We start from the raw sequence: 107,623 nt of genomic DNA, 5'->3' as shown, positions 1-107,623 counted from the left end.
TTATAAAACCACGGCCATCGAATGCCCCTGCCTGCTGCCGCTCGATGGACCCGCCAATGCCCGTTCCACCCGCTGGGCGCTGGTCTATGGGCTGATGCATTCGGAGGACCCGGAGACCGGCCGCAAGAACCTCACCATGGCCGATGTCGGCTGGTTCGACGGCAAGGTCTTCATCAAGGAATTCGGACATGAGCTGGATTTCGGCACCGACAATTACGCCTTCCAGGCCTTTCTGGATGGCGACAGCATTATCGGCATCGGCTGGCTGGCCAATTGGGCGGATGCCAATCCGGAAATCGATTTCCCCACCTCCATGACGCTGCCGCGCCGGATTCACTATGCAAACGGCGAGCTTCTGACCCCGCCCATCGGTGCGGCGGAAAGCCTGCGCAGCCATATTCTCGACCGCACGCGGCTTGCCGCCGGCGAACGCGTTACCTTCATCAACGGGGCGGTGGAAATATTGTTCGAGCTTGCCTCGCCCGGCGCGCCCTTCGAACTGGTGCTCGATCATCCGGCGGTCAGGCTGGGCGTCGTTTCCGATGAAACGGGCCTGTGGATCCGCCACGAGGATGGGCGTGACGGCCCCTCGCCGCATTATATCGCCAGGGGAGCCAAGGCATCCCGCATCCGCATCTTTCTCGATTACGGCTCCATCGAAGTCTTCGCCAATCGCGGCCGATATGTGGGCACCAAGCGCATTGAGGGTTTCGAACCGGTACGCTCGGCGTTGCTGAAGGCCGCCCGCGGCGCGGTGGTGCATGCCACCAGCTGGGCGCTGAAACCGTGAGGAACTTTTTGGCGGATTGGGCGGTTGATAGACCGAAACCGCCCATTCCACGGATAAGGAGAAACGGCATGACCAAAATCCGCGACACCAGCGATCCGATCCTGTTTCCGACCGAAGCCAATGAAAACAAAGCCGAGAAAAAACGCGCCGGCAAGGGCATAATTATCATCATCGGTGCGATCGCGATCATGGCCTTCGTCGTCTATCTGGCGGCGATCACCATCGCCACCACTCAGTCCTGACGGTGGCGGAAGAGCCGCCTTTCGCCCCGCAACCCGCTGGCGGTCATGATCGCCAGCAGCGATACGGCCACACCCAGCCCATAGAGATAAACCATCGGCATCGTCACATCCGCCCGCTCGATGTGCCCTACCAGATCGGTGGCAGCGGCGACGGTGCCGCTGGCGCCCGCACCGGCGGCAGCACCCAGCGTCGCGACCGTCGGTAGCAGCGCGCCCGTCATCTTGCGTTCCTCTTCCGGCGCGGCCTCCATGGCGGCCTGGCTGATGCCGGCCCATGACATGCCGAAGGCAGAGCCGATCAGAATTTGCCCGACGAGCATTTCTCCCCAGTTACCGGTCGCAAGCCCGAGCCCCAGCAGCGCGCAGCCCGGCACCATCTGGTAAGGGCCGTAATGCAGGCAAATCTCCCGAAGGCGGGCAGAACGCAGGCTGCCGATCAGCATCGCCACGAAGCTCCAGGCAAGCGGCATCGTCACCACGATGAAACCGGCAAAGGTCGGTTCATGCCGCCAGAGATTGATGGCGACATAAGCGAGATAGACGCTGCCCAGCGCATGGGCATAGGACATCAGGAACAGCACCCAGAAACCGCTGCCGAGCACCGTCTTCAGCCGGAAGGAATCCTTCGGGAAAAGACCGATTGAGGGCCGGATGCCCGCACGCAGCGAGGCCCACAGCAGCGCCGCCCCCGCCAGCAGGGAAAGGGCGCGCAGGCTCGCATCCTCGAAGGCGGAAGGTGCGGAAAACGCCAGGGCGCCGACAAGGCAAAGCAGCAGCGGCACCAGCGGTTTGCGCGTCGCCGCCACCGGACGCTCGGCGGAGACGGCAATGGCGGTATAGGCCAGAAGCAGCAGGATCAGCGGCGCCGACAGCAGGAAAGTGGCGCGCCAGGAGATGTGTTCGGTGGCGAAACCGCCGGTCAGCGGGCCGATGAAGGAGGCGACCGCCCAGATCGCCGCCTCGATGGCGAAGACCTTCGGCAGCAGGCCGGAGCGGAAGCCGGCGGGAATGAGGCTGTAGCACACGGCGACGATCAGCCCATCCGCCAGACCCTGCAAGGCGCGGCCGACGACGACCCACAAAAAGTCGCCGGCGATTGCCGAGAGGACCGAACCGAGCGAAAAGATCAGGCAGCACAGAAGCAGGACGGCGCGCGCACCGAAACGCTCGCGAAACAGGACGGCGGTGACGCCGCCCGCCACGGAGCCGACGAAATAGAGACTATAGGCCCAGCTATAGAAAGCAGCGCCGCCGATTTCGTTGACGGCCACGGGCAAGGCCGTCACCACCGCGAACTGGTTGAAAGCGTGCAGGCCGATACCGGCGGAGATGACGGTCAGAAGCGAGAGATTCGCCCCGCTCAGCAATTCGCTCCAGCCGTTTTTCTCCGTCATTTCCATACTCGACAAAGCCGTATCCTTTCCATTTTTTCGGGTACGGCGGGCAAACTAGAACCTCAAGCGCCATTGAGGTCAAGATGGCTTTTTCACGCAATCCGGCCTGACGGAATTCAACGACGGCAGGAACCCCAATCCCTCGCGGGAAGGCAGAGCTTTCGATGGGATTTAGGGAAGACCCGGAGCACGACGGGACACGAGGCGCGTGAGCATATGGCGCCGATGATCCTGCCCGCCGAAAAGGACCGCGAGAATACGCACGGTCTTTTCACCCTCATCGACATCGAAATAAAAGACAGCCTGATTTTTCGTTACCCGGCGAAGGTTGGGCAATATTTCGGACAATAATGTCCCCTGAAAAGGCGCTTTGTGAAGCGCTTCCATATCCGCTTCAATTGACCCCACGCGTCGCGCGGCGCGTGTGAACGCCGCTGGCAAGGCGTCGCCGAGGTCGAGATAGGACTGGATGAGATGGTCGAGAATGAGGCCGAGGTCCTGATCCGTCTGCGTTGAACGCAGGACCTTAAAGGCCATAGCCGGCCTTCTTGGCTGCGATCATCGCCGCCGTTCTGTCTTTGCCGTCTTCCACGGAGACGAAGTCGCCCTGCCCGCGCTCAACCAGCAAATCACGAAGCGCGGCAAGTTCGGCATCCTTCAGTTCCGTTTCCTGCCGGAGCAGTTCCAGCCCACGCTGCACGACGGCACTGAGGCTCGCATAACGCCCTTCCTCCACCAGCCTGCGGGCGAAGCTGTCCTGTTGATCGGAGATGGAAACTGAGGCCTTGACGGACATTGTGGTGATCCCTCGACCGGAAAGACTATGCTACTCAGTAGCACATCTTTCCTGCTCATTCCAGCAACGAGATACTTCAGACCGCCCGTTCCGGCGAATAACCGGCGTCGCGGATCGCCGCTTCCGCGGTTGCGGCGTCGCCCGTCACGGTCAGCCTGTGGGCATCGAGGTCGATGCTGACGGATGCACCGGGAAGAGCCTCCGTGAGAGCGCCGCGCAGCGTCTTTTCGCAATGGCCGCAGGTCATGTCCGGAATGAGGAAGGTGGTTGCACTCATGGTTTTCTCCTTATCGCCGGTCGCGATGTTCTCGCACCGGCTTTCATTAAAGGTCAGTGGGTTCGCGCGTGCCTGGCGTCGGTCTTATCCGCGCCCGCGAGATCGTCGAGGATGGGGCAGTCGGGCCGGTGGTCGCCGCCGCAGCAATGGGCGAGATGGGAGAGCGTCTTCACCATGCTCTTCATCTCGGCGATTTTCTGTTCGAGATCGGCGATGTGGACGAGCGCAATCTCCTTCACCGCCGAACTCTCGCGGCTCTTGTCCTGCCAGAGTTTCAGCAGCGTCTCGGTTTCTTCCAGCGAGAAACCGAGCGTGCGCGCCCGCTTGATGAAGCGCAGATTATGCACGTCCTGTTCGCCATAGACCCGGTAATTATTGCCGGTGCGGGCGGCCGGCGTGATGAGGCCGATCTGCTCGTAATAACGGATCATCTTGGCGGAAACGCCCGATGCTTCCGATGCCTGGCCGATATTCATGACGTCACCTCCCGATGGGCCACCTTCGCCCGTTTCAACCGCAGCGCATTGGCGAGAACGAAGACGCTGGACAGCGCCATGGCGCCCGCGCCGATCATCGGCGACAGCGTGATGCCGAAGGCCGGATAGAGCACGCCCGCCGCGACCGGTATCAGCGCCACATTATAACCGAAAGCCCAGAACAGGTTTTCCTTGATGTTGCGAATGGTCGCCCGGCTCATCTCGATGGCGTTGACTGCGCCCAGAAGATCGCCGCCGACCAGCACCACATCGGCGCTTTCGATGGCGACATCCGTTCCCGTGCCGACGGCGATGCCGATATCGGCTTCGGCCAGCGCCGGCGCATCGTTGATGCCGTCGCCGACGAAGGCGAGCACCTTGCCGCCTGCGCGTATCTCGTGGATCGCCTTCACCTTGCCCTCGGGCAGCACTTCGGCCACCACGCGGGAAATGCCGACCTGCCGGGCGATTGCATTCGCCGTGCGTTCATTGTCGCCCGTCACCATCGCCACTTCGATGCCCATCGCCTGTAGCGCCCGAATGGCGGTAACACTCGAGGGTTTCAGCGGATCGGCGACGGCAATCGCGGCCGCCAGCCTGCCGTCGATGGCGGCATAAAGCGGCGTCTTGCCCTCGTCACCCAGCTTTGCGGCGGCCTCAGCGAAGATATCCACGGAATGGCCGAGTTTGGCCATGTAACGATCCGCGCCGACTTCGACCCTGCGACCATTGACGGTGGCGGCGATGCCGTAGCCCGTCACACTTTCGAAGTTTTCGACAGTCGCAGGTTTGAGTCCCTCCGGGGTCGCCACATTCTTTTCTTCTGCGGCCCGGACGATGGCTTCGGCAATCGGATGTTCCGAGCGGCCCTCGACGGCGGCGACGAGCGCCAGCACCTCGTTGTCGGCAAACCCTTCCGCAACCACCAGATCGGTCAGTTCCGGGCGACCCTTGGTCACGGTGCCGGTCTTGTCGACCACGACGATCTGCGCCGAGCGCAGTTCCTGCAGCGCCTGTCCCTTGCGGAACAGCACGCCCAGCTCCGCCGCCCGGCCTGTGCCGACCATGATGGATGTCGGCGTGGCGAGACCCATGGCGCAGGGGCACGCAATGATGAGCACCGCCACGGCATTGACCAGTGCGAAAGTATAGGCAGGATCGGGACCGAAGATCGCCCAGACGATGAAGGTCAGTACCGCAATGGCGATGACAACGGGCACGAACAGCGCGGTGACGCGGTCCACCAGCAACTGAATGGGCAGCTTGGATCCTTGCGCCTCCTCCACCATGCGGATGATCTGCGACAGCATGGTGTCGGCGCCCACCTTGGTCGCCTTGAACTTGAAGGCGCCGGTCTTGTTGATGGTGCCGCCGACAACCGTTGCGCCGACCGTCTTTTCCACCGGCACGGGCTCGCCGGAGATCATGGATTCATCGACATAGGAGGAGCCTTCGACGACTTCGCCATCCACCGCCAGCCTTTCGCCGGGACGGATGACGACGATATCGCCAGCCACGAGGTCTTCGGGGGAAATATCGATGGTAGCACCGTCGCGCTCCACCCGGGCGGTCTTCGCCTGCAGGCTCATCAGCTTGCGGATGGCGTCTCCCGTGCGGCCGCTGGCGCGGGCTTCGAGAAGCCGTCCGGTCAGGATCAGCGTGACGATGACGGTTGCCGCTTCATAATAGACGAATTGCGCCTCGTCCGGCAGCAGGTCGGGCGCGAAGGTCGCCACCACCGAATAGAGATAGGCGGCCGTGACGCCCAGCGCCACCAGCGAGTTCATTTCCGGCGCGCCGCGCAGCAGGGCCGGGAAACCGGTCTTGAGGAAACGCAGGCCCGGTCCGAAAATCACCGCCGTCGCCAGCGCGAAATAGATGTAATAGAGGTTCTGCGTCTCGATGATGCCCATCAGCCAGTGATGCATCGGCTCATAGAGATGCCCGCCCATTTCCAGCACGAAAAGCGGCGCGGTCAGGATCGCGGCAATCGTCAGGTCGCGTTTCAGCGCGCCCTCTTCGCCGGCGTGCTGCATATGGTCGTGGCCGCCGGTCTCGCCCGCCGCCATCTGGCCGTGGCCCTGATGATGTCCGTGGTGCTGGCCGTGACCGTTGTGAGCGGAATGGTCGTGCGGCGCCGGCGTCTTCAGCGCAAAACCGGCGAGCTTTGCCGTTTCCACAAGCGCATCCCGTTCACGCCGGCCGCCAATCGTTTCCACGGAGGCCTTGCCGGAGGCAGCATCGACCTTGACGGCGATTGTGGTGGCGACCGCTTCCAGAACGGCCTTCAGCCGCTCGGCCTCAGCCTCTCCCCGCAGGCCTTCCACCGCAAATTCGTGACGCTCCGGCGCGATATCGTAACCGACCTTCTTGATGGCGGCGCCAAGCGTTCTGGCCGAAAAACCCTCGGCCGGCTCGACCGTGAGCTTCTTCGTGGCGAAGTTCACGGAACTCGACATGACACCCGGCACCTTGGCCGCGGCCGTTTCCACCCGCCGCACGCAGGAAGCGCAGGTCATGCCTTCCACGGGAATGGAAACCGGTTCATGTCGATGGGCGTGTTTGACTGTCTCGTTCATGGGAAATCCCCTTTCGAGACCCTATGTAGAGATTCCCATGATGGGAAGGTCAAGGGAAGCGGAAACTTTTTGTTGAACACACAATCGTGAGTGCAGCCCCCCGCTGCAAAAATATGACGTCCGCCGCGATCATACGATCTGTGGAACGCTACCGGGCGAGGCCTGCCAGGCGCGTTCAGAGGGCTACGCGTCTCGCCAGATAAACCGTGGCGCCGCCGCATTCGGGATCGTTGACGACATGATCGAGAAGCCGGAAACCGTGCGCGGCGAGCAGGCTTTCATATTCATCGCGTGCGAGGCTCGCATGATAAAGCGGCCGGCCCTGAAAGGTGCCGATCGCTTCCCCGTGATCCGGCCCGGCCGTGAACATCAACGCCGCGCCGTCATTGGCATGCTGGTGGAAAATGCCGAACATGCGGCGCTGGTCCTCCACCGTCAGATGGAAAAAACTGTGCCACGCGATCAACCCGTCGAAGCGGCGGCCGAGGGCCAGCTTTCGCATATCCGCAACCGCCCAGAGGTTACCGGGAAATCTCTTCCGGCAAAGCTCGATGAGCGGCAGGGACGCATCGATGCCCGTGACGTCATAACCGCTGGCGATGAAGTAGCTGGCGATCGGCTCACCGGAACCGCAGCCAATATCGAGAATGGACGCACCCTTCGGCAAAAGCGAGATGAACCTGTCGAGCCAGGGTTTTTCGGCAAGGGAGCGTCCACGCTGCCTGTCGAAATCGGCCCCGTGTTCATTGTAGATCGTGATGACGTCACGAGAGGCGTCCGGCATATGCTTTTCCTTTTCGGGCAAAGGTCATGCCGGCTGCGCACTTACCGGTGCACGGCCAGTCGGGGAATATCGCGCAGGAAGGCGTCGCGCACGGCGGGGCCGAGCGGCTCGTCGGACGGTTTGTCGGAAACGCGCAGTCTCGCGAAGACGATGTGCTGGCCTTCGCGCTCTGCCCAGCCGACGAACCAGCCGAAGGGGCGGTTGCGGTCGGGATTGCCCTTTTCGTCACGCATGTAGCCGGTACCGGTCTTGCCATGCACGCTCCAGCTTTCCGGCGCATCGAAGACCGGCACGATTGCCCTGGTCTTGGCCTGCGCATCGCGCGAGACCGGCAGATTGCCGGCCAGAAGGCGGCGGAGAAAGCCGACCTGTTCCACCGGCGAAACCGTCAGCGACGATCCGAGCCAGGAATGGGTCAGGCCGTTGTTCTTGCCCGGCTCGCCGGAAACATCGGCATTGCCGTAACCGAGGCGCTTCACATAAGCGGCGAATTTTTCCGGGCCGAGGCGGCGGGTGATTTCACGCGAATACCACAGCACCGAATCCTGCTCCCATATCGAGGGATCGACCGTCTTGCGGTCGGAAGCGCGCGCCTCCGTGCCGGGTTTCCAGTCCCAGGCGGGCGTCTTTTCATCCTGAAGAATACCGGCGTCGTAACCGATCAGCGCCAGCGGCACCTTGAAGGTGGAGGCCGGCGCCACGCGCTGGTCGCAGGCGCCCTGCTGGTTGATGATGGCGCCGGTCTCGATGGAGGTGACCAGCGTGCATTCGAAGGCCTGGGGCTGTTGCTGGGCGTCAGCGGAAAACGGCAGGAGCCCCGGAAGGGCGAGGCATGAAAGAACGATGGCGGGCAGCCGGTAGCGCATGCGTTTTGATGTCCCTCGTCCGCTTTTGCGGATCATTTGCCGGAATGGCCGGAAGCTGTCTTTGATTTCAGACAAGTCGTACCCCGAAACCGTGACACGCTTTCGGGCGACACTGCCTTAAGGGAACGATGGGGCAGGAATAGGACCAAAACGAAAATCGACGGTTTCCTTCACGTCCGTTCCTTTTCGCTCGCCCTCTCGCCAACCGTCTCACCCACTGTCAGGGGCCAGTCGACCACATAATCCTCGAAGTCGTCAACATCCACATCGGCCTCGCTGACGGTGCGGCCGCGGGCGGAAATGCCGGCCTGATGCACCGTTTCCGTATCGCCGGAAACGAGATAGTGCCACCAGTAGAGATCCTTGCCGTCGCGCACCAGCGCATAGGCGCAGGTGGGCGGCAGCCAGCCGATCTCATGCACCTTCTTCAGGTCGAGCTGGATACAGTCCGGCACGGTGGCGCGGCGGTTTTCGTAATCGGAGCATCGACAGCTCTCGCCGTCGAGCAGCACGCAGCGAACCGAGGTGAACACCACTTCGCCGGTGTCCCAGTCCTCCAGCTTGTTCAGACAGCACAGGCCGCAGCCGTCGCACAGGCTTTCCCATTCCTCACCGGTCATCTCGGTCAGCGATTTGGTTTTCCAGAACGGCGCGTCATTCATCGTTAACATTTCCGTTTCATTTTGATCTCTTGGACGGGAGTGTTTAACCGGTCCCTAATCCTTTATATCGTATCGCCAAGGGCTGGTTTGTACGATATTTTAGCATATTGGCAGGCGGCAGAGGGGTCATTGGCCCGCGAAAGGCCGCCGCGTCAAGCACTTCCGACATAACCATGCCACGGTTTTGCGTCGGGAATGGGTTGAAGCGTAGAATATCAGGCAGACATATCGATGGCAGCGTTGCGTTGAACAGGAAAACATCGCCAGGTGCAGGAAGAAAAAGACGATAAAAAAGGCCGTAAAAAACGGCACATCCTGCTCCGGATCGATAGCTTCATCGACTCCGGCCTGTGGACGGCTGCGGCAAGGCTGGTGGATTTCTGGGAAGACGTCACCATCGCCTCGCGCAAGCTGCATGTGCGCGGCTGGAAGAAGCTCCTCGTCAACCTGACCTGCGACGCGCTGACCTTCGGAACGGCGGGGTCCGTCGTGCTTCTGGCGCTCGCCATGCCCGCCTTCGAGGAAACCAAGAAGGACTGGCGCTATCGCGGCGATTTCGCCGTCACCTTCCTCGATCGTTACGGCAATACCATCGGCCATCGCGGCATCATTCATGAGGATTCCGTTCCGATCGACCAGATGCCGGATCATTTCATCAAGGCGGTGCTGGCGACCGAAGACCGGCGCTTCTTCGACCATTTCGGCATCGATTTCATCGGCCTTGCCCGCGCCATGAGCGAAAACGCCCGCGCCGGCGGCGTAGTGCAGGGCGGCTCGACGCTGACGCAGCAGCTCGCCAAGAACCTGTTCCTTACCAATGAGCGCTCGCTGGAGCGCAAGATCAAGGAAGCCTTCCTCGCGCTGTGGCTCGAGACCAACATGTCGAAGAAGGAAATCCTCAGCCTTTATCTCGACCGCGCCTATATGGGCGGCGGCACCTTCGGGGCGGCGGCGGCGGCGCAGTTTTATTTCGGCAAGAACCTGACCGATGTGACGCTGGCCGAATCCGCCATTCTGGCCGGCCTGTTCAAGGCGCCGGCCAAATATGCGCCGCATGTCAACCTGCCGGCAGCCCGCGCCCGCGCCAACACCGTGCTTTCCAACCTGGTGCAGAGCGGGTTGATGACCGAGGGTCAGGTGATCGGCGCGCGGCGCAACCCGGCCACCGTCATCGACCGCGCCGATGTGAAGGCGCCGGATTATTTCCTCGACTGGGCTTTCGACGAAGTGCAGCGGCTGGCCGCCGAGGGCAAGTTCAAGGACCACACCGTCGTCGTGCGCACCACCATCGATACCGGCCTGCAGCAGGCGGCCGAACAGGCGATGGAAATGGGCCTGCGCGAATTCGGCGAAGGTTACCGCGTCAAACAGGGCGCGATGGTGATGATCGAGAACGGCGGCGGCGTGCGCGCCATGGTCGGCGGACGCGACTATGGCGAAAGCCAGTTCAACCGCGCCACGGCGGCGCTGCGCCAGCCGGGTTCCTCCTTCAAGGTCTATACCTACTCGGCCGCCATGGAAAAGGGCATGAAGCCGGAGACGCTGATCTCCGACGCGCCGGTGACCTGGCGCGGCTGGTCGCCGCAGAATTACGGCCGCTCCTATGCCGGCAAGGTGACGCTGCAGATGGCGCTCGCCAAATCCTACAACACCGTGCCCGTGCGTCTTGCCAAGGACGTGCTCGGCACGCAGGTCATCGTCGATACCGCCAAGGCCATGGGTGTCGCCACACCGCTGCGCAGCGACAAGACCATTCCGCTCGGTACATCGGAAGTGACGGTTCTCGATCAGGCCACCGCCTATGCCGTTTTCCCGGCCGACGGCATGCAGTCGCGCCGCCACGGCATCGAGCAGGTGCTGGATTACGAGGGCAATGTTCTCTACGATTTCAGCCACAACGAAGCGCCCGCCAAACGGGTGCTTTCCGAAGACGCCAATTCGAAGATGAACCAGATGCTGGTGACTATCCCGGTCATGGGCACGGCCCGGCGCGGCGCGCTGGATAACGGCATCGTTTCCGGCGGCAAGACCGGCACCTCGCAGGCCTATCGCGATGCCTGGTATGTGGGCTTCACCGGCAATTACACCACGGCCGTCTGGTTCGGGAACGACGATTTCACGCCGATGAACAACATGACCGGCGGCGCGCTTCCGGCCATGGCCTTCAAGCGGCTGATGGACTACGCCCATCAGGGCATGGAACTGCGCCCCATTCCCGGCATACAGAACCCGCTGCCGACAGGCGCGCGCCCGCAACCTTCGGCGGAAGTGGCGGCCGCAGCCACCAGCACCCCCGCTTTGCCGGCGCTCACCCGCCCGCGCTCGCTCTCGGCCGAGGCAACGCGTGTGATCCGCTCCATCGCCAAGAAGATGAAGGACGCTTCGGCGCTCAGCGTGACGACGCAGAAGGTGGCGGATGCATCGTTGCGCGAGGGCGCGGAGGATGCGGCGCGGCGGTGAGGTGTGGCGGGTAAAGGGTGCTTTCGGAGTTCGGAGCGCACCCCCCTCTGCCCTGCCGGGCATCTCCCCCTCAAGGGGGGAGATCGATCTGCGGCGAAGTTTCGCCCATCTCAAGGTTAGAGAATGAAGTGGCGGGAGGGCCACCAACCGATCTCCCCCCTTGAGGGGGAGATGCCCGGCAGGGCAGAGGGGGGTAAGCCACGCACTCCGTCGCCACCGTTCCTTCAAATCCGCAACTTATCGCAACAACACCCCCCTCGCCGTCTCCACCACATGCGACGTCAACACCCCAAGCCGCTCCGCCGCGAGCCGGTTGACCTGCCAGTAAAGCGGAATATCGAGCGGCGTGCCGGGAACGACCTCCACCAGCCTGCCCGTCTTGAGGTGATCCCCCACAAGCTGCACCGGGTTGAGCCCCCAGCCCATGCCGGAAAGGCTCGCCTTCACGAAACCGTCGGTCGAGGGCAGCCAGTGGGTGGGATAGGCGATATCCTCGCCCAGCACCTTCCTGACCCAGCTCGCCTGCAGCCTGTCCTTCTGGTTGAAGGTGAGCCCCGGCGCGCGGGCAAGGGCGGCGGGCGTGACGCCCCCGGCGAAATGGCGGGCCATGAAATCCGGGCTGGCGGTGGCGTGATAGCGCAGCACGCCGAGGGCCAGGACCCGGCAGCCCTGCACAGGCTTGGCATGGGCGGTGACGGCGGCGAGCACCCTGCCGCCGCGCAGCCATTCCACCGTGTGGTCCTGATCGTCCACCGCGATATTGACGAGATAATCGCTGCCGCCGGTGAATTTCGAAACCGCATCCAGAAACCATGTGCCGAGACTGTCGGCGTTTGTGGCGATGTTGAGCGTCACGCGCTCCTGCGCTGCGCCCGCTTCCGCCAGCGCCGGAAGCTGTCGGAACAATTCGCTTTCCAGCATGCCGACATGATCCATGTGACGGCAGAGCCATTCGCCCTTTTCCGTCGCCACGCAGGGGTTGCCGCGCACGATCAGCACCACGCCCAGCCGCTCCTCCAGTTGCTTGATGCGCTGGGAGACGGCCGACGGCGTGACGCACAGCACCTGCGCCGCCTTTTCGAAACTGCCGGTTTGAGCAACAAGCGCCACGGCCCGCATGGAGGGATAGTCGAGCATTATGATACCCGCTTTGAAGGCTGGTTTTGACACAGCACATGCAAGGGCTCGGACCATTGGCGGCGATCCTCCCTGCCCTCATTCCTGTGCTTGTCACAGGAATCCAGCAAGCCCAAGTCCTTGGGCTGAAAAGACTCTCCCGTCGCGCAGACGCGCGTCGGCTGGATTCCTGTGACAAGCACAGGAATGAGGGTGGAGGTGAGGAAAGCGCTCTTGATATCCATCCGTGGAATAGCGTTAGGGTGCATTAGCTCAGCTTATCTGGATTGAGTTTATTTAACTGGATTAAACCATCTGGCGGAAATATCCAAGCACTCGGTCCGGAAGCAACGCCTTCGGCCATTCCACAATGGACAGAGGCAGGGGCCGCAACGCATGGACATCCAGATCTTCTTCACGGGCCTGACGATGGGCCTCAGCCTCATCGTCGCTATCGGCGCGCAGAATGCCTTCGTTCTGAAGCAGGGGCTGGCGCGTTCGCATGTGTTTGCCGTCTGCGCCACCTGCGCCATTGCCGATGCGCTGTTGATTACCGTTGGGGTTTTCGGTTTTCAGCGGATCAGCGCCATCATGCCGGCGCTCGATCCCATCATGCGTTATGCGGGAGCCGCCTTCCTCATCTGGTATGGCGCCAAAAGCCTGCATTCGGCGCTGCGCTCCTCCGAGGCGCTTTCGGTGGCGGAGCGGCAGGAGGCGAGCCTGTGGCAGACGCTGGCCATCTGCCTTGCGCTGACCTTTCTCAATCCGCATGTCTATCTGGATACCGTCGTGCTGCTCGGCACCATTTCCACGCAGTTTCCCGGCTTCGAAAAAACCTTCGCGGCGGGCGCGGCCACCGGCTCGCTGGTGTTCTTCTTTTCACTGGGTTACGGCGCGCGCTGGCTGCGGCCGATCTTCGAAAAACCCTCCGCCTGGCGCATTCTTGAAGGTGTCATCGCCGTCACCATGTGGGCCATCGCCTTCAAGCTCGTCATCGGCGCCTAAAGCGGCGGCGTATCCCCCTCTCCGATATCCCAATAGAGCCCGGCCATAAGGGTAAGCGCCTCGCGGGCGATCTCCTTCGGCAGATGTTCGTTCGGCGCATGCTGCGAGCAGCCGGGATAGGAATGCGGCACCCAGATGGTGCGCAATTTGAGGATATCGGCAAAGATATCGTTGGGCAGCGAACCGCCGAGATTGGGCAGAAGCGCCGGTTTTCTGCCCGTCGTTCGGGCAATGGAGCGCAGCGTGAAATCCACCCATGGATCCTGCGGATCGAGCCGGGTGGCGCGGAAAATCTCGTCGCCGGCAGGCGCGATTTCCACCATGGCGAAACCCTGCCGGTCGAGGTGACGCCGCACGGCGGGCAGAACCGCTTGCGGATCGATACCGACGACGAAGCGCAATTGCAGCCGCGCCCATGCCCGTGGCGGAATGGCGTTGACCGGCGCACGCGGATTGCCGGTCTCGAAAGCCAGCACTTCCAGCGCGCACCAGCCGAAAACCCGCTCGGCGGTGGAAAGGCCGGGCTCGCCCCAGTCCGGATCGATCTTCGGGCCGTCCGGCCCGCCATCGATTTCACAATCGGCAAGGGCCTCGCGCACCGCTTTCGGCAATTCCTCCGGCACCAGTTCCGGCACGCGGATCTGGCCGGTCGGGCCGACAAGGCTTGCGACGGCATGGGCCAGTTGCACGCCGGGATTGGAGAGCGCTCCGCCCCAATTGCCGGAATGATGGCCGCCCTCACGCGCCTCGATCACCAGATCGAAGGTGATGCCGCCGCGCGCGCCGAGAAAAACCGTCGGCCGTTCCGCATTCAGGCGCGGGCCGTCGGAGGCGATCAGAAGATCGGCTTTCAACCGCTCGCCATGGTTCCGGCAAATCTCCCTCAGGCCGGGGGAGCCCCTCTCCTCGCCCATCTCGATCAGATATTTAGCGTTGAAACCAAGCCTGCCGCGTGTCTCGAGCACGGCTTTCAGCGCCGCCATATTGACCGAATGCTGCCCCTTATTGTCGGCGGTGCCGCGCCCATACCACCTGCCATTGCGCTCAGCCATCACAAAGGGCGAAAGCCCCTCGGCCCAGCCCTCGTCCTGACCGCGCACCACATCCCCGTGGCCATATCCCAGCACGGTCGGCAGCGTGTCGCCTTCGAAACGTTCGGCGATCAGAAACGGCAAATCCGCCGTCGGGTCACGCAGGATGGCGCAGGAAAAACCCATGGCGGCGAAAGCGGGCAGCATTTCCTGTTCCAGATAAAGCGTCAGCTCCTCGCCCTGCTCCTCATTCTGGCTTTCGGTCCGTCGCAAAACGCGTCGCGACAAATCCCGCTCGAAGCTGCCATCGTCGAAACAGGCGGCGGCACGGTCGATTGCGGATTGTCGCGACATGATGGAATATCCCCGGTTGTGATCATTTTCACGGAGAGTAAACAAGCCGCGCCATTTTCCAAACAGGGAATCAGTGATAGTCCTCGACCTGTTCATAAACGGGAAAACAGCGTGTTCCGAGTTCCATTCCTTGTCGGCATCGCCCTTCTGATCGCCTTTGGCGGCGGTATTGCCGCGACGCTGGCAGCCCTTGAGGCGACATCCGGCTTTGGATCGATCCGCATCGGCTCCTGGGATGCGTTTCCCGAAGCGCAGACGATCGAGGCCGATCCTTACGCCAAATCGCACCGCGCCGACGCCGGCAAGCTGCTTTACGGAACCGCGGAAGGGTTGGCTTTTACCGCCTCCGTCGACAGCGATGGACAACGCCTGAGCGGCGAATGCCGCTACCGGCTGGCCGGCGCCGTGCCGCCTGCGCGTTTCTGGACGATTTACACCGCCGACCAGCAGGGCAATGTGCTGGCGGAGGATGCGGGGCGGCCCTTCGCGCTGAACTCCCGCACGCTTTTGCGCAGCGCCGATGGCGGCATCGACATCACCATCGCCGCTGACGCCCAGACCTATAACTGGCTGTCGGTGCCGCAGGGCCAGACCTTCAGGCTGGTCATGACACTGCTCGACACGCCCGTCGCGGGCAGTTCCGGCCTGATCGATATTTCCATGCCGCAAATACGCAAGCTGGGGTGTGGCAATGCTTAGGGTCCTGCTCGCCATCCTCACCGGTCTCGTCGGCGCAGCCGTGCTGCATGTCATCATTCTTCTGGCGATACCGCATTTCAGCAATCGCGACGCCTATACGCGCGCGGTGGCGGAAGGAAAGCCGCATCAGTTTCATCTGCTCGAAGAGACGACGGAGAAAAAGACGCTTGGCAGCGGCGATCCCTTCATGCGGGTCGCGGTCTGCACCTTCGATATCGAGGACAAGCCGGTCAGGCTCACCGCCATCGGGGCCGTGCCCTTCTGGTCGGTCGCGGTTTACGACAAGGCCTCGAATGAGGTGTTCAGCATGAATGACCGCACATCCGCTGGCGGGGTGATGGATATTCTGGTGGCGGATGCGGTGCAGATCGCCGCCATCCGCAAGGCGCAGCCGCCCGCGCTTTCGCAGGCCATTCTGGCGGAATCGGATCAGACGGAAGGGTATGTGGTGTTGCGGACCATGGTGCCGCAGCCGAGTTTCGGCGAAGAGGCGGAACGGTTCCTGAACGAGGCGAAATGCCAGCCGACGGCGTGGAAATAGCGTCGGTTATTCTCTGTAGTCAGGATTTGAGGGCGGTTTCCGCTGCGGATTTGCCCTTGCGCGCGACTTTTCCGGTCGGCTCGGTATCGCGTTTTTCATAGCGCACGCCGGTAAACAGCACGACTTTCGCCGGGCCGATCACCGTTGACACCGCGCCGGCAGGGCGCAGGCTTCGTCGGGCGTCGCCGATTGGAATAATCTCTGCCATGCTCATCTCCTCTTCGGGACATGATTGTCAATGTTGCCCATGGGAACCGCGCAAGCCTCGTCTTGCGTCGGGAATTTCATCACCATCACATTGCGCATAGGCCAGTCCACAGACTGGTTTTCGCACGATCCAAAAATCCAAAGCGATTCTTATAAGGGGATCGTGCGCAGATTCAGGCTTCGCATGCCATTTTTGCATTTATTCCGTCGATAAGAATAACATGGAATCCTAATACTGCCCATGAAATTACAAACAGACAGAGGTTAATGATCCGTTAACCTTAATTGCCGGACCGCAACTTATTCCGGCCGGAGCCGCACCCCTTGAAAACAAAGGCGATGCGGTAAAGTTCCACGGCATTTTATCCGTCATCAAGGTTTTAAAATTTCCTTGTTGATAGAGGCAGATTCTCTCTTGCCACCCCCCATAGTTAACAGGACGTCAACGCATTTGCTCTAATTTGAGCCGATATTGTGTTTGCGTTTGTTGGGTAGTGCGTTGACCGACCGGTTTCGAGAACTTGAGAGGCCAAGAGCCGTGAGGAAGAAAGATGTGGTGCTGATGGCCACCGTGACGAATTTCGAGAATGTCTCCCATCCGTCAAAAACGGACCTTCGGCAGTTCGCCGAACTTTTCATGCCGCTTTTCAACGCCTCCACCGACGAAGCCAAGCGGGAGGCCATTGCCGCGCTCTCCCAGCATCCGAGCGTGCCTTCGGCTGTCGCCTTCTTCATCGCCTGCCAGCCGATTTCGCTTGCGGCGCCCTTCCTCATCTCCTCCAAATGCCTCGATGACGACACGCTGATCACCATTGCCCGCACGCAAGGGGCGGCGCATGCGCGCGCCATCGTGCGCCGCGAGGACCTCTCCCCCACCGTCATCGACGCGCTTGTCGGGCTGCGTCACGCCGAAGATCTGAAGCGGCCGGATGGAGAGACGGCGGCTGCCGAACCGCAGGCGGCGGAAAGCCCCGAAGAGCCGAAAGCGGAAGAAAAGACGGACACCATCGCCGCCGCTTCCGCGCTCGAAGAGGAAATGCGCCAGCGGATCAAACAGATGGCGCATCACCTCAACCGCCCGGAAAGCGACGTTCTCGGCCTTCGCCGGTTGAGCGAGGTGCAGGAAGCGCTGCTGGTGCGTTTCGCCCGCGAGCGCAATGCCCGGCAATTCGCGGTGGCGCTGGCGGATTCGCTGTCGTCGAGCTACTGGCTGTCGGAGCGTATCATGCTCGATATATCAGGCGCGCAGCTTGCAACGACGCTGACGGGCCTTGGCATGGAATTTTCCGAGGCGGCTTTCGTGTTGCAATGCTTCTATCCGCATCTTTCCGCCGCCGAAGGCGATATGAGCCGTGCCGAAGCCCTGCTCGACCGTCTCGACATCGTGGAATGCGAAGAGCGGCTGGAGAGCTGGCGGCGGGCCGACAGCTATACGCATGGCCGCGAACGGCCGGACCGCAGCGCACCGCCTGCACAGAGAACCGGGACGCAAGGGTAAGCGCGGCTGGCCTTGCATTTTCATGGGTTGAAGAAGCGGGCCATTGCCGGACAATTCTAGGCCTTGGGCTGATCCACCAGCGTCAGCAGAGTCCCGATCTCATCGGTTTCGATCTCCACCACCCACAGGTCGCTGTCGAAGCGTCGTTCCCTCTCAAGAAGAGCGGCGCTTTCCTCGCCATCCGCACCGGCAAGGCGCGTTTCGAAACGGCGCTCGGCGCGGACTTCCTCGTCATCGGCAAAGCTCTGCGGCGCGGGTCCATAGAGATTTTCTCGGCCATCGCGCAGGCGCTGACGGATGAAAATCGCCCCCGCCTCCTCCGCCCCCTTCTTTTCGACAGCGGCAAATCCGCCGGCGGCGAAGACGCGGCGGATGAGGGCTGATACGAACATTTCGGACTTGAGGCGCATGGGGGTGCTTTCGAATGGAAATGGTGGGGCGGGCTTCGCAATGCTGATTTTAGGCGGACGAAGGTGCACGGGGCTTTACCCCCCTCTGCCCTGCCGGGCATCTCCCCCTCAAGGGGGGAGATCGATCTGTGGCAAGGTCTCGCCCATCTCAACGTTTGAGAATGGAGCCACGAAAGAGCCTCTTGCCGATCTCCCCCCTTGAGGGGGAGATGCCCGGCAGGGCAGAGGGGGGTAAGCCCCACGCACCTTCGTCCGCTGTCAAAATCTAAAGCGCCCCGATCGACTTCAGCTTCTTCAACACGGCCTCGCTCGGCTCACCGGTTTCCGGCAGGCGATAGTGTTTCTCAAAGGCGCGGATGGCGTTGCGGGTCTGCTGGCCGGCCACGCCGTCCACCTTCACATCGGCATAGGCGATATTGATCAGCCCCTGCTGGATCTTGGCGATCAGATCGCGGCTTGCCGGTTTGGCCGCGCTGTTGAGAGAGGCCGGTTCGGCCTTCGGGCGCGGCGCTTCCGCCTTGCGGATGGCGGCTGCGACCGGGTCGATCTCGACGCCGCCGCTGGTATCGGCAGGCCGGTCCCTGGGGATCGCCGCAACCGTCGCACCATCGATCCTGAGCGCGGCCAGCACACGGGTCGTCGGCTCGCCGGTCTGTTCCATGCCGAGCGTTTCTTCGAAAAACATGATGGCGGCGGCGGTGCGTGGGCCCATGCGGCCATCCGCCTCGCCTTCATAAAGCCCGCGTTTCTTCAGTTCGGCCTGAATATCGGCAACGATCTGCTGCGGCTTCTGGTTTTCGGCAACGGGCTGCGCCGGCGTTTCGGCCGCCGGCTGCTGCGCGTTTTGCGTCTCCGCCGGTCGTTCTATGCGGAAGGTGGTGACATTGCCCTGCGTGCCGAGCGGCTCGGCCGGGCGATAACCGGCAATGCCGTTCGGGTTTTCCGCATCGCGCGTGCGCAGGAAAGGCGACGGGTGCACGCCCGGCTGATACCAGAGCGCATTGGCGGCGACAAAACCGAAGACGACCGCGAAGGCGCCGCAGCTGCCGACCAGTTTCGGATGGCGCAGGATTTCGCGCCCGATGGCCGAAACCACCAAGGAAACAATCCCGGCGCCAATCTGGGCCGTTGTTTTCTTAGGCGATTTTCGCTTTCGCGGGGCCATCGTCACCATCCTTTTTCATCATTGCGGCCATATCGCCGAGCTGCCGGATGCGCGGCGGAAATTCCACCATGCTTTCGGCTTCGGCGCTTTCGCCGCCACCCGCCATGCCCGAACCGTCGGCAGGCAGGGTGATCGTTACGACCGTTCCCTCGCCGGGCTTGCTGGCAATGGCGAAAGTGCCGCCATGCAGTGCCACAAGCCCCTTGACCAGGGACAATCCCAGACCCGTGCCCTCATAGCGACGGGTATATTCATTCTGGACCTGCATGAAAGGTTGGCCCAGGAGCTCGATCTTGTCGGAAGCGATGCCAATGCCGGTATCGCTCACCGTCAGCTTCAACATCGCGCCCTCACGCGCGGCGTCGATCGACACCACACCACCGGCATCGGTGAATTTTATGGCGTTGCCGGCAAGATTGATCAGAACCTGCCGGATAGCGCGCTGATCGGCCGAGATTTCGCCGATACCGCGCTGGATGCGGCTGGTCAAAGTCAGGCCTTTTTCCTTCGCCTGCAGGCCGAGCATGGCCTCGCAGGACGAGATGGTCTCGGCAATCGGGAAGCTTTCCATCATCAGCTCGTAACGGCCGGCTTCCAGCTTGCTCATATCGAGCATGGTGTTGACGACAGAGAGAAGATGGGCGCCGGACTGGCGGATCAGGCCGACATATTCCCGCTGGCGGTCGTTCTCCAGCCGGCCGAAATATTCGCCGGCCAGAATATCGGAAAATCCGAGGACGGCATTGAGCGGCGTGCGCAGCTCGTGACTGACGGCGGCGAGAAAGCGGGATTTCGCATCATTGGCCGATTCCGCCTCGGCCGCCTTGCGGGCGACATCGCGGCGCAGGCGTTCCATCTCGGTGACATCGGAAAGCTGGGCGACGATGCGGCGCAGCCGGCCGCCGGCGCTGCGGATCGCCGTCATCTCGATACGGGCGTGCATGAATTGCGCCTGGCGCGACTTTGCACCGGTCTCGAAGCGGAGTTCGGCGGTTGCCCTGTCCTCGCCCTGCCGCAGCAGGTCGAAAGCCTGCATCAATTCGATACGGTCCGAGACATAGACATATTCAACGAGGGCATGGTCCTTGCTGGCCTGCAGATCGGCCGGGAAGGTCGTAAGATCGCGGCCGGAGACGTGTTCGACGAAGCCGGTATCACCGATCATGAGCACGAGGCCCGGCACCTGCGTAGCGGCGATCAGGTCGTTGTCGCCAGACGAGGCGGAAAAGGAGGACGCACTGCGCGCGGGACGCGAAAAGGCAATCAGCAATGCTGCGGCGGCCAGAAACAGCGCCAGCACCAGGGCAGCGCCGATGGGCAGCGCGATGGCGGGGCTGAAAACGAGGCTGAAAAGGGCTGGTACCACCAGAAGTCCGACGGCGCTGAAGGCGATCAGCCGGCGCAGGCGCGCAATGGTTCCGGCGCGCCTTTCGGCGTCCTCTTCCATGCGCGCAAGCCATCTGCCTGCGGCATGGTCGACCAATGCGACCGCTTTTTCTCTCATATTACGCAATACCAACACCGAATCCCTGAGGCGGTTCTAACGGCTCCGACAATAGAAGGCGGCGGCTTAAGGAATGGATAAAAAGAATGGCCTCAAAGGCCCGTCAAATGCCCCGCAGTCCCATTACGGGGCATTTCTTCGAAGCTTTGCCAATCATGGTTAATGACGGGTAAGCGACGGATTTCGCTTCATTTTTGCCATCGCGTTAACTTTTGTGGCAAAGCTTTCCGCCGCTTTCGCCCGGAACGCGCGGCCTCTGTCGCAATTATGCTTAACATGGACTGTTAAAATGCGAATGAATTGATGGCAGGCGTCCCGATACGAGGAGAATAGATACAATTTGAATTAAATTGCGTCGCTTTTTGCAATCGGCTGTTCGCCGGTCGCGTGTAGCTTCTTCACAAGCCCGAAAAACGGGACAAAGGCCGATGACCCGAAACCGGGCGGGGCTTTAGAAAACAAAGATCGTCTGGCAGGGTAGTCTGACAATGTGGTTTCTGATCAAGGGAACATTCTGGTTTTCGCTGGTGCTGGTGGCGCTGTCCTATTTCGGCAGCAGCAACGATCCGGCCAAGGAACCTTCGGCCTTCGATATTCCCAGCGCCGTTTCGGCCGCCGGTGAAGCCTATCGTTATGTCAGCGCCATCTGCATCGAAAAGCCCGATGTCTGCGTCAAGGGCGCCGAAACCTTCCATGCGCTCGGCGAGCGGGCAAAGGAAGGCGCAAAGGTGGCCTATGAGCTGCTGGACAAGCAGCTTGCTTCCGGTGACAAGCCCGCCCCCGCCGCTGAACTCGCGGCCGAGACCGAAAAACTGGCCGAAGCCCCGGTCGTCAGCGTCGAATTTCCGAAGGATGCCGACATGCTGAAGACCGGCACCGTCATTCCTCTGCCGCAGAAGCGCCCGGCCCCCTGATACTATTGCCCTGATCCTTGCCGGCCTCCGCGCCGCACTCTCTTTGCAGCCGAAAATATCCGGCTGCCGATTGCCTGCCTGACTTGCCCACGGAAACCTGTTTTCCGTGGGCTTTTTCATGGCCCATGGTTCAAAACCGACCGCACTTCGCCTATATCCTAACAAAGACCTGCAATAATGGATGATACGGCGCGCAAATGGCCTCTCTCGAAACGATCCTTGACGACTTCGCCTTCCTCGACGACTGGGAGGATCGTTATCGTTATGTCATCGAACTCGGCAAGGCGCTTCCCGATCTGCCGGAAGACAAGCGCACGGCCGAGAACAAGGTGCATGGCTGCGCAAGCCAGGTCTGGCTCGTCAGCCACAGCAATGGTGCGGAAGACCCTCTCCTGACCTTCGAAGGCGATTCGGATGCACATATCGTGCGCGGCCTCGTCGCCATCGTGCTCGCCGTCTATTCCGGCAAGAAAGCCTCCGAAATCGCCGGTCTCGACGCCATTGAGGTGTTCGACAGGATCGGGCTGGTGGAACATCTGTCGTCGCAGCGCGCCAACGGCCTGCGCTCCATGATCAAGCGCATCCGCGAGGAAGCCCGGCTGCTGGCCGCCTGACCTTCACCTCTCCATCGACGGGCGATAATCTGCATCGCCCCAATGGTGATCCTTCCTGCCGGCGCGGGCCGCAGGCGGCGCATAATGGCGGGCAAGCGCCAGCAGCGCTGCGCGCAGCAGCAGTTTTGCCGACCGCGCCGGCCATTGCCTTTCGCGCTCCACCGTCTCCAGCCCCTTTTCGAAACAGCAGATATCGATGGCGACGCCCGACAGTTCAGGCCCCATCGCATCGGCCGCGCGGGAAAACCGCGTTCTTGCGGCCATTGCCGCCTCGGTGAGATCGAGCGCGCCTGCCGCCTCGCCTTTTGTGCGGTTCGCTATTCTCGGCTCCCATGTCGCCGTAACCTTCGGGTTGAGGTGACCGCGATGAAAATCGGCGGCGAGGCGCTCGCCCGCCTCCAGAGCATCCGCCGGGAAAAACGCCGCACCGTCCCGTTCCTTCAGCCTTGCAAGGCTGGTCAGGGGAGAGGTGTTGAGATTGCGCCGCGCCTGCTGCTTCGCATCGCCGACATCCACAATAACCGTCTGCATATGCCGGTGCTGTTCCTGAAAAACCTCGTCCCGGTCTTTTGCCATTGCACGTTTCAGGCAGGAGGCGAGCGGCGGTGCGGCGGAAAGGGTGGTTTCCCGCTGCTCGACCAGCCCGGAGGAAATGGCAAACCGCACCGTCGCGGCCGGAAACCGCAGCGCCGTGTGGCCTGCCCGCGCCCGGCGCAGGACGATATCGCCGCCCTCCTGCGACATCTCGGCCGCGCCCGCGGCGATGCAGCGCAGCAGCCGCAGGAGATGAGGGTTCGGGGAGGCAACCGGGGTGCTTTTTTCCTCACTCATCCCGGGCGCCTTTCATCGCGTTGAAGATACTGCCGGTGAGCCGCTCCAGCGTGGCGACGAACTCATCGAATGCCGGTTCGTCACGCCGGTCCTCCACCACCTGGCAGGCATGGCCCACCGTCGTCCTGTCCCGGCCGAAACACGGCCCGATATCCGACATGGGAATACCGAGTTGCACATGGCACACATACATGGCGATCTGGCGGATGTGGCATTCCGTGCGCCGGCTGTCGCGGCGCACCAGCGTTCGGTCGCCCGTCAATTGCACCATCTCGCCGGTGAGCTGCCGTACCAGACGGCAAAGACGGGAAATCTCATCCCGCCCGGCCGCAGACGGCCAATGACGAAAGGGACGATCACCGACCCGCGCACAAGGCCGCGCGGCGGCAGGCAGAAACACAGTATCCGACGGCATATGCAACTCCTCTACGAATAGGAATTAATTCATACACCTGAGAGCAAGCATGGGGAAGTGCGAATTTGACAAGGAAGACTATACGGTTGATACGGCTTTATTTTTGCAGAATTGATGTGTGCGATAAAGGATTTTTTTCCTCAATCGAAATTTTGCGCGACATAAAAGTCGGTCGAGGGAACGGCTCCCGGGTCTGGTGCGATCCAGTTCTCGATCGCGAAAGACCCCTCTCACGGCGCAGACGCGCCGTAGCTGGATGCCGGATATGGGCCGGCAGGACGGAGGTGAGGTCTTCGAACCCCAGAAACGAAATCGGCCGGTCAAAGGACCGGCCGTATTGCCTTGCGACTTCCGGCTATCTGCCAGGACAGCAGCCGGACCGTCTTTAAAATCAGCGGCTGGCCTTGCGGCGCTGACCCAGACCCATTTCCTTGGCGAGCCGCGAGCGGGCTTCGGCATAGGCGGGCGCAACCATCGGATAGTCGACCGGCAGGTCCCATTTTTCGCGATATTCTTCCGGCGTCATGCTGTGATGCGTCGTGAGATGCCGCTTGAGCGACTTGAACGAGCCGCCACATTCCAAACAGACGATGTGGTCATCCTGAACCGACTTGCGGACGGAGACGGCAGGCTTCTGCTTTTCGACATTGACCGCCACCGATGCCGGTGCCGATGTTCCGCTGAGTGCCGTGTGAACATCCGAAATAAGGCCGGGAAGCTCAGTTACCGGAACGACGTGGTTGCTAACATAGGCAGCCACAATATCCGCAGTCAGTTCGACCAGCAGATCCTGGGCGTTACCGTATGCAGTTTCCGTCATTTAAGTATCTCCTGTTTATTGATCCCCTGACGCGGGCGAACGCCGCATCGAGCGATGTGAAGTTACCCGGTGCCCCACCTTCGCCTTGTTGAAACCAACATGAAACCTACCCCTAGATTTCGAGCGAAAACCGGAAACGAATTGGTCCGAGATTCAACTTATGGCCCGCGACATGGGCAGCAATGGTCCGATGGGCCATAGATTAGACATTAATAAAATGCCTATGCCGACTATGAAGAGGCTAGATGCAAATCGCGATTAGCAACTTTACACTTAATTTGGATAACAGCAAAACAGCAAAAGTCAAATTCCTATTGTGAATTTTTCAGTTCAAAACAGTCTAATCGGAATACAAAAAATTACGGGTAATAAAATACTATGCCAAGTAGTAATTGAAAATGAATACCCCCAATTATTAGGGGGATTTTCAACTTCAAATTTTCTTGATGTCATCAACTACCGATTTAACGGCAAGCGGATAACCTGCCTTGTGAGCGGCCATGGCAAGAAGATGTGCCGAGACCGGCGCGGTAAGGACAAAGAAGAAGAAACCGGCGAGCGCCCGCGCCAGCGTCGATATTTCCATGGAATGGATGCCGACAGCCAGAAGCAGCAGGCCGGACCCCACCGTTCCCGCCTTGGAAGCCGCATGCATACGGGTATAGACATCCGGCAGCCGATTGAGGCCGATTGCCGCGATCAGCGAGAAAATGGCGCCTGAGACCAACAGCGCCGCAACCAGAATAGCCACGATCCAAGCCATCATCGCCTGCCCTTTCCTTTTCTGTTGGCGACACCTTTTTCCATATTTTTTTCAATGGCTTCAGATGCCCTTTCGCCATCGAGAACCGCCGTCGGCCTGCGCCGGCCGTCCGGGCCGCGCGACAGCACGAAGCGGGCGAAGGCCACCGTTGCCAGAAAACCGACCAGGCCGAGCGCAATGGCAATATCGACGTAAAGATTGAAGCCGGTGCGGATGGCGATGACTGCGATAAAGCCGATGGCGATGCCCACCAGCATGTCGAGCGCAACGATACGGTCCGGCAAGGTGGGGCCGACGACGACGCGATATACTGTCAGCAAAAAGGCGGCCGACAGAACAACCGATGCAAGTATAGTTGCAAATGAAACTATTTGTTCCGGCGTCATATCTGAAACGCCTCCATGATCTTTCTTTCAAAGCCGTTACGGATGTCGTTTTTCGTGGCCTCGATATCGCTGCAATCGATCGCGTGCACGTAGAGCGTTTTCCTGTCCGCGGAAACATCGACCGACAGCGTGCCTGGCGTGAGCGTGATGAGATTGGCCAGCAGCGTGATCTCGAAATCCGTCGTCACCGTCAGCGGATAGGCGAAAATGCCGGGCTGCACGTCGAGCTTCGGCCGCGTCACCAGCACGGCGACCTTCCATGCCGAGAGCGCCAGCTCCTTGAAGAACAGCAGCACCAGCGACAGCACGCGGACAAGCCTGAGCCAGTGGTTACGCCCGCCCGGAAGCTGGTGGCGGATGATGCCGAGCGCCAGCGTCGAAACGACAAGGGCGAAAATGATGTTCGCGAGCGTGACGCTGCCTGTCACGGCGAGCCATACGGCAACGAAAAGCAATTGTACGAGATAGAGGCTCATGGTTTGCCCCCTTCGGTAAAGACCGACTGGATATAGGCCTGCGGATTGCCGAGGTCTGCGGCCGCCTGCTGGCTGAGATTGAGCAGGCTTTCCGGAAACAGGCCGAAGAATACCACCAGCAACGTCAGCCCCACCAGCGGCGCGAAAGACGGCGCTGCCGAGGGCGACGCCTGCGGCACAGAAGGCTGACCGGGGGATGCCGCAACGGGACGCCAGAAACACAAAAGGAAGATCCGCCCGAAAGCGATGGTGGCGATGAAGCCGGAGGCGAGAATGGCGCCGGCCAGCCACCAGGCGCCGATATCGATCGCCGACTTGACCAGAACCGCCTTCGGCCAGAAGCCAGAAAAGGGCGGCAGGCCGGAACCGGCGAAAAACAGCGCCAGCGCCAGAGCTGAAAACCACGGAGCCTGCTGGTAAAGGCCTCTGAGCGAGGTGAGGCTGAAACCGCCGCCGAGGCGGGCCGCATGGCCGGCGGCGAGATAAAGCGCCGTCATCAGCACCATGGAATGCAGCGCATAGAAAATGGCGCCAGTGACACCGGAAGGCGTGCCGATGGCGATGCCGGCCATCATGTAGCCGATGCCCGATATGACGATATAGCCGAGCATGCGGCGGATATCGTTCTGGGCGAGCGCGCCCATGGCCCCGAGCACCATGGTCAACGCCGCCGAGATGGCGATGACGATGCTGAGTTCTTCCCGCTCGACCGGAAACAGCATGACCATGACGCGCAGCAGCGAATAGATGCCGACCTTGGTGAGCAAGCCGCCGAACAGGGCGGAAACGACAATGCGCGGCGTGTGATAGGAAGCGGGCAGCCAGAAGTTCACCGGGAAGGCGGCGGCCTTCATGGCGAAGGCGAGCGCGAACAGGCTCGCAAGCGTCATCAGCGGCGCCGAACCGCGCAGCCCGGTCGCCTTCTGCGCGATATCGGCCATGTTGAGCGTGCCGAAGATGGCGTAGAGATAACCCACAGTTATCAGGAACAGCGTCGTGCCGATGAGGTTCAGAATGGCGTATTTCAGCGCGCCGTCGATCTGCTCGCGCGTCGAGCCGAGCACGATCAGGCCGAAGGACGAGATCAGCAGCACCTCGAACCAGACATAGAGGTTGAAGATGTCGCCGGTCAGGAAAGCGCCGGTGACACCGGCCATCAAGAGCATCAGGAAGGGATAGAAACCGTAGCGCCTGCCGCTGGCGTCGATATCCGCGCCGGCATGGATGGCGCCCGCAAGTGCGACGATGGCGGCGGCAAGCGACAGCAGCGCGCCCGTCAGGTCGGCGGTAAAGGCAATGCCGAAGGGCGGCAGCCAGCGGCCCATGACCATGGTGAAGGGGCCTTCAGTGGCGACCTTCCACAAAAGCGCGGCATCGAGCAGCACCAGCAGGAACAGCGCCGCGATGGCGACGGTCGCGTGGTGACGGATGGCGTGGCGCATCATCATCAGCACCGCGCCTGCGCCAATGCAGAGCGCGATGGGAAGAATGATCAGCCAGTCGGTGAGCGGCACGGGCGTCGTGACGAGCGCTGCGGAAAGGTCGGTGACTGCGGATGTGGTGGAGGATGCCATGTGTCTCAGCCTCGCCGCTCAGTAACCGAGCGGCGGCAAGGGCTCGCCTGCGGGTTCTGCGGTGCGCATTTCGTCCGTGTCGTCGGTCTGCAGTTCCTGAAACGCACGCCAGGTCAGCACCAGAAGGAAACAGAAGAAGGAAAAGGAAATGACGATTGCCGTGAGGATGAGCGCCTGCGGCAGCGGATTGGCCGCACCCGCGGGCAGCGTATCCATGCCGGGCGGAATGATCGGCGGCACTTCGCGCGTCAGCCTGCCTGCCGTGAACAGCAAGAGGTTCACCGCATTGCCGAGAATGGCGATGCCGAGCAGCATGCGGATGCTGTGGCGCGACAGCATGAGATAGATCGCCACCGAAAAGAAGATGCCGACGAGAATGGAGAAGACCGCTTCCATCAGTCGCTTTCCCTTTCTTCCAGCGCCAGCGCAATGGAGGTGATGGCGCCGACCACGACGAGATAGACACCGATATCGAAGGACATGACGGTGGAGAGCGGTATCTCGACGCCGAACAGGCTCGGATAGACCCACAGCCCGGTCATGAAGGGCACGCCGGCGGCGATGGAAACGAGGCCGGAAAGCATGGAAAGCAGCAGCCCCGCCCCGGCAATCGACAGCGGATGAAACATGATGGCGCGCCTGACTGCGGTGACGCCATAAGCGATGCCATAGATCGCCAGCGCCGAGACCGCGATCAGGCCGCCGATGAAGCCGCCGCCGGGCTCATTATGGCCGCGCAGCAGCACGAAGATGGAAAACAGCACCATGAGGCTGGTGACGACAGGGGCGACGGTGCGCAGAATGAGCGTGTTCATGCCCGCGCTCCTTTCTTCTTCGCGGTTTTGGCCGATCCCTTGACGGCGAGCCCCTTGATGGCAGCAGCCGGGCGGATGCGGATCAGCGCGAGAATGGCGAGACCCGTTATCATCACGACAGCGATTTCACCGAGCGTATCCGTGCCGCGGAAGTCGACGATGATGACATTGACCACATTGGCGCCGTGGGCGATGACCTTGGAATAGGTGTTGTAGAAATCCGTCAGGCGGTTGTCGAAACTCGCCTCGGTCGCGCGCATCAGGAACAAAGCGAAGCCGGTTCCGCAGGCGATGGCGATGGTGCTGTCCAGCAGCTTCTGGCCAAGGCCGCGATGGTCTGACGGCGACAGGCGAAGCCGCGTCATCACCAGCGTCAGAATGACCACCGACAGCGTCTCGACCATGAATTGCGTGAAGGACAGATCGGGCGCGCCGAAGAGCAGGAAGATGACCGCCACGGCAAAGCCCTGAATGCCGAGCGCGATGATGGCGGTGAGCCGGCTCGACGCCGTCAGCACTGCGATGAGCCCCGCCACGGCAATGGCAATGAAGGTCAACTCATGGATCGGCATATCGCGCGGCCATGACGGCATGGACGGCAATTCGCCATAAAGGAACAGCGGCACAAGCAGCACGGCGGCGATGACGGCGAAGGTGGCGGTGACGTAAAATTCCAGCCTGCCCGGCTGAATGAGCCGGGTGATGTGGAACGAGACTTTCACCAGCATGTCGATGAAGACGTCAAAGCCCCTGTCCGGCCCCGCCCCCAGCGCCTTGAAGGTGCGGTCGATCAGTCCACGGACGGCGGAAAGCTGCGTATAAAGGACGATGCCGAGCGCGATGGTGAGCAGCGACAGGCCGAGCGGCACGCCGATATGGGGAATGAGCGAGATTTCCACCGGGCGCGCCTCGCCGGCAATGGCGCTCGCCATCGGGGTGGAGATGTAGAAATGCGCGATGCCGGAAAAGAGCGCAATCGTCAGCCCCTTCAGCGCCAGAAGCGCCGGGCCGAGCCAGAGCAGCAGCGGGCCTTCATGCGCGTGTTTCGGGGTCTTCACCGGCTTGCCGAGGAAGGGTTTCAGCGCCACCGCAAAGGCAACGGCGAACATCAGCCCGTTGCCGAGAATGGCGATGCCGGTGAACAGCACGGCGCGCGGATTGCCATGCGCCAGCGCATAATAAATCTCTTCCTTGGCGAGAAAACCGAAGAAGGGCGGCAGGCCGGCCATGGAAATCGCGGCCGCCAGCGCCGCCGCAAAAGTGATCGGCATGGCTTTTCTCAGGCCGCCGAGCTTCGTCACGTCGCGGGTGCCGGTCTCATGGTCGATAATGCCGGCGACCATGAACAGCGCGCCCTTGAACAGCGAATGCGCCACCAGATAAAGCACCGCCGCCTCGATGGCATGGTCGGAGCCGAAACCCGTCAGCATGACCAGCAGGCCGAGCGACGACACCGTGGTGTAGGCGAGCATCAGCTTGAGATCGGTCTGGCGCACGGCCAGCAGCGCGCCGGTGAGCATGGTCAGCCCACCGAAGAATGGCAGCAGGATCTGCCAGGCGGCGGTATCGCCGAGAACCGGGTTGAGCCGCATCAGCAGATAGACGCCGGCCTTCACCATGGTTGCCGAATGCAGATAGGCGGATACCGGCGTTGGCGCTTCCATGGCGTTGGGCAGCCAGAAATGGAAGGGAAACTGCGCCGATTTGGTGAAGGCGCCGCCGAGAACCAGAAGCAGCGCGGCCAGATAAAACGGGCTGTCGCGCAAGACATCGCCGCCGCGCACCAGCATCGACAGTTGCGTCACGCCGCTGATGTCCCAGATGAAAATCAGCCCGGCGAGCAGCAGCAGACCGCCGCCGCCCGTCACCACCAGCGCCTGCAACGCGGCGCGGCGCGAGGCAGCGCGCTCATGGTCGAAGCCGATCAGCAGGAAGGAGGTGATGGAGGTGAGTTCCCAGAAGACGAACAGCATCAGCAGGCTGTCGGAAACCACGACGCCCAGCATCGCGCCCATGAAGAGTAGCAGGAAGGACAGGAACCGGCCCTGCTGCGGGTGGCCTTTCATATAACCGCCCGCATAAAGCACGATCAGCAGGCCGATGCCGGTGATCAGCAGCGCAAAGGTCAGCGACAGGCCGTCGATGAACCAGGAGAAGCTGAGATTGAAGCTCGGCACCCAGGCATAACCGCCGGTCACCACCCCGCCTGCCGCGATCTCGGGCAGCATCAACGCAAAATGCGCAAAGGCGAGAGCAGGCGCAATCGCCAGGACCCACGCCGCATTGTGACCGAACCTTTTAACCAGGGCGGGTGCGGCAAGCGCTGCCAGAAACGGCAGAAACAGCGACAGGAATGTCAACGGCGTGACATCTGATGTCATTCACATCTCCCGGGATGTCCCCCATCCCTGCGCGCCAATAATGGCGTTCTTCTTCAAATCGTTTTTTCAGTTAGAGCGCATTTCCGGACGGAAAACCGGGCTCCACTTTTCCTGGAAATGCTCTAAGGCATAGACAAAGCCATCTCAACCCAAATCGGTACTCCCGGCCCATAACGAACGCGTTATGACGCCCATCCCCTTTCAATCCGCCTCCGCGATGACTATTTGAGGCGGGAACAGAAAGGATCATTCCATGAGCGATCTGACATCCCCAAAAATCAAAAAGAGCGATGCCGAATGGCGTGAGCAGCTGACGCCGGAGCAATATCGCATCCTGCGCGAACACGGCACCGAGCGCGCCTTCACCGGCCCCTATTGGGATACATTCCAGAAAGGCCTCTATCGCTGTGCGGCCTGCGACGAGCCGCTGTTCCTCTCCGATACGAAATTCGATGCCGGCTGCGGATGGCCAAGCTATTTCGAGCCGGTAAAGCCGGGCGCCGTGACGGAACATCGCGACGCCAGCTACGGCATGGTGCGCACGGAAATCCGCTGCGCCAATTGCGGCGGCCATCTCGGCCATGTCTTCCCCGACGGCCCGAAGCCCACCGGCCTGCGTTATTGCATCAACGGCCATTCGATGGTGTTTGAGCCGGTTTGATAAAAGATGAGGTGAAAGGCCGGCTGCCCCTGTCGGCCTTCATCGCATAAAGGGCTGTCTCGACAGCCGGACCGGAGAGTGAGATCATCGCCGTCTCACTCCTTCCGGATCATCGCCATGACGCTCGAAACCATCCTCATTTTCATTCCCGCCTGCTTTGCCCTGAACATGGCCTTCGGGCCGAACAATCTTCTGTCGATGACGGTGGGCGCTCGCTACGGCATGGCGACGGCGGTTATGGCGGCAAGCGGCAGGCTGGTCGCTTTCGCGGGTATGATCGCGATTGCAGCCCTCGGGCTCGGCGCACTTTTGATGGCGTCCGAGATGATGTTCTCACTGATCAAATGGATCGGTGTTGTTTATCTGCTGTGGATCGGCTTCAAGCTCATCCGCTCGAAGGCTGAGGTTGCCGCCCCCGACGTATCCTCGGCCAATGGCAATATCCTCAAAACCTATCTGCGGCAGGAGTTTTTCGTCGCCTCCGGCAATCCCAAGGCTATTTTGATCTTCACGGCCTTTTTCCCGCAATTCATCCAGCAGGACGCCTATTGGCAGAGTTTCGCCACGCTCGGCGCGATTTTCCTGCTGCTCGAGGTGGTGGCGATTGCGGTTTATGCCTTTGTCGGCTCACGACTGTCCGGTCTCATGCGCAATGCGCGCGCCTTGAAGCGCGTCAACCGGATCAGCGGCTCGATGATGATGGCTTTCGGCGTCATGCTTGCCTTCGCCCGGCGTCCGGCCTGAAGGAAATCCGGCCAGCCTGCTAACCTAATTTCAGCTCCATACACGTCAAATCCAGCCAGCGGCCGAACTTGGTGCCGACTTCCGAAAACCGGCCGACGACCCTGAAACCGAGGCTTTCATGCAGGCGGATGGAGGCGGTGTTTTCCGCCTCGATGGCGGCGATCAGCACATGCACGTCGTTGCCCGAGGCGTGATCGATCAACGCCTGCATCAGCTTTTTGCCGATGCCGTGGCCGCGCGCATCCTTATGCACATAGACCGAATGTTCGCGGGTGTGGCGATAACCGTCGAAGGCGCGCCAGTCGCCATAGGAAGCATAGCCTGCGACCTTGCCGTCGAGGATTGCGACGATGACCGGAAAACCGCGTGACTTGCGGGCGGCGAACCATTCCTTGCGGTTTTCCAGATCGACCAGCACGTCGTTCCAGATCGCCGTCGTGTTCAGCACGGCATCATTGTAAATCTCCATGATGCCGGAGAGATCGTCCACGGTCGCGTCGCGCAGTTGCACGCTCATTGTCGGTCACCCTTTTTCCTGCTTGCAGCGGCGGTATTTTCGTCCGCCATCTGCACGAGGATTAGGCGATGATGCGAATGGCTGTCCAGTACCCATGCGCCATCGGGGCGCATTCTTCAGGATGCCAGCGGCACGAGACTGAAGGAGGTGACCACGGCGAAATAATGAACGGCAGCGGCAGCGACCACGAAAGCGTGCCAGATGGCATTCTGGAAGCGCAGCTTTTCCCAGACATGGAAGATGACGCCGAGCGAATAGATGACGCCGCCGGCGACGATCAGCCAGAGCGTGACCGGGGCGAGATGCGACGACAGCGGCCCGACCACCATGACGCCGCTCCAGCCCATGGCGAGATAAAGGCCGATGGCGACCCGGTCGTAACGGCCGGGAAACAGGCATTTGAGAAGGATGCCGCACAGCGCCGCAAGCCAGATCAGCCCCAGCATGACGGCGATCAGCGGATCGTGGATGCCGCGCATCAGAAAGGGCGTATAGGTGGCGGCGATGAGGATGAAGATCGCCGAATGATCCAGCCGGCGCAGGAACCATTTCACCCTGGAGTGCGGCCAGATATTATAGGTGAAGGACACGGAGAGACAGGCGACGAGGCCGAGACCATAAATCCACGCGGCGGCGATCGCGCTGAGCGTTCCCCAGGCGGTCGCGTAGAAAATCAACGCCGTAGCGCCGATAAGCGCAAACACGATGCCGACACCATGGACGATGCCATCGGCGACAATCTCGTGAAAATCATACTGGCGCCCGAACCGCCATAAATCGCTCATAGTCCAATCCCGTCTGCGTGCTGTCCTCAAAGCATGGAGACAATATTAGACAGGAACAAGACAGCGCCCGGTTAACGGCAATCAAATTGCGTTCGAGGCTGTTGCGAAAGGAGAGGTGCAGGTTGCCCTGCGGCCAGAACAATTGCCTGTGGAGCGAGCGGTAGACGCTTGTTTCTTCTCCCCGCCGGGGAGAAGTCCGCGGCAGCGGGATGAGGGGGCAAGGGTGGATGTGTTCGGAGAGCTTGCCCCCTCATCCGGCCCTTCGGGCCACCTTCTCCCCGGCGGGGAGAAGAAACCCAGTCACGCTTTCCCCTGCCCTCACAACGCCGCAGCGCATTCCTGGCAAAACGGCGTATAGGGCACCGCCTTCAGCCGATCCTCCGAAATCCGCTTGCCGCATTTGACACAGATGCCGAAGGTGCCGCTGGCGATACGGTCGAGGGCTGCGTCGATGGCGCGCAGCTCGTCCTGACCCACCTGCCCCAGCTCGTCCAGCACCTCGTCATTGCTGCGTTCGGTGGCGCGATCCTCATCATCGGGATTGCGAGGCTCTTCGAAATCGGCCTCGATTTTGTGCAGGCGGCGATAAAGCTCGCGCTGGCGGTCACGCAGGATTTTCTCGTAACTTTCGAAATTCATGTTTTTTCCTCCAGCCCATCTTCTTGTATCGCCGCATTCCCAGACGGAAAACCGGATTCCACTTTTCCTGGGAATGCTTGGGGGCGGAAAACCCGCCCGTAACCCTAAAACGTCAGGCTTTTATCGGTCCACCAGCACCGAGCATTTGGCATGGCGCACCACGCGGTCGGCGGTGGCGCCGATGAAATAATTGCTGAAATCCGGCGTGTGCGACGCGATGATGATGAGATCTGCCTTGTGTTCCTCGGCGGCGGCGATGATTTCACGCGCGGGCGCGCCGCTTCTGATTTCCTGGCTGCCCTTGAAACCGGCTCTCGTCTTGATGTCCGAAAGCTTGGTCTTGGCGTCCTTGATGGCGTTTTCGATCAGGTCCACAGGCAGGTCGATCGCCATATAGCCCGGCAGTTCCTCGACAACATTGATGAGAACGATCTCGCCATCAGGATCCAGAAGCGCCTTGGCCTTTTCGAGAATCTTTTCCCCCTTGTCGGTGGCGCTGAGGTCTACCGGTACGATGATCTTCTTGTACATGGCTGTCTCCTTTGGCTTGATCCGCCGTTTAGCGTGTCGGGCTAGGCTTATATTTCCCCTTCGGCACGGCCTTCACCTTGATCGAAGTCAAAGCCGGAGCCGGGCCGGAACGGGGCATTGTCAACGAATAGTGGACGGTCAATCGCCAGACGACGATCTTTGCTGAACGACGAAACCAGCCCATATTCGCCTTCGACAAACGCCGCAAAGCGGCGTCGGCCGATGGTTTCGGCGACCGATCCGCCCCAGGGCGCTTCGGATTCAATATGGAGATCATGATGAGTGAAATCAAACAATTCGCCCTGACGCGGCCGGCCTATGTCGGCCAGGCGCATCTCGTCGTTCACGATCTGCCGCGCGTTTCGGATTTCTACCGGAAGATCATCGGTCTTTCCGTTCTCGAAAAGAACCCGAGCGGTGAAGTGCTGGGTGTCGGCGGCCAGCCGCTGCTTACACTTTCCACCTCCGGCACGGCGGAACGCGCGCCGCGCAACGCCGCAGGCCTGTTCCACACCGCCTTCCTGATGCCGAGCCGGAGCGATCTGGCCCATTGGCTGGCGCATGCCGCCCATAACAATGTCCAGTTTCAGGGCGCGTCCGACCATCTGGTCAGCGAGGCGATCTATCTTGCCGACCCGGAAGGCAACGGCATCGAAGTCTATCGCGACCGTTCGCCGGATGAATGGACCTACCAGCAGGACGGCACGGTGGAGATGGCCACCCTCGGCCTCAACCTGCAGGCGCTTTACGACAGCGCGCCGAAGACGGCCTTTACCGGGGCGGCGGAAGGAACAGCCATCGGCCATATCCATCTGCAGGTGGGCAATATTCCGCAGGCGGATGAATTTTATCAGGATGTGCTGGGGCTGAAGATCATGGCGCGTTATCCCGGCGCGAGCTTCTTCGGTTCCGGGGACTATCACCACCACGTCGCCGCCAATATCTGGAACAGCCGGGGTGCTGCGGCCCGCAAGGACAATATGACCGGCCTTTCCGGCTATTCGCTGACCTTCAACGAGCCGGCCGCGCTCGAGACGGCGATTGCCGCGCTCGACCGACTGGAAATCGCCACAGAGCGGCAAAGTGACGGCATTGTCCTCAAAGATCCGTGGGGCATCGGCCTAAAGCTTTCAGCATAAACGCAAAAAAGGGGCGGCGGAAATTTTCGCCGCCCCGGAACCGCCACATTTTTCGAACGTTTGTCACCTTATTGGGGGACCGTTCGATGAATGAAAATGCCAGGCCGGACAAGACCGGCAGCTTGGTCAACACCGCGGCAACCGCTGGCGCGACGGCCGCAACCGCTGCGGCAACAAGAGCGGACCCGCTGGAAGTGCCAGCTTCCGGCTCACGGCGCGACGATGCCCGCAGCCAGCAGCCGCTTGGCCGCGAAGCGCTGGATGTCGTCGTCGCCTGGTCCGTGATCGGCATCTTCCTCATCATGCTGATGGCGGTCATCCACGAATTGTCGCTCATCCTCATTCCGGTGGTGATGGCCATCGTGGTGGGCATGATCCTCGGCATCGCCGCCGAAAAGCTCGGTTCCTACGGCATTCCCGGCTTCGGCGTCGCGCTTATTCTATCGAGCCTCGTGGCGGCGGTGATGTTCTTCGTGGTCAATTCGCTGACCGAGCCGCTCTCGCTTCTCGCTTCGGAAGGGCCCGCGCTGGTGGAGCGCAGCATCGACCGTTTCCTGCCCTATCTGCAAAGCCTCAGATGGCTGAATATTTCGGCGGCAAGCTTCAGTCTGGGCTCGATGTCGATGGAATCTTTGATTTCACGCAGCGGCGAAATCATTTCCGTGCTCGGCTCCAACGTCACCCCGGCCGTCATTCAGGGCCTGATCTTCCTCGCCGCGCTGCTGATGTTTCTCTATAGCCGGCTACGGCTGCGCAAGGCGATCATCATGGCCTTTCCGGCCCGCCACCAGCGGCTGCGCACCATCCGCATCATCGGTTCGGTGGAAGAGGTGCTCGGCACCTATTTCGCCACAGCGGCGCTGATCTATGCCGGGCTTGGCGTGACGATGGTGATCATCGCCTATTTCGGCGGACTGGCCATGCCGCTTCTGTGGGGGCTGTTCGCCTTCCTCTCCAGCTTCGTGCCGTTTCTCGGCATCACCGCCATGACGATTTCGCTGACGGTGGCGGGCATCATCACCCATGACAATATCATTCTGGCGCTTCTGCCGGCGGCGATCTTCTTCACCATTCACCTATTGATGGAAAACCTCGCCTTTCCGGCGGTGGTGGGCCGCAACATGGAGATAAACCCCTTCCTCGTCTTCGTGATGATCATCTTCTGGACGTGGATGTGGGGGGCGGCCGGGGCCATGCTGGCGCTGCCGCTGTCGCTGATCGCCATGACGGTGACGCGGGAGCTCTTCCCCTCACGCCGGGTGGTGCCCAAACTGCCGGATTAAGCATGGCTTCAATGGCAGGCGCGGGCGCGTGGGGCTTACCCCCCTCTGCCCTGCCGGGCATCTCCCCCTCAAGGGGGGAGATCGATCTGCGGCGAGGTTTCGCCCATCTCAAGGTTAGAGAACGAAGTGGCGGGAGGGCCACCAGCCGATCTCCCCCCTTGAGGGGGAGATGCCCGGCAGGGCAGAGGGGGGTAAACCCCACGCGCCAGCAGTCAGGCCGCTCAGGAAGCGAGCGGCATTCCCTGCGCCTCCCCCTGCGCGCTCGCCATGCGGCGCTCGTGCTCGATCAGCCATTTCTTGCGCCACAGCCCGCCGCCATAACCGGTCAGGCTGCCATCCGCGCCCAGCACACGGTGGCACGGCACGACGATGGCGATCTGGTTGGCGCCATTGGCACGCGCGACCGCACGCACGGCGGATGACCTGTCCATGGCGGTTGCGAGCGAGGAATAGCTGACGACCTCACCCGCCGGTATTTCCCGCAGGTTGCGCCAGACGTCGCGCTCGAAGGGCGTGCCGTGGCCGGCAAGCCGGGTTTCGAAGGCGGCTGAATGCCCGGCGAAATAGGCCTTGAGTTCCGCTTCGATCTGGCCGGTCACAGCCGTCCGGCCAAGCACCATATCCGCGCCGGTGCGCGTCTTCAGCCGCTTCAGTTCGGCCGGAAGCGCCGGCCGGTCGGCGAATTCGAGGAGATGCAAAGCGTGATCGTCGGCGACGGCGAGCATCGGGCCGATCGGCGTATCGATCCAGTCGCCCTTCAAAAACCCCTTGCCTTTCATGGCGGCGGGCGAAGAGCCGAAGAACTGGTTGATGGCGGCGCGGAAACCGCTGCCGGATTCGTAACCGGCATCGATCTGCGCGCCGATCACCGCTTCGCCGGAAGCGATGCTTTCCGCCGCACCGCCCACCCGCCGCAATCTGGCGATTTCCAGAAAGCTCATGCCGAAACGGCGCTTGAAGGTGCGGCGCACGGTGGACGGATCGTGGCCCATCGCCACCACATCCTCCTCGCGCCAGCGCCGCGCCGGTTCATTTTCCAGCGCCGTCAGCAGCGACGTCACGGTCTCATCGGCCGAGCCATAGGCGAGCATCGGCTTGCAGCGCTTGCAGGGACGGAAACCGGCTTCCAGACATTCGGCGATGGTCTCGCGGAACCGGCAGTTTTCGATCTTCGGCTTGCGCGCCGTGCAGGTGAAGCGGCAGAAAATCTTGGTCGACGTCACACACACATAGGCCACGCCCTCATAGGCGGGGTCCTTGTTCACAAGGGCGGTATAGAGCGTTTCGGTGTCGGGGCGTTTGAACAGCATCATGGAGAGGATGCTAGCGCAAATTTAAGCGGCACGCCGCCGAAAAACGGGCATGGATGTGGAAGGATGTATCTTCATCCTTCAGCCCTGACGACGGCTGCTTTCAGTGAGGCAAGCCGGTGCGGCATATTTCTTCTCCCCGCCGGGGAGAAGGTGGCGCGCAGCGCCGGATGAGGGGGCGACGGTGGAGAGATGCGGAAAGCTTGCCCCCTCATCTGCCCTTCGGGCATCTTCTCCCCGGCGGGGAGAAGAAACGGGCGGCGACCTTGTGCCTCAATTCCCCGGCGGTGCGAAGGACGGATCGTCCAGCCTTGTGAAAATCACGCCACGCGCCTTCAGCGCCAGAAGGCCCTTCACCACGCCCTCGCCCGCTTCATGGGTGGGCTGGTTGATGTGGGAGATGATGACATCGCCATCCCTGGCGGAAGCGATGTGTTTCGCCGTCGCGGCCGCACCCAGCAGCGAGCCGCCATCGCCATTGACGGAATAACCGGCGACCCGCATGCCGAGCCGATTGATGGTGGTCATGGAGGACTTGGTATATTTGGCCGTGGCACCACGGAACCATTGCGGCTGGAGACCGGTGGCGGCGACAATGGCCTGACGGCCGCCCTCCACTTCCTGCTCGACCGCCGCTTCAGAGCCGGCCGCGGCGATGCCGTAGATGGAAACCGGCTTATCCACCGCCGGCACATGGTTTTCGCCGTGGTTTTCGATCTCGAACAGATCCGGATGCGCCATGAGCGTGGCCAGCGCCTCGCCATTGTGTTTCAGCCAGCGGGCGGTGACGAAGATCGTCGCCGGAATGCGCTCCTTCACCAGCGTATCGAGAATGCGGTGGTCGGTCTTGCCCATGCAGGCGTCCAGCGTCATCGCTACCCGCACCTTGCCCTCATGCTGCGGCGACATTTTCAGCGTCGGTTCGACAAGGCCGGTCCCCGCTAAGGCGGCGGACGCGGCTGAAGCGAACAGGGCAGCAAGGAGGAGGCGACGTATCATTTTCATTTTCCGCAGTGAATGCAGTATCATTCGGTGGCAATCCGCCCGCAAAGCGCCCGAATTAAGGCGCGGTTTCCAACCCGGACAGGCCCTCCAGCGCCTCTTCCACCCGCTGGCGTTCGGCGCTGGTGAGCGGCAGGATCGGCCGGGGCGGTTCGCTGACTGTCAGCGACAGGATGTTGGCGGCGGCATAGACCACGCGGATGCTGCCGAATTCCTTAAACAGCGCCCAGAGCGGCTGGAAGGCCGCATCGATCCTCTTCGCCTCTTCCGCATTGCCGGCCTGAGCCGCCCGCATCAGCCGCAGGGCCGGAACCGGCAGCAGGCCGGCGACCACGCTGTACCAGGTGTCGCCGCCGGCAAGCGTGGCGTCGGCGCAGCCCCAGTCGCCGCTGTAACCGATGGCGAAATCTTGCCCCAGCTTGGGCCTCAGCCGCGCAAGCTCACCGGCATAATCGGAATCGGCCGGCAGCGGCATCTTGATGGCGCGGATATTCGGGATATAGGCAAGCCGCACCAGAAGCTCGTCGCTGAAGGCAAAGCGGGTCGTGGTGGGATTGTTGTAGATGGCGAGCGGCAGGCCCGTTGCGCCGGCCACGGCGGCGAAATGGTGATAGGCCTCTTCCTGCGTCAGCGGCGTGTAGGACACGGGCGCGAGCAGCAATGCATCCGCACCGGCAGCTTCGGCATCTTTTGCCAAGGCCACGGCGTCATCGGTGCGCAGGGCGCCGACGCCGGCCATGAGTGTGCGCTTGCCCTTGAGGACCGCCGCGGCAGCTTCGATGGCCCGACGCCTCTCCTCACGCGTGAGATACATGTAGATGCCTGTGCTGCCGAGAATACCGACGGAATCGACCGCCGCCGCATCCAGCCGCTCGATCAGGGCGCAGAAGGCCTCGACATCGACCCGCCCGGCCTCATCGGCCGGCGTGATCGGAAAAGCGGAAAGCCCCTTGAATCGTCTCGCCATGTTTATGTCCCTCACTTCGATCGGAAGTCAGGGTTACAGAGCCGTTGACGACGCGGCAACAAAGCGGCGGCTAAACGCCGGCCTGAAATCGAAAAATTCCGTGCTCAGTCATAAAGATACAACTTCTTCCACTGCTCTTCGGGAATTTTATTGCCCACGCGGTAGTCGAAGGACTGGATGCTGAGACTGTCGCTCTTCAACTGGCACTTGTATTTGAGCTTGTACCATTCGCCCGCACTCCTGAAGACCGCACCCGGCGCCTTGATGGAGTTCTTGCCGACTTCCGGATCACCGAAAGTATAGGCGATGACCTTGTCCGGCCGCATGCCCTTCTGCTCGGTCGCTATCCTTTCCATCGCCTCGATATCGCAGCGCTGTTCCAGCCGCTCCTCGGGGGCAAGCGCGTTCAACTGCCGCATGACGCTGGCGTCGATCGCGAAAGCGGGGGTGAAGGTCTGCAAGCCAAGGAAAAAGGCAGAAAGGGCAGCGGGAAAAAGCTTTCGCATGGGATCCTGTCAGTTTTTTCGTTTGTTCTTGTGGTGGGCGGCAGGCCGGGCGGCCTGCATCCATCATCGCTGATTTGCCGGATATTGCCAAAATGTGATTGAAAGCTGACGAAATTGTGCCCAAGCCGCATTCCGCCTGTGGAGATTTGAAACTTGATCGGCCGCAAGGCCCGCTCTACATCTTGGTGCCGCCCAAGAATTTTTACAGGAAAGCGAGTTTCCCTTGCCGATTTTCAAGAACCTGCCCGCCGCCCCGACCGCCGAAAAAAGGCCCGTTCAGGATACGCATCACGGCATTACCCGCACCGACGATTATGCATGGTTCCGGGCCGATAACTGGCAGGCCATGTTCAAGGACCCAACCCTGCTCGACCCGTCGATCCGCGCCCATCTGGAGGCGGAGAACGCCTATATGGAAGCGGCCATGGGTGACACCAAGGCGCTTCAGGAAAAGCTGTTCGAGGAAATGAAGGGCCGCATCAAGCAGGATGATTCCTCCGTACCGGTCAATGACGGGCCTTATGCCTATGGCACGCTGTTCGTGACCGGCGGCGAGCAGCCGCATTATTTCCGCACCCCGCGCGGCGGCGGCGAAAAACACGTGCTGCTGAACGGCGACAAAGAGGCCGAGGGCAAGGATTATTTCCGTCTTGCCGGTCTCGACCAGTCCTCCGATCACAGTCACGGCATCTGGGGTTATGACGACAAGGGTTCGGAATATTTCACCCTGCGCATCCGCAACCTCGAAACCGGCGAAGACCTAGCCGATGTCGTGGAAAACACCGGCGGCGGCGGCGCCTGGGCGCCCGATGGCAAGAGCTTCTTCTATACGCTGCAGGACGAGAACCACCGCCCCTCCAAGGTCTTCCATCATATCATCGGCGAGCCGCAATCGGCCGACCGGCTGGTTTATGAGGAAAAGGATCCCGGTTTCTTCATGGGCGTCGGCGCGTCGGTTCTCGACGATTTCATCTTCATCGACATTCACGACCATGAGACCAGCGAATATCGCATTCTCTCCACCAAAGACCTGACGGCCGAGCCTGCTATCGTGGCGGAGCGCGAAGAGGGCATCGAATATTCGATGTGCGAAGGCGGCGACGTCTTCTTCATCCTCACCAATGACGGCGACGCCAAGGATTTCCGCATCGTGGAAGCCCCGGTCACCGCACCCGGCAAGGAGAACTGGAAAGAAGTCGTGCCGCATGAGCCGGGCCGTCTTATTCTTTCCGTCGATGCCTATGCCCGCCACCTGATCTGGCTGGAACGCCGCGACGGCCTGCCGCGCATCGTCATCCGCGACCGCCGCACCGGCGAGGAACATTCCATCGCCTTTGCCGAAGAGGCCTATTCGCTTGGCCTGCATGGCGCGGCGGAATATGACACCGATGTCATCCGCTTCTCCTATTCCTCGATGACGACGCCGAGCCAGCTGTTCGATTACGACATGGCGACGCGCGAGCGCACGCTGCTGAAGACGCAGGAAGTGCCCTCCGGCCACAATCCGGACGATTACATCACCCGCCGCATCATGGCCCCTGCGCATGATGGCGAGCTGGTGCCGGTCTCGCTGCTCTATCGCAAGGATGTGGCGCTTGACGGTTCCGCCCCCTGCCTGCTTTATGGTTATGGCGCTTACGGCATCACCATTCCCGCCTCCTTCTCCACCACCACGCTGTCGCTCGCCGACCGTGGTTTCATCTATGCCATCGCCCATATTCGTGGCGGCAAGGACAAGGGTTTCGAATGGTACGAGACCGGCAAGATGGAAGCCAAGCAGAATACCTTCAAGGATTTCATCGCTGCCGCCGATCATCTGGTGCAGGAAGGTTTCACCTCCTATCAGGGCATTATCGCCGAAGGCGGCTCGGCCGGCGGCATGTTGATGGGAGCCGTTGCCAATATGGCGCCGGAGAAATTCGCCGGCATCATCGCCGCTGTTCCCTTCGTGGATGTGCTGACCACCATGCTTGATGACACTTTGCCGCTCACCCCGCCGGAATGGCCTGAATGGGGCAATCCGCTGGAATCGGCAGAGGAATATGGCTGGATTGCTGCCTACAGCCCCTATGACAATGTGGGTGCGAAGCCTTACCCGCCTATCCTTGCGCTTTCCGGCCTCACCGATCCGCGCGTGACCTATTGGGAGCCGACCAAATGGGTGGCGAAGCTGCGTGAGAAGACCACGGGAGAAGCACCCATCCTGCTGAAAACCAACATGGCGGCCGGCCATGGCGGCAAATCGGGCCGTTTCCAGCGGCTGGAGGAAATTGCCTTCGAATATGCCTTCGCGCTGAAGGTGGCCGGCAAGGACGCGGCGTGACCCGCTGATGGCGGAACGGGCGGCGGAGAGCCGTCGCCCGTTCCGAAAACAGTATAAAAATACCTTTCGAAAACCCGTTTCTGAATATTTTTTCCACAAAATCGCGCCGGTATTTTTTCTTTAAATACCACTTTACAGCATAACGGATTTTTATTTCAAACTACTGAAATTCAAAATATACCTCAGTAAATTACAAATACATTTTCAGTATTACGCTAGACGGGAAAATGTTCCTGGAATCGAACGCATGGCTGCGATGCGCCATTTCGCGTTGCAATATCACTTTTTGGCCGTATTATGCCGGTCGTTGACATATTCATGCGCCTTTTCGCCGCATCTCCTTCGGCAATGCCGCAGCGTGTTCTGCGGATATTCTTCTTGCCGTCATTTTTCGGCTTTTCCACGCGCCATGTCAGTTCGCCCTTGGCAATCCGGGCTTTGCAGTGCTCCCGCTTTGCCAATTGAAAACACTGCATCAGACTTGGGGGTCTTACACATGAAGAAACTCCTCGCCTCGACCATTCTCGTAACGGGCTTTATCATCGCTGCCGGTGCAGCAAATTCCGCCAATGCCGCTGAAGAGTGCGGCAGCATCACCATCGCCGAAATGAACTGGGCATCCGCCGGTGTCGCGGCTTACGTCGACAAGTTCATCATGGAAAACGGCTATGACTGCACGGTCAATGTCGTCAGCGGCGATACCATGCCGACCTTCGCCTCCATGAATGAAAAGGGCCAGCCGGACATGGCGCCAGAATTGTGGGTGAACGCCGTGCGCGAGCCGCTCGACGCCGCCGTCAAGGACGGCCGCATGATCGAAGCTTCGAAAATCCTGAGCGAAGGCGGTATCGAAGGCTGGTGGATCCCGAAATTCATCGCCGATGAACATCCCGACATCAAGACCGTCGAGGATGCGCTGAAACATCCCGAACTTTTCCCCGCCCCGGAAGACGCCAGCAAGGGCGCCGTGCACAATTGCCCGTCGGGCTGGAACTGCCAGGTGACCACCGCCAATCTCTACAAGGCGCGCGAGGGCGACAAAAAGGGCTTCACCCTGGTCGACACCGGCTCAGCCGCCGGCCTCGACGGCTCCATCGCCAATGCGTTTGAAAAGAAGCAGGGCTGGCTCGGTTATTATTGGTCGCCCACCGCCATTCTCGGCAAATACGAGATGGTGAAGCTGGATGACGGCGTCGAACTCGACCGCGCCCATTTCGACGACTGCACGGCCAAGGTCGATTGCGCAGCGCCGAAGGTCAATGCCTACCCGGTGGCCGATGTCTATACCGTCATCACCAAGGACTTCGAAAGCAAGGCCGGCGTGACGCTGGACTACATCAAGGCCCGCAACTGGGACAACAAGACCGTCGCCGAAATCCTCGCCTGGATGGATGAGAACCAGGGCACCAACGAGGACGGCGCGGAATATTTCCTCGAGAACCATGAGGACATCTGGACGAAGTGGGTTCCGGCCGAGGTGGCGGAGAAGATCAAGGCTTCGATGTGATGAGCTGATGAGAGTGGGAGGCTTCGGTTGGCATCCGTGGCTTACCCCCCTCTGCCCTGCCGGGCATCTCCCCCACAAGGAGGGAGATCGGCTGGGCGCACCCTTCTCACAAATCCGCAACCTGTTTGATGGGCGAGACCTTGCCGCAGGTCGATCTCCCCCCTTGTGGGGGAGATGTCCGGCAGGACAGAGGGGGGTGCCCCGCGCACTCCAACCTCCAACCACCCATCCCAACAACCCAAAGGGAAAACAACAATAATGGCCCTCTGCACTTACCTGCCGGACATGCTCTGCAAGTTCCCGGCCATCGACAATTCCACGATGCGTGTGGCACGCAAGACCATCGATGACGGGTTTCGCGATATCGTGCGCAATTACGGCGATGCGATCGATGTGATCGTGCATCCGCTGCAGCTCTTCCTCAATTCCTCGGAGCGGCTGTTCATCCAGACACCGTGGATCATCACGCTCCTCATCATTCTCGCCATCGTGCATCTGGCCGGTCGCAGCTTCAGGATTACTGGCGGGACGGCGCTAGCACTGCTGATGATCGGCGCGGTCGGTCTCTGGCGCGACGCCATGACGACACTGTCCATCGTCGCCATCGCCACCCTGATCGCCATCGTCATCGGCCTGCCGCTCGGCATCCTGATGGGACGTTCGAAACGCCTGCAACGCCTCATCAATCCCGTGCTCGACGTGATGCAGACCCTGCCGAGTTTCGTTTATCTCATCCCCGTGGTGGTGATTTTCGGCATCGGCAAGGTTCCGGGCCTGATCGCAGTGGTGATCTACGCTATCCCGCCCGTCATTCGCCTCACCAGCCTCGGCATTCGCCTGGTGGACCGGGAGGTGCTGGAAGCGGCAGACGCCTTCGGTTCGTCCAATGGCCAGAAGCTGTTCAACGTGCAGCTGCCGCTGGCGCTGCCCACCATCATGACCGGCATCAACCAGACCATCATGATGGCGCTCGCCATGGTCGTCGTCGCCTCCATGGTCGGTGTCGGCGGGCTCGGCAAGAACGTGCTGCAGGCCATCAACAACCAGTTTTTCACGGTGGGCTTCCTGAACGGTTTCGCTCTGGTCGCCATCGCTATCATGTTCGACCGGGCGAGCCAGGCTTTCGGCAAGCGCCTGCAGAAATACCGCGAGGTCTCCCATGGCTAAAAGCATCGAAATCCGAAACCTTTACAAGATCTTCGGCAAGCATCCCGAGAAGTACCTCGAAGCGGTGCGATCCGGCATGGACAAGGCCGAACTGAACGACAAGCACAACCACGTGCTCGGTCTCAACAACATCAACATCACCATGCCGGGCGGCAAGATCACCGTCGTCATGGGCCTTTCCGGCTCCGGCAAGTCGACGCTCATCCGCCACATCAACCGGCTGATCGACCCGACCGCCGGCGAGGTGCTTTACGATGGCGAGGACATCTGCGGCATGAGCGCTTCGTCGCTCAGGCAATTCCGCCGCCACAAGACGGCTATGGTGTTCCAGAAATTCGGCCTTCTGCCGCACCGCACCGTGCTGGAAAACAGCGTCTACGGCCTCGATATCCAGGGCGTACCGCGCAGCAAGAGCGAGGAAAAGGGTCGTTACTGGCTGGAGCGCGTCGGCCTTGCCGGTTACGAGGATTATTATCCGAACCAGCTTTCCGGCGGCATGCAGCAGCGTGTCGGCCTTGCCCGGGCGCTTGCCAACGATGCCGATATTCTGCTGATGGACGAAGCCTATTCGGCGCTCGATCCGCTGATCCGCGTCGATATGCAGACCATGCTGCTCGATCTGCAGCAGGAGCTGAAGAAGACCGTGGTGTTCATCACCCACGATCTGGACGAGGCGCTCAGGCTCGGCGACCATATCGCCATTCTCAAAGACGGCGAAGTGGTGCAGCAGGGCGACGGCCAGAGCATCATTCTCTCCCCGGCGGATGGTTACGTCACCGACTTCGTGCGCGACGTCAATCGCGGCCGCGTGCTGCAGGCGACCACGGTGATGGAGCCGCTGGAAAGCCGCCCCGAGGGCATGCCCGTGCCGGAAAACGCGACGCTGGAAACGATTGCCCGCGACATGTCGGAAGCCAACGAGACCACCGCCCATGTGGTGGACGAGGACGGCAAGCCGGTCGGCAGCATCGGCCTCGATACGCTGGTGGCTGCGATGGTGACGCCCGCGCCGCAGGAGGTTGAGGTGAAGGCGGAGGAGGAAGCGGAGAAGGTGCGGGAGCCTGTTGCTCCGGCGGAGAAGGAAACGGCGTGATCAGCCTGTTTACGCTCTGAAACTCTTCCGTCATCCTCGGGCCTGTCCCGAGGATCTAAACACGTCAATACAATCGAAACGTTGCAGATCCTCGGGACAGGCCCGAGGATGACGTCGGCATATCTGGCGAGATCGACCTTTTATCCGACCACGCACACATTGCTGGCGTCCGGAGGGTGGGCTCATTCACCGATCCACGCTCCCCGCCCCCTTTATGCAAAAACGAAGCACTACTTCGCCGGCTGTCAACCCTCGGCAGTCGCTGCAGCGCAGCAAGCGCAAGTTTCGGACAAGTCGCCGCCGTTAACCATTCGTTAACTTTTGAACGCGGAATCACCGACATGCAGATCGAAAGCAATATTGGCGGATATAACTATCAGGGTCGCATCCGCGACATCGAAAAAGCTGGCAACGCTCAAAGCGCGCCGGAGGAGCAGGCGGTAAAACGCGGCCCCGGCAACCCCACCGTTTCCAGCACCATTCTTTCCCAGTCGCTGGCCAATGTTCTGTGGGCCGTCGGCAATGGCAGCGCGCCCGCTTATCAGGATACGGCCGCGGCTTCCCCCGAGGATAAGGCGGAAGCCGAGGTGGAATGGGTGCGCAGCGCCTATTCGGAATATACCGAATAGGCGATTCCAATCAGGCCCTTGCCGGGCTGACTTCCACCGTCACATGCGAGAGTTCATGTATGGCGGCAAGTTTCTGCTTGTAGAAAGCCGGCGCTTTCGGCGCCTGCGAATGGATCGCCACGATGGCGGCGTGATGCCCCGGCCCCACCTGCCAGACATGCAGGTCGGTGATGCGATCCTCTTCCGTCTCCACGCTTTCACGGATTTCCTGCGGCAAATCCTCCGCCGGCGGCAGCGCATCGAGCAGTGTCGTCGCCGTGGAGCGGATCAGGCCCCATGACCAGCGGGCGATGACCAGACCGCCAACGATACCCATCAACGGATCGAGGAACGACCAGCCGTTCCATTTGCCGAGCAGCAGCGCGACGATGGCGAGAACCGAAGTCAGCGCATCCGCCAGCACATGCAGATAGGCCGCGCGCAGATTATTGTCCCGGCCGCCCTTTGCGCCGTGGTCCGCATGGTGACCGGCATGGGAGCCGTGATCGTGATGGGCGTGGCTGCCATGGCCATGATGGGCATGCGAGCCGTGGCCGTGGCCATGATCGTGGTGGTGGTCATCCTTCAAAAGCACGGCGCTGAGAAGATTGACGGCAAGGCCGATGATGGCGACGAGGATCGCCTGGTTGAAATCGATTTCGACGGGATTGATGAGGCGCATCGCGCTTTCGACGGCAATCAGCAACGCCACCACCGCCAGCACGATGGCGCTGGCAAAACCCGCCAGATCGCCGAACTTGCCGGTGCCGAAGGTGAAGCGCGGATTTCGCGCCTCGCGGCGGGCATAAAGATAGGCGAGCGCCGAAATCAGCATCGCGCCGGCATGGGTGGACATGTGCCAGCCATCCGCCGTCAGCGCCATGGAGCCATACCAGTGGCCGGCAACGATTTCCGCCACCATCATGGCCGCGGTCAGCGCAATGACCATCCAGACGCGCCTTTCATTGCGCTCATGGTTCTGGCCAAGGAAAACATGGTCGTGACCGGCTGCTGCACGGTGTTCGGATGTCGTCGTCATGTCGCTAATCCTGTTCGATTTTACCGGATGTAGGTCTTCAGCACCTGGGCCAGCTCTTCCGCCGCCCGCGCCCGCTCGTCTTCGTTTTCGGCATGCACCACATGCTCGTGCAGATGCTCCTGCATCACCTCCCCGGTCAGGCCGGAAAGCGCGCCGCGCACCGAAGCGAGCAATTGCAGCACCTCGCCGCAGGGCTTGGCATCATCCAGTGCGCGCTCCACCGCCTCCATCTGCCCTTTCAGGCGGCGGATGCGGGCCAGAAGCTTCTCCTTATTGCGGATCGTATGGGACATGGTCACCTCATATACTATAGGGGGGTATACTATATGAGCGGGTTTTTCCGTTCAAGCCCCCTGCGACGCAATCCTCGCGAATGTTTCGGCCGTTAAAAATACCCCATGAAACCTAGGGGACTCAGTCATGACGACTATTGCAGCAACCATCAGCAGCTATCATCCCACTCCGATCCGGAGCCTTGAGCCGGCAAAGGGCAAGGAAACCCACTCCACCACTGAAGCCCTGCTGGAGCTGACGCGCGCCGCGCATCGCACCATTTCAAACGTCGAAAGCATCGCCACGGCCGTCGCGCCGGCCGCCGCCAGCGTTTCCACCGGCCTTGCCGCAGCGCTCTGGAACCTCGACAGCGGCGCTTCCACGACGACCGCACCCGCTCTGGACACGGGCGACATGGCCGCATCGGCACAGCCGGAAACCGCATCCAGCATCGAGAACGATGTCCTCAAGGCGCTCGCCCAGGCGCTCGGTGTGGATGAAGCCGCCTGAGACCCATTGAACGGCAGGCTGAAAAGCCATATCTCTAGAGACTAGAGCATCGCACCCGGAACGGTGGAGCCATCCGTTCTGCCGTCGCTGCGCCCGAGATATGGAGAAAAAGATGCTGTCCATCGGTGAACTGTCCAAACGCACCGGCGTCAAGGTGCCGACTATCCGTTATTACGAGCAGATGGGCCTCATCCGCGAAGCCGACCGGTCGGACGGCAACCAGCGCCGTTACGAAAAGACCGACCTCGAAAGGCTGGCCTTCATCCGCCATGCGCGCGATCTCGGGCTGAACATCGACGCCATCCGCGAACTGATCGCGCTTAGCCAGCACCGGCAGATGCCCTGCGAGGGTGCGGACCGCATCGCCGCCGAACACCTCGCCCATGTGCGCGAGAAGATCGCCAGCCTGAAGAAGCTGGAGCACGAGCTGGAGCGGATCGTCTCCCATTGCCACGGCCATTCCATAGAGGATTGCTACGTCATTCGCGCGCTTTCCAATCACGGCATGTGCGAGGGCGAGCACTGAGTGCCAGCCGGGAACGGGGCTGACATGCAACTGTCATCCGTACCCTGTAAGCGCCTCGTACCTGCCTGAAAAAGGATGCCGGATGGCCGAACTCTTTCCCGAAATCACGCCATCAGACACCATTTTCCTTGATGTTTCCGAAGGCCACAGGCTGCACGTGACGATTGCCGGCAATCCGACTGGGCGACCCGCGATCCTGCTGCATGGCGGACCCGGCTCGGGGCTGTCATCGACAGCGCGGCGTTATTTCGATCCCGCCATTTTTCGCATCATCCAGTTCGACCAGCGCGGCTGCGGCCAAAGCACGCCGAACGCCGCCGATAGCCTTGAGCACAACACCACGCATCATCTGATCGATGACATGGAGGTCATTCGCTGTGCGCTGGCGGTGAAAGACTGGCTGATCTACGGCAGTTCGTGGGGTTCCACGCTCGCCCTCGCTTACGCCCAGCGCCACACAAAGCGCGTGCGCGGCATGGTGCTGGCGGGCGTCACCACCACGCGGCAGAGGGAAATCGACTGGCTGTATAAGGGGCTGGCAATGTTTCTGCCGCAGCAGTGGCAACGCTTCATCGCCGCGATCCCGGATCACATGCCCAGGCAAGATCCGGTCGGCGCCTATCGCCGGCTTCTGAACGATCCCGACCCTGCCGTGCGCGCAACGGCCGCCCTTGAGTGGCATTTGTGGGAGGCTGGCTCGATCAGCGTCGAGGGCCTTTCGACATTCCCGGAAAAATGGCGCGACGGCGATTATATTCTCGCTCGTGCCCGCCTCTGCGCCCATTATTTCCACCATGCGGCCTGGCTGGACGATGGCGAGCTTCTGCGCAATGCCGGCAGCCTCGCCGGTATTCCCGGCATACTCATTCAGGGCATGCGCGATTTGCAGGGGCCGCCCGTCACCGCTTACGAACTTGCCGCGGCGTGGCCGGGAAGCGACCTGATTACCATCGATGGCGCCGGCCATTCCACGGGCGATGCGGGGATGGAAGATGCAATCCTCTCTGCAATCGCGCGATTTGCGAATTGACCCGCTTGACAGATTGCGGATTCGGGCGCATTGCATGTCCCATGATCAACGAACGCGCACCCATCTCCTGCTCGTACTTTTGGGCCTACCTCTAAGGGCGGCTCGACAGATCATATTGTCAACAAGCCGCCGTCAGGCGGCTTTGTTGTTTCTCAAGCGTCCTGACGGCACCGATAAGACCAAAGGACCGAAACAATGACCGAAGATAGCTCCCTTACACTGGAAAGACCGCCCGTCGTCATCATTCGTGGCGCACGCAAGACGGATTTGCCCGAGCTCAACGAGATGATCACGCTGCTTGCCTCCTACCACGGCGATGCGGCGGCGATCACCCCGGCGAAACTGGAACGCGACCTGTTCGGCCCGCTGCCCTGGGTGCATGGCCTCGTGGCCGAAGCCGATGGCGCGCTGATCGGTTACGCCCTGCTTCTGCCGCTCTACAGGGCGCAGGAAGGCCGGCGCGGGCTTGAGCTGCATCATCTCTTCGTGCGCGACGGGCATCGCGGCCATGGCACCGGCCAGCATCTGGTTTCCCGCGCCCGCGATATCGCCAAGCGCCTCGGTTGCGACTATCTTTCCGTCAGCGCCACGACCGGCAATGTCGCGGCGCATCGCTTCTACGAAAACATGGATTTCGCGCCCCGGCCGGTTACCGGCATGCGCTACATGCAGTCCATCGCCTGATTAAAACCACGGAGACGGCCATGACACGGATCGCCATTGCGCTGGCACAGGATTTTGCGGACTGGGAACCGGCGCTGCTTGCTGCGGCAGCCCGCAGCTATCTCGGCGTCGAGATCGTCTATGCCACACCCGATGGCCGGCCGGTAACGTCTATGGGCGGGCTGAATGTGACGCCTGACATATCCTATGACGCGCTTGATCCCGCTGGCATCGATGCGCTTGTCATTCCCGGCGGCTTGAGTTGGGAAAAGGGAACGGCTGTCGATCTTGGCGGGCTGGTGCACCGGTTTCGCGACAGGGACCGGCTGGTTGCCGGCATCTGCGCGGCGGCAAGCGCGCTCGGCGGCACGGGCGTCCTGAACGATGTCGCCCATACCGGCAATTCGCTGGCGTCCCACAAGGCCTATGCCGTCTATAGCGGCGAGGCGCTTTACCGCGACCAGCCGAAAGCAGTCAGCGATGGCGGCATCGTCACGGCCGCCGGCAGCGCGCCGGTGAGTTTCGCTGTGGAAATCCTGAAACACCTCGGCCTCTTTGGTCCGGAAGCCGAGGCGGAACTTGGAATTTTTGCGGCGGAGCATCGCTGAGGCAGACGCTGATATTGTGGGCCACGTAAGCCCGCCCGCCCTCATTCCTGTGCTTGTCACAGGAATCTAGCCAGCCCAAGTCCTTGGGCTGAAAGGACTCTATTCGTCGCGCAGACGCGCGTCGGCTGGATTCCTGTGACAAGCACAGGAATGAGGTGGTGCAAAATACAAGCGTCTTGGCACCCTCATTCATCACCTCCGATCCAGCACCCGGCACATGCGCGCCGCTGGCTCCTCGCCCTCCCCCGCAATCGCCCGGCGAATATCGCGGCTGTTCAGATGCAGGCTGCGGCCAGCGGGTAAATTTGCACGTTTGATCTTGGAAAGGGCCGCCCCGACGAAGGCGGCCTCATGGTCGTGGAAAAAGGCGAGAGCCGCCTCTCCTGCCGGGCTTGGCCCCAGCACTGCCTTGAAGGCAAGACGATGCACGGCGCAGAAAGCGCCGTGACCGGGAACGGCAAAACGCAGCGCATCGAGTTCCTCACTCCATTCCGCTGCGTCCTGCATAGTCTCAGGCCGACTGGAAGCGCTTCAGGAAAAACGCGCTCAATGTCCCGAGCAGTGCCCAGAAAACGAAGCTGGTCACGGTGGCGGCGACGATGAACTGACGCTCCAGCGGCAGCGGCGCCAGCGCATGTTCGCCTTCCGGAGGCAGCGGTGCGCCGACCACATGCGGTGCGACGATCAGCACCAGCGCCAATATGATGGCCCAGGGTTCGCGGCGGAACGCGATCAGCGCAATGCCGCCCGCGGTTGCGGCAACCGTCGCAAGCCACCAGATCTGCCGCGCCTCGAGCGCGGCGGCCGGGCTGCCCGGCAGTTCCGGCGGCAGGCCGATCATCGGAGCCAGCATGACGGCGGCAAAACCGGCAACACCCCAGAGAAGGCCTTCGCGCCAGCCGCCATTGGTGCCACGCAGCGAAATGAGGCCGGTCAGCACCAGCGCATAACCGATGGCAGTCAGCACATTGGCAGCCACGGTATAGGCGGTGCGCTCGAAGCCATCGGCCGGAGCCCAGGCTTCATCGTTATGCTCATGGGCGGGAACGGCAGCACCCGGGGCCGTCGCATCATGGCTGTGGGGTGCTTCGCCGGCGCTTTCATAGGTTTCCGCCTGAAGGATGAGCGGCGTCGTGCCAAAAGCCTGCATGGCCGAAACGGCGAAACCGCCGAGAATGCCGACGAGAACGGCGGTAAAGACGATATTGCGAAAAGACGACATGCCGTTCCCCTCAATGGCAGGGGAAGGCGTTGGCATGACGCGTGTCATGCGCGGCGTTATGAACGGCCTCCACATGGGAAAAGCCGACAAAACCGACAACGAACAGGCCAAGCACGATCGCCGTCAGCGATTGCGCAAAGCTGGTTGTTTTTGCGGAAACGGCGGCGTTGGCCGTATTCTGGTTGATGGACATGGTGACCCCTCTCCGGCGCGACCCCGCGCCTTTGGACGCGGCCGGACAGCAAAGGGCCGTCGAGCCGCTATAATACACTTCACCACGGGGATACGAGACTGACACAGGGAGGCGTTGATCCCGCCACCCTGAAATTCCGCTCTTCCGGACACCCCGCCGGCATGGATATTTCCGCGATGGCAGGTCTCCTGGCTTACGGGTCAAAACCTGAAACACCTTCCCGGCGTCACCCTCTCTGGAAACCCTGGGTTCCCGGCGAGATGGCTTGCCAGTGGCATTTCGTTTCAGGCTCTCCGCTCACAGTTGCGGGGGCAGCCACGAATGAGGATTTCTCCCTATCGTGTTCCCTTTTCACCTTCCGGAACGCCCGGAAGGAACCATCACAGGATTGTTATCCGATGGGCGGGGTCGGGAGTCAATGGCGCTTACCCACCTCTCGTTCGTCATCCTCGGGCTTGACCCGGGGATCCATGGGCTGGCGTGGTGGTGGATCCTCGGGTCAGGCCCGAGGATGACGGAGGAGAGGTATCAGGCCCTATCGCGACGGTATCGCCTTCAGATAGGCGGCAATCGCATCGCGGTCTTCGGGCGTCAGATGCGCCATGTTCTGCTGCACCTTGACCATGGAGCCGCCGACGCTGTCGAATTCCGGGGTGAAGCCGTTTTCCAGATAGCTGGCAATATCGGCCTCGGCCCAGCTGCCGATGCTTTGCGAACCGGGGGTAATGTCGGGAATGCGGCCCTCGCCTTCCGGGTTGGGCCCGCCGGCCAGCCACTTGTCTTTCACGAAACCGCCAAGCGCATTGCGCGGCGTGTGGCATTCGCCGCAATGGCCCGGCCCTTCCACCAGATATTGCCCGCGCAGCAATTCGGCATTGGCATTGGCAAGCTCGACGCGGGGCCGCGCCGAGGGGTCGAAATAAAGGAATTTCCAGCCGCCCAGCGCCATGCGCAGATTGAAGGGGAACGGCAATTCGTGATCCGGCGCATCGTTCTGGCTGGCCGGCAGGGCTTTCAGATAACCGAAGAGATCGTTGATGTCCTTCTGCGTCATGCGGGCATAGGAGGCATAGGGAAAGGACGGGTAGAGATGTTCGCCGTTCCTGCCCACACCGCGCGTCATCGCATCGCCGAATTCCGCCAGCGTCCAGCCGCCGATGCCATGCTGCGGATCGGAGGAAATATTGGGGACATGGAAGGTGCCGAAGGGGCTTTTCAGCGCCTGGCCGCCAGAAAGCGTCAACAGCGCCTCGCCTTTCGCATCGGGTGCGGCATGGCAGCTTGCGCAGCCGCCCGCCCAGAACAGCGTTTCGCCGTTGGCCAGATCCGGTTCGCCCAGGCTGACCCAGTGGCTGGGCGCCTGCCGCTGAGGCGCCGTAACCCAGGCGAATATGCCGTAGCCCGCAATGGCCGCGACAACGGCCCCGCCCGCGAGTTTCGTCCAGATGGAGGACATGCCCCTCTCCCCATTCTCACCTGACCCGGTCAGATGTCTTTCGTGCCTGAGAAAACGCCGCCGGGAAGCGGCGTTTCCAAAGTGCTGCGATTATTTCTTCAGACGATAGGTCTGGTGGCAGGTGCCGCAATCGGCGCCGAGCGTCTTCATGGCGGTGGCGACGCCCGCCTGATCGGTGGGGAGATTGGCGAGAACCATGTCCGCATCCGTGCCGAGCTTGGCGGCCTTGGCCTTGAAGTCGTCGAAATTTTCCCAGATGGCGGGGGCCGCCGCACTGCCGGTCTCGGTGCCGGCGGGGAACTGGTCCGGGAAAGCCTTCGCATTGGTGCCGATGGTGGTTACGGCAGTCTTGACGGTATCGGCGTCAAAGGGCTTTTCGCCCTTGGAGATGGCGGCGAGCGAACCCATCGCCCCACCGATCTGCTTCATCATGCCTTCACGTTTTTCGACTTCGCCGGCAGCGTAGACCGCTCCGGCGCAAAGACAGCCGAACAGCATGGCCGCGGTGATGGTTTTCAGTTTCATGCAACTCTCCTTGATTCCGGCCGGGACACCGGGCGCTAGATGGAACGGCGCGAGGATGCCCTTTCCGGATGGCGAAAAGAAGTCACATTGCGGTGAATTCCATCGTGAAAACAGAAGCCTAAGACAGGGCCTCCCACAGTGTCAGCAGCGCTGCGGCAATCAGCATGAAACCGGCGGCGCGGCCGATGAAGATCGTGGCGGCGGGCGAAGAAACCAGCCATGCCCGGCTTTTATCCGCCGTCAGCGCCAGCGCGCCATAGACCGTGAACTGCGTCACCGCCACCATCGCACCCATCACCAGCCCCTGCATCCAGATCGGGCCATAGGCCGGTTTGAGGAATTGCGGATAGATCGCCATCATGAACAGATAGGCCTTCGGATTGGAAAGGCAGGTCAGCACCGCCCGCCAGAAGGCTTTTCTGATCGAAGCGCTCGCCTGCGCCTCATCGCCGTTCACGACAATCGCACTGCGCATCAGGCCGATGCCGATCCAGATCATATAGGCGGCCCCGAAAACCAGAAGCGGCAGGAACAGCGACGGCATCCAGGCGGCAAGCATGCCGACGCCCAGGGCGCCGTAAAGCGAATGCACGATGCCGCCGGCGCTCATGCCGCTTGCAGCGGAAAGGCCGGTTCTCTTGCCGCCCGTCAGCGCGCTTGCCAGTACGAACAGCATATCCATGCCCGGCAGAATGATGATGCCGAACAGGACCAGAAAGAAAAGCCAGAGATTTTCGGCGTAACTCATGTCAGTATCTCCCAAAACGGTTCATGACACATTCGGGAAATCCCATATTTCTCAATGTGTTTCTCCGTTTATAGGAAAAGCCAACTGACAGCGTTGTGTCAGTTGCGTGGGCAAATCCACCGGGACCACGGCAATGCGCAAGGCGTCGAGACTGTTCGAGATCATCCAGATCCTGCGGGTGGCCCGCAGGCCTGTCACCGCGCAGACGATTGCCGAGGCGCTGGAAGTGACGGTGCGCTCGGTCTATCGCGACATAGCAGCGCTTCAGACCATGCGCGTGCCCATCGAAGGGGAACGCGGCGTCGGTTATATCCTGCGCCCCGGCTTTAACCTGCCGCCGCTGATGTTTTCCATCGAAGAGACGGAGGCGATCGTGCTGGCGCTCGCCATGGTCGCCCGCACCGGCGATAGCGAGTTGCGGCAGGCGGCAAGGCAGGTCAGCGACAAGATCGCCGCATCCCTGCCCGACCCCCTGTCGAAAACCCTCTCCGCCAATGCCCTGCATGCCTGGGGCAGCATCGCGCCCTCCCCCGCCGGCGTCGATCTTGCGACGGTCCGGCGGGCGGTGCGCGACGAGGAGAAGCTGGAGATCACCTATTGCGATGAAGCCGGCGCGGAAACGCAGCGGCGGGTTCGGCCGATTGCGGTGATCTATTATTCGGAGACGGTGAATATCGTCGCCTGGTGCGAATTGCGGCAGGCGATTCGCAATTTCCGCTCGGACCGGGTGCTGAGCTGCGAAACGACCGGCAGTTTCTTCAAGCTGGAAGGCGAGAAGCTGCGGCAATTATGGATGAGCGGCTGGCAGAGCAACCAGTTGGGAAACAGAATTTAGTGCAGTTCGCAGCCCTTGTTATGTGTCGGAGCACCCCTCTCCGCCCTCATTCCTGTGCTTGTCACAGGAATCCAGTCGACGCGCGTCTGCGCGGCGAGAGGACTCTTTTCAGCCCAAGGACTTGGGCTGGCTGGATTCCTGTGACAAGCACAGGAATGAGGGCCTCGAGAGAGGTCCGGCATCACAGCAAGGCATTATTTCCTATAGGAAATACTCCAGCAGGCGATCCTCCTCGCGCCCGAAACCGCGAATGACGATTCGGTCGGAAAAGACATCGGCGATGGCAAAAGTGTTCTGGTCAGGCGTATCGACCATGCCCTTGAAATTCACGAAGTGGGTATTGCCCAATAGGCCGTAATTGCCCTCGTGATTATGGCCATTGAACCACGCGACGACCGAGGGATGGGAGCCGAGAAGCTCAAGGATACGCGGCGCGTCCCACATATTGTGGGCGTTTTCCGGGTAAACAGGATAGTGGCAGAGAACGATCACTTTTTCGCCTGCCGCATCCGCCTTTTGCAGAACGGCCCGCAGCCATTCGAACTGCTCGTCGCTGAGCGAGGCGTTCCAGTCCTGCGCATTGATTGCACCCGCATCCGCCAGGCGCTTCAGCCGGTCTGCGGCAAGCGCCCGACGCGGATCGCCGGGCGGCGGGGCGAAAAGGCTGACCTCGTTGCCGTCAAGCACGACGAAGCGGATGTCGCCGATGGAAAAATCATGCCAGGGGGCGGACATGCCGAGGCGGGCGTGGATAGCCGGCAAATGCTCGGCGGCGACGGCAAAATCGTGATTGCCCGGCAGCAGCACCGAGCGGTGGCGAAGCCCATCGTAAACGGCAAGGATCGCATCGAAGTTTTCGAAGCCGCGATCGATGATATCGCCGAGCGTCACCACGAAGGCCAGCTCCTCGCGGTTGAAGGCGTCGATCGCGTCTGCGAGCTTTTTCGGGCTCTCGGCGTAATAACGACCCATTTCCGGACGGGGAGCGGCATCGGCATATTGGGGATCGGCGACGATGCCGAAGGAGAAGAGAGGCGTGGTTTTTTCAGTCATGATGCGCCGCGATAAACCCGGCGGATGACAGGCTTGTGACAATAAAATCCGACAGGCCGTATCGCCATATCACAAATGCAAAACACCCGGCTTGAAGCCGGGCGTCTCAAGTACGTGGATATTTCCACTGTCGTCATGCTCGGGCCTGTCCCGAGCATCTGCCACGTCGCGTTTTGAGAGAGAGCAGATCCTCGGCACAAGGCCGAGGATGACGTCGGGCGGGAGGAGGCTGCTTCGATCAGCAACCACGCGTTCCGCAAGCCTTACTTGGCGGCGGCTTCGTAACGCTCCAGGACGTAGTCCCAGTTGATGAGGTTGTCGACGAAGGCTTCGAGGTACTTCGGACGCAGGTTGCGATAGTCGATGTAGTAGGAATGTTCCCAGACATCGACGCCGAGGATGGGATCGGCGCCATGAACCAGCGGGTTTTCGCCGTTCGGGGTCTTGGAGATTTCAAGCTTGCCGTTCTTGACGGAGAGCCATGCCCAGCCGGAGCCGAACTGCGTGGTGCCGGCAGCGATGAAATCGGCCTTGAACTTGTCGTAACCGCCGAGATCGGAGGCGAATGCCTGCTCGAGCTTGCCCGGCAGCTTGTTGCCGCCGCCGCCCTTCTTCATCCACTTCCAGAAATGGACGTGGTTGTAATGCTGGGCCGCATTGTTGAAGAGACCGGCATTGGTGCCAAAGGACTTCTTCACGACTTCTTCGAGCGACAGGTCGGAAAGACCTGCTTCGGCCGCCAGCTTGTTGCCGTTGTCGACATATGCCTTGTGGTGCTTGTCGTGATGGAACTCGAGCGTCTCGCGCGACATGTAGGGTGCAAGCGCGTCGTAGTCGTAGGGGAGTTCGGGAAGTTCGAAGGCCATGGTTTTTACTCCTTTTTGCAGCGGGTTACCGCTCCTAGAAACCGTGTGAGCGGACCATAGGAGCGAACCTCAATTTGGGCAACCTGCGAAATATCAAAATGTTCCGACAAAAGAGAAAATTCCTCTCCGCGCGGCCGCCACCACATTTGTTTCACACCTTTGGCGTACCGTTTTCCACCCTATCGGTTCGCTTTTGCCGAGATTGCAGGAAGGAAATTCCATGACCCGTCCGATCCCCCGCACCATCCTCCTCTTTGCGGCCTTCTCGTCGCTTACTCTCCCCGCCGCCGCATCGTCGGATGACGCCTGGAAGGAGTTCGTGGCGGATGTGCAGACGGCCTGCCTTGCCGGCGCCAAGGACATGATCGAGGACGCGAAGGCGGTGGTCGATCCGGTCGGCAGCGAGAATTACGGCCTCGCCATTCTCACCGGCAAGGCCAAACTCACCGGGAAGAGTGGGGGCACGGATGCGACCGTCAGCCATATCTGCGTCTACGACAAGAAAACCAAGGCCGTGGAGCTGGGCAGCGAACTTTCCGGCGATACGCTGAAGGTGGAAATACCCGGCTCCACCAAGCCCTGATCGTTCAAAAGCGCGGCGTGGTGTCGCCTTCGCCCAGCGCACGCTGCATCAGCACCGTATCCAGCCATTGGCCATGTTTCCAGCCGATGGATTTGAAGGTGCCGACATGTTCGAAACCGGCGGCGCGGTGCACGCCGATCGAGGCGGCGTTGGCCGAATCGCCGATGACGGCGATCATCTGCCGGAAGCCGCCTGCCGTCGCCGCCTCGATCAATGCATCGAGCAGCTTGCGGCCGATGCCCATGCCCTTCATGGCCGGATCGATATAGACGGAATTCTCCACCGCCGCACCATAGGCCGGGCGCGGGCGATAGGCGCCGGCATAGGCATATCCGGCTATCTTTCCATCGCATTCGGCGACGAGGTAGGGGTAATTGCCCTCCACCAGAAGGCGACGGCGCTCCAGCATCGTCTCCGCGCTCGGCGGATCGATCTCGAAGCTCGCGCGGCCGTGCAGCACGGCGTCCCGGTAGATTTCGGCAATGGCTGGAATATCCGCCTCTTCGCAGGGGCGGATGGTAAGGCTGGAAACGATGGAAAGGGTCATTCTCTTGTCCTGCGGATCATTCACGCCGTCATTGTGCATTGCGGCGCAGCCAAAATGAAGATTATCTGTCTTATACAAACGATAAGGTTTTCTTTGATGCTGGACCTCGATCTGCGGCAGCTTCGCAGCTTCATGGATGTGGCCGATCTTGGCAGTTTTTCCGCCGCCGCCGACAAGGCGGGGCTGACGCAGCCGGCCATCAGCCTGCATATAAGGCTGCTCGAAAAACAGCTCGGTGTGCGGCTGATCGAAAGGGTGGGCAGGCGCGCGCAGCCGACGGCGGCGGGGCGCGACTTTCTCATTCATGCAAGACGGATTGCGGAAGAAGTGGCGCATGCCATCGATACCGTTGCGCCGCATCGCAGCGGGGTGACGGGACGCCTGCGCATCGGCACGGGCGCCACCGCCTGCATCTATCTGTTGCCGCCGGTGTTGGGGAAAATCCGGCAGGCCATGCCCGGCATCGAAATCGTCGTCCAGACCGGCAATACCCACGATATCCTCCGGCTTCTGGAGGCCAATACCATCGATGCGGCGGTGGTGGCCCTGCCCGCCAGCGGCCGCAGCCTCGATATCAGCGACATCCATCTCGACGAGCTGGTCGCGGTTTTCCCACAAGGCTCCGTTTCTGACGCAACGGCGCTCAACGCCGAGACGCTTTCGGCGCGGCCGCTGCTGCTTTACGAGGGCGGCAATACGCGCCGGCTGGTGGATCAATGGTTTTCGGCAAGCGGCCGCACCGTGCAGCCCGCCATGGAACTGGGCAGCGTCGAAGCGATCAAGAAGCTCGCAGGTGCAGGCCTTGGCCTTGCCATCGTGCCGCGCATGGCGATGGAGCATGAAGGTGCCGCATCCGGGCTCGAATGGCGCTCGCTCGAACCGCCGCTGGAGCGCCGGATCGCGCTGGCTATGCGGCGCGACAAACATATGACCGCGCCGCTGCGGGCGCTTGCCGCTGCGCTGCCGGATGTGCGGAAACGGTGAGGCCCGCGCCGGTTTCAGGTGCGGGCCTAGACTTGTTGAAGAGAAGGAACTGTACTCTCTCCTCCGTCATGCCGGTCCCCGGAACAAGCCCGAGGATGATCCGGCATCCAGCCACGGCGCGTCTGCGCCGTGAGAAGAGTCTTTCGCGATCAAGGACTTGATCGCGCTGGACCCCGGATCTAGTCCGGGGTGACGAAGTGCGGATGCTAGTTCCTCGCCATATCCAACGCTGGATTTGTCTTCAAAACTCCGTCCACTCATCCCCCTTCACGGCCAGTGCCGCATTGCCGCGGGCAGCAACGGGGCGGGCCTTAGGTGCCGGTGCGACCGGTGCGGCGGGCGCGTGGATCGGGCTTGCGGCGCGCTGCATATGCCGTGCCGTCTCCCGCAATGCGGAGCTTTGCTGGCCGAGCTGGAATTGCGCAAGCAGGGCGTGGAGGTTGGTGCATTCCTGTGCAAGACCCGCACCGGCCGCATTCATTTCCTCGACCATGGCGGCATTCTGCTGCGTGGCCTGATCCATGTGGTTGACGGCGGTGTTGACCTCGGAAAGACCGGCCGACTGTTCCTGCGCCGCCGTGGCGATGGCATCCATATGGGTGTTGACGGAAAGCACCAGCTGCTCGATCTCGGAAAGCCCGACGCCGGTATCGGCCACCAGCTTCACGCCCTCACCCACCGCAACGGCTGATGCGGTGATGAGCTGCTTGATTTCCTTGGCGGCGTTAGCGGAGCGCTGCGCCAGTTCGCGCACTTCCTGTGCGACGACGGCGAAGCCCTTGCCCGCATCGCCCGCCCTTGCCGCCTCGACGCCGGCATTCAGCGCCAGAAGGTTGGTCTGGAAGGCAATTTCGTCGATGACGCCGATGATCTGGCCGATCTGGCGCGAGGAATGTTCGATGCGCTCCATGGCGGCGACGGCATCGCGCACCACCTTGCCGGAAAGATCGGCCTTTGTCCTTGCCTCACGCACCGTGTCGCGCGCATCGCTCGCCCGTTTGGAGGTGGCGGAAACATTGGCGGTGATTTCTTCCAGCGCTGCGGCGGTTTCCTCCAGGGAAGCGGCCTGCTGTTCGGTGCGGCGGGAAAGATCGTCGGATGCGGAGGATACCTCGTGGGCGCCGCCATTCACGGTCTGCACGGACTGGCCGACGCTGGTGAGCGCTTCGCGTAGCTGATGCACGGAGCTGTTGAAATCGTGCCGCAGCGTCTCGAATTGCGGCGAAAACGGCGTGGCGATCTCGCAGACCATATCACCGGAGGCAAGTCGGCGAAGACCGCCAGCCAGCGACCCCGTGGCCTGATTGAGACGCTCTTCGGCCTCGGCCTCGGCGCGCTGCTGCAGCTCGATACGGTCGCGCTCGGCCCGCTCACGGTTGCCGACGGCTTCGTCCTCAAGCTGCCGGTTGCGGATGGCTGCTTCGCGGAAGATTTCCACGGCGCGGGCCATCTCGCCGATCTCGTCGCCGCGTTTTGCGCCGGGCACATCGATGGTCAGGTTGCCGGTGGACAATTCCATCATCGCCTTTGTCAGGCGGCTGATGGGGCGGGTGACGCGGCCGACGATGACCGCAAGGCAGAGAATGCAGACGCCAAGCGTGAGGATGAACGCGGCGAGATAGATCATCGCGCCGATAAAGGCGTCCTGTCTGGCCTTTTCGGCATTGGCATTGAGAACATCCATCGCTTCGGAGGCGATTTTCGCGACCGTATCGAGGCTTTCGGTGACGGTATTGCGCCATGTATCGATGGTGAAGGCAGGCGTGCGGCCGTTGTTCAGATCGTCGATCAGCTTTGCGCGCTGCGCGACGAAATCACCCTTGAAATAGGTCCTGTCGGCAACGGCATAGATATCTTTGAGCGCCTGCGGCGTCGATTCGTGCGCGACGAGGTCGCCGGTGGCTTTCCAGGCAAAGGCCGCGCCGGCATCGAAATTGCCAAGCTGCTGGGTTTCCTGCGGGGTCAGCGGCCGCTGCTGGGCCACGACCGCATTGATGACAACGGTGGCGCTGCCGCCGAGCGCACGCGCCGACCAGCCATAGGACCGCAACTGGATGAGGCCGGTCAGGCTCTGGTCCAGCGAACGAACCTCGCCTTCCACCGCCGTCGAGCCCGCTTCGAGCGCCGTCAGAAAATCCTGACCGAGCGCCAGCACGGTCTTGTCCAGCCCGTTTTCACGACGGTCGAGCGGCAGGGTGACGTTGGCGTCAACCTTTTTGCGCAGCTCCAGGAATTGCGTGTAGATATCCTTCACGCGGGCAAGCGGGGCCTTGAGGCCAGCCTGATCGAGCGCGGCGGACTGTTCGAGAAAGGCGCCCATGGCGGCGTCCACCTTCTGGCGCGACGCCTGCACGCTGGCGATGGTGTTGGCCGTCTTCGCCGGGTCGACCGTCAGCGCCGAGGCACTGTTGCCGCGTTCACTGCGAAAGTTCAGCAAGGCGTTGAAAAGCAGCCTGTCCAGCGAAACGAGCTGCGCCACCTCCGAAAAGCTGCGGGCACGCTGCACGGACTGCAACATGCCGTTGCCCACGAAGCCTGCCAGCGCGATGCCGACGAGCAGAAAAAATCCCACAAGTATATTGCGTATGCTGAAAGACATTTGGCGGCCCCCACTAGCCCGGATCGGTAATGCCGCAAGCTAGCCTGTGGTCCTCTAAAATTGGATTAAATTCCCCCTGAATTTTTATGGGAAATAATGCAGCTCAAAACAAAAGGCCGCGGCAGGGATGAGCCTGCCGCGGCCTTTTGAAACTATGGATTTTACCCGACCTTAAACGTCCGCGCCGAGACGCGCCCAGTCCATGTAGAGATCGAGCGCCTTGCGGGCGACGGGGCCTGCCTGCAATTCGCGATCGTCGAGCTTCACGACGGGCGAAACCTTGGAATAATTGCCGGAGCAAAAGATTTCATCGGCCTCGCGGAAATCCTCGACCGAAAGCGTCGCTTCCCGCACGTCGAAACCGGCCTGGCGCAGAAGGCCGATCACGCGCGAACGGGTGATGCCGGCAAGGAAGGTGCGGTTCGGAACCGGGGTAAGGACAACGCCGTCCTTGACCATGAAGATGTTGGCCGAAGCGGATTCGGCGACATTGCCGTTCATGTCGCGCATCAGGGCATTGTCGAAACCGCGCGAGCGCGCTTCCAGAATGGCGCGGCCGCTATTGGGATAAAGGCTGCCGGCCTTGGCGTCGGTCATGGCGGTTTCCGGCGAAGGGCGGCGCAGCGGCGAAACGGTGAGCGTCAGCGGCTTGCCGGCATCCATCGGCGCTTCGAAAAGGCAAAGCGCAAACCGGGTGGAACCGGCATCGGGCGCCACGACGCTGCCGGGCATGCCGTGTTCGGCCCAGTACATCGGCTTGATGTAGATCGCCATCTTGCCGTCGAATTTCTTGACGCCTTCGAGCGCCAGCAACTCGATCTCCTCAGCCGTCATGGTCGGCTTCATGCCCATATTGACGGCGGAGCGATTGATACGCTGGCAGTGCAGATCGAGATCGGGCGCCACGCCATCGAACCAGCGCGCACCGTCGAACACCGTGGAGGCCAGCCACATGGCATGCGAGGTCGGGCCGATGAGCGGCGGATTGCCGGGCAGCCATTGACCGTCAACATAGGTCCAGGTGGTTGATCGGGGTGCGGTATCGACGCTCATGATGGTCTCCTGTCTCAAGCGTTTTCGTTCGGCAAAAACGCTCCGTCTTTTTTGTTCTGATGCATTGCCGGATGAAGAGCGCTGCGCGCTCTCAACGGGGCATGTGCTGGAAATCGGCCGGAGTGAATGCCTCTCCCCGGACGAGGTCAAGTTTTAATTGCAGCGATTTCTGATTTTGATGGAAAATAACAAAGCGACGGCCCCGCAAGCACGTTTTATGAGGTGAAACAAAAGGTTGATGAATAGATTCATCACAATAATTCATGCATCGGACGATAGCGGCGCGATTTGCCGCATGCGATGCTGGCGATCTGACGGCATTTTGCAGGAGGAAAATCATGGCATGGTCCGCCCACCAATATCTGAAATTCGAAGACGAGCGGACGCGTCCCGCGCGTGATCTTCTGGCGCAGGTGCCGCTGGAGCGAGTGCTGAATGGCTATGACCTCGGCTGCGGCCCCGGCAATTCCACCGAGCTTCTGACCGACCGTTACGGCGTCAATGTCATTACCGGCATCGACAGCGATGACGACATGCTGGAAAAGGCGGCGGACCGGCTGCCGACCACGCGCTTCGGCAAGGCCGATCTTTCCCAGTGGAAGCCGGCGCAGAAGGCAGACCTGCTTTACGCCAATGCCGTGTTCCAATGGGTGCCGGATCATCTCACCGTTCTTTCGCAACTGATGGACCAGTTGGAAAGCGGCGGCGTTCTGGCCGTGCAGATGCCCGACAATCTGCAGGAGCCGACGCATCGCGCCATGGAGGAAACCGGAGCGAACGGTTCCTGGAAGGACACGTTTGCAGATGGCAGGCTGCGCCGCAAACCCCTGCCCGCGCCTTCGGATTATTTCGATGCGCTGACGCCGAAATCCGCGCGGGTGGATGTGTGGCACACCATCTATAATCATCCGATGAAGGATGCGGAAAGCATCGTCGAATGGGTCAAGGGCACGGGGCTGCGCCCCTATCTCACCGCTGCCGGCGAGGAAAACCGCGAAGCCTTCCTCGCCGACTATACGCGGCGCATCAAGGCGGCCTATCCGCCGATGGCGGACGGCCGCCTGCTTCTGCGCTTTCCCCGGCTTTTTGTGGTGGCGGTGAAGAAGTAGCGCACGCTACACGATGCCGCGTTTTTCGCATGCTGGCGCATCCTCTCAACCCTCATTCCTGTGCTTGTCACAGGAATCCAGCCGGCGCGCGTCTGCGCGATGGGGAGAGACTTCCCAGCCCAAGGACTTGGGCTGGCTGGATCCCTGTGACAAGCACAGGGATGAGGAGCGTACGGGATGCAGAGTACGATGAAAGAGGTCAAGCTTCCTTAGCCAAACAGTCCTCAACGCATTCTCTCTAACCTGCAAAGGCATAGACCCGGAGACGGTGATTGTCAGGGTCGGCGGCGGTAAAGGTGTAGCCGAATTCCATGCCCGCGGGCTGCTGCAGCATATCGATGCCCTTCGCCTTCCAATCCGCAAAAATCTCGTCCACCCGCGCATCGTTTTCAACGCGGAAGGCAAGCTCGCCGCCGCCGCCCGTGACCGATGCCTTCGGCTCCACGGTGTGCCGCGACCAAAGGCCGAGTTTCATGCCGTTCTGAAGCACGAAGAGCGAGAATGTCGGCGAGGCTTCGACCGGCTCCGCACCCAGCAGGGCCCTGTAAAATTCGGTGCTGGCCGGCGGGTTGTCAACGTAAAGGATGGTGAAATCGGGGTGGGTCATGGCTGTTCTCCTGTGTTGCGGATGAACGGTTTCTAGACCCCGCTGTTGTCAGTTTTTGTCAGCATGATGCCGCCGCCGCTGTTTTTCCCTTTCGCGCCATTCTTTCAGCAGCGCCTGGCGGCGGCGCGGATAACGGCTGTCGAGAGGGCGGAAATCTTCGATGCGGTCGGCCCGGAAACTGCGGTAGTCCTGCCGTGTCTCGCACCAGCCCAGCACCACCCGCACCAGATCGAAAAAAGCGAGCGCGAAGGGCCAGATCACCCGTTCCGTCACCTCTCCCTTTTCATCGCGATAGGTGATGAGGACCCTGCTTTCCTTACGGATCGTATCGCGAATGGTCGCCAGATCGACATGGATGGCGGCAAGGCCCTGCCCCGGACCGACAAGCAGGGTGGAATGATCGAGTTCCTCACGCAGGGCATCGGGAAGCACGGCGCCGATCTTGACGAGAGCGGCGCGGGCGGCCTCCGCCAATCCCGCATCAGCGCGGCCCGCCACCCAGCGCGAGCCGAGCACCAGCGCCTCGATTTCCTGCTGCGAAAACATCAGCGGCGGCAACAGGAAACCGGGGCGCAGCACATAACCCACGCCCGCTTCGCCCTCGATATCCGCGCCCTGCGCCTGAAGCGTCGCTATATCGCGGTAGAGCGTGCGCAGGCTGACGCCGGTTTGCGCGGCAAGGGCCGCGCCGCTGACCGGCATGCGGTGGGAGCGCAGGATCTGCAACAGATCGAGAAGCCGTTGTGAGCGTGACACGCGATATTTCCTTCCACCGCATAGCCAGACCGTGGCGTTGACGATCCCGGCGATAGACGCGTAGCGCCGCCGGCCGCCGGGCGCAACCATGCAAAAAAGGGTGGACAAGGCCGCGTCGCCAGCATGTAGATAGGGTCAGGCTCTTTCACGCCCCTCCCATCCGCCACAGGCATTTCGAGTTTCCGCCATGATCGTTCGTCCAAAACCGAACCTGCTACAGCTTTTCCTCATCGTGCGCGGCTCCATCATCGTCCGCATCTTTCCGCAGGTGCTTGCGGTTTTCCTGCTGTCGACGCTGGTTGTCTGGGCGCACAAGGACCGGCCGGATCTGGTGCAGGCGTTAAACGGCGCGCCCTTTTCGCTGCTCGGCATCGCGCTTTCGGTGTTTCTCGGTTTTCGCGCCAATGCCTGTTACGACCGCTGGTGGGAAGCCCGCAAGCAATGGGGTGCGCTGATTACCGTCGCCCGCGCGCTTTCACGCCAGAGCCTCATGCTCGATAGCCGGCAGGATGTCGCCGACCCCGTTACCCGCCGGCGGATCACCGATCTTGCCATCGCCTTCTGCCACGCGCTGGTTTCGCATCTGCGCCCCGGCGATGCGACCGCCACTGCGGCCAGCCTCGTTCCGGATGATCTCAGGAATATTTACGACCGCAGCCGCAACCGGCCGGACATGCTGCTGCGCGAAATATCCGGCGCCGTCGTCTCCGCCCATGGCAAGGGGCAGATCAGCGATATCCAGCTGCAGATGCTGGATGCCACCGTGCAGCAGATGGGGGCCGCGCAGGCTTCGTGCGAGCGTATCCGCCAGACGCCGGTTCCCTTCGGTTATTCGCTGCTGCTTCACCGTACCGCGCATCTGTTCTGCCTGCTGCTGCCGTTCGGTTTCACGGACCTGCTCGGCTGGGCCACGCCGTTTACCGCCACGCTCATCGCCTATACATTCTTCGGTCTCGATGCGCTGTCCGACGAGCTGGAGGACCCCTTCGGCACCGGCCTCAATGCGCTGCCGATCAATTCGCTCGCCACCACCATCGAGATCAATCTGCGCGAGGCGATGGGCGAGACCGATCTGCCGGCCGATCCGCGCCCGGTGGACTACGTGCTGATGTGATATCGTCCCGCCGGGTTGAAACCGATCGCGCGGACACCAGTTAATGAAAGACGGCTTCCCCCGCCCGGCATCCCGCGCCGGCGATGTTTTCAGCAAACAGGAGAGACATCCCATGTATGACGTCAGCGCGAATGGCGCGAATATTCCCGCCCTCGGTTTCGGCACCTTCCGCATTCCGGAAGACGATGTCAGGCGCATTCTGCCGGAAGCGCTGAAACTCGGCTTCCGCCATGTCGATACCGCCCAGATCTACAAGAACGAAGGCGCGGTCGGCGAGGTCATCGCGCAATCGGGCATTTCCCGGCATGATATCTTTCTCACCACCAAGGTCTGGGTGGATCGCTTCCGCCACGACGATTTTCTCGCTTCCGTCGAGGAAAGCCTTGCGAAGCTGAAGACCGACTATGTCGATCTGCTGCTGCTGCACTGGCCGAAGAGCGATGTGCCGCTTGCCGAGCGCATGGGTGCGCTGAACGCGGTACGCAAGGCCGGCAAGGCGCGCAATATCGGTATTTCCAACTTCAATGTGGCGCTGACCGAAGAGGCGGTGAAGCTTTCCGACACGCCGCTTGCCACCAACCAGATCGAATATCACCCCTATCTCGACCAGACGAAGGTGATTTCGGCGGCGCGCAAGCACGGGATGTCGGTGACGGCCTATTATCTGATGGCCGATGGCAAGGTGCCGAACGATCCCGTGCTGAAGGATATCGGCGCAAAACACGGCAAGACCGCCGCGCAGGTGACCCTGCGCTGGGCGGTGCAGCAGCCGGATATCGTGGCGCTCTCCAAGACGGCGACCGAAAGCCGCCTCAAGGAGAATTTCGATGTTTTCGATTTTGCGCTGACCGAAGAGGAAATGCGGGCGATCCACGCGCTTGCAAAGCCGAATGGCCGCATCGTCAATCCCGGCCACCTCGCGCCCGATTGGGACGACTGAGGCGGCCTTCCCTCCGCTCTGGTCTCATCGCTCGGTCAGGGCCAGCTTCGCACCCAGCGCCACGAAAGCGGCCGCGAAGCTGCGCCGCAGCCAGGCGAGGACCGCCGGGCGCGACACCACCTGCCGCCGGACCGAGGCGGCGAAACAGCCATAAAGCGCAAATACCAGAAACGTCATGGCCATGAAGATCAGCCCGAGATCGATCATGCGCCATGTCGGCAAAGCCTCATCCGCCGCGATGAACTGCGGCAGGAAAGCGAAAAAGAAGATCGACAGTTTCGGGTTCAGCAAATTGATGAGGATCGCCTCGCCGATGATGCGGGCGGCCTTCCGGGGCTCCCTCGTATCGTCGATCTTCAGCGCACCGTCCTCCCGCAGCGTGTTCCACGCCATGTAGAGGAGGTAGGCGACCCCCAGATATTTGACGATGCCGAAGGCGAGCGCGCTGGTGTGCAGGATGGCGGCAAGGCCGGTGATGGCGGCGAGCAGATGCGGCACGATGCCAAGCGTGCAGCCGAAGGCCGCGATGACGCTCGCCCTCGCCCCCTGCGAAAGACCGGCGGCGAGCGTGTAGACCACGCCGGTTCCGGGAGAAGCGGCGACGATGAAGGATGTGATGAGGAATTCGGGTGTCATGGTGCGGATATGTCCTGTGGGGTGGAGGACAGGAGCATGAGGGTGCGTGGGGTGGGGTGTCTTGGATGAAATTGCGGCACAGACGCTCGTCGGCGCGCGCCGAAGTGGCGGGTCAGAGTATCGGCCAGCCCACTCCGTCCTCATTCCTGTGCCTGTCACAGGAATCCAGTCGACGCGCGTCTGCGCGGCGGGAGGACTCTTTTCAGCCCAAGGACTTGGGCTGGCTGGATTCCTGTGACAGGCACAGGAATGAGGGCGGAGAAAGAATCTACGAAAGCGCCGCCCGGTAAACCGCCGGCGTAACCCCGAATTGCCGCACGAAGAACCGGTTCAGATGGCTCTGGTCGACAAAACCGGCGGCAAAGGCCGCTTCGGCGGGCGGCGTGCCTCTGGCCAGCGCATGGCGGGCCACATGGACACGCCGCTGGAGAAGATAGCTGTGCGGCGTCAGCCCGGTGGCCCTGGCGAAAGCGCGCAGGAAGCGGAACTGGCTCATGCCGGCTTCCGCGGCGAGATCGGCAAGGCGGAACGGCCGGGAGGGCTCATCATCGATGCGGCTTTTCGCCCGCCTTATATTCTCGGGTGCGGCGATTTCGCCCGGCTTCGCCGCCGTCTCCATCGCCCCCGCCAGAAGCGTCAGCAGGGTCTCGTCGCCACGAAGGGTTTCGCCCGGCCGTTCCCTTGCCGTCATGGCTGCAAAGACAGCGTTGAACCGCTTCGCCAGCGGCCTGATATCGACGGGATAGGCGAATTCGAACGCGCCGCGATCCGTCTCGCCGATATCGGCAATGGCGTCGCGGACGATATCGATGTCGAGATAGAGCATCCGCCAGGCGCGGCCGCCCTCCCCGAGCGGAATACCGTCATGCACCTCGCCCGGATTGACGGTGATGAGATGGCCGGCGCCCGCTTCCACCATGCCGCGGCCGGAGAGCGATTTCTGCGCCCCGCGTTCGATGAGACCGATGCCGAACTGATCGTGCATGTGGCGCGGAAAGGAACGGTCGCTATCCGCCACCACGGCGACGACACCGGGCAGAATGGTTTTCGGCATCAGGAACCGGCCTTGGGCCATGAAAGCGCGCGCTCCGCAGATTAGAGCGCGACGCTATCACAGGATGCCCAGTCGCGACAGATGCGGCCCTTTACGGATGCATATGGTTGATCATGGCGAAGACCTGATCGAAATTGCCGTTCTGCGCGGCGAAACGCAGCGGCTTGCAGCGTTCCACCACCACTTCCTTCTCATCCGGGCGATTTTCAAGAATATCCATCACCTCGGAAATGAAGGCGTCGAGCGGCATGGCCCTTTCGTCGCTCGCCTGCCCCTCGCCCATCAACGTCGTCTGCACATAGGGCGGCACGATTTCGATGACCTCCACCGGTGTTTCCTTCAGTTGCTCGCGCAGCGCGACCGAATAGGCGTGGATGGCCGATTTGGTGGCGCTGTAGGTGGGGGTCAGCACCATGGGCACGAAGGCGAGGCCGGAGGAAACCGTTAGAACCGTGGCGGCAGGCTGTTTCAGGAAATGCGGCAAAAGCGCCGCCGTCAGGCGAATGGGTGCTAGAAGATTGGTGGCGATGGTTTCTTCGGCCGTGTCGAGATAATCCGGTGCTGCGGCGATGTCTTCCGGCCGCATGATACCGGCATTGTTGATGACGGCGTTGAGGGTCGGATGGGCCTTCACCAGAGCTTCGGCAAACGCGCGAATGCCTGCGGCGTCCGTCGCGTCCATCACCATCGAGGCCATGCCGGGATTGGCGGCCGTCACCTCGTCGAGCACGGCCTTGCGGCGGCCGGAAATGATGACCCGGTTGCCGGCCTTGTGAAACGCTTCCGCCAGCGCCCGGCCGATGCCGGAACCGCCGCCGGTGATGAGAATGGTGTTATCAGCGATTTTCATTGGAGCATCCTTTGCTTGTTGGCTGAAAGGAAGTTAGCTATGATACTCTCCAATCGAAAGTAGGCACCCAAAAGATTTATACTTACCCAAAGGAGAGTGTGAGATGAAACGGCACGCCGCCGACCCGGCCATCGAAAGCCGGCGCAAGGTTCCGCCACCCACGGATACCGATCGGGCGATAGAGGCGCTGGTTCAGGACATCATTGCCAAGGTGGCCGACAAATGGACGATGCTCATTCTGGAAGTGCTGGAAGAGCATGGCACGCTGCGCTTCACGCAGATCGGCAGGCTGGTCGGCAATATCAGCCAGAAGATGCTGACGAAAACGCTGCGGCAGATGGAAAGCGACGGGCTGGTGCGCCGCACCGTGCATCCCGTCATCCCGCCGCATGTGGATTACGGCCTGACGAACCTCGGCCGCACGCTGGGCAGCGCCTTTTGCGGCGTGTGGATATGGGCGGAAACGCACCATGCCGAAATAGAAGAGGCGCGACGCCTGTTCAATGAACAGCCGCCGCGCCCCGCTATGGAGTAGTTTCGCCTCAGGCGAACTGGCTGAGGCCCGGAACCGAGGCGATTACCTGATCGACAACCTCATCGCCCGCATGCTGGCGGGCAACGGAGATGGTTTCCTTGGCGAGAGTGGAAATCTCGCTCATGCCGAGGCCCTGGCTCATCAGCTGCTGGCCCAGCCCCATGATACCGCCGCCGCCGATCGCGCTCATCAAGCCGCCAAGCAGACCGCCGCCGCCGGCGCCTTCGCCATTATACTGCGCCACCAGTTCGCTGGCGCCGGGAATGGCTTCGATCATGCGGGCGATCGGGCCGTCTTCCGCCTCACGCTGAAGAAAACCGAGAATCATGCCAATGGCCTTTTCGGCCAGTTCGGGGCTTATTCCCGCCTTCTCGGCGATCTGGCTCACGACTTCGTTCATTCTTGCCTCCTGTTGAAAAACGACGCCAACATCGAATAACTGACGTTAACGTCAACGTAAAACAATATCATGCCGCATTCAAGCGGCCAGGGTCAGGTGCGGCAACTTTCATCAAGCGGTTTTTCTTCATCGCCATCAAGCAGTTGTTGCGCCTTGAAACTGTCCTTATAAGATCATCACAACCAAACTATGAAAAGGCCGCTATCGTCAGAAGTGGCCACAACATGGTAGTGACGCTTTAAATTCGGACATGACTTTTGCAAAATCCACCGCGATTTTAAGGTCATGCACCAGCCGCAGGAGAAAATGGTCGATGTTGCAGGACGGACAGCTCTATATCGGGACCAGCCGCAATCCGGACGACAGCCTGAACAAGGGCGAATATCTGGAACTGAAATTCGGCAACCGCCATGGCCTCATCACCGGCGCGACGGGAACGGGCAAGACCGTGACGTTGCAGGTGCTGGCCGAAGGTTTTTCCAAGGCCGGCGTGCCGGTTTTCTGCGCCGATATCAAGGGCGACCTTTCCGGCATCGCCGCACAGGGCGAAGCCAAGGACTGGGTGCAGAAGCGCGCCGAACAGATCGGCTTCACCGATTTTGCCTATGGCAAATCGCCGGTGATCTTCTGGGATCTCTACGGTGAAAAAGGCCATCGCGTCCGCGCCACCATCGCCGAAATGGGGCCGCTGCTGCTTGCCCGGCTGATGGATGCTTCGGAAGCGCAGGAAGGCGTGCTCAACATCGCCTTCAAGATCGCCGATCAGGGCGGGCTGCCGCTGCTCGATCTCAAGGACCTGCAATCGCTCCTGAACTATATGGGTGAAAACGCAACCGAGCTTTCCAACCAGTTCGGCCTGATTTCCAAGGCCTCGGTCGGTTCGCTGCAGCGCGGGCTGCTGGTTCTGGAACAGCAGGGTGCGGCGAATTTCTTCGGCGAACCGGCGCTGAAAATCGCCGACATCATGCGTGTGGGCACGGATGGGGTTGGCACGATTTCGGTTCTCGCCGCCGACAAACTGATGATGAACCCGCGCCTTTACGCCACCTTCCTGCTCTGGATGCTTTCGGAACTGTTCGAAGAGCTGCCGGAAGTGGGCGACCCGGAAAAGCCACGTCTGGTGTTCTTCTTCGACGAGGCGCATCTGCTCTTCAACGATGCGCCGCGAGTGCTGGTGGAGCGCGTGGAACAGGTGGTGCGGCTCATCCGCTCCAAGGGCGTCGGCGTCTATTTCGTGACGCAGAACCCGCTCGACGTGCCGGAAACCGTTCTCGCCCAGCTCGGCAACCGCGTGCAGCACGCGCTTCGCGCCTATACGCCGCGCGAGCAGAAGGCGGTGCGCACCGCGGCCGACACCTTCCGCCAGAACCCGGCTTTCAACACCGCCGACACCATCACCACGCTCGGCACCGGTGAGGCGCTGATTTCCACCCTGCACGACAAGGGCGCTCCCTCCATCGTCGAGCGCACGCTGGTACGTCCGCCTTCCGGCCGTGTCGGGCCGCTCACCGATGCGGAACGCAAGTCCCTGATCGATGTGAGCCCCGTCGCCGGGCAATATGACAAGGATATCGACCGGGAATCGGCCTTCGAAATCCTCGCCGCCCGCGCCCAGAAGGCTGCCGATGCAGAAGCCGCCAGACGTGCGGAAGAAGAAAACGCCGCCAGCCAGTCCGAGAGCGCTTCCGGCCGCTGGCGCCTGCCCGGCTTTGGCGATGAAGAACCCGCACCGGCCTCCACCGGCTCGCGCAATGGCGGCGCACGCAAGACCGGATACCAGCGCGAAACGGTGATCGAGGCGGCAATGAAAAGCGCTGCCCGCTCGGTTGCCACGTCGGTCGGCCGCGCCATCGTGCGCGGGATTCTGGGTAGTTTGAAGCGATAGAAACGGATACGCCGCCGGCCCTCGATGGGGCGGGCGGCGCGTGATTGGCGGGACGTTACTTCTGGCGATAGAAGATCATGCCGCCGTGATAAAGCACGTCGTCGACGAATTCGCCGTCGGCGGTAAAGCCGGTATCGTCCCAATAATCGATATGGTTTCCCTTCACCTCATACCGCCCCCGATAGGCGCTTTTGCGGTTGCCCCGCGCCTCGTCATACCGGCCATTCGGCAGAAGTTCCTGGCGAATGTGGCCATCGCCGGTGACCCACATGCCGATATAGGGGTGGTTCCGGGTTTGAGACGTTTCGGTCATATTCACGTCCATGGCGTCGCTCGCTTTGCGGGAACCCGTATCGGCGGAAGCCGTTGCAAGCAGAAGCGCAACGGATGTCGAAACAATGCTCATTGTTTTTGCCCTCCAGATGCGGCGTTGGCGCGGCGTTCCTCAAACAGCTCGGCAAGCGTGCGGGATGCGGCGATGGCTTTGGGAAAACCTGCGGGAACGGTGATCAGATAGACCATTTCCTTCAGCTCTTCGTCGGTTGCGCCCACATTGAGCGCATAACCGGCATGGACCTTCATCAGATCACGCTCGCCAAGGGCCGCCATGACCGCAACGGCGGCAAGCTGGCGGGTGCGGTTGTCCAGACCCGGCCGGGACCAGACCTCCCCTAGGGCGTAGCCTTCAGTCGCATCCGCAAGGAAAGGAAACTCCTGCCGCAGACGTTCCAGATTAGACTGGGGCTGGCCATTATTGAGGCTGCGGACGACTTCATCGCCACGCTTCAGCCTGTCATCCAGTCGTTGCGGATTGGCGATGGCGGCACTTGCCGCAAGCATGGCAACCGCAAGCACGGTCGGAAAAATCGCTTTCATGTCGCTCTCCTCAGGCGGCGGTGGGTCGGACGACGATCTCATTGACGTCCACATCGTCGGGCTGCTCGATGGCGTAACGCACCGCGCGGCCGATGGCGTCGGGCTTCAGGGCGATGGCCCGATAGGTCTGCATCAGTTCCGCAGCGGCGGGATCGGTGATGGTGTGGGCAAGTTCGCTTTCCACCACGCCGGGGTGAATGCAGGTGACCCGCAGGTCGCGGTTTTCCTGCCGCAGCCCGTCCGAAATCGCCCGCACTGCAAATTTCGTCGCGCAATAAACCGCAGCCGTGGGCGAGACGGCGAGCGCACCGATGGAGGCGATGTTGATGATATGGCCGGAAGAACGGGCCGTCATCTCGGGCAGAACGGCGGCGACGCCATAAAGCACACCCTTGATGTTGACGTCGATCATGCGGTCCCATTCGTCGACCTTCAGGGACGACATCAGCGACAGCGGCATGATGCCGGCATTGTTGACGATGACGTCGACCTGCCCGAAAGCCTTGCGCCCCGCCTCCGCAAAGACCTCGACGCTCTGTCTGTCCGTCACGTTCAGCGGCTGGATGATGACCTCGGCGCCCTTCCCGCGCAATTCTTCGGCAAGCGCCTGCAAGCGGTCCATGCGGCGCGCGCCCAGCACCAGCTTCGCCCCGGCGGCGGCCAGTTCCCTTGCGATACCCTCACCGATCCCGCTCGATGCACCTGTGATGAGAACGACTTTGTTCAATGTCATGGCTTTCTCCTTGGTGTTACGGCCGGTTTTTCTGGAAGCGACCGTTGCGGACAAGATAAAGCTTGGGCATTGTCGTGATAACCGCCTCAATCATAACCTCAATGGGTAGAATTTCTAACCAATGAACATCGATCTCAACGCGCTTTCGACATTCTGCATGGTTGCCGAGGAACGCAACTTCCGGGCCGTTGCAGACAGGCTCGGCGTAACCCGCTCCGCCGTCAGCCAGACCATCCGCAAGCTTGAAGAAACGATGGGAATAGCGCTGGTGCAGCGCACGACGCGCAGCGTCAGCCTGACGGAAGCGGGACAGCAGCTTTATGCGGATGTGTCGCCATCCATCGGCAATCTCGTTGAGGCTGCCAATGCCGCGTCGTCCCTGAGCGACGCCGTGCGCGGGCAGTTGCGGCTTGCGGTGTCCTCGATAGCCGAGCGTTTTTTATCCGGGCCATTGCTTGCGCGCTTTGCGGAAATACATCCCGAAGTGCAGCTCGATATCGTCGTGACGGACGAGGAATTCGATATCGTCGCCGAGCACTACGATGCCGGCGTGCGTCTTGGAGAACTGATCGCGCAGGACATGATTGCGGTTCCGGTTTCCGTTCCGCAGCGGCAGCTCGCCGTCTGCTCGCCGCACTATCGGGACCGCTTCGGCCTGCCGGCGCAGCCCCGCGAATTGATAGGGCACAGGTGTATCGGCTGGCGACCGCGTCCGGGTGTGGCGCCGTACAGGTGGGAATTTGCGGAAAACGGCCGCGAATTCGCGGTGGCGGTGGAGCCAGCCTTCACCACCAACGACATGCAGTTGATGATCAAGCTGGCCTGCGCCGGTGCGGGCATCACATTCGGCATGGAAGAGACATTCCGCCCCTATCTGGAGAGCGGACAGCTCGTTTCCATGCTGGAAGACCACTCCCCGAGCTTTGCGGGATTTTATCTCTATTATCCCAGCCGCCACAATCTTGCGCCGAAGCTGCGTGCCTTCATCGATCACGTCCGCCTGTCGAGAGAGCGGTAATCTGCCGGAGCGAGCCCCGGCAGATCGTTAGAAAACAGGGCTATTTCCTCTGCGAAACCAGCGAGAAATAAGCGCCCTGCGGATCGACGCAGTTGACGATCCAGCTTTCGCCGGGAACCTCCATCGGACCGTTGACGACCTTGCCGCCGCCGGTGCTGACGCGGGTAATGGCGTCATCGATACCGTCCACATTGAAATAATAACCCCAGTGACAGACGGGGACCTGCGGCATGCGTTTCATCATGCCGCCGACGGCCTTGCCCCTGTAGGCGAAGATGCGGTACGGGCCCATGTCGCCCATGTCGAAATCATGATCCTTGGTCCAGCCGAACACATCGCCGTAAAAGGCCATGGCCTCATCGACATTATCGGTGAAGAGCTCGTGCCAGCCGACATGGCCCTGCTTTTCCTGCATATCCTCGGGGAAACCGCCGGTTTCCATCGGCAGCGGCGTCATGATGCAGAGTACCGCACCGAAGGGATCAGCGACCACGGCGAAGCGGCCGATTTCGGGAATGTCCTGCGGCGGACGTCTGACCGCGCCGCCCTTTTCGGCGAATTGTTTCGCCGTGGTGTCCACGTCGTCGACATCGACATAGGCGGTCCAGTTTGGGGGAATGCCCTGGCCCTTATGCTCGTCGGTCAGCTCCATGACGCCGCCCATGCCCTTGCCATAGGCCTCCAGCACCAGATAGGGCATTTCCGGCGAGCCGAAATCCTTGGTCTGCCAGCCGACGACATGACCATAAAAGCGGGCTGCCGCTTCCATGTCGGGCGTCATCAGCTCGACCCAGATGAATTTTCCATGTGTATCGGACATTGTCGTCTCCTATGGAGGGTTTGGCGGGTGTGTTTCGGCAAGCGCCCGCCGCAGGATGCGGCGGCGCCAGTGGTTTTCGGATGAAATTTTCGCAGAGCCTCAGGCCTTGCGGCGGAATTCCGATGTCATGAAGGTCTTGAATGTGCCGTCCGGCTGCCTGACGCTGCCGGAAAAGCTGCGATGATTGTCGTCATGCAGCACCAGCACGTCGTGATAGGTATCGGTGCGGCCGGAACCGTCGAAGGCCGGGCCTTCCGCTTCCAGCGTCAGGGTCTTGCCGTCCTCTTCCAGCCAGCCCTTGTAGACCCAGAGATTGGTCATCATCGACCCTACCCAGGTGCCGACGAAATTGCCCTTGGCCGGGTCGAAGCCGACCGTGATAACGGCCGTCATCTGGTCGCCATCGGGCATCCTGCCAGTGCCCTCGCCGACAATCCACAGCCCGCCGATGGAGCGGACCGTCTCGGTAAATCGCTGCGAGGGATCGTTGGCGTCATAGCAGTCATGGCCGGAACTGGAGGTCATGACCCAGTCTCCGACGATCCTCTTCAGGAACTCATGTTCCTTCTGCGGCTTGGCGATTTCCATTTCCATTGTTGTTTCCTCCTCGTCCGTCCGTTTTCAGTGGCAGCAGGCTGCCGCCTTCGGCGCGTCCTCATACTGGTCGTGGCGGCGCACCCAATCCATTACCTCCTCCTCGTTACGGCCTTTTGGCACCAGATCGAGCAGCATCAACGTGCCGAGCGTCTGCTCCGCGCCGCGGGCGTAGGTGGAATAGGTGTGGTAGATCTTGCCGTCGTCGCCCCTGGCGAAAACGCTGATGCCGTGCAGGTCCTTCAGGTCGCCATAGGGCGCCATGTCACGGTAATTATAGGTGATTTCACCTTTGGCCATGTCCTCGTCACGGAACGAGGCCTGATAATCGTAGTTGAAGTCGCTGCTTTCGGCCGAAACCCACGGGAATTTCCAGCCCATGCGGTTCCTGTAGCTTTCGATCTTCTCAAGCGGCGCGCGCGAAACCGCAACGAAACCCGCATCGCCGTGCTTGAGGTGGATCAGCGCGCCATCGACATGGTCGGCAAAGAAGGAGCAACCGACGCAGCCCTCCTCCCAGTCCGGCGCCAGCATGAAGTGATAGACGATGAGCTGGCTGCAGGTGCCGAACAGTTCCTTCAGCGATTTGGGGCCGGAAGGGGCATCGAAGATATAATCCTTCGTCACCTCTTCCCAGGGCAGCGCACGCCGGGCCTCGTTCAGCCTGTCGCGGGCGCGGGTCATTTCCTTTTCCTTCACCAGCAGATCGCGGCGGGCCGCAAGCCACTCCTCTTTCGAAACGACGGGATGAGACATGATCTTTCCTCCTTGGATCCGTCTTTCACCACGGCACCGCCCCGCTTTAACGGTGGGCGCCGGCTATTTCTGTGCTGAAAGTCAATAAACAGTCTGCGGGGCATCAAGTTCCGCTTGACTAATTAGGTTGATATCAACATATTTATCCCATGTCAAACGCCAGCGTGATTCCTTTTTCGACAACTCTTTTAGTGCGGGATGCCTGTCTGTGCCTGCATGCGCAGCGCGCCGCACGGGCATTGGCGCGGTTGTTCGACAATGCACTGAAGCCGGTCGGCATCACCAATGGACAATTTTCGCTGCTGATGTCGCTCAACCGGCCGGAGCCGCCGCCGATGGGACCGGTCGCCAATCTTCTGGCCATGGACCGCACGACGCTGACGGCGGCGCTGAAGCCGCTGGAGCGGCGCGGGCTGGTCAGCATCGAGCAGGACCCGAAGGACAAGCGCGGCAAGCGGCTGCGGCTGACGGCGGACGGCATGGCCGTGCTCGCCGCCGCCTTCCCCATCTGGGAACAGACCCATGCCGAAATCGAAGCCCGCATCGGCAGCGGCGACCCCGACCGGCTGCGCCGCGACCTTATCGACCTCGGCTGACAGGATTGACGGCATGGCGCCACTTTTGTCGGCGACAATGTCATCCGGCCGTCGTGCCGGGGAGCGACACTACGAAGAAAGCGCAATCAAGGAGGAATGATCATGCGTGCAATCGTTTTTGTAAAAGCCACCAAAAGCAGCGAAGATGGCGTCATGCCCACGACCGAGCTGATCGAGGCGATGGGGAAATTCAACGAGGAACTGGTCAATGCCGGCATCATGCAATCCGGCGACGGCCTGCATCCCTCCTCCAAGGGCAAGAGGGTTGTGTTCGACGGTGACAGCCGCACGGTTATCGACGGCCCCTTCCCGCACACCAACGAGCTGGTCGCCGGCTTCTGGATCTGGACTGTGAAGGACATGGACGAGGCCGTGGCCTGGGTGAAACGCTGCCCGAACCCGATGCTGGAGCGCAGCGAAATCGAAATCCGCCCGATGTTCGAAATGGAAGACTTCGGCGACGCCGTAACGCCGGAAATCGCCGCGCATGTGGAAGAACTGCGCGCCCGTGTCGCCAAGCAATAAAGGCCGCTCAGGCGAGCGCCGGATTAAAATGGGAGGGTGCGGGCTTGCCGCATTCTCCCCCACCGCCTGCCGCTGCAAAAGCCGTTGCCTCGAACAACCGCCGCTGTTAATGGTGAAGCGGTTCAACCCGTTTCAAGAAAGGAGGCTTCGCATGGATATTTCCTGCTTCTGGCGCAATCGTCAGCTCTGCCACCTTTTTGCCCTGCAGACGCGTTTGCAGGGCTGACCGGAACAACCAACACTCTGGTTTGCCCAAAAGGCCGCGCAGAATGCAGCTTGTCTGCCGTTGCGCATGTTTTCACGACGGATCACCCCGAACCGAAACCCCGTACTGCCTGTGGCAGACCACGGTTCGTCACGCGTCCGTCCTGCCAGAGACGACTTCATGACCATCATCACGCTTCGAAACCTCGGAATCATTCTGGGCAAGCCGCTTTTTTCCAATCTCAGCCTTACGGTGAATGCGGGAGACCGCATCGGCATCGTCGCCGCCAATGGCTGCGGCAAATCCACCCTGCTCCATTGCCTTTCCGGTGACATGGAGCCCACCAGCGGCGATATCACCCGGCTGCGCGGACTGACGCAGTCCATCGTCCACCAGCATCTGCCCGCCCCGCTGATGGAATGGACGATGCGGGACGCCGTGCTTTCCGCCCTGCCGGCGGACACGATCGACAGCGAGAGCTGGCGTGCCGACATTATTTTCGACGCCATGCTGGTGCCGGAACCGTTCCGCGAGCGCCGCCTGAAAGAGCTGAGCGGCGGCTGGCAGAGGCTTGCCATGCTGGCGCGGGCATGGATTACCGAGCCGGATGTGCTGCTGCTCGACGAGCCGACCAACCATCTCGACCTCGAAAAGATCAATGTGCTGGAAAACTGGCTCGGTGAATTGCCGCGCGATACGGCTGTCATCATCGTCAGCCATGACCGCGCCTTCCTCGACAATGTCACCAGGAGCACGCTGTTCCTGCGGCCGGAAAATTCGGCGCTGTTCCGGCTGCCCTATGGCCACGCACGGGCGGTGCTGGAAGAAGAGGATGCCGCCGATGAACGGCGTTTCCAGCGCGACATGAAAACCGCCCAGCAATTGCGCCGTCAGGCCGCCAAGCTCAACAATATCGGCATCAATTCCGGCAGCGATCTTCTGACCGTCAAGACCAAGCAATTGCGTGAGCGTGCGGAAAAGATCGAAGAAATGGCGCGGCCCGCCCATATCGAGCGATCCGCCGGCAAGATCCAGCTCGCCAATCGCGGCACCCATGCCAGGGTTCTGGTCACTCTGGAAGATGTGCCGGTCTCGACGCCGGACGGAACATTGCTGTTTCGCACCGGCCGGCAATTTGTCCGTCAGGGAGACCGCATCGTCATTCTCGGCCGCAACGGCGTCGGCAAGACACGGCTGATGTCGCTTCTGCAGGCGGCTGTATCGGGTGCAGGCCAGATACAGGAGGGCATCAAGGCCACGCCCTCGCTGGTGGCCGGATATGTCGACCAATCGCTCGCCGAGATCGATGACGACAGCACGCCCGTTTCACTGCTGTCCCGCCGCTTCGATATTGGCGACCAGCGCATCCATGGCCTGCTCGCGGGCGCCGGGATCGACATGGAAATGCAGAAACGCCGTATCGCCGCCCTTTCCGGCGGGCAGAAGGCCCGGCTTGCCATGCTGGCGCTGCGGCTGGCGGAGCCGAATTTCTACCTGCTGGACGAGCCCACCAACCATCTGGACATTGAGGGGCAGGAAGCGCTGGAGGCGGAAATCATCAGCCGCGAAGCCAGCTGCGTGTTCGTCTCGCATGACAGGAGTTTCGTGCGGGCTGTCGGAACCCGCTTCTGGCTGATCGACAAGCGCAGGCTGGTGGAAGTCGACGATCCGGAAGGGTTTTTCGCCTCGGCCTGATGGTCTTGAAAAGCAAACGCCCGTCAGCCCAAAAGGCTGGCGAGGCGTGGATCGCCGGCGAAATCCAAAATCGCAAAACCCGTTCTGCGCATTGGAAATTCGCAGAGCGCCTGCACCCCCGTTTTCGACAGGTGGATACGCCAGCTCATCCGTTCCACCGGTGTCTTCGCGGCAAAAGCCTTCGGCGACAGAACCGCGATGTTGAGGCCGCCGGCGGGGTCGCGTACCGAGCGATAGAGGATAGCCTCGATCTTCGCCAGACGTGCCTGATCGGCCAGCGTCTGGCACGGCTCGTAATTCTGCAGATCGGTCCACAGGCGAGCATCCCGGCTCAGTTCCGGTTTCGTCAGGTTGAGCGCCGCATCGGTGGCGATACGGGCGGCGAAGGCGGAATAGTCGGCGGGATTGGCGGGCAGCGGCGTGCCCGGCGATTCGGCATAAAACAGCAGCCGGTAAAAGGCCATTTCGGCCAACGCCGTCTCCACCTTCTGGGCGGCGTAATAAACGCCCTCGGTATAGCCCGCGCGGCGGAAGCGCGAACCATGCGGATAGGCGGCTCCATACCGGAAGGGCGTGGCGAGAAGATAGTCGAAACCGGCGCATTCCGGCGGAAACGGCCGCTTGCTCGTCTCCAGAATATCTTCCAGCAGCGATTGCTCCTCCACGGTATCCACCAGTTTCATGGTGGAAACCTGATGCTGCGCTTCCACCAGCCGCCAGTATTTTCCCGATACGGCGCGTTTTTCAGACAGGAGCGCGGCGGGCATCCAGATAGGAGAGGACATCGATCAATCCGGTAATGGTGGTCAGTTTGTCGGCAGGCACGGCGTTTAGCGCAACATTGTGATTGCGCAGCCAGTTTTTCGCCACGGCCTCATCGCCGCCGGCAATCGCATCCAGCGAGCGGAAAACCCGGATCAGCAGCACCGCAAGCTCGAAGGATTTGGCGCCCGGCTCCAGCAGGAAATCGAGCCGTTTCATGCGCGACACGGTGGGGGCGGAAACGCCGAGAATATCGGCCGTGCGCGCGGCATTCAGGCCCAGCCGCTCGGCGGCGGCGATAACGGCCTTGGTGACGACCCTGCCCTGCGAGGCGGGATCCATGGCGCTCTTGGCGTGAATATTCATGGCGCATATCCTTTCCTTGGAAAGAATATAGCATTTTTCTTTCTGAAAACAAGAAGGCCGGGATGAACCCGACCTCATTGTTCAGATAGCTTGCTCACGCGAATTGGATCAGGCCACCGAGACCGGCACTTCCGTGGAGGTACGCATGGCGTGGCTGTAAGGGCAGACGATGTGAGCGGCGGCAACCAGCTTTTCGGCGACTTCGCGCTCGACGCCCGGAATATTGGCCTTCAGCGACACTTCGATGCCGAAGCCGCCGCCGTCTTCGCGCGGGCCGATGCCGACGGTTGCCGTCACAGTCGTGTCTTCAGGAATCTTTACCTTTTCCTTGCCGGCGACAAATTTCAGCGCGCCCAGGAAGCAGGCGGAATAACCGGCTGCGAAAAGCTGCTCCGGATTGGTGCCACGGGCGCCATCGCCGCCCAGCTCCTTCGGAACGGTCAGCGTCACGTCGAGAACGCCGTCTTCCGACTTGGCGTTGCCGGCGCGGCCACCGGTGGCGGATGCTTTGGTCGTGTAGAGAATGGGCATGACATTTACTCCTTCGGGTTGGTGTTGGGCATCTTATAACGCACAATTAAATTGTGCGCAATATAGTTTTGCGCATTGAATGAAATTTTGTTTTTTGCGATAATTTTCACGAAATTTCGCCGCGCATCCATGCGGCAGGAACCGAAAGCGGGGGCTGATTGTTCCCTTCCCGGTTGATTTTGGAGCAGGAAAATGGACGCAGAGGGCGACGAGAAGAAGATGGAAAGCCTGTTGAGGCTGGACCAGCAGATATGTTTTGCCCTTTATGGCGCGGCACACGCCTTCACGCGCGCCTATAAGCCGCTGCTCGACCCGATCGGGCTGACCTATCCGCAATATCTGGTGATGATGGCGCTATGGGAAAAAGAGACATCCACCGTCAAGGCGCTCGGCGAAATGCTGGGCCTCGATTCGGGCACGCTGTCGCCGCTGCTGAAAAGGCTAGAACATGCGGGGCTGATTACCCGCAAGCGCGGCACGGTGGATGAGCGGCAGGTGCTGGTGGCTTTGACGCCGAAGGGCGCGAACCTCAAAAAAGAGGGCGTGAAGATCATGGCGGCAATCGGCAGCGCCACCGGCTGTGGGCTGGAAGAGCTGGTGCAGATTCGCGACCGGGTGAATGCGCTGAAGGACAGTCTCAGCCGTCCGTAACCCCAAAAAGAAAAAGGCGACACAGGGCCGCCTTTTTATTCGAAGCGTTTTCGGCTTACTGCCAGACCACCACACGCGCCTTCTGCGGCACGCGGTCGTAAAGATCGATGACGTCCTGGTTCATCAGGCGCACGCAGCCGGAAGAGACGGCCTTGCCGATGGAGTTCCATTCCGGCGAACCGTGCAGACGGTAGAGCGTGTCCTTGCCGTTCTGGAAGATATAAAGGGCGCGTGCGCCGAGCGGGTTCTTCAAGCCCGGCGGCATGCCGCCGTTCTTGGAGGAATATTTGACCAGTTCCGGCTGGCGGGCGACCATTTCGTCCGGCGGGGTCCATTTCGGCCATTTCTGACGCCACTGAATGACGCCCTCGCCCGACCAAGCGAAACCTTCGCGGCCGATGCCGACGCCGTAACGCATGGCGCTGCCGCCCTGCTCCACGACATAAAGGAAGCGCGAGCGCGTATCGACAACCACGGTGCCGGGGCGTTCGCCGGTCGGGTCGACAACCCGCTGGCGGTAATAACGGCGGTCGATTTTCTGATAGGGGACGGCGGGAATGACGTAACCGCCATCCTCAACCGAGCCGTACATGACGGCCAGTTCCGCATCGCTGACGCCCGGCGAGAACATCTGCCGGAAATCGCTGCCGATGGCGCTTGCCTGCTGGCGAATGGCGCCTCCCGGACCTGATGAGGCACAGCCTGCGAGAAGCGAAGCGGAGGAGATGCCGAGAAGGGAAAGGAAGGTGCGTCTGGAAAGATCTGTGTCGGTGCTTGTCATAAGGCCGGTTTGTCCCACATTTCGAACGGCTATATCGCCGTTGTACGTCATTTGTTCCGTGTCATGCGTATTGCGAAAATAGTTAACCGACCGCTAAAAGCCAGTCACAAGGCGCTGGCGGAATGGGTCCAATATCTCTTTCTTTTAGAACGTGTTCAGATAACCACAATCTGCGCCCCTTGCGGCACACGCTCGTAGAGATCGATCACATCCTGGTTGAGCATGCGCACGCAGCCGGAGGACGTCGCCTTGCCGACGGATTGCCAGTCCGGCGTGCCATGCACGCGGTAAAGCGTGTCCTTGCCATCCTTGAAGATATAAAGCGCACGCGCCCCGAGCGGGTTGTTGAGACCGGGCGTCATGCCGCCATTGGCGGCGGAGATGGAGGCGAGTTCCGGCTGACGCTTGACCATTTCATCGGGCGGCGTCCAGCGCGGCCATTTCGCCTTCCACTGGATCTTGCCGCGGCCCGACCAGGCATAACCGTCGCGCCCCAGCCCAACGCCGTAACGGATCGCCTTGCCGCCGGATTGCACGAGATAGAGAAAATGCTGCCTGGTATCGACGATAATGGTGCCGGGGGCTTCCGCCGTCTGGTAGCTCACTTCCTGCCTGAGATAACGCGGATCGATGCGGCCATAGGGAATGGCCGGCAGCGAGCGATCCTCATCGCGGATCGGGCCATACATGACCCGGTGCAGCGGATTGGAGACAGGCAGGCCATAGGCCATCGCCTGGCCCTGCGGCTGCTGCGCGTTAAAACCCTGCACCTGCGGGGCTTGCAGCCCCTGCCCGCGCACCGGCGGACCGTATTCCTGATGGAAGCGGGTTCTGAACAGATCCGGCGGACGCGTCGAAAGCTGGCCCGGCTGCGGCGGCAGTTCCGGCTGGCGATTGGAGCTGACGGAGTTGAAATTGAATACCGGCGCCGTTTCCCTGACGAAAACATCCGGGTCCATCCGGGTCGTATCCGTCACGAAAAGGCAGCCGCTCATGAGAGGCAGCAGGGCAAGCCCCGCCAGAGAGGCCGCCCGGCGACCGTTTTTCAAAAGGAGTGCTATCATCTGAACCGCTTCATGGAATCCAATCTGCCGGCATGATGAACCGTGCGGCTGGCGCGAAGCTGGCGTCGGTTTTTCAAAAAAAATCGAAAAACCGCATTTTTGCTCTTGAAGCTCTAGTTGCTAGAGGTGCCAGATTGGCTGTCGACTGGAATTCAGGAGCGGAAACCATGAATATTTCGACAGGCATAAACATCAAGGGCAAAGACGACGAGCAACTGACCTTCTCCGTTGGCGGCATGGATTGCGGCAGCTGCGCGGCGAAAATCGAAACCGCGCTTTCCCGCCTGCCGGGCGTTGCCGACGTCAAGGTTTCCGTTGCGCGCGAAAGGCTGAACCTTTCGCTGGCCGAAAGCAAAACCTCGGTCGAAAAAATCGAAGACACGCTGCGCAAGCTCGGATTCAAACCCGCTTTGCTGCCGCACGAAAAAGTCTCCCGCGCAAAAGTCGAGGCGGATCATCACGGCCACGACCATGATGACCACGATCATTCGTCCTGCGGCGGCCACCATGCCGATACCGCAGCGAGCGCCGACAACAGCAATGCGCTGACCTTTTCGGTCGGCGGCATGGATTGCGGCAGTTGCGCCGCCAAGATCGAGACCGCGCTTTCCCGCCTGCCGGGCGTTGCCGACGTCAAGGTTTCCGTTGCCCGCGAAAGGCTGAACCTTTCGCTGGCCGAGAGCAAAACCCCGGTCGAAAAAATCGAGGACACGCTGCGCAAGCTGGGATTCAAGCCGGCCCTGCTGCCGCAGGAAAAGACCGCGCGAGAAAAAGCCGCAGATCACAATCACGATCATGACCACGGATCATGCAGCGGCCATCACCACGACCACGATCATTCAGATCATGACCATTCGGGGCATGACCATTCCGCACACGATCACGCGTCCTGCGGCGGGCATGATCATGACCACTCCAAGCATGACCATTCTGGTCACGATCATTCCGGCCACGACCATGCGGGCCATTCGCATGGTTCAGCTCCGGCGGCTGCAGTGCAGAGCGGGGAAGTGGGACACGCCCATGGCGCGGATGAAAAAGGCGCGTGGTGGCGCACCGCAAAGGCGCGCAACACCTTCACCGGCACCATTCTGGTCGCCATCGCCTATGCGGCGGAACTGAGCTTCCCGGCATGGGGCGGTTACGCCTTCATCATCGCCACGCTGGTCACGCTCTTCCCCATCGCGAAGAACGCCTTCAACGCCGCCCGTTTCGGCGCGGTCTTCACCATCGAAATGCTGATGACGATTGCCGCCATCGGCGCGATCATCATCGGCGAGGCGGAAGAGGCGGCCATCGTCGTGCTGCTCTTCTCCGTCGGCGAATTGCTGGAAGGCTTTGCCGCCGCCCGCGCCCGCTCGGGCATCAAGGCGCTCGGTTCGCTGCTGCCGAAAACGGCGCTGGTGGAGGAAAATGGCGCGCTGCGGCAGGTCGCGGCCGATCAGGTGCGCATCGGCCAGGTGGTCGTGGCGCGTCCCGGCGACCGCATCGCCGCCGATGGCGTTGTCATGGAAGGCCAGTCCAGCGTCGACGAATCGCCGATGACCGGCGAGAGTATTCCCGTCGCCAAGGAAAAAGGCGCACGCGTCTTTGCCGGCTCCATCAACCATGATGGATCGCTGCGCATCCGCGTCGACCGCGCACCGGAAGACAACACCATTGCCCGCATCATCACGCTTGTCGAGGAAGCACAGGATGCGCGTGCGCCGACCGAGCGCTTCATCCAGAGCTTCTCGCGTTATTACATGCCGCTGATCGTGGCTATCTCGGTGCTGACCATCATCGTGCCGCCGCTTGTCGGCCTCGGCGACTGGGATACCTGGATTTATCGCGGTCTCGCTTTGCTGCTGATCGGTTGCCCCTGCGCGCTGGTCATCTCGGTTCCCGCGGCCATCGCCTCCAGCCTTTCGGCAGCGGCACGCCATGGCATGCTGGTGAAGGGCGGCGCGGTCATCGAAATGCTGGCGCGCACCGAAACCGTCGCCTTCGACAAGACCGGCACGCTGACGCTCGGCGAACCTGTCGTGACCGATGTGGTGGCGCTGGACGGCAACGAGGCCGAGCTGATTGCGCAAGCCGCAACCATCGAGCACGAATCGAGCCATCCGCTCGCCCGCGCCATCGTCAATCATGCCGAAAAGAGCGGCGTTAAGCCCCTGCCCGGCTCCAACATCAAGGCGATTTCCGGTCGCGGCATGCAGGGCAATGTCGGCGGGAAAGACCTGTTCATCGGCGCACCGCGCTTTGCAACGGAAGTCGGCACCCTCTCGAAGGAACTGGCCGATCGCATTTCCGCACTGGAAAGCGAAGGCAAGACTGTGGCCGTCGTCATGGCCGGCGGGGCGGCAAGCGGCCTCTTCGCCATGCGCGATGAGCCGCGCAAGGATGCGGCGGAAGGCGTGAAAGCGCTGAAGGAAATGGGCATTTCCTCGCTGATGCTGTCGGGTGACAATGCCCGCACGGCGCGTGCCATCGGCAACAAGCTGGGCCTTGAGGCGCGTGGCGAACTGCTGCCGCAGAACAAGGTCGAGGAAATCCGCAAGCTTACCGAAAAGAAGACCGTGGTGATGGTGGGCGACGGCATCAACGATGCGCCGGCCCTTGCGGCGGCCAGCGTCGGCGTCGCCATCGGTTCCGGCACCGATGTGGCGATGGAAGCGGCGGATGCGGCGCTGATGCGCAACAATGTCGGCGACGCCGCCCGCCTGATCGGCCTGTCGCGCGCCACCATGCTGAATATCCGCCAGAACGTGACCATCGCGCTCGGCCTGAAAGCGGTGTTTCTGGTGACGACCGTGACCGGCGTTTCGGGCCTGTGGCTCGCCGTTTTCGCCGATACCGGCGCGACGGTTCTGGTCACCGCCAACGCCATGCGGCTGCTCGGCTATTTCAACCGCAACAAGGGCTGACATTCCATTTGCGTGCAAGACGGCCGGGTCTCGTCAATCGAGGCCCGGCCGTCTCATTTACGGCATATTGACAAACTAATTGCGTCCAATAAATACCGCTTACCGCCGTTTCCACGCGCGTGACAATCGATTCCACGCGCAGGAGCGCTGAACTTGGCAAAGCATGGCTATAACCGCATCGCGTACCGCGCGATCAAGATCGGTGGAAACATCGCCAAAGTCATCTTTTCTATCGATTTGTTCATCCGGCCCGGCAGAAGAAAAACGCTTCCGCAGTATCAGCCTGCCAGACGCAGCCCGAAATCGGAAAAGGCCATTCCCCGCATCATCTGGCAGACGAATTACTCCAACCGGGTAACGACGCCGATCTATGCGAATTTCCTGTTCAACCGTTGGCTGACGCCGGAATTCGAATATCGCTACCATGATGACGAGGCGTGCCAGACCTATATCGACCGGCATTTTCCCGGACGTTACGCCGACGCCTTCCGTCGCCTGCAGGTGGGCGCTGCCAAGGCGGATTTCTGGCGTATTCTGGTGCTGCTGCAGGAAGGCGGCATCTATCTCGATATCGATTCCAATTTTGCGGCCCGCCCCGAGGATGTGATCGGCCCGCAGGAAGAGGCCGTTTTCATCGCCATGAAAAGCGGCGAGATCACGAATTACTTCATGGCCTCCAGGCCCGGCCACCCGGCGCTCAGGCTGATGGCCGACCGTATTTCCCAGAATATCGAAGACGGAACGCTCGCCAGCGTCTACGACATGACCGGCCCGACGGTGGTGCATGCCGTCGTCAAGGAGCTCGGCCTGCCGGTTCGCAATTACCGCGAAATGTGCACCCAGAGTCAGTTCACCAACAAGCGCGCCCAATATGCCGATAAAAAAGACGGCGCATGGTGGGCGGAGCAGGCCAAGACGTCCATCGTCAAGAACTAGGGCATCTCCGGTACGTGCGAAGCGGTTTTAGCCGAACGCGCTCCTGAACCTCACGTGTCCCCAAAACAGCGGCACAGTCTGCATTTCAGACGAAGGCGTTGAAAAGGCGGATGCTTTCCTCCACCGCATGCGGCACCACGCCGTTATGGGTACCGGGCAACAGCTTCTTGTCGACCTTGAAGCCGGATGTCAGGGCGCGATCCACGAAAAGCTGGTGATCGGCATCGAAAGGCCGCTCCTCCGTGCCGCGCAGAAGCAGCGCCGGACATTTGAGGCTGGGACCGAAACAGACGGAGGAGCGCATGATGAATTCGCGCTCGTCGGTCTCGTCGAAACAGATCTCGTCGCTATAGCGGTTGAAATAACGCCAGGAATTGACGCCGGCGGAGATGGGTGCTGCGGCGCGGAACCTGCGGCTCATGGCGGCCAGCAGCGTCAGCGTTCCGCCGTTGGAATGGCCGGCGATGAAGAAGCGGTTTCTGTCGATACCGGGAAGGTTTTCCAGATAGGTGGCCGCCGCCAGCGCATCCGCCGTTTCGTCGTAGAAACCGGAATAATTGCCGCTTTGGCCGTTTTCACCACGGAAGGACGGCAGAAGCACGACATAACCCGCTTCCCAATAGGGCTTCATCAGCGCCCAATGGCCGTCTCCGGTGGCGTTGCCGCCATGAAGAAAAAGTACGGCGGGTTTCAGCGTTTTTGACGGCTGGTAGTGGGAGAGCCAGGCTACAAGCTCGATGGAACCATCCGGCCCGCCGGGATAGGTGACACGTTCCGCCCCGGGCGGCGTGCCGAGTGCAGAGGATTTTTCCGGCGCAGCCATTTTTCGCAAAAGATGAGTGTGGAACCGTTTGCGCGCCTCCGAATAATCCTGCCGCTCCAGCGGCAGCACCTCGGGCGCGGCAACGCCCGCTTTCGCACGGAGCGGCAAAAATGCAGCCGCTGACAGCCCCATGGCGCCGGCCAGCAGGCTTCGCCGCGTCAGGCTCGGCAAGATGGTGCCGCTCTCTTCCTGTCCGAAGGCTGAGGAAAGAAAGCGTTTGTCTGCCATATGGTCACCTGAAGGGATGGTTGTAACAGCAGTTCAACACTGCGGCGGGAGGCTGTCCAATCACGGATTCGCGAATGACAACAATGTATTCGCAGCTATCGTGGCAATTTCTGGACAGCGTCTTCCCTGCTCCTGTGCCTGCCACGGAGGATGAAGGGGCGGCCAAGGCACCCTACACTTCCACGCCATCGATCATCGCCACCAGTGTCGAGAGCCTGTCCGCCTCCGCCGGCAGCTTGTCGGCGCGCAGCCGTGCAATGCGCGGGAAGCGCATGGCGACGCCGGATTTGTGGCGGGTGGAACGGTTGATGCCCTCGAAGGCCACCTCCAGCACGAAACCGAAATCCGGCGTGGCGCGCACCGCCCGCACCGGGCCGAAACGCTCGACCGTATTGTCGCGCACGAACTTGTCCAGCACCTCCAGCTCCGCATCGGTGAAGCCGAAATAGGCCTTTCCGACAGGCACCAGCTGTTCGCCATCCTCACCTTCCGCCCAGACGCCGAAGGTGAAATCGGAATAATAGCTCGACCTTTTGCCGTGGCCGCGCTGCGCATACATCATCACGGCGTCGATATTATAGGGATCGCGTTTCCACTTGAACCACGGCCCCTTGGCGCGGCCGGCCTGATAGGCGCTGTCGCGGCGCTTGATCATCACACCCTCGATCACCGGATCGGGCGGGGCGGCGCGCAGCGTGTCGAGTTCCTGCCAGCTGGAAAAGCCGATCAGCGGCGAGAGGTCGAAACGGTCATGCGGGGCGTGCTCGATGATATCCGACAGGCGGCCGCGGCGCTCCAGATAAGTCTGCGCGCGAATATCGCTCTCGCCCTCGAACAGCAGGTCATAGGCGCGGATGAAGGCTGGATAATCATCCAGCATCTTCGCTGTCACCGTCTTGCGGTTCAGCCGCTGCTGCAGGTCGGAAAAGGTGCGGGTGAGATTGTTGGAGCGCGCTGTGCCGCCAATCAGCAACTCACCGTCCATCACGCCTTCGAAATCAATCGCCTCCAGAACATCGGGAAAGGCGCCGGAAATATCGTCGCCGGAGCGGGAATAGAGTTTTCGCGTGGCGCCTGCGCGGGACAATTGCACGCGAATGCCGTCCCATTTCCATTCGGCGGCGTAATCGGCCGGGTCCAGCGCATCGAGGTCGCCATCGGAAACCGGCGTCGCCAGCATCACCGAATGGAAGATGGCGGGAGTCGCCAGCACCGGCCGCCCGGATTTCCCCTCCAGCCAGGCGAAAAGCGGCGTATAGGGCGGCGTCAGCCCGTGCCAGAGGGTCTCGATTTCGGTGATGTCTTTCCCGGCGAAATCCGCCAGCGCCTGCCGAGCCAGCCGCGCCGAAACGCCGATGCGCAGACTGCCGGTGGCGAGTTTGAGGAAAGCGAAACGCGAGGACGTATCGAGCCGGTCGAGAAGATCGCGCACCGCGCTGCGCACCTCCGTGCGGCCGAGCGAATTCATCAATATGACGACATCGCCGAGGCGCGGGTCCTGCGCCTCGGCGTCATCCGCGCCGCCGATATTGCCCCAGACCAGCGAAATAGTCTCGGCCAGATCGCCGACATAGTCATAAGAATAGCGGAACAGCACCTCGTCCATCCGCTCCAGCACCAGCTCGCGCAGCAGGGCGGGTTTGACGCTTTTCAAGTCCAGCGTGCCAGCAATCGCCGCCAGCCCGTAACCCCGGTCGGGATCGGGCGTATCGCGGAAATAATCGGTCAGCAGCTTCAGCTTGCCGTTGCGCGAGGGGGTGAGAACGAGACGGTCGAGCAGCGTGGCGAAGGCTTTCATCTCAATCCCCCTCATCCTCGTAACCGACAAGATGCAGCGGCTTGGCGGCAATGCCCTGCAATTGACACCAGCGCACCAGCGCCTCCTCACGGCCATGGGTGACCCAGACGGCCTGCGGGGAAATTTCCCTGATCGTCTCCAGAAGTTCCGGCCAGTCGCAATGATCTGATATCACCAACGGCAGCTCCACGCCGCCCTGTTTGGCGCGCTGCCGCACCATCATCCAGCCGGAAGCGAAAGCGATGAGCGGTTCGTTGAAGCGCCGCGCCCAGCGTTCCTGAAAAGCCGAGGGCGGACCGACGACAATCGCGCCCTTGAAGGCGGAAGGATCGCTTTTTTCGAGCGTTGCGGGGCGCAGATCGCCGAGATCGATGCCCTGCGAGACGTAATAATCGCAAAGCCGCGCCAGCGCACCGTGAATATAGATGGGATCGGAATAACCGTTGTCCCGCAAAAGCCTGATGACGCGCTGCGCCTTGCCGAGCGAATAGGCTCCGACAAGATGGGTCCGTTCGGGAAACTGTTTGATGGAGGTGAGCAGCTTGCCGATTTCCACACGCGGCAGCGGATGGTGAAACACCGGCAGCCCGAAGGTTGCTTCGGTGATGAAGACGTCGCAGGGCACCGTCTCGAAGGGCGCGCAGGTGGGATCGACGCCGCGCTTGTAATCGCCGGACGCCACGATGCGCAGGCCGTTCATTTCCACCGAGATTTGCGCCGAACCCAGCACATGGCCGGCGGGATGGAAACCGACGGTGACGCCGTTCACCTCCACCCTCTCGCCGAATGCGACAGCCTGCTCGCTGCCGCAGAAATCCTCACCGTAACGGATACGCATGATATCCAGCGTCTGACGCGTGGCCAGCACCGCGCCATGGCCGGCACGGGCGTGATCGGAATGGCCATGCGTGATGAGCGCCCGCGCCACCGGGCGCACGGGATCGATATAAAAATCGCCCGCCGGACAATAGAGGCCCTTGGGCGTGGAATTCAGGAGCTGTTCCGGCTTCATATTCATTGAGATAGGGCCGCCCGCGCGAATGTAAAGTGCTGCGAGCATAACGCGGAACGGGCGTTAAATTTCCAGTGGTGGTGTTTTTGTTTTGCCACCCGTCATTTCGGCGTTGAGCCGCAGCTATATGGAGTTTTGGTACGAAGTTTGCGGGCGCAACGCCAACGCACGACCGGCTTACAGGGTCGCCATGGGATTTATACTTGCAGAAATGTATCCAATCGGATACATGCAATCATGAACAGCTTCGAGAAATCGGCAGAGTTCGACGAATGGCTGAAGGCATTGAAAGATCGTGCCGGAAAGGTGCGGATTCTTCATCGTCTCACCGCGGCCGAGCATGGGAATTTCGGCGATTGTGAGCCGGTGGGTGGAGGCGTTTCAGAAATGCGTATCCACTACGGCCCGGGTTATCGGGTCTATTTCACCCGCGTTGGCAAGAGGATTTACTTCCTTCTGATCGGCGGGGACAAGTCTTCGCAAAAGCGGGACATAAAACGCGCAATCGGGATGGCGCAGACAATAGGAAGGGATGGCCGTGACGGAATTTAGCCAATTCGATGTGTCGGACTATCTGGATAGCGATGAAGCCATGATCGAATATCTGGCGGTTGCGATGGAAGATGAAAACCCTGACGTGTTCATTGCCGCCCTTGGCGCCGTCGCCAGAGCTCGCGGAATGTCACATGTTGCTGATGCTTCGGGTCTGGGTCGCGAAAGCCTCTACAAAGCACTTAAGCCCGGTTCGAAGCTTCGCTATGAAACCGTGCAGAAAGTCCTGCATGCGCTGGGCTTCCGACTGGCCGTCGAAAAATCATTGAGCGCCGCGTAAGGCTGGGATTTACGCCAGCCTTACGACTATATGTTACTACTCCGCCGCCCCTTCGGCCGGCTTCGCCTGCACCGCCGCCGGCAGACGCACCGGTTTCAGCATCAGCGCCGCCGCAAGGCCGATGGCGGCGGTTGCGGCTGCGGCGAAGAAGAGCGGCGTAAACGCATCCGAATAGAGCGAGGCGACGGCGGCCTGCGAGGCGGCCGGAAGTTCGGAGAGCATTTTCGGCGTCAGTTCCTCGATCTTGCCGACGCCGGGAATATCCACCGCCACACCCTTGAGGCTTGATGACACGATGGCGCCATAGACCGAAATGGCAATGGCCGCACCGCCCATGCGGGTCAGGGTCACCGCGCCGCTCGCTGCGCCGATATCCGCCTTGGGTGCGGAATTCTGCACGCCGATGATCGGCGCCTGCTGGCCAAGGCCGACAGCAAAGCCTTGTGCCAACATGAGGACCGCAATCACCCAAAGCGGCGTTCCGGCATGCATCTGCGTGAACAGCAGCATGGCGACGAGGTTGATGGAAAGGCCCGCCACCGAGAAGGGCTTGTAGACGCCGGTGATCGAAATCAGCCGTCCCGCCGAAAGCGAGCCCATGACGATGCCGCCGGTGACGGCGATGAAGAACAGGCCGGCATGGGAGGGCGAAAGCCCGGTCGTGGTCTGCAGGAACAAGGCATAATAATTGACCATGCCGATACCGATGCCGCCGCTGGTCAGCGACACGATCATCAACAGCGGAAAGGTGCTGTCCTTGAAGAGCCTGAGCGGCACGACCGGTTCCGGCGCGCGGCGCTCCACCTGCACCCACAGGAAAGCGGCGATGACGGCGAAAGCAATGATGCCGAGGCTGGGGCCTGCAATCAGCGAGCCGAACAATTCGCTGCTGTCTGCCCAGAAGACCACGCTGGCAATGGTGGCCGCCAAGAGCACCGCGCCGAGATAATCTATCTTCGGCTGGCGCGCCGGACGACGGTAGGGCAGCATCAGCGCCAGACCCGCAATGACGATAATGCCAAGCGGCAGGTTGATGAGGAAGATCGACCGCCAGCCGAACAGATCGCTCATCGTGCCGCCGAGGATCGGGCCGACGCTGCCCGACGCCATGATGGTGAGGCTGGAATAGCTCTGGTAGCGGGCGCGCTCGCGCGGTTCGAACAGATCCGCATTGACGGAGAAGATCGACACCATGATGCCGCCGCCGCCAAGCCCCTGCAGAACGCGGGCGGCAATCAGCGAATCCATCGACCAGGCCAGACCGCAGGCGAGCGAGCCGAGCGTGAAGATGACGACCGCCGCGATCATCACATATTTACGGCCGAACAGATCGCCGAGCTTGCCATAAACCGGCATGACCGCGCTGGTGGCCAGAAGATAGGCCGAGCCGATCCAGCCGAAACGCTCCAGCGCGCCGAACTCGCCGACGATGGTGGGCAGTGCTGTCGATACGATCTGGTTATCGAGGGTCGCCATGAACATGGCCAGCATCAGAAACAGAAAGACGATGAGCCTGCGCCGATGATCCGACACAAGCGGCGCCACGGGGGCGGTGGACATATCCATGAAAAATCTCGTTGGCTTCCGGCAGTTTTGCTGCGACAATTTGTGTGCTATCAGCATATATATGTCAATGGCAAGTTTTTGACATCTGTGCTAATGCCGCTAAATGTGATCGGAAAACAGCATCGAAAGGGACGATGAAGCGTGGCGACTGAGGAAAACTGGAACGAGGATCTGCCCGAGGACATCAAGCGGATCGGCAACACGATGACGCGCATGCGCATCATGATCGGCCGCCGCATCATCGGCCGCATGGCGCTTGCCAAGCTCGCTCCGGGTCTCGAACTCTCCCATATCGACGTTCTCGATATTCTGCGCCGCGCGGAAGGCGATGTTACCGTGGGCGCAATTGCCGAGGGCATGCGCATCGACCCTTCGCGCGGCAGCCGGGTGGTGGCGGATATGGTGGGGCGCGGCCTGCTGAAACGGGGCGTTTCCCAGGAGGACGGCCGCCGCAGCATTGTCGAGATCACACCGCTCGGCACCAGTCTTTTGCAGGAAATGCGCCGGACCAAGATGAGCGTCATAGAGGACGTGATGGATGGATGGCCGGCGGAGGATGTGGAGACATTCGCCCGCCTGTTCGAACGTTTCATCGACCGTTTCGAATATCGGTTGTCACCGGATACGGACTTCTTCACGGATCAGAAAAAATCATAGCTGCCCCGGCGATCTGCAACTTCACTTTAAAACGACGAAACCGTAACGTGCCGCGCATCGAACTGGTCAAGGGGTAATTTCGATGTTGACGATCTACGGTGTCTACCGTTCCCGTGCCACGCGCACGCTGTGGCTTGCGGGTGAACTGGGCATAGAATTCAAACATGTGCCCGTGATACAGGCCCGCCGCCTTGCCGATCCGCTGGCTGCGGATGCGCCGCTCAACACGCTGTCTCCCGCATTTCTCGCCGTCAATCCGATGGGCACCATTCCCTGCATCGAGGATGACGGCATGGTGCTTTACGAATCCATGGCCATCAATCTCTACCTTGCCCGCAAATATGGCGGACCGCTCGCCCCCATCGACCTGAAGGAAGATGCAGCGATGCTGCAATGGTCTTTCTTCGCCGCCACTGAAATCGAGACCAATTCGCTGAAGATTTCCTCCGCCATCGCCGAAGGCCTGTCGGAAAGCGATAGCGGCAAGGCCGTGATCGATGTCGCCGCCCGGCTGCTGAAGCGCCCCTTCCGGGTGCTGGAGCAGCATCTTTCCAGCCACGATTATCTGGTGGGCGACCGTTTCACCGTCGCCGATCTCAACGCGGCGGAAATCGTTCGTTACGCGCAGGGCCACAAGCCGCTGTTCGATGCCCATCCGGCGCTGAAAGCCTGGCTGGATCGTTGCCAGGCCCGCACAGCGTTCAAGACCATGTGGGACAGCCGGGCCGCCGAGGCGGCCTGAGCGGGAGAACATTCCGCGATCCTTCTTTCTCCACCCTCATTCCTGTGCTTGTCACAGGAATCCAGCCGACGCGCGTCTGCGCGGCGGGGAGAGTTCTTTCAGCCCAAGGACTTGGGCTGGCTGGATCCCTGTGACAAGCACAGGGATGAGGGAGCAGCACAAGACCGAGTTAGGGCCTCTCAGCCCCTCTCTCCCTCCAGCGCCCGCTGCACCGCCGGGCGGTCGTTCATGCGGCGGAAGTGGTCGTGCACCTTCGGGAAGCGGGCAATATCCACACCATCGCTCTCCAGCCAGCCGGACATGACGAAAAGGTAGGGATCGGCAACCGAATAGGCCGTACCAAGAACCCAGGGACCGTGCAGCATGCCGTGCTCGATCAGTTCGAAGCACTCGCCCATGGTCTGCGGCACCTTGGCTTTCATATCGGCCAGCGAACTATCCTCATTCGCCCAACGGCTGCCGCGCCGCCCATGCGCGTGGGCGACATGCACGGTGGAGGAAATGAAGGCGTTGAAGGACTGCATCAGCGCGAATTCAAAGGGATCGTCGAGCGGTGCGAGCTTCTTTTCCGGCGCCATCTGCGCGATGAAGGCGAGGATGGCGGGCGTCTCGGTCAGGACACCGCTTGCCGTAGCCAGCGCCGGCACGCGGCCCTTCGGATTGATCTTTAAAAATGCCTCGGAGCGTTGCTCGCCCTCCGCGAAATTGACGCGGTGGGCCTTGTAAGGCAGGCCGGATTCCTCAAGCACGATATGGCTGGCGCGGGAGCAGGAACCGGGGGAGAAAAACAGTGTGAACATGGATATGCGACCTCCAAAGCAATGAAGCGCCCGTTTCTTCCTCATGCGGACGCCGCCCCTCGGCGGCCATGGGATGGCCGTCACACGCAGGGCACGTCATCATCGTGCCCGCAACCGGCCGCGTCAAAGGTTATTTAAAGCCCGACGACTCTGACATCGCCGACATGGATGCCGTTCCAGTTGCGCATCTGCCGGTTCGCCATGCCGCTCAAAGCCTGCTGCTCGGCGCTGCCTTCATCGAAATAGCGGGCCAGCAGTGCCGAGACCATGGCTTCCGCCGCACGCGTCGTGCCGTCTTCGCATTTCACCGCCATGGCAATGCCCTTTTCCGGCAGGGCGGCGACGAAGACGCCCTCCGCCCCGGTCTTTGCGAAGATTTTTCCCGGTGCGATCTGCATCAGTTTCGTGCAGGCGCGGCCGGTGCCCGCCACGTAAAAGGGCTCCGCCATGCAGGCCTCGACGAGACGGCGCGAGGCTTTCGCACGGCCCGCTTCCAGCCCCCTGCCCGTCGCCATTTTCGCGAAACCATGCGCCAGCCCTTTGAGCGGAACGGCATAGGTGGGGATGGAGCAGCCATCCACGCCGCAATTGTCATGGCCGAGCGTCGCACCCGTCAGGCTTGCCATTGTGGCGCGGATTTCCCGCTGCAGCGGATGATCGTAACCGACATAGCCCTTAGGATCAGTGCCGGTGTGGCAGCAGGCGCAGATGAAACCGGAATGTTTGCCGGAGCAATTATTATGAAGCGCCGTCGGTTTTTCCAGCGTGCGGGCCTGATGGATGATGGTTTTCTGGTCGGAAGACCAGTGCGCGCCGCATTCCAGCGTATCGGCATCCCTGCCCGCCTTCGCCAGCATCGAAGCGGCGAGTTCCACATGCGCGTCCTCGCCGGAATGGGAGGAGCATGCAAGCGCCAGTTCGCGGTTGCCGAAGCCGTAGGCATCCGCAGCACCGCTTTCCACCAGCGGCAGCGCCTGCATGGCCTTGCAGGCGGAACGCGGGAAGATACCGCGCTCGATATCGCCAGCCGAAAACAGCACGCCGCCATCGCCATCCACCACCACGGCAAGGCCCTGATGGCGGCTTTCCACGAGGTTGCCGCGGGTGACTTCGACGGTAACGGAATTGTTCATTTTCGCAGCCTCAAAAAATTCTGATTTCATGTGGTTGATACCGCAATTGATTTTTCGATGCACGGGGCTATCAGTGAAATTTGCAAAACGTCTGCTGCTGGCGATTGCCGTTATTTATCTGCTTCCCGCGCTGGCATCGGCCGGGCTGTGGGCCATGAAAGACCATCCGCGCGGCTGGAACGCCGCCAGATGGTCGTCCTCCGGCATGCTGCCGGCGGCGTCCAGCAACGGCGAAGCCGCCGTCTATATCTTTTCCGCCATGACCGGCGGTTTCAAGGGCTCCGTCGCCAGCCATGCCTGGGTCGTGCTGAAAAAGCCGGGCGCTGCGAGCTATGACCGTTACGACAAGGTGGGCTGGGGCACGCCGATCCGCCACAATGGTTATGCGGCGGATGCCTACTGGTATTCCAACATGCCGCGCCAGGTGGTGGCCATTCATGGCGCAGAGGCGGAAAAGCTGATCCCGAAGATCGAAAAGGCGATTGCCGATTACCCTTATGGCCGGCCGGGCGGCTATCGCATTTATCCCGGCCCCAACTCCAACACCTTCGTTGCCCATGTGCTGCGCAGCGTGCCGGAACTCGGCGTCGTGCTGCCGCCGGATGCCGTGGGCCGCGATTATCTGCCGGAGGGCGCGCTTTACCACATCGCCGACGACTGGAAGGATGCAAGCGTTTCGCTCGGCGGCCTGTTCGGCATTTCGGCGGGTGCGCGCAGCGGTTTCGAGATCAATTTTCTCGGTCTTGTCGCCGGCATCGATTTCAGCCGGCCGGGCGTGAAGATACCGGGGCTCGGTTATTTCGGCGTGGCGGGCATCCGCGCGTAAGCGGTTACGTTTCGCTGGCCTGAGCGGCGCGCCGGGCGCGGATGCTCTGGGCGATGAAGACCCGCGACAGGCCATGATAAAGCGGCTCGCGGGAGAAAAGCCGCGACGTCAGATATCCCAGCATCGATGCGGCCATGATGGGCATGACGCCTTCATGATTGCCGGTCATTTCAAGGATGATGACAAAGGCCGTCATCGGCGCCTGCACCACGCCCGCAAAATAACCCGCCATGCCGACGATGGCGCCAAGGCCGATGCTGGTGCCGAGCAAGGTGGCCATGGTGCTGCCGAAGCCCGCGCCCACCGACAAAGACGGCGCGAAGATGCCGCCCGGAATGCCCGACATCATGGCAAGAAACGTCGCCGCCAGTTTTTCGATGAAGAAGAATGCGGGCGCGGCCTCGCCCTCGATTGCCGCGCGCGCCTGTTCGTAACCGGTTCCGAAGGTCGCGCCGCCCGTTGCGATGCCGAGGACGGCGGAGGCAAGGCCGCAGGCGGCGGCAACCGCCAGCATCCGCTTCAGCGGCACGGCCTGCGCAAAGCGCCGGATGCGGGCGGAAAGACGCAGGGCGCCTGCGCTGAACAGCGCACCGAACGCGCCGCCGCCAATGCCGCAGACCAGAACCAGCAGCCAGTCCATGGTCGTTTTCGCCATCACCGAACTGGTGCCGAAATAGGTATAGCTGCCGACCAGCGCCAGCGAAGCGAGGCCCGACAGGATGACGGCAGTGAGGACGAGGCCATTGGCGCGGGATTCATAGGTCTTGCTCATTTCCTCGATGGCGAAGACGATGCCCGCCAGCGGCGTATTGAAAGCCGCCGCGATGCCCGCCGCCGAGCCAGCGAGAATGAGACCCTTCGCCTGCGCCATGCCGCCCCAGCGGGCGGCCTGCAGCATGATCGAGGCGCCAACCTGAACGGTCGGGCCTTCACGGCCGATGGAGGCACCGGACAAAAGCCCGGCCACCGTCAGTACCACCTTGCCGAAGGCGAGTTTCAGCGACAGAAGCCGCGAACGGTCCGCATCTTCCCGCAGGTGCCGCGCGGCGATGGCCTGCGGAATGCCGCTGCCGCCGGCATTGGGGAAAACCGTGATCGCGAGCCAGGCGCAGAGCGTGAAGCCAAGCGGCGTGATGATGAGCGGCAGCAGAAACGCCCATTCGCCCGATGATGTCGCCGCAAAGAAAAGGTGCTGGGCCTTATCCGCAAGCCATGCAAAGCCGACGCTGATAAGGCCGACAGCAATCGCGCCAATCCAGAAAACCGCCCTCGGCCTCCACACCCGCCACGAACCCCACACGACACGGGAACGGCGGAGCATCTTCAGCTTTTTGTAGTCGACGGGCATGGCGGTCCAGATCGGTGATTTTGATGGTCGTCATCAGGCGGGAAGCCCGTTTATCCGCCTCTCGGGCGGGGATTGCAAGGTTTTGCATTTGACAGACCGCCCCTATCGGCGCATTCTGCGCATCGCAATTGCAACGCATGGAGACGCAATATGAAAACGGCGACATTGCCTTCGCTGCGGGTAACGGCGGATTTTCGCGAGGCGGCGGAAAGCGTGCTGAAGGACGGCGAAACACTCTCTTCCTTCGTTGAGGATTCCGTGCGCAGGCAGGTGGAAATCCGTAAATCACAGGCAGAGTTCATTGCGCGCGGGCTGGCCTCGCTCGAAGAATCCAAACGGACGGGGATTTTTTATTCGGCCGAAGAGGTGCATGCGGAATTGCGGGCGATGCTCGCCGCCAAGAAAGCTGAGCGTGGCGAGTGACCTTCAATCTCCGGTACACGATTGCAGCCCGAGCGGACATAACCCGGCTATATGATTTTTTACTGGAAAAGGATTTTTCGACAGCGGAAAAAGCCGTGGACCGCATCATTTCGACGATTGAGGGACTGAGCGAGTTTCCTTTCGCAACGCGCAAGGCGCCTGGGGACAACGCACTCTTACGAGAACTGATCGTTCCGTTCGGATCTTCCGGTTACATCGTCCTCATTCAAATCGAAGATGCGGAAACCGTGTCCATCCTCGCGATCCGCCACCAGCGCGAGGACGATTACCATTGACCCTCACCGGTCGCTGACGGCCGCGCGCGGGTTTACCCAAGGTTCCTGATTGGAGCGCGGCAGCGGGGTTTTGCCGAGAATGTGGTCCGCCGCCTTTTCGCCGGTCATGATCGACGGGCCGTTGAGGTTGCCATAGGTCACATGCGGGAAGATCGAGCTGTCAGCAACCCTCAAGCCTTCCACGCCGATGACCCGGCATTCGGGATCGACGACGGCCATCGGGTCGTCCCTGTCGCCCATGCGGCAGGTGCCGCAGGGGTGATAGGCGCTTTCCAGATGCTCCCGCAAAAAGGCGTCGATCTCCTCATCCGTCTCCACATTTTCGCCGGGCTGGATTTCCGGTCCGCGAAAATCGTCAAAGGCTTTCTGGCTGAAGATGTCGCGCGTCAGGCGCACGCAATGGCGGAATTTCTCCCAGTCTTCCGGATGGCTCATATAGTTGAAGCGGATGACCGGGTCGTCATGCGGATCGGCCGAGCGCAATGTGACATTGCCGCGCGATTTCGACAGGTTGTAACCCACATGCACCTGAAAACCATGGCTTTTCGCCGCCGCCTTGCCATCATAGGAAATGGCGACCGGCAGGAAATGATACTGGATATCCGGCTGCTTCAGACCGGATGCTGAGCGCAGGAAGGCGCAGGCCTCGAACTGGTTGGAAGCGCCAAGCCCGCCTTTCGACAGCAGCCATTGCGCGCCTGCCACGCCCTGCCAGAACCACGGCAGCCAGGAATAGAGCGAGACCGGCTTGGTGGAGACCTGCTGGAAATAAAACTCCATATGGTCCTGAAGATTTGCGCCCACGCCCGGACGATCCGCCTTCACCTCAATGCCCATGTCTTTCAGGTGCGCGGCGGGGCCGATGCCTGAGAGCATCAGCAGTTTCGGCGAATTGAAGGAGGATGCCGAGACGATGACTTCGCGATTGGCCGCGATGGTTTCCACTACACCCTTGCGCTCGATCTCGACACCAACGGCCCGGCCGTTCTCGATGACGACCTTGCGGGCGAAGCCGTTGACCAGCGTTACATTGCCGCGCTTCAGCGCCGGTTTCAGATAGGCATTGGCAGCGGACCAGCGGCGGCCATTATGGATGGTCTGCTCCATCAGGCCGAAACCCTCCTGTTTGGAGCCGTTATAATCGTCGGTCTGTTCAAAACCGGCCTGCGCGCCGGCCTGAATGAAGGCGTGGAACAGCGGATTGTTGACCGGGCCGCGCTGCACATGCAGCGGCCCATCCGTGCCACGCCAGCCCTCCTCGCCGCCATGGCTGTGTTCCATGCGCTTGAAATAGGGCAGCACATCCGCATAGGCCCAGCCATGCGCGCCAAGCTCTTCCCAGCGGTTGAAATCCTCGGCATGGCCGCGGACGTAAACGAGGCCGTTGATGGAGGACGAACCGCCGATGACCTTGCCGCGCGGCGCCGTAATCCTGCGGTTGTCGAGGTTCGGCTCGGGCTCGGAGAGATAGCCCCAATTATAGCGCTTCATGCTCATCGGCCAAGCGAGTGCGGCCGGCATCTGGATGAAGGGGCCGAAATCCGAACCGCCGGCCTCGATGACGATCACCGAATAACGACCGTCTTCCGACAGGCGATAGGCGATGGCGGAGCCTGCGGAACCCGAACCGACGATGACGTAATCTGCTTGCATTTCGAAATATCTCCAGAATTCACATCTGCGCCTGTGGCTGACCCCCCTCTGCCCTGCCGGGCATCTCCCCCTCAAGGGGGGAGATCGATATGTGGCGAGGTCGCGCCCATCTCAACGTCAGCGAATGAAGTGGTGGTGGCGCCGCTTGCCGATCTCCCCCTTGAGGGGGAGATGTCCGGCAGGACAGAGGGGGGCAAGCCCCACCCGCCACGCTTCAATAAGGCGCGTCCACCTTCCCAGTGCTCACATAAACCGTCTTCAGCTCACTATAATGCTCCAGCGCGGCGGCCGAATTCTCCCGCCCGAAGCCGGATTGTTTCGAGCCGCCGAAGGGGATTTCGACCGGGCAGAGATTATAGGTATTGATCCACAGCGTGCCCGCCTCCAGCCGGTCGACCACGCGATGGGCGCGGGCGAGATCGGCGGTGAAGACGCCGCCGGCCAGCCCAAATTCGGTGGCGTTGGCGCGGGCGAGAACCTCGTCCTCATCGTCGAAATCCAGCACGCACATGACCGGGCCGAAGATTTCCTCACGGGCGATGGTCATGTCGTCAGTCACATCGGCGAAGACGGTCGGCTGCACATAAGCGCCCTCGCCCGAAACATTGTTCGGAATGCCGCCGCCGGTGATGAGCGTCGCGCCCTCCGCCCTGCCCTTTTCGATATAGGAAAGGACCTTCTCCTGCTGGGCCTTGGAGACCAGCGGGCCGAGATGGGTGGCGTAATCGAGCGGATCGCCGAGGATCATCGCCTCTGTGCGGCGCTTCAGGTTGTCGAGGAAACGCTCCTTCGCCTTTTTCTGCACGAAGACGCGAGTGCCGTTGGAGCAGACCTGGCCGGAGGAATAGAAATTGCCGAGCATGGCCCCGCCGACAGCGCTTTCGATATCGGCGTCGTCGAAGACGATCAGCGGCGACTTGCCGCCGAGTTCCATCGTCACATGCTTCAGATGCCCGGCAGCGGCGGCAGCCACCTTGCGGCCGGTCGGCACCGAGCCGGTGAGTGACACCTTCGCCACATCCGGGTGATTGACCAGCAGCGGCCCGGTATCGCGATCACCCTGAATGACGTTGAACAGGCCCTTTGGCAGACCGGCCTCGATGAGGATTTCGGCGATCTTCAAGGCGCCGAGCGGGGTGTTTTCCGAGGGCTTGAAGACCATGGCGTTGCCGGCGACCAGCGCGGGAGCGGCCTTCCAGCAGGCGATCTGCTGCGGATAGTTCCATGCGCCGATGCCGACGCAGACGCCGAGCGGCACACGCTTGGTATAGGCGAAATCACCGCCGAGCGGGATGTAATCGCCATTCAGCGCCGAAGGTGCGATACCGCCGAAAAATTCGAAGGCATCCGCGCCGGACGTCGGGTCGGCGACGATGGTTTCCTGGATCGGCTTGCCGGTATCCAGCGTCTCCAGCGTGGACAGCGCATCGTTGCGCTCGCGCATGATATCGGCGGCGCGTTTGAGGATGCGGCCGCGGGCCATGGGGCTCATCGCCGCCCATTCCTTCTGTGCACGTTTGGCCGAGGCGATGGCGCGCTCGACGATGGCAGGCGTTGCCGCATGCAGCTTCGCGATCACCTCGCCGGTAGCCGGGAAGATGCTCTCGAACGGCGTGCCGGCCGTGTCTTCGACATACACCCCGTCGATGAAATGCGAGGCTTTCGGCTGCGCCTTAAGCGTGGTCATGTCGAAGTCTCCTTAAAGAACGCGGATGGACGGCTTTTGGCGCTGTCCATCGGGAAATGATTTGAGCTGCATGTCGAAATAATCCTCGACAAGCGCCGGTGCGGAGGCAAGGCCGAGCGGCGCCGAGCGCAGGCTGTGCCTGATATAAAGCCCATCGATCAGGGCCGCCGCCCCTTCCGCGATGCGCGCGGCATCGTCCGGCGGGCAGAGCCGGTTGAGGCTCGCCATGAGGTTGGACCTGAGGCGGCGGGAATAAAGCACCAGCAGGCGGCGGGTTTCTTCCGAGCGCTGCGCCTCGACATAAAAGGCAAGCCACGCCGCCACCGTTTCGGGCGTGAACTGGTCGCTCTGGAAGGAGACATGCACGATGGCGCTCAGCCTTTCGCGCGGGCCGGAAGCGCGGGTCAAAGCCGCCACCGCATCGCGCCGCAGGTCACGCAGCAGGCTGCGGATGGTTTCGAGAAGAAGCTGCTGCTTGCTGCCGAAATAATGATGCGCGAGCGCAGCCGACACGCCCGCTTCCCGGGCGATATCCGACATCGTCACATTCAGCGAACCATGGTGGCCTATGGTGCGAAGCGCCGCATCCACCAGCGCCTTGCGGCGCAGAGGCTCCATTCCGATCTTGGGCATAAGCGTCTCCTTGATGGTCGCAAAATATTCTTGATTGATCGATCAATCAATAAAAAACGCGCCATTTCATGTCGCGGATTGGCGCCTGCGCGGCAGGGGAGAAAACGAAAGCGGTTTTCCCGTCTTCCGGCTCATGATCTGGATCAAATCTTCGACAGGCGCATTGCGCTACGGTGCAATCGTGATAGCGTTACCCCCGACCATTCAGGGAGACAGCGACATGACGCAGAGTCTCAATGCATCTGGATTTTCACCGCTGAAAGCAAAGTGGGGCTGGCTGCTGGCGCTTGGCCTCGTTCTCCTGGCCTTCGGCATCATTGCGCTCGGCAATCTTCTGGTCGCCACCGTCGCCTCCGTCTTTTATGTCGGGGTCATGATGCTGATGGGCGGCGTGCTGCAGCTTTTTCATGCCTTTCAGGTGAAGGGATGGGAAAGCGTGCTGTTCTGGACGCTGAGCGGCCTGCTTTACGCCATTGCCGGCGTCATCGCTTTCCAGAACCCCGATCTGACGGCGGCCGTGCT

120 protein-coding genes and 1 riboswitch (2 of these 121 cut by a window edge) are annotated in these 107,623 nt (G+C 61.3%); of the genes, 46 read left to right on the top strand and 74 right to left on the bottom strand.

Features of this window, described 5'->3' with window-relative positions:
- Both CFBP4996_RS03060 and CFBP4996_RS03055 read left to right on the top strand, forming a co-directional pair.
- Positions 1-790: the 3' end of a glycoside hydrolase family 32 protein gene (locus CFBP4996_RS03060; protein ID WP_121490277.1), read on the top strand. It extends 926 nt beyond the left edge of the window; the window shows 790 of its 1,716 coding nt (coding positions 927-1,716); its start codon lies beyond the left edge, outside the window; its stop codon occupies positions 788-790.
- 68 nt (positions 791-858) lie between these two features.
- Positions 859-1,032: a hypothetical protein gene (locus tag CFBP4996_RS03055; RefSeq protein WP_080852464.1), complete on the top strand. Its 174-nt coding sequence runs from the start codon at positions 859-861 to the stop codon at positions 1,030-1,032.
- Here the strand turns inward: CFBP4996_RS03055 and CFBP4996_RS03050 are convergent.
- From CFBP4996_RS03050 to CFBP4996_RS03010, 9 genes are all read right to left on the bottom strand, one after another.
- Positions 1,023-2,432 carry an MFS transporter gene (locus tag CFBP4996_RS03050; protein ID WP_170988574.1) on the bottom strand — a complete coding sequence of 470 codons (1,410 nt, stop codon included), beginning with the start codon at positions 2,430-2,432 and terminating at the stop codon, positions 1,023-1,025. The two genes, CFBP4996_RS03055 and CFBP4996_RS03050, sit on opposite strands and share 10 nt — an antisense overlap.
- Before the next feature lie 165 nt (positions 2,433-2,597).
- Positions 2,598-2,963, bottom strand: a complete 366-nt coding sequence (locus tag CFBP4996_RS03045; RefSeq protein ID WP_080852465.1) for a type II toxin-antitoxin system RelE/ParE family toxin — start codon at positions 2,961-2,963, stop codon at positions 2,598-2,600.
- Complete coding sequence (locus CFBP4996_RS03040; protein WP_035262853.1) at positions 2,953-3,222, bottom strand: ribbon-helix-helix domain-containing protein; 270 nt, start codon at positions 3,220-3,222, stop codon at positions 2,953-2,955. The genes CFBP4996_RS03045 and CFBP4996_RS03040 overlap by 11 nt, the downstream gene beginning before the upstream one ends.
- 76 nt (positions 3,223-3,298) lie before the next feature.
- Complete coding sequence (locus CFBP4996_RS03035; protein WP_080852466.1) at positions 3,299-3,499, bottom strand: heavy-metal-associated domain-containing protein; 201 nt, start codon at positions 3,497-3,499, stop codon at positions 3,299-3,301.
- Positions 3,500-3,552: 53 nt separating this feature from the next.
- Positions 3,553-3,975, bottom strand: a complete 423-nt coding sequence (cueR, locus tag CFBP4996_RS03030; RefSeq protein WP_080852467.1) for a Cu(I)-responsive transcriptional regulator — start codon at positions 3,973-3,975, stop codon at positions 3,553-3,555.
- Positions 3,972-6,554 (bottom strand): heavy metal translocating P-type ATPase, encoded by a 2,583-nt coding sequence (locus CFBP4996_RS03025; protein WP_162935908.1) that lies wholly within the window; start codon positions 6,552-6,554, stop codon positions 3,972-3,974. The genes cueR and CFBP4996_RS03025 overlap by 4 nt, the downstream gene beginning before the upstream one ends.
- 175 nt (positions 6,555-6,729) lie before the next feature.
- Positions 6,730-7,338: a class I SAM-dependent DNA methyltransferase gene (locus tag CFBP4996_RS03020; protein ID WP_080852468.1), complete on the bottom strand. Its 609-nt coding sequence runs from the start codon at positions 7,336-7,338 to the stop codon at positions 6,730-6,732.
- A 41-nt stretch (positions 7,339-7,379) separates the two neighbouring features.
- The gene (gene blaOXA / locus CFBP4996_RS03015) at positions 7,380-8,204 is read right to left on the bottom strand and encodes a class D beta-lactamase (RefSeq protein ID WP_020811374.1); all 825 of its coding nucleotides are present in this window, start codon (positions 8,202-8,204) and stop codon (positions 7,380-7,382) included.
- 170 nt (positions 8,205-8,374) lie between these two features.
- Positions 8,375-8,866, bottom strand: coding sequence for a YcgN family cysteine cluster protein (locus tag CFBP4996_RS03010; RefSeq protein WP_080852469.1), 492 nt, complete (start codon positions 8,864-8,866; stop codon positions 8,375-8,377).
- 267 nt (positions 8,867-9,133) lie between these two features.
- Between CFBP4996_RS03010 and CFBP4996_RS03005 the strand changes: the two genes are divergently transcribed.
- Entirely contained in the window at positions 9,134-11,326 is a 2,193-nt protein-coding gene (locus CFBP4996_RS03005; protein ID WP_065654209.1) for a transglycosylase domain-containing protein, read from the top strand.
- A 237-nt stretch (positions 11,327-11,563) separates the two neighbouring features.
- On the opposite strand, the gene CFBP4996_RS03000 is transcribed toward CFBP4996_RS03005, so the two are convergent.
- A complete protein-coding gene (locus CFBP4996_RS03000) occupies positions 11,564-12,463 on the bottom strand; it encodes a LysR family transcriptional regulator ArgP (RefSeq protein WP_080852470.1) in 900 nt (299 codons plus the stop codon).
- Between the two features lie 375 nt (positions 12,464-12,838).
- On the opposite strand from CFBP4996_RS03000, the gene CFBP4996_RS02995 reads away from it, so the two are divergent.
- Complete coding sequence (locus CFBP4996_RS02995) at positions 12,839-13,447, top strand: LysE/ArgO family amino acid transporter (protein ID WP_080852472.1); 609 nt, start codon at positions 12,839-12,841, stop codon at positions 13,445-13,447.
- Here the strand turns inward: CFBP4996_RS02995 and CFBP4996_RS02990 are convergent.
- Complete coding sequence (locus tag CFBP4996_RS02990; RefSeq protein WP_080852473.1) at positions 13,444-14,832, bottom strand: M20 family metallopeptidase; 1,389 nt, start codon at positions 14,830-14,832, stop codon at positions 13,444-13,446. The two genes, CFBP4996_RS02995 and CFBP4996_RS02990, sit on opposite strands and share 4 nt — an antisense overlap.
- A 111-nt stretch (positions 14,833-14,943) precedes the next feature.
- Between CFBP4996_RS02990 and CFBP4996_RS02985 the strand changes: the two genes are divergently transcribed.
- Together CFBP4996_RS02985 and CFBP4996_RS02980 are read left to right on the top strand one after the other, a co-directional pair.
- A complete protein-coding gene (locus CFBP4996_RS02985) occupies positions 14,944-15,531 on the top strand; it encodes a DUF1214 domain-containing protein (protein ID WP_003522305.1) in 588 nt (195 codons plus the stop codon).
- Positions 15,524-16,072 (top strand): DUF1254 domain-containing protein, encoded by a 549-nt coding sequence (locus tag CFBP4996_RS02980; protein ID WP_035261158.1) that lies wholly within the window; start codon positions 15,524-15,526, stop codon positions 16,070-16,072. Before CFBP4996_RS02985 ends, CFBP4996_RS02980 begins: the two co-directional genes overlap by 8 nt.
- A gap of 19 nt (positions 16,073-16,091) precedes the next feature.
- Here CFBP4996_RS02980 and CFBP4996_RS02975 read toward each other — a convergent pair whose 3' ends face one another.
- Complete coding sequence (locus CFBP4996_RS02975) at positions 16,092-16,280, bottom strand: hypothetical protein (RefSeq protein ID WP_162935909.1); 189 nt, start codon at positions 16,278-16,280, stop codon at positions 16,092-16,094.
- A gap of 561 nt (positions 16,281-16,841) precedes the next feature.
- On the opposite strand from CFBP4996_RS02975, the gene CFBP4996_RS02970 reads away from it, so the two are divergent.
- A complete protein-coding gene (locus tag CFBP4996_RS02970) occupies positions 16,842-17,777 on the top strand; it encodes a DUF2336 domain-containing protein (protein WP_233283554.1) in 936 nt (311 codons plus the stop codon).
- Positions 17,778-17,833: 56 nt separating this feature from the next.
- Here the strand turns inward: CFBP4996_RS02970 and CFBP4996_RS02965 are convergent, their stop codons facing one another.
- The 3 genes from CFBP4996_RS02965 to CFBP4996_RS02955 all read right to left on the bottom strand — a co-directional run bounded on the left by CFBP4996_RS02965 (position 17,834) and on the right by CFBP4996_RS02955 (position 20,856).
- The gene (locus CFBP4996_RS02965) at positions 17,834-18,187 is read right to left on the bottom strand and encodes a DUF1491 family protein (protein ID WP_080817396.1); all 354 of its coding nucleotides are present in this window, start codon (positions 18,185-18,187) and stop codon (positions 17,834-17,836) included.
- A gap of 265 nt (positions 18,188-18,452) precedes the next feature.
- Complete coding sequence (locus tag CFBP4996_RS02960; RefSeq protein WP_162935910.1) at positions 18,453-19,352, bottom strand: peptidoglycan-binding domain-containing protein; 900 nt, start codon at positions 19,350-19,352, stop codon at positions 18,453-18,455.
- Positions 19,324-20,856, bottom strand: coding sequence for a sensor histidine kinase (locus CFBP4996_RS02955; RefSeq protein WP_080852477.1), 1,533 nt, complete (start codon positions 20,854-20,856; stop codon positions 19,324-19,326). Before CFBP4996_RS02955 ends, CFBP4996_RS02960 begins: the two co-directional genes overlap by 29 nt.
- Positions 20,857-21,344: 488 nt before the next feature.
- On the opposite strand from CFBP4996_RS02955, the gene CFBP4996_RS02950 reads away from it, so the two are divergent.
- Together CFBP4996_RS02950 and CFBP4996_RS02945 are read left to right on the top strand one after the other, a co-directional pair.
- The gene (locus CFBP4996_RS02950; RefSeq protein WP_003522299.1) at positions 21,345-21,770 is read left to right on the top strand and encodes a DUF5330 domain-containing protein; all 426 of its coding nucleotides are present in this window, start codon (positions 21,345-21,347) and stop codon (positions 21,768-21,770) included.
- 197 nt (positions 21,771-21,967) lie between these two features.
- Positions 21,968-22,384, top strand: coding sequence for a SufE family protein (locus CFBP4996_RS02945; protein WP_020812035.1), 417 nt, complete (start codon positions 21,968-21,970; stop codon positions 22,382-22,384).
- Between the two features lie 3 nt (positions 22,385-22,387).
- On the opposite strand, the gene CFBP4996_RS02940 is transcribed toward CFBP4996_RS02945, so the two are convergent.
- The 10 genes from CFBP4996_RS02940 to CFBP4996_RS02895 all read right to left on the bottom strand — a co-directional run bounded on the left by CFBP4996_RS02940 (position 22,388) and on the right by CFBP4996_RS02895 (position 30,845).
- Positions 22,388-23,215 carry a DUF6456 domain-containing protein gene (locus CFBP4996_RS02940; protein WP_080852478.1) on the bottom strand — a complete coding sequence of 276 codons (828 nt, stop codon included), beginning with the start codon at positions 23,213-23,215 and terminating at the stop codon, positions 22,388-22,390.
- Positions 23,208-23,630, bottom strand: coding sequence for a helix-turn-helix domain-containing protein (locus CFBP4996_RS02935; protein WP_080852479.1), 423 nt, complete (start codon positions 23,628-23,630; stop codon positions 23,208-23,210). The genes CFBP4996_RS02940 and CFBP4996_RS02935 overlap by 8 nt, the downstream gene beginning before the upstream one ends.
- A 391-nt stretch (positions 23,631-24,021) precedes the next feature.
- Positions 24,022-24,450, bottom strand: coding sequence for a MucR family transcriptional regulator Ros (ros, locus tag CFBP4996_RS02930; protein WP_003509257.1), 429 nt, complete (start codon positions 24,448-24,450; stop codon positions 24,022-24,024).
- A 433-nt stretch (positions 24,451-24,883) separates the two neighbouring features.
- Positions 24,884-25,216, bottom strand: a complete 333-nt coding sequence (gene mnhG, locus CFBP4996_RS02925) for a monovalent cation/H(+) antiporter subunit G (protein WP_003522295.1) — start codon at positions 25,214-25,216, stop codon at positions 24,884-24,886.
- On the bottom strand, positions 25,213-25,599 hold the full coding sequence (locus CFBP4996_RS02920; protein ID WP_080852480.1) for a cation:proton antiporter: 387 nt from the start codon (positions 25,597-25,599) through the stop codon (positions 25,213-25,215). The genes mnhG and CFBP4996_RS02920 overlap by 4 nt, the downstream gene beginning before the upstream one ends.
- Entirely contained in the window at positions 25,596-26,075 is a 480-nt protein-coding gene (locus tag CFBP4996_RS02915) for a Na+/H+ antiporter subunit E (RefSeq protein WP_003522293.1), read from the bottom strand. Before CFBP4996_RS02915 ends, CFBP4996_RS02920 begins: the two co-directional genes overlap by 4 nt.
- Positions 26,072-27,649, bottom strand: a complete 1,578-nt coding sequence (locus tag CFBP4996_RS02910) for a Na+/H+ antiporter subunit D (RefSeq protein ID WP_080852481.1) — start codon at positions 27,647-27,649, stop codon at positions 26,072-26,074. Before CFBP4996_RS02910 ends, CFBP4996_RS02915 begins: the two co-directional genes overlap by 4 nt.
- Before the next feature lie 18 nt (positions 27,650-27,667).
- On the bottom strand, positions 27,668-28,045 hold the full coding sequence (locus tag CFBP4996_RS02905; RefSeq protein WP_003509263.1) for a Na+/H+ antiporter subunit C: 378 nt from the start codon (positions 28,043-28,045) through the stop codon (positions 27,668-27,670).
- Positions 28,045-28,464 carry a Na+/H+ antiporter subunit B gene (locus tag CFBP4996_RS02900; RefSeq protein ID WP_020813166.1) on the bottom strand — a complete coding sequence of 140 codons (420 nt, stop codon included), beginning with the start codon at positions 28,462-28,464 and terminating at the stop codon, positions 28,045-28,047. Before CFBP4996_RS02900 ends, CFBP4996_RS02905 begins: the two co-directional genes overlap by 1 nt.
- The gene (locus CFBP4996_RS02895; protein WP_080852482.1) at positions 28,461-30,845 is read right to left on the bottom strand and encodes a putative monovalent cation/H+ antiporter subunit A; all 2,385 of its coding nucleotides are present in this window, start codon (positions 30,843-30,845) and stop codon (positions 28,461-28,463) included. The genes CFBP4996_RS02900 and CFBP4996_RS02895 overlap by 4 nt, the downstream gene beginning before the upstream one ends.
- A gap of 253 nt (positions 30,846-31,098) precedes the next feature.
- On the opposite strand from CFBP4996_RS02895, the gene msrB reads away from it, so the two are divergent.
- Both msrB and CFBP4996_RS02885 read left to right on the top strand, forming a co-directional pair.
- On the top strand, positions 31,099-31,506 hold the full coding sequence (gene msrB, locus CFBP4996_RS02890) for a peptide-methionine (R)-S-oxide reductase MsrB (RefSeq protein ID WP_003522288.1): 408 nt from the start codon (positions 31,099-31,101) through the stop codon (positions 31,504-31,506).
- A 117-nt stretch (positions 31,507-31,623) separates the two neighbouring features.
- The gene (locus CFBP4996_RS02885) at positions 31,624-32,250 is read left to right on the top strand and encodes a LysE family translocator (protein WP_080852483.1); all 627 of its coding nucleotides are present in this window, start codon (positions 31,624-31,626) and stop codon (positions 32,248-32,250) included.
- Positions 32,251-32,269: 19 nt separating this feature from the next.
- On the opposite strand, the gene CFBP4996_RS02880 is transcribed toward CFBP4996_RS02885, so the two are convergent.
- The 5 genes from CFBP4996_RS02880 to CFBP4996_RS02860 form a co-directional block, all read right to left on the bottom strand.
- A complete protein-coding gene (locus CFBP4996_RS02880) occupies positions 32,270-32,767 on the bottom strand; it encodes a GNAT family N-acetyltransferase (protein ID WP_080852484.1) in 498 nt (165 codons plus the stop codon).
- 116 nt (positions 32,768-32,883) lie between these two features.
- Positions 32,884-33,552: a PAQR family membrane homeostasis protein TrhA gene (trhA, locus tag CFBP4996_RS02875; protein WP_003522286.1), complete on the bottom strand. Its 669-nt coding sequence runs from the start codon at positions 33,550-33,552 to the stop codon at positions 32,884-32,886.
- A gap of 318 nt (positions 33,553-33,870) precedes the next feature.
- Positions 33,871-34,191, bottom strand: a complete 321-nt coding sequence (locus tag CFBP4996_RS02870; RefSeq protein WP_080852486.1) for a TraR/DksA family transcriptional regulator — start codon at positions 34,189-34,191, stop codon at positions 33,871-33,873.
- Positions 34,192-34,311: 120 nt separating this feature from the next.
- The gene (locus CFBP4996_RS02865) at positions 34,312-34,722 is read right to left on the bottom strand and encodes a universal stress protein (protein ID WP_003522284.1); all 411 of its coding nucleotides are present in this window, start codon (positions 34,720-34,722) and stop codon (positions 34,312-34,314) included.
- Between the two features lie 47 nt (positions 34,723-34,769).
- Positions 34,770-35,018 carry a hypothetical protein gene (locus tag CFBP4996_RS02860; RefSeq protein WP_059753907.1) on the bottom strand — a complete coding sequence of 83 codons (249 nt, stop codon included), beginning with the start codon at positions 35,016-35,018 and terminating at the stop codon, positions 34,770-34,772.
- Here CFBP4996_RS02860 and CFBP4996_RS02855 point away from each other — a divergent pair.
- Positions 35,001-35,861, top strand: a complete 861-nt coding sequence (locus tag CFBP4996_RS02855) for a VOC family protein (protein ID WP_080852487.1) — start codon at positions 35,001-35,003, stop codon at positions 35,859-35,861. The genes CFBP4996_RS02860 and CFBP4996_RS02855 overlap by 18 nt on opposite strands.
- Positions 35,862-35,947: 86 nt before the next feature.
- Complete coding sequence (locus tag CFBP4996_RS02850) at positions 35,948-37,144, top strand: AI-2E family transporter (RefSeq protein ID WP_080852488.1); 1,197 nt, start codon at positions 35,948-35,950, stop codon at positions 37,142-37,144.
- A 221-nt stretch (positions 37,145-37,365) separates the two neighbouring features.
- Here the strand turns inward: CFBP4996_RS02850 and CFBP4996_RS02845 are convergent, their stop codons facing one another.
- The 4 genes from CFBP4996_RS02845 to CFBP4996_RS02830 all read right to left on the bottom strand — a co-directional run bounded on the left by CFBP4996_RS02845 (position 37,366) and on the right by CFBP4996_RS02830 (position 40,929).
- Positions 37,366-38,457 carry a bifunctional transcriptional activator/DNA repair enzyme AdaA gene (locus tag CFBP4996_RS02845; protein ID WP_080852490.1) on the bottom strand — a complete coding sequence of 364 codons (1,092 nt, stop codon included), beginning with the start codon at positions 38,455-38,457 and terminating at the stop codon, positions 37,366-37,368.
- A 270-nt stretch (positions 38,458-38,727) separates the two neighbouring features.
- On the bottom strand, positions 38,728-39,453 hold the full coding sequence (locus tag CFBP4996_RS02840) for a polysaccharide deacetylase family protein (protein WP_080852491.1): 726 nt from the start codon (positions 39,451-39,453) through the stop codon (positions 38,728-38,730).
- A gap of 61 nt (positions 39,454-39,514) precedes the next feature.
- Positions 39,515-40,423: a dihydrodipicolinate synthase family protein gene (locus tag CFBP4996_RS02835; protein ID WP_080852492.1), complete on the bottom strand. Its 909-nt coding sequence runs from the start codon at positions 40,421-40,423 to the stop codon at positions 39,515-39,517.
- Positions 40,424-40,527: 104 nt separating this feature from the next.
- Positions 40,528-40,929: a DUF930 domain-containing protein gene (locus CFBP4996_RS02830; protein WP_080852493.1), complete on the bottom strand. Its 402-nt coding sequence runs from the start codon at positions 40,927-40,929 to the stop codon at positions 40,528-40,530.
- A gap of 223 nt (positions 40,930-41,152) precedes the next feature.
- Here CFBP4996_RS02830 and CFBP4996_RS02825 point away from each other — a divergent pair, with 223 nt between their 5' ends.
- The 5 genes from CFBP4996_RS02825 (at position 41,153) to CFBP4996_RS02805 (ending at position 47,648) form a co-directional block, all read left to right on the top strand.
- On the top strand, positions 41,153-43,252 hold the full coding sequence (locus CFBP4996_RS02825; protein ID WP_080852494.1) for a S9 family peptidase: 2,100 nt from the start codon (positions 41,153-41,155) through the stop codon (positions 43,250-43,252).
- Positions 43,253-43,748: 496 nt separating this feature from the next.
- Positions 43,749-44,759, top strand: coding sequence for an ABC transporter substrate-binding protein (locus tag CFBP4996_RS02820; RefSeq protein ID WP_080852495.1), 1,011 nt, complete (start codon positions 43,749-43,751; stop codon positions 44,757-44,759).
- A gap of 258 nt (positions 44,760-45,017) precedes the next feature.
- A complete protein-coding gene (locus CFBP4996_RS02815) occupies positions 45,018-45,926 on the top strand; it encodes an ABC transporter permease (RefSeq protein ID WP_080852496.1) in 909 nt (302 codons plus the stop codon).
- Positions 45,919-47,019 (top strand): quaternary amine ABC transporter ATP-binding protein, encoded by a 1,101-nt coding sequence (locus CFBP4996_RS02810; protein ID WP_080852497.1) that lies wholly within the window; start codon positions 45,919-45,921, stop codon positions 47,017-47,019. The genes CFBP4996_RS02815 and CFBP4996_RS02810 overlap by 8 nt, the downstream gene beginning before the upstream one ends.
- A 341-nt stretch (positions 47,020-47,360) precedes the next feature.
- Positions 47,361-47,648 (top strand): hypothetical protein, encoded by a 288-nt coding sequence (locus CFBP4996_RS02805; protein WP_080852498.1) that lies wholly within the window; start codon positions 47,361-47,363, stop codon positions 47,646-47,648.
- Between the two features lie 10 nt (positions 47,649-47,658).
- Here the strand turns inward: CFBP4996_RS02805 and dmeF are convergent, their stop codons facing one another.
- Both dmeF and dmeR read right to left on the bottom strand, forming a co-directional pair.
- Complete coding sequence (gene dmeF / locus CFBP4996_RS02800) at positions 47,659-48,666, bottom strand: CDF family Co(II)/Ni(II) efflux transporter DmeF (protein WP_080852499.1); 1,008 nt, start codon at positions 48,664-48,666, stop codon at positions 47,659-47,661.
- A 20-nt stretch (positions 48,667-48,686) separates the two neighbouring features.
- Positions 48,687-48,959 (bottom strand): Ni(II)/Co(II)-sensing transcriptional repressor DmeR, encoded by a 273-nt coding sequence (gene dmeR, locus CFBP4996_RS02795; RefSeq protein ID WP_003509296.1) that lies wholly within the window; start codon positions 48,957-48,959, stop codon positions 48,687-48,689.
- A gap of 127 nt (positions 48,960-49,086) precedes the next feature.
- On the opposite strand from dmeR, the gene CFBP4996_RS02790 reads away from it, so the two are divergent.
- From CFBP4996_RS02790 to CFBP4996_RS02770, 5 genes are all read left to right on the top strand, one after another.
- Complete coding sequence (locus CFBP4996_RS02790; RefSeq protein ID WP_080852500.1) at positions 49,087-49,449, top strand: hypothetical protein; 363 nt, start codon at positions 49,087-49,089, stop codon at positions 49,447-49,449.
- A 112-nt stretch (positions 49,450-49,561) separates the two neighbouring features.
- The gene (locus CFBP4996_RS02785) at positions 49,562-49,975 is read left to right on the top strand and encodes a MerR family transcriptional regulator (RefSeq protein ID WP_003522268.1); all 414 of its coding nucleotides are present in this window, start codon (positions 49,562-49,564) and stop codon (positions 49,973-49,975) included.
- A gap of 82 nt (positions 49,976-50,057) precedes the next feature.
- On the top strand, positions 50,058-51,005 hold the full coding sequence (pip, locus tag CFBP4996_RS02780; protein ID WP_080852501.1) for a prolyl aminopeptidase: 948 nt from the start codon (positions 50,058-50,060) through the stop codon (positions 51,003-51,005).
- Positions 51,006-51,200: 195 nt separating this feature from the next.
- On the top strand, positions 51,201-51,689 hold the full coding sequence (locus tag CFBP4996_RS02775) for a GNAT family N-acetyltransferase (RefSeq protein WP_003509304.1): 489 nt from the start codon (positions 51,201-51,203) through the stop codon (positions 51,687-51,689).
- Positions 51,690-51,709: 20 nt separating this feature from the next.
- Entirely contained in the window at positions 51,710-52,276 is a 567-nt protein-coding gene (locus CFBP4996_RS02770; RefSeq protein ID WP_080852502.1) for a type 1 glutamine amidotransferase family protein, read from the top strand.
- Between the two features lie 192 nt (positions 52,277-52,468).
- Here CFBP4996_RS02770 and CFBP4996_RS02765 read toward each other — a convergent pair whose 3' ends face one another.
- The 6 genes from CFBP4996_RS02765 to CFBP4996_RS02740 all read right to left on the bottom strand — a co-directional run bounded on the left by CFBP4996_RS02765 (position 52,469) and on the right by CFBP4996_RS02740 (position 56,420).
- Complete coding sequence (locus tag CFBP4996_RS02765) at positions 52,469-52,783, bottom strand: hypothetical protein (RefSeq protein WP_080852503.1); 315 nt, start codon at positions 52,781-52,783, stop codon at positions 52,469-52,471.
- A 4-nt stretch (positions 52,784-52,787) separates the two neighbouring features.
- Positions 52,788-53,498, bottom strand: a complete 711-nt coding sequence (locus CFBP4996_RS02760) for a CbtA family protein (RefSeq protein ID WP_059753941.1) — start codon at positions 53,496-53,498, stop codon at positions 52,788-52,790.
- Between the two features lie 10 nt (positions 53,499-53,508).
- Positions 53,509-53,691, bottom strand: coding sequence for a CbtB domain-containing protein (locus CFBP4996_RS02755; protein ID WP_003522264.1), 183 nt, complete (start codon positions 53,689-53,691; stop codon positions 53,509-53,511).
- Between the two features lie 161 nt (positions 53,692-53,852).
- Positions 53,853-54,088: riboswitch (cobalamin riboswitch) on the bottom strand.
- Positions 54,089-54,226: 138 nt separating this feature from the next.
- On the bottom strand, positions 54,227-55,147 hold the full coding sequence (locus CFBP4996_RS02750; protein WP_020810770.1) for a c-type cytochrome: 921 nt from the start codon (positions 55,145-55,147) through the stop codon (positions 54,227-54,229).
- A gap of 90 nt (positions 55,148-55,237) precedes the next feature.
- Positions 55,238-55,672, bottom strand: a complete 435-nt coding sequence (locus tag CFBP4996_RS02745; RefSeq protein WP_003522262.1) for a c-type cytochrome — start codon at positions 55,670-55,672, stop codon at positions 55,238-55,240.
- A 118-nt stretch (positions 55,673-55,790) separates the two neighbouring features.
- Positions 55,791-56,420, bottom strand: a complete 630-nt coding sequence (locus tag CFBP4996_RS02740; protein WP_080852504.1) for a LysE family translocator — start codon at positions 56,418-56,420, stop codon at positions 55,791-55,793.
- A 133-nt stretch (positions 56,421-56,553) separates the two neighbouring features.
- On the opposite strand from CFBP4996_RS02740, the gene CFBP4996_RS02735 reads away from it, so the two are divergent.
- Complete coding sequence (locus tag CFBP4996_RS02735; protein WP_080853218.1) at positions 56,554-57,255, top strand: helix-turn-helix transcriptional regulator; 702 nt, start codon at positions 56,554-56,556, stop codon at positions 57,253-57,255.
- A gap of 201 nt (positions 57,256-57,456) precedes the next feature.
- Here CFBP4996_RS02735 and CFBP4996_RS02730 read toward each other — a convergent pair whose 3' ends face one another.
- Positions 57,457-58,308, bottom strand: coding sequence for a metallophosphoesterase (locus tag CFBP4996_RS02730; RefSeq protein WP_080852505.1), 852 nt, complete (start codon positions 58,306-58,308; stop codon positions 57,457-57,459).
- A gap of 263 nt (positions 58,309-58,571) precedes the next feature.
- Positions 58,572-59,174, bottom strand: a complete 603-nt coding sequence (locus tag CFBP4996_RS02725) for a superoxide dismutase (protein WP_003522258.1) — start codon at positions 59,172-59,174, stop codon at positions 58,572-58,574.
- 220 nt (positions 59,175-59,394) lie between these two features.
- On the opposite strand from CFBP4996_RS02725, the gene CFBP4996_RS02720 reads away from it, so the two are divergent.
- Positions 59,395-59,757 carry a hypothetical protein gene (locus tag CFBP4996_RS02720; protein ID WP_162935911.1) on the top strand — a complete coding sequence of 121 codons (363 nt, stop codon included), beginning with the start codon at positions 59,395-59,397 and terminating at the stop codon, positions 59,755-59,757.
- A gap of 4 nt (positions 59,758-59,761) precedes the next feature.
- Here the strand turns inward: CFBP4996_RS02720 and CFBP4996_RS02715 are convergent, their stop codons facing one another.
- On the bottom strand, positions 59,762-60,304 hold the full coding sequence (locus CFBP4996_RS02715) for a GNAT family N-acetyltransferase (protein ID WP_080853219.1): 543 nt from the start codon (positions 60,302-60,304) through the stop codon (positions 59,762-59,764).
- Between the two features lie 96 nt (positions 60,305-60,400).
- Here CFBP4996_RS02715 and CFBP4996_RS02710 point away from each other — a divergent pair, with 96 nt between their 5' ends.
- Positions 60,401-61,288 carry a LysR family transcriptional regulator gene (locus CFBP4996_RS02710; protein WP_080853221.1) on the top strand — a complete coding sequence of 296 codons (888 nt, stop codon included), beginning with the start codon at positions 60,401-60,403 and terminating at the stop codon, positions 61,286-61,288.
- 241 nt (positions 61,289-61,529) lie between these two features.
- Here CFBP4996_RS02710 and CFBP4996_RS02705 read toward each other — a convergent pair whose 3' ends face one another.
- Together CFBP4996_RS02705 and CFBP4996_RS02700 are read right to left on the bottom strand one after the other, a co-directional pair.
- Positions 61,530-63,887 (bottom strand): methyl-accepting chemotaxis protein, encoded by a 2,358-nt coding sequence (locus CFBP4996_RS02705; protein WP_080852507.1) that lies wholly within the window; start codon positions 63,885-63,887, stop codon positions 61,530-61,532.
- 171 nt (positions 63,888-64,058) lie between these two features.
- Positions 64,059-64,940: a branched-chain amino acid aminotransferase gene (locus tag CFBP4996_RS02700; RefSeq protein ID WP_080852508.1), complete on the bottom strand. Its 882-nt coding sequence runs from the start codon at positions 64,938-64,940 to the stop codon at positions 64,059-64,061.
- 338 nt (positions 64,941-65,278) lie between these two features.
- Between CFBP4996_RS02700 and tam the strand changes: the two genes are divergently transcribed.
- Positions 65,279-66,049: a trans-aconitate 2-methyltransferase gene (gene tam / locus CFBP4996_RS02695; protein ID WP_080852509.1), complete on the top strand. Its 771-nt coding sequence runs from the start codon at positions 65,279-65,281 to the stop codon at positions 66,047-66,049.
- 238 nt (positions 66,050-66,287) lie between these two features.
- Here the strand turns inward: tam and CFBP4996_RS02690 are convergent, their stop codons facing one another.
- Positions 66,288-66,656 carry a VOC family protein gene (locus CFBP4996_RS02690; RefSeq protein ID WP_080852511.1) on the bottom strand — a complete coding sequence of 123 codons (369 nt, stop codon included), beginning with the start codon at positions 66,654-66,656 and terminating at the stop codon, positions 66,288-66,290.
- Between the two features lie 48 nt (positions 66,657-66,704).
- Positions 66,705-67,412: a helix-turn-helix transcriptional regulator gene (locus tag CFBP4996_RS02685; RefSeq protein WP_080852512.1), complete on the bottom strand. Its 708-nt coding sequence runs from the start codon at positions 67,410-67,412 to the stop codon at positions 66,705-66,707.
- 187 nt (positions 67,413-67,599) lie between these two features.
- Here CFBP4996_RS02685 and CFBP4996_RS02680 point away from each other — a divergent pair, with 187 nt between their 5' ends.
- Positions 67,600-68,526: a bestrophin family protein gene (locus tag CFBP4996_RS02680; RefSeq protein WP_080852513.1), complete on the top strand. Its 927-nt coding sequence runs from the start codon at positions 67,600-67,602 to the stop codon at positions 68,524-68,526.
- A gap of 112 nt (positions 68,527-68,638) precedes the next feature.
- Positions 68,639-69,466 carry an aldo/keto reductase gene (locus CFBP4996_RS02675; protein WP_080853222.1) on the top strand — a complete coding sequence of 276 codons (828 nt, stop codon included), beginning with the start codon at positions 68,639-68,641 and terminating at the stop codon, positions 69,464-69,466.
- A 24-nt stretch (positions 69,467-69,490) separates the two neighbouring features.
- Here CFBP4996_RS02675 and CFBP4996_RS02670 read toward each other — a convergent pair whose 3' ends face one another.
- The 3 genes from CFBP4996_RS02670 to CFBP4996_RS02660 form a co-directional block, all read right to left on the bottom strand.
- Positions 69,491-70,102, bottom strand: a complete 612-nt coding sequence (locus CFBP4996_RS02670; RefSeq protein ID WP_080852514.1) for a LysE family translocator — start codon at positions 70,100-70,102, stop codon at positions 69,491-69,493.
- A gap of 268 nt (positions 70,103-70,370) precedes the next feature.
- On the bottom strand, positions 70,371-71,177 hold the full coding sequence (locus CFBP4996_RS02665) for an AraC family transcriptional regulator (protein WP_080852515.1): 807 nt from the start codon (positions 71,175-71,177) through the stop codon (positions 70,371-70,373).
- A 70-nt stretch (positions 71,178-71,247) separates the two neighbouring features.
- Complete coding sequence (locus CFBP4996_RS02660; protein ID WP_059753982.1) at positions 71,248-72,006, bottom strand: SDR family oxidoreductase; 759 nt, start codon at positions 72,004-72,006, stop codon at positions 71,248-71,250.
- Between the two features lie 103 nt (positions 72,007-72,109).
- Between CFBP4996_RS02660 and CFBP4996_RS02655 the strand changes: the two genes are divergently transcribed.
- On the top strand, positions 72,110-72,541 hold the full coding sequence (locus tag CFBP4996_RS02655; RefSeq protein WP_080852516.1) for a winged helix-turn-helix transcriptional regulator: 432 nt from the start codon (positions 72,110-72,112) through the stop codon (positions 72,539-72,541).
- A 7-nt stretch (positions 72,542-72,548) separates the two neighbouring features.
- Here the strand turns inward: CFBP4996_RS02655 and CFBP4996_RS02650 are convergent, their stop codons facing one another.
- Positions 72,549-72,941 (bottom strand): hypothetical protein, encoded by a 393-nt coding sequence (locus tag CFBP4996_RS02650; protein WP_020813108.1) that lies wholly within the window; start codon positions 72,939-72,941, stop codon positions 72,549-72,551.
- Positions 72,942-73,254: 313 nt separating this feature from the next.
- Between CFBP4996_RS02650 and CFBP4996_RS02645 the strand changes: the two genes are divergently transcribed.
- Complete coding sequence (locus tag CFBP4996_RS02645; RefSeq protein WP_080852517.1) at positions 73,255-74,826, top strand: helicase HerA-like C-terminal domain-containing protein; 1,572 nt, start codon at positions 73,255-73,257, stop codon at positions 74,824-74,826.
- 55 nt (positions 74,827-74,881) lie between these two features.
- Here CFBP4996_RS02645 and CFBP4996_RS02640 read toward each other — a convergent pair whose 3' ends face one another.
- The 3 genes from CFBP4996_RS02640 to CFBP4996_RS02630 are packed head-to-tail and all read right to left on the bottom strand — an operon-like array spanning position 74,882 to position 76,435.
- A complete protein-coding gene (locus CFBP4996_RS02640; RefSeq protein WP_080852518.1) occupies positions 74,882-75,232 on the bottom strand; it encodes an Atu4866 domain-containing protein in 351 nt (116 codons plus the stop codon).
- Complete coding sequence (locus tag CFBP4996_RS02635) at positions 75,229-75,702, bottom strand: carboxymuconolactone decarboxylase family protein (RefSeq protein WP_162935912.1); 474 nt, start codon at positions 75,700-75,702, stop codon at positions 75,229-75,231. The genes CFBP4996_RS02640 and CFBP4996_RS02635 overlap by 4 nt, the downstream gene beginning before the upstream one ends.
- A 10-nt stretch (positions 75,703-75,712) precedes the next feature.
- Complete coding sequence (locus tag CFBP4996_RS02630; protein WP_080852520.1) at positions 75,713-76,435, bottom strand: SDR family oxidoreductase; 723 nt, start codon at positions 76,433-76,435, stop codon at positions 75,713-75,715.
- A 121-nt stretch (positions 76,436-76,556) separates the two neighbouring features.
- Here CFBP4996_RS02630 and CFBP4996_RS02625 point away from each other — a divergent pair, with 121 nt between their 5' ends.
- On the top strand, positions 76,557-77,453 hold the full coding sequence (locus tag CFBP4996_RS02625) for a LysR family transcriptional regulator (protein WP_080852521.1): 897 nt from the start codon (positions 76,557-76,559) through the stop codon (positions 77,451-77,453).
- Between the two features lie 40 nt (positions 77,454-77,493).
- Here the strand turns inward: CFBP4996_RS02625 and CFBP4996_RS02620 are convergent, their stop codons facing one another.
- The 3 genes from CFBP4996_RS02620 to CFBP4996_RS02610 form a co-directional block, all read right to left on the bottom strand.
- Positions 77,494-78,273, bottom strand: coding sequence for a VOC family protein (locus tag CFBP4996_RS02620; RefSeq protein WP_080852522.1), 780 nt, complete (start codon positions 78,271-78,273; stop codon positions 77,494-77,496).
- Between the two features lie 99 nt (positions 78,274-78,372).
- Positions 78,373-78,867 carry a DUF1579 domain-containing protein gene (locus CFBP4996_RS02615; RefSeq protein ID WP_080852523.1) on the bottom strand — a complete coding sequence of 165 codons (495 nt, stop codon included), beginning with the start codon at positions 78,865-78,867 and terminating at the stop codon, positions 78,373-78,375.
- Positions 78,868-78,894: 27 nt separating this feature from the next.
- Positions 78,895-79,623, bottom strand: a complete 729-nt coding sequence (locus CFBP4996_RS02610) for a DUF899 domain-containing protein (protein WP_059753997.1) — start codon at positions 79,621-79,623, stop codon at positions 78,895-78,897.
- A gap of 149 nt (positions 79,624-79,772) precedes the next feature.
- Between CFBP4996_RS02610 and CFBP4996_RS02605 the strand changes: the two genes are divergently transcribed.
- The 3 genes from CFBP4996_RS02605 (at position 79,773) to CFBP4996_RS02595 (ending at position 82,644) form a co-directional block, all read left to right on the top strand.
- The gene (locus CFBP4996_RS02605) at positions 79,773-80,219 is read left to right on the top strand and encodes a MarR family winged helix-turn-helix transcriptional regulator (protein ID WP_080852524.1); all 447 of its coding nucleotides are present in this window, start codon (positions 79,773-79,775) and stop codon (positions 80,217-80,219) included.
- 102 nt (positions 80,220-80,321) lie between these two features.
- Positions 80,322-80,744 carry a YciI family protein gene (locus tag CFBP4996_RS02600; RefSeq protein WP_003522234.1) on the top strand — a complete coding sequence of 141 codons (423 nt, stop codon included), beginning with the start codon at positions 80,322-80,324 and terminating at the stop codon, positions 80,742-80,744.
- A 385-nt stretch (positions 80,745-81,129) separates the two neighbouring features.
- Positions 81,130-82,644: an ABC-F family ATP-binding cassette domain-containing protein gene (locus CFBP4996_RS02595; protein WP_080852525.1), complete on the top strand. Its 1,515-nt coding sequence runs from the start codon at positions 81,130-81,132 to the stop codon at positions 82,642-82,644.
- Positions 82,645-82,667: 23 nt separating this feature from the next.
- Here the strand turns inward: CFBP4996_RS02595 and CFBP4996_RS02590 are convergent, their stop codons facing one another.
- From CFBP4996_RS02590 to CFBP4996_RS02580, 3 genes are all read right to left on the bottom strand, one after another.
- Entirely contained in the window at positions 82,668-83,429 is a 762-nt protein-coding gene (locus CFBP4996_RS02590; protein ID WP_162935913.1) for an RES family NAD+ phosphorylase, read from the bottom strand.
- On the bottom strand, positions 83,389-83,772 hold the full coding sequence (locus CFBP4996_RS02585; RefSeq protein ID WP_020813119.1) for an MbcA/ParS/Xre antitoxin family protein: 384 nt from the start codon (positions 83,770-83,772) through the stop codon (positions 83,389-83,391). Before CFBP4996_RS02585 ends, CFBP4996_RS02590 begins: the two co-directional genes overlap by 41 nt.
- A gap of 108 nt (positions 83,773-83,880) precedes the next feature.
- A complete protein-coding gene (locus CFBP4996_RS02580; protein ID WP_003509379.1) occupies positions 83,881-84,303 on the bottom strand; it encodes an organic hydroperoxide resistance protein in 423 nt (140 codons plus the stop codon).
- 192 nt (positions 84,304-84,495) lie between these two features.
- Between CFBP4996_RS02580 and CFBP4996_RS02575 the strand changes: the two genes are divergently transcribed.
- Positions 84,496-84,954, top strand: coding sequence for a MarR family winged helix-turn-helix transcriptional regulator (locus CFBP4996_RS02575; RefSeq protein WP_020009598.1), 459 nt, complete (start codon positions 84,496-84,498; stop codon positions 84,952-84,954).
- Between the two features lie 55 nt (positions 84,955-85,009).
- Here the strand turns inward: CFBP4996_RS02575 and CFBP4996_RS02570 are convergent, their stop codons facing one another.
- Positions 85,010-85,735 carry a L,D-transpeptidase gene (locus tag CFBP4996_RS02570; protein WP_003522229.1) on the bottom strand — a complete coding sequence of 242 codons (726 nt, stop codon included), beginning with the start codon at positions 85,733-85,735 and terminating at the stop codon, positions 85,010-85,012.
- Between the two features lie 155 nt (positions 85,736-85,890).
- Positions 85,891-86,799 carry a L,D-transpeptidase gene (locus tag CFBP4996_RS02565; RefSeq protein ID WP_080852526.1) on the bottom strand — a complete coding sequence of 303 codons (909 nt, stop codon included), beginning with the start codon at positions 86,797-86,799 and terminating at the stop codon, positions 85,891-85,893.
- A gap of 167 nt (positions 86,800-86,966) precedes the next feature.
- Between CFBP4996_RS02565 and CFBP4996_RS02560 the strand changes: the two genes are divergently transcribed.
- Together CFBP4996_RS02560 and CFBP4996_RS02555 are read left to right on the top strand one after the other, a co-directional pair.
- Complete coding sequence (locus CFBP4996_RS02560; protein WP_080852527.1) at positions 86,967-89,708, top strand: heavy metal translocating P-type ATPase; 2,742 nt, start codon at positions 86,967-86,969, stop codon at positions 89,706-89,708.
- 153 nt (positions 89,709-89,861) lie between these two features.
- The gene (locus CFBP4996_RS02555; RefSeq protein ID WP_162935914.1) at positions 89,862-90,644 is read left to right on the top strand and encodes a glycosyltransferase family 32 protein; all 783 of its coding nucleotides are present in this window, start codon (positions 89,862-89,864) and stop codon (positions 90,642-90,644) included.
- 85 nt (positions 90,645-90,729) lie between these two features.
- Here the strand turns inward: CFBP4996_RS02555 and CFBP4996_RS02550 are convergent, their stop codons facing one another.
- The 3 genes from CFBP4996_RS02550 to CFBP4996_RS02540 all read right to left on the bottom strand — a co-directional run bounded on the left by CFBP4996_RS02550 (position 90,730) and on the right by CFBP4996_RS02540 (position 94,505).
- Entirely contained in the window at positions 90,730-91,695 is a 966-nt protein-coding gene (locus tag CFBP4996_RS02550; RefSeq protein WP_080852529.1) for an alpha/beta hydrolase family protein, read from the bottom strand.
- 172 nt (positions 91,696-91,867) lie between these two features.
- A complete protein-coding gene (locus tag CFBP4996_RS02545) occupies positions 91,868-93,493 on the bottom strand; it encodes a cisplatin damage response ATP-dependent DNA ligase (RefSeq protein ID WP_080852530.1) in 1,626 nt (541 codons plus the stop codon).
- A gap of 1 nt (position 93,494) precedes the next feature.
- On the bottom strand, positions 93,495-94,505 hold the full coding sequence (locus tag CFBP4996_RS02540; RefSeq protein WP_080853224.1) for a ligase-associated DNA damage response exonuclease: 1,011 nt from the start codon (positions 94,503-94,505) through the stop codon (positions 93,495-93,497).
- A gap of 237 nt (positions 94,506-94,742) precedes the next feature.
- Between CFBP4996_RS02540 and CFBP4996_RS02535 the strand changes: the two genes are divergently transcribed.
- Both CFBP4996_RS02535 and CFBP4996_RS02530 read left to right on the top strand, forming a co-directional pair.
- Positions 94,743-95,057 (top strand): type II toxin-antitoxin system RelE/ParE family toxin, encoded by a 315-nt coding sequence (locus CFBP4996_RS02535; protein ID WP_080852531.1) that lies wholly within the window; start codon positions 94,743-94,745, stop codon positions 95,055-95,057.
- Positions 95,038-95,337, top strand: coding sequence for an addiction module antidote protein (locus tag CFBP4996_RS02530; protein ID WP_080833761.1), 300 nt, complete (start codon positions 95,038-95,040; stop codon positions 95,335-95,337). Before CFBP4996_RS02535 ends, CFBP4996_RS02530 begins: the two co-directional genes overlap by 20 nt.
- Positions 95,338-95,373: 36 nt before the next feature.
- Here the strand turns inward: CFBP4996_RS02530 and CFBP4996_RS02525 are convergent, their stop codons facing one another.
- Positions 95,374-96,903: an MDR family MFS transporter gene (locus tag CFBP4996_RS02525; protein ID WP_003522222.1), complete on the bottom strand. Its 1,530-nt coding sequence runs from the start codon at positions 96,901-96,903 to the stop codon at positions 95,374-95,376.
- Positions 96,904-97,044: 141 nt separating this feature from the next.
- Here CFBP4996_RS02525 and CFBP4996_RS02520 point away from each other — a divergent pair, with 141 nt between their 5' ends.
- Together CFBP4996_RS02520 and CFBP4996_RS02515 are read left to right on the top strand one after the other, a co-directional pair.
- Positions 97,045-97,560: a MarR family winged helix-turn-helix transcriptional regulator gene (locus CFBP4996_RS02520; RefSeq protein WP_003522221.1), complete on the top strand. Its 516-nt coding sequence runs from the start codon at positions 97,045-97,047 to the stop codon at positions 97,558-97,560.
- An 82-nt stretch (positions 97,561-97,642) separates the two neighbouring features.
- Positions 97,643-98,302 carry a glutathione S-transferase family protein gene (locus tag CFBP4996_RS02515; protein WP_059754022.1) on the top strand — a complete coding sequence of 220 codons (660 nt, stop codon included), beginning with the start codon at positions 97,643-97,645 and terminating at the stop codon, positions 98,300-98,302.
- Positions 98,303-98,481: 179 nt separating this feature from the next.
- Here the strand turns inward: CFBP4996_RS02515 and CFBP4996_RS02510 are convergent, their stop codons facing one another.
- Both CFBP4996_RS02510 and CFBP4996_RS02505 read right to left on the bottom strand, forming a co-directional pair.
- Entirely contained in the window at positions 98,482-99,102 is a 621-nt protein-coding gene (locus tag CFBP4996_RS02510) for a glutathione S-transferase family protein (RefSeq protein WP_080852532.1), read from the bottom strand.
- A 134-nt stretch (positions 99,103-99,236) separates the two neighbouring features.
- Positions 99,237-100,235, bottom strand: coding sequence for an asparaginase (locus CFBP4996_RS02505; protein WP_080853225.1), 999 nt, complete (start codon positions 100,233-100,235; stop codon positions 99,237-99,239).
- A gap of 73 nt (positions 100,236-100,308) precedes the next feature.
- Between CFBP4996_RS02505 and CFBP4996_RS02500 the strand changes: the two genes are divergently transcribed.
- On the top strand, positions 100,309-101,061 hold the full coding sequence (locus CFBP4996_RS02500; RefSeq protein ID WP_162935915.1) for a DUF3750 domain-containing protein: 753 nt from the start codon (positions 100,309-100,311) through the stop codon (positions 101,059-101,061).
- 4 nt (positions 101,062-101,065) lie between these two features.
- On the opposite strand, the gene CFBP4996_RS02495 is transcribed toward CFBP4996_RS02500, so the two are convergent.
- Complete coding sequence (locus tag CFBP4996_RS02495) at positions 101,066-102,409, bottom strand: chloride channel protein (RefSeq protein ID WP_162935916.1); 1,344 nt, start codon at positions 102,407-102,409, stop codon at positions 101,066-101,068.
- Positions 102,410-102,559: 150 nt separating this feature from the next.
- Here CFBP4996_RS02495 and CFBP4996_RS02490 point away from each other — a divergent pair, with 150 nt between their 5' ends.
- A complete protein-coding gene (locus tag CFBP4996_RS02490; protein ID WP_080833754.1) occupies positions 102,560-102,832 on the top strand; it encodes a YlcI/YnfO family protein in 273 nt (90 codons plus the stop codon).
- Complete coding sequence (locus CFBP4996_RS02485; protein ID WP_078051124.1) at positions 102,829-103,128, top strand: type II toxin-antitoxin system RelE/ParE family toxin; 300 nt, start codon at positions 102,829-102,831, stop codon at positions 103,126-103,128. The genes CFBP4996_RS02490 and CFBP4996_RS02485 overlap by 4 nt, the downstream gene beginning before the upstream one ends.
- Before the next feature lie 3 nt (positions 103,129-103,131).
- Here the strand turns inward: CFBP4996_RS02485 and betA are convergent, their stop codons facing one another.
- The 3 genes from betA to betI all read right to left on the bottom strand — a co-directional run bounded on the left by betA (position 103,132) and on the right by betI (position 107,101).
- A complete protein-coding gene (betA, locus tag CFBP4996_RS02480) occupies positions 103,132-104,781 on the bottom strand; it encodes a choline dehydrogenase (RefSeq protein WP_080852534.1) in 1,650 nt (549 codons plus the stop codon).
- 214 nt (positions 104,782-104,995) lie between these two features.
- Positions 104,996-106,468, bottom strand: a complete 1,473-nt coding sequence (gene betB, locus CFBP4996_RS02475) for a betaine-aldehyde dehydrogenase (protein ID WP_080852535.1) — start codon at positions 106,466-106,468, stop codon at positions 104,996-104,998.
- Between the two features lie 12 nt (positions 106,469-106,480).
- Complete coding sequence (gene betI, locus CFBP4996_RS02470; protein WP_020812509.1) at positions 106,481-107,101, bottom strand: transcriptional regulator BetI; 621 nt, start codon at positions 107,099-107,101, stop codon at positions 106,481-106,483.
- A gap of 220 nt (positions 107,102-107,321) precedes the next feature.
- Here betI and CFBP4996_RS02465 point away from each other — a divergent pair, with 220 nt between their 5' ends.
- A protein-coding gene (locus CFBP4996_RS02465; RefSeq protein ID WP_080853227.1) for an HdeD family acid-resistance protein crosses the window boundary here: on the top strand, positions 107,322-107,623 show its 5' portion. Its footprint extends 247 nt past the window's final position; 302 of the gene's 549 nt are visible here — the first part of the coding sequence; the start codon lies at positions 107,322-107,324; its stop codon lies off the right edge, out of view.

Source organism: Agrobacterium leguminum (assembly GCF_005144435.2).
GTDB classification, from domain to species: Bacteria; Pseudomonadota; Alphaproteobacteria; order Rhizobiales; family Rhizobiaceae; genus Agrobacterium; species Agrobacterium leguminum.
Note: the sequence above shows the minus strand (reverse complement) of the source record. Positions and strands in the feature narration are given on the sequence as shown.

Excerpts from the sequence above, each read along its gene's own strand:
- CFBP4996_RS03055 (WP_080852464.1), top strand. The coding sequence starts at position 859 with ATGACCAAAATCCGCGACACCAGCGATCCGATCCTGTTTCCGACCGAA.
- CFBP4996_RS03050 (WP_170988574.1), bottom strand. The coding sequence starts at position 2,432 with ATGGAAATGACGGAGAAAAACGGCTGGAGCGAATTGCTGAGCGGGGCG.
- CFBP4996_RS03045 (WP_080852465.1), bottom strand. The coding sequence starts at position 2,963 with ATGGCCTTTAAGGTCCTGCGTTCAACGCAGACGGATCAGGACCTCGGC.
- CFBP4996_RS03040 (WP_035262853.1), bottom strand. The coding sequence starts at position 3,222 with ATGTCCGTCAAGGCCTCAGTTTCCATCTCCGATCAACAGGACAGCTTC.
- CFBP4996_RS03035 (WP_080852466.1), bottom strand. The coding sequence starts at position 3,499 with ATGAGTGCAACCACCTTCCTCATTCCGGACATGACCTGCGGCCATTGC.
- cueR (WP_080852467.1), bottom strand. The coding sequence starts at position 3,975 with ATGAATATCGGCCAGGCATCGGAAGCATCGGGCGTTTCCGCCAAGATG.
- CFBP4996_RS03025 (WP_162935908.1), bottom strand. The coding sequence starts at position 6,554 with ATGAACGAGACAGTCAAACACGCCCATCGACATGAACCGGTTTCCATT.
- CFBP4996_RS03020 (WP_080852468.1), bottom strand. The coding sequence starts at position 7,338 with ATGCCGGACGCCTCTCGTGACGTCATCACGATCTACAATGAACACGGG.
- blaOXA (WP_020811374.1), bottom strand. The coding sequence starts at position 8,204 with ATGCGCTACCGGCTGCCCGCCATCGTTCTTTCATGCCTCGCCCTTCCG.
- CFBP4996_RS03010 (WP_080852469.1), bottom strand. The coding sequence starts at position 8,866 with ATGAATGACGCGCCGTTCTGGAAAACCAAATCGCTGACCGAGATGACC.
- CFBP4996_RS03000 (WP_080852470.1), bottom strand. The coding sequence starts at position 12,463 with ATGCTCGACTATCCCTCCATGCGGGCCGTGGCGCTTGTTGCTCAAACC.
- CFBP4996_RS02995 (WP_080852472.1), top strand. The coding sequence starts at position 12,839 with ATGGACATCCAGATCTTCTTCACGGGCCTGACGATGGGCCTCAGCCTC.
- CFBP4996_RS02990 (WP_080852473.1), bottom strand. The coding sequence starts at position 14,832 with ATGTCGCGACAATCCGCAATCGACCGTGCCGCCGCCTGTTTCGACGAT.
- CFBP4996_RS02980 (WP_035261158.1), top strand. The coding sequence starts at position 15,524 with ATGCTTAGGGTCCTGCTCGCCATCCTCACCGGTCTCGTCGGCGCAGCC.
- CFBP4996_RS02975 (WP_162935909.1), bottom strand. The coding sequence starts at position 16,280 with ATGGCAGAGATTATTCCAATCGGCGACGCCCGACGAAGCCTGCGCCCT.
- CFBP4996_RS02970 (WP_233283554.1), top strand. The coding sequence starts at position 16,842 with ATGGCCACCGTGACGAATTTCGAGAATGTCTCCCATCCGTCAAAAACG.
- CFBP4996_RS02965 (WP_080817396.1), bottom strand. The coding sequence starts at position 18,187 with ATGCGCCTCAAGTCCGAAATGTTCGTATCAGCCCTCATCCGCCGCGTC.
- CFBP4996_RS02960 (WP_162935910.1), bottom strand. The coding sequence starts at position 19,352 with ATGGCCCCGCGAAAGCGAAAATCGCCTAAGAAAACAACGGCCCAGATT.
- CFBP4996_RS02955 (WP_080852477.1), bottom strand. The coding sequence starts at position 20,856 with ATGAGAGAAAAAGCGGTCGCATTGGTCGACCATGCCGCAGGCAGATGG.
- CFBP4996_RS02950 (WP_003522299.1), top strand. The coding sequence starts at position 21,345 with ATGTGGTTTCTGATCAAGGGAACATTCTGGTTTTCGCTGGTGCTGGTG.
- CFBP4996_RS02945 (WP_020812035.1), top strand. The coding sequence starts at position 21,968 with ATGGCCTCTCTCGAAACGATCCTTGACGACTTCGCCTTCCTCGACGAC.
- CFBP4996_RS02940 (WP_080852478.1), bottom strand. The coding sequence starts at position 23,215 with ATGAGTGAGGAAAAAAGCACCCCGGTTGCCTCCCCGAACCCTCATCTC.
- CFBP4996_RS02935 (WP_080852479.1), bottom strand. The coding sequence starts at position 23,630 with ATGCCGTCGGATACTGTGTTTCTGCCTGCCGCCGCGCGGCCTTGTGCG.
- ros (WP_003509257.1), bottom strand. The coding sequence starts at position 24,450 with ATGACGGAAACTGCATACGGTAACGCCCAGGATCTGCTGGTCGAACTG.
- mnhG (WP_003522295.1), bottom strand. The coding sequence starts at position 25,216 with ATGATGGCTTGGATCGTGGCTATTCTGGTTGCGGCGCTGTTGGTCTCA.
- CFBP4996_RS02920 (WP_080852480.1), bottom strand. The coding sequence starts at position 25,599 with ATGACGCCGGAACAAATAGTTTCATTTGCAACTATACTTGCATCGGTT.
- CFBP4996_RS02915 (WP_003522293.1), bottom strand. The coding sequence starts at position 26,075 with ATGAGCCTCTATCTCGTACAATTGCTTTTCGTTGCCGTATGGCTCGCC.
- CFBP4996_RS02910 (WP_080852481.1), bottom strand. The coding sequence starts at position 27,649 with ATGGCATCCTCCACCACATCCGCAGTCACCGACCTTTCCGCAGCGCTC.
- CFBP4996_RS02905 (WP_003509263.1), bottom strand. The coding sequence starts at position 28,045 with ATGGAAGCGGTCTTCTCCATTCTCGTCGGCATCTTCTTTTCGGTGGCG.
- CFBP4996_RS02900 (WP_020813166.1), bottom strand. The coding sequence starts at position 28,464 with ATGAACACGCTCATTCTGCGCACCGTCGCCCCTGTCGTCACCAGCCTC.
- CFBP4996_RS02895 (WP_080852482.1), bottom strand. The coding sequence starts at position 30,845 with ATGACATCAGATGTCACGCCGTTGACATTCCTGTCGCTGTTTCTGCCG.
- msrB (WP_003522288.1), top strand. The coding sequence starts at position 31,099 with ATGAGCGATCTGACATCCCCAAAAATCAAAAAGAGCGATGCCGAATGG.
- CFBP4996_RS02885 (WP_080852483.1), top strand. The coding sequence starts at position 31,624 with ATGACGCTCGAAACCATCCTCATTTTCATTCCCGCCTGCTTTGCCCTG.
- CFBP4996_RS02880 (WP_080852484.1), bottom strand. The coding sequence starts at position 32,767 with ATGAGCGTGCAACTGCGCGACGCGACCGTGGACGATCTCTCCGGCATC.
- trhA (WP_003522286.1), bottom strand. The coding sequence starts at position 33,552 with ATGAGCGATTTATGGCGGTTCGGGCGCCAGTATGATTTTCACGAGATT.
- CFBP4996_RS02870 (WP_080852486.1), bottom strand. The coding sequence starts at position 34,191 with ATGAATTTCGAAAGTTACGAGAAAATCCTGCGTGACCGCCAGCGCGAG.
- CFBP4996_RS02865 (WP_003522284.1), bottom strand. The coding sequence starts at position 34,722 with ATGTACAAGAAGATCATCGTACCGGTAGACCTCAGCGCCACCGACAAG.
- CFBP4996_RS02855 (WP_080852487.1), top strand. The coding sequence starts at position 35,001 with ATGAGTGAAATCAAACAATTCGCCCTGACGCGGCCGGCCTATGTCGGC.
- CFBP4996_RS02850 (WP_080852488.1), top strand. The coding sequence starts at position 35,948 with ATGAATGAAAATGCCAGGCCGGACAAGACCGGCAGCTTGGTCAACACC.
- CFBP4996_RS02845 (WP_080852490.1), bottom strand. The coding sequence starts at position 38,457 with ATGATGCTGTTCAAACGCCCCGACACCGAAACGCTCTATACCGCCCTT.
- CFBP4996_RS02840 (WP_080852491.1), bottom strand. The coding sequence starts at position 39,453 with ATGATACGTCGCCTCCTCCTTGCTGCCCTGTTCGCTTCAGCCGCGTCC.
- CFBP4996_RS02835 (WP_080852492.1), bottom strand. The coding sequence starts at position 40,423 with ATGGCGAGACGATTCAAGGGGCTTTCCGCTTTTCCGATCACGCCGGCC.
- CFBP4996_RS02830 (WP_080852493.1), bottom strand. The coding sequence starts at position 40,929 with ATGCGAAAGCTTTTTCCCGCTGCCCTTTCTGCCTTTTTCCTTGGCTTG.
- CFBP4996_RS02820 (WP_080852495.1), top strand. The coding sequence starts at position 43,749 with ATGAAGAAACTCCTCGCCTCGACCATTCTCGTAACGGGCTTTATCATC.
- CFBP4996_RS02815 (WP_080852496.1), top strand. The coding sequence starts at position 45,018 with ATGGCCCTCTGCACTTACCTGCCGGACATGCTCTGCAAGTTCCCGGCC.
- CFBP4996_RS02810 (WP_080852497.1), top strand. The coding sequence starts at position 45,919 with ATGGCTAAAAGCATCGAAATCCGAAACCTTTACAAGATCTTCGGCAAG.
- CFBP4996_RS02805 (WP_080852498.1), top strand. The coding sequence starts at position 47,361 with ATGCAGATCGAAAGCAATATTGGCGGATATAACTATCAGGGTCGCATC.
- dmeF (WP_080852499.1), bottom strand. The coding sequence starts at position 48,666 with ATGACGACGACATCCGAACACCGTGCAGCAGCCGGTCACGACCATGTT.
- dmeR (WP_003509296.1), bottom strand. The coding sequence starts at position 48,959 with ATGTCCCATACGATCCGCAATAAGGAGAAGCTTCTGGCCCGCATCCGC.
- CFBP4996_RS02790 (WP_080852500.1), top strand. The coding sequence starts at position 49,087 with ATGACGACTATTGCAGCAACCATCAGCAGCTATCATCCCACTCCGATC.
- CFBP4996_RS02785 (WP_003522268.1), top strand. The coding sequence starts at position 49,562 with ATGCTGTCCATCGGTGAACTGTCCAAACGCACCGGCGTCAAGGTGCCG.
- pip (WP_080852501.1), top strand. The coding sequence starts at position 50,058 with ATGGCCGAACTCTTTCCCGAAATCACGCCATCAGACACCATTTTCCTT.
- CFBP4996_RS02775 (WP_003509304.1), top strand. The coding sequence starts at position 51,201 with ATGACCGAAGATAGCTCCCTTACACTGGAAAGACCGCCCGTCGTCATC.
- CFBP4996_RS02770 (WP_080852502.1), top strand. The coding sequence starts at position 51,710 with ATGACACGGATCGCCATTGCGCTGGCACAGGATTTTGCGGACTGGGAA.
- CFBP4996_RS02765 (WP_080852503.1), bottom strand. The coding sequence starts at position 52,783 with ATGCAGGACGCAGCGGAATGGAGTGAGGAACTCGATGCGCTGCGTTTT.
- CFBP4996_RS02760 (WP_059753941.1), bottom strand. The coding sequence starts at position 53,498 with ATGTCGTCTTTTCGCAATATCGTCTTTACCGCCGTTCTCGTCGGCATT.
- CFBP4996_RS02755 (WP_003522264.1), bottom strand. The coding sequence starts at position 53,691 with ATGTCCATCAACCAGAATACGGCCAACGCCGCCGTTTCCGCAAAAACA.
- CFBP4996_RS02750 (WP_020810770.1), bottom strand. The coding sequence starts at position 55,147 with ATGTCCTCCATCTGGACGAAACTCGCGGGCGGGGCCGTTGTCGCGGCC.
- CFBP4996_RS02745 (WP_003522262.1), bottom strand. The coding sequence starts at position 55,672 with ATGAAACTGAAAACCATCACCGCGGCCATGCTGTTCGGCTGTCTTTGC.
- CFBP4996_RS02740 (WP_080852504.1), bottom strand. The coding sequence starts at position 56,420 with ATGAGTTACGCCGAAAATCTCTGGCTTTTCTTTCTGGTCCTGTTCGGC.
- CFBP4996_RS02735 (WP_080853218.1), top strand. The coding sequence starts at position 56,554 with ATGCGCAAGGCGTCGAGACTGTTCGAGATCATCCAGATCCTGCGGGTG.
- CFBP4996_RS02730 (WP_080852505.1), bottom strand. The coding sequence starts at position 58,308 with ATGACTGAAAAAACCACGCCTCTCTTCTCCTTCGGCATCGTCGCCGAT.
- CFBP4996_RS02725 (WP_003522258.1), bottom strand. The coding sequence starts at position 59,174 with ATGGCCTTCGAACTTCCCGAACTCCCCTACGACTACGACGCGCTTGCA.
- CFBP4996_RS02720 (WP_162935911.1), top strand. The coding sequence starts at position 59,395 with ATGACCCGTCCGATCCCCCGCACCATCCTCCTCTTTGCGGCCTTCTCG.
- CFBP4996_RS02715 (WP_080853219.1), bottom strand. The coding sequence starts at position 60,304 with ATGACCCTTTCCATCGTTTCCAGCCTTACCATCCGCCCCTGCGAAGAG.
- CFBP4996_RS02710 (WP_080853221.1), top strand. The coding sequence starts at position 60,401 with ATGCTGGACCTCGATCTGCGGCAGCTTCGCAGCTTCATGGATGTGGCC.
- CFBP4996_RS02705 (WP_080852507.1), bottom strand. The coding sequence starts at position 63,887 with ATGTCTTTCAGCATACGCAATATACTTGTGGGATTTTTTCTGCTCGTC.
- CFBP4996_RS02700 (WP_080852508.1), bottom strand. The coding sequence starts at position 64,940 with ATGAGCGTCGATACCGCACCCCGATCAACCACCTGGACCTATGTTGAC.
- tam (WP_080852509.1), top strand. The coding sequence starts at position 65,279 with ATGGCATGGTCCGCCCACCAATATCTGAAATTCGAAGACGAGCGGACG.
- CFBP4996_RS02690 (WP_080852511.1), bottom strand. The coding sequence starts at position 66,656 with ATGACCCACCCCGATTTCACCATCCTTTACGTTGACAACCCGCCGGCC.
- CFBP4996_RS02680 (WP_080852513.1), top strand. The coding sequence starts at position 67,600 with ATGATCGTTCGTCCAAAACCGAACCTGCTACAGCTTTTCCTCATCGTG.
- CFBP4996_RS02675 (WP_080853222.1), top strand. The coding sequence starts at position 68,639 with ATGTATGACGTCAGCGCGAATGGCGCGAATATTCCCGCCCTCGGTTTC.
- CFBP4996_RS02670 (WP_080852514.1), bottom strand. The coding sequence starts at position 70,102 with ATGACACCCGAATTCCTCATCACATCCTTCATCGTCGCCGCTTCTCCC.
- CFBP4996_RS02665 (WP_080852515.1), bottom strand. The coding sequence starts at position 71,177 with ATGGCCCAAGGCCGGTTCCTGATGCCGAAAACCATTCTGCCCGGTGTC.
- CFBP4996_RS02660 (WP_059753982.1), bottom strand. The coding sequence starts at position 72,006 with ATGAAAATCGCTGATAACACCATTCTCATCACCGGCGGCGGTTCCGGC.
- CFBP4996_RS02655 (WP_080852516.1), top strand. The coding sequence starts at position 72,110 with ATGAAACGGCACGCCGCCGACCCGGCCATCGAAAGCCGGCGCAAGGTT.
- CFBP4996_RS02650 (WP_020813108.1), bottom strand. The coding sequence starts at position 72,941 with ATGAACGAAGTCGTGAGCCAGATCGCCGAGAAGGCGGGAATAAGCCCC.
- CFBP4996_RS02645 (WP_080852517.1), top strand. The coding sequence starts at position 73,255 with ATGTTGCAGGACGGACAGCTCTATATCGGGACCAGCCGCAATCCGGAC.
- CFBP4996_RS02640 (WP_080852518.1), bottom strand. The coding sequence starts at position 75,232 with ATGAGCATTGTTTCGACATCCGTTGCGCTTCTGCTTGCAACGGCTTCC.
- CFBP4996_RS02635 (WP_162935912.1), bottom strand. The coding sequence starts at position 75,702 with ATGAAAGCGATTTTTCCGACCGTGCTTGCGGTTGCCATGCTTGCGGCA.
- CFBP4996_RS02630 (WP_080852520.1), bottom strand. The coding sequence starts at position 76,435 with ATGACATTGAACAAAGTCGTTCTCATCACAGGTGCATCGAGCGGGATC.
- CFBP4996_RS02625 (WP_080852521.1), top strand. The coding sequence starts at position 76,557 with ATGAACATCGATCTCAACGCGCTTTCGACATTCTGCATGGTTGCCGAG.
- CFBP4996_RS02620 (WP_080852522.1), bottom strand. The coding sequence starts at position 78,273 with ATGTCCGATACACATGGAAAATTCATCTGGGTCGAGCTGATGACGCCC.
- CFBP4996_RS02615 (WP_080852523.1), bottom strand. The coding sequence starts at position 78,867 with ATGGAAATGGAAATCGCCAAGCCGCAGAAGGAACATGAGTTCCTGAAG.
- CFBP4996_RS02610 (WP_059753997.1), bottom strand. The coding sequence starts at position 79,623 with ATGTCTCATCCCGTCGTTTCGAAAGAGGAGTGGCTTGCGGCCCGCCGC.
- CFBP4996_RS02605 (WP_080852524.1), top strand. The coding sequence starts at position 79,773 with ATGTCAAACGCCAGCGTGATTCCTTTTTCGACAACTCTTTTAGTGCGG.
- CFBP4996_RS02600 (WP_003522234.1), top strand. The coding sequence starts at position 80,322 with ATGCGTGCAATCGTTTTTGTAAAAGCCACCAAAAGCAGCGAAGATGGC.
- CFBP4996_RS02595 (WP_080852525.1), top strand. The coding sequence starts at position 81,130 with ATGACCATCATCACGCTTCGAAACCTCGGAATCATTCTGGGCAAGCCG.
- CFBP4996_RS02590 (WP_162935913.1), bottom strand. The coding sequence starts at position 83,429 with ATGTCCTCTCCTATCTGGATGCCCGCCGCGCTCCTGTCTGAAAAACGC.
- CFBP4996_RS02585 (WP_020813119.1), bottom strand. The coding sequence starts at position 83,772 with ATGAATATTCACGCCAAGAGCGCCATGGATCCCGCCTCGCAGGGCAGG.
- CFBP4996_RS02580 (WP_003509379.1), bottom strand. The coding sequence starts at position 84,303 with ATGCCCATTCTCTACACGACCAAAGCATCCGCCACCGGTGGCCGCGCC.
- CFBP4996_RS02575 (WP_020009598.1), top strand. The coding sequence starts at position 84,496 with ATGGACGCAGAGGGCGACGAGAAGAAGATGGAAAGCCTGTTGAGGCTG.
- CFBP4996_RS02570 (WP_003522229.1), bottom strand. The coding sequence starts at position 85,735 with ATGACAAGCACCGACACAGATCTTTCCAGACGCACCTTCCTTTCCCTT.
- CFBP4996_RS02565 (WP_080852526.1), bottom strand. The coding sequence starts at position 86,799 with ATGATAGCACTCCTTTTGAAAAACGGTCGCCGGGCGGCCTCTCTGGCG.
- CFBP4996_RS02560 (WP_080852527.1), top strand. The coding sequence starts at position 86,967 with ATGAATATTTCGACAGGCATAAACATCAAGGGCAAAGACGACGAGCAA.
- CFBP4996_RS02550 (WP_080852529.1), bottom strand. The coding sequence starts at position 91,695 with ATGGCAGACAAACGCTTTCTTTCCTCAGCCTTCGGACAGGAAGAGAGC.
- CFBP4996_RS02545 (WP_080852530.1), bottom strand. The coding sequence starts at position 93,493 with ATGAAAGCCTTCGCCACGCTGCTCGACCGTCTCGTTCTCACCCCCTCG.
- CFBP4996_RS02540 (WP_080853224.1), bottom strand. The coding sequence starts at position 94,505 with ATGAAGCCGGAACAGCTCCTGAATTCCACGCCCAAGGGCCTCTATTGT.
- CFBP4996_RS02535 (WP_080852531.1), top strand. The coding sequence starts at position 94,743 with ATGAACAGCTTCGAGAAATCGGCAGAGTTCGACGAATGGCTGAAGGCA.
- CFBP4996_RS02530 (WP_080833761.1), top strand. The coding sequence starts at position 95,038 with ATGGCCGTGACGGAATTTAGCCAATTCGATGTGTCGGACTATCTGGAT.
- CFBP4996_RS02525 (WP_003522222.1), bottom strand. The coding sequence starts at position 96,903 with ATGGATATGTCCACCGCCCCCGTGGCGCCGCTTGTGTCGGATCATCGG.
- CFBP4996_RS02515 (WP_059754022.1), top strand. The coding sequence starts at position 97,643 with ATGTTGACGATCTACGGTGTCTACCGTTCCCGTGCCACGCGCACGCTG.
- CFBP4996_RS02510 (WP_080852532.1), bottom strand. The coding sequence starts at position 99,102 with ATGTTCACACTGTTTTTCTCCCCCGGTTCCTGCTCCCGCGCCAGCCAT.
- CFBP4996_RS02505 (WP_080853225.1), bottom strand. The coding sequence starts at position 100,235 with ATGAACAATTCCGTTACCGTCGAAGTCACCCGCGGCAACCTCGTGGAA.
- CFBP4996_RS02495 (WP_162935916.1), bottom strand. The coding sequence starts at position 102,409 with ATGCCCGTCGACTACAAAAAGCTGAAGATGCTCCGCCGTTCCCGTGTC.
- CFBP4996_RS02490 (WP_080833754.1), top strand. The coding sequence starts at position 102,560 with ATGAAAACGGCGACATTGCCTTCGCTGCGGGTAACGGCGGATTTTCGC.
- betA (WP_080852534.1), bottom strand. The coding sequence starts at position 104,781 with ATGCAAGCAGATTACGTCATCGTCGGTTCGGGTTCCGCAGGCTCCGCC.
- betB (WP_080852535.1), bottom strand. The coding sequence starts at position 106,468 with ATGACCACGCTTAAGGCGCAGCCGAAAGCCTCGCATTTCATCGACGGG.
- betI (WP_020812509.1), bottom strand. The coding sequence starts at position 107,101 with ATGCCCAAGATCGGAATGGAGCCTCTGCGCCGCAAGGCGCTGGTGGAT.